This window comes from Nonomuraea ceibae (genome assembly GCF_019396325.1).
GTDB lineage: Bacteria > Actinomycetota > Actinomycetes > Streptosporangiales > Streptosporangiaceae > Nonomuraea > Nonomuraea ceibae.
In genome coordinates this window covers 115,060-202,798 of record NZ_JAHKRO010000002.1, presented here as the reverse complement: position 1 = coordinate 202,798, position 87,739 = coordinate 115,060, and the positions used below count along the sequence as shown (strand labels likewise).

Genomic DNA, 87,739 nt, shown 5'->3' with positions numbered 1-87,739 from the left:
GNCNANGGGGTGGGCCTCCACCACGCTGTCAACGGGGTGGGCCTCCACCACGCTGTCAACGGGGTGGGCCTCCACCACGCTGTCAACGGGGTGGGCCTCCACCACGCTGTCAACGGGGTGGGCCTCCACCACGCTGTCAACGGGGTGGGCCTCCACCACGCTGCCCACGGGTTGAGCCTCCACCACGCCGCCAACGGGGTGAGCCCCGACCGGGCGGCTGCCAACGTGGCGGCAACGGGCGTGCTGCCGCGGCTGGCCGGCAAGCGGCCTCAGCCCCAAGCTGACCGCACCGAAGCGGAGCCCTAACGGCAGGGACCCGCCGCAACCTACTCCCCGTCCGGGACCGCGGCCTGGATGGGGGTGATGGTGCCGGTTGTGACGAGAAGCCCGCGTCCCGGCGGGCCGCCCGATACGCCACGAGGCAGGCGGATCGTGAACAGGTCGCCGTCGGCCTGGCTCTGCACCGACAGAAGAAGACCGGTCCGCCCCTTGCGAGCTTCGGCGGCGAAACCGCGATAGGCCACGGTCAGGTCACTGGTGGTGCCCGCGATGAGGAGACCGTGGTCCCCGTCCCGGCCTGACCGGAGCTGGTCCTCCAAGGCAGTGCCCAGCGGGCTGTCCGGGTTGATCAGCTCGGCATCGTCGACCAGGAGAACATAGTGGCGCAGATCGGCGACCAGTTCCTGAAGGTCGGTGGCGTTGCCGTCCAGGATGGCCACGGCGGCGTCGAGGTCACGCAGAGGGCTGCGCCTCGGCGCGATGGCGATCACCGGCGTCTCCGCACGGATCAGCGACTGAGCCGCCGTCACCAGGACGGACGATCGCCCTGACCGCGCGGGTCCGGCGATCACCGCCGCCGGACCGTACGCCATCAGGTCGAGACCCAGGGGCGCGAGCGCGTCACCGCCCGCTCCCATCAGCGCCCAGAGCGGCGACGGCGGGCTGAACGCCGGATCCAGCGCCAACGCCTGGCCGGCGGTGATGCGCAACGGCAGGGCGTCCACTCGCAGCGGCGGCTCGCCTTCCCAATGCCACGCTCCCGGCCCCGCCGGCCCGCCGCGCTTGTGAGCCGGACTGGAACGCCGCGAACCGTCCGACCGCCTCGGCGAGGGCAGCCCGGATGAGGAAGTGCCCCCACGCGCCGACGCCCCGTCGTGCGCCGATGCGCCCCCACGCGCCGACGCCCCGTCGTGCGCGGGTGCGCCCCCGTGCACCGAAGCGCCGTCGTACGAAGCCGCGGGCTGGCCTGTGGGACGCGAAGCTTCGTCGGGGTCGTACTGGTCTGCGGAGTGCGTAGGTGCGGTGGCGTCGCTCTGAGCCGCAGGGTGCGGCGACGTGCCGAGGCCGGGGTCGGCTGAGGGGTGCGCTGGTGTGCCGAGACCGGGCTGGAGGGTGGCGTCCGTGGTCGCGTACCGATCGGGCGGCGGCGAGGTGCTGAAAGGGGAGCCCATGACCGAATCGGCGGTCGGGATGGGGGTGGAGCGGGCGAGGGACTGGAGGGTGGCCACCTGGGCGGGGCCCGCGGGGTCGGGGGTGAGGAGGGCGATCTGGTGCTCGACGATGCCGTGTTCGCCCATGGACAGGGCTCGGCCGGGAGGCATGGAGGAGGGCAGGCCCTTCAGGGGGAAACCCGCCAGGCCGTAGTCGGAGGGGTCGGAGAGGCGCAGGAGAAGACGGTCGTCGAAGACCGTCGACACCTGGCCGAGCAGGGACGAGCGGTCACCGGTGACCACGCCGCGCAGGCCCACCGCCGGGCCCTCGCGGAGAAGCTGGAGGAGGGATTCGAGGAGGCGGCCGTAGTCGTAGTTCTCGAACGCCGCGACGTAGCCCTCCCAACGGTCCAGCATGAGCACCAGCCATGGCAGCCGATGTCCGGCTTGCCGGTATTCGGCCAGCGAGGCGTGGCCCGCCTCGGCGAGGAGCTGCTGGCGACGGCCGACCTCCGTACGCAGGCGCGTGAGCAGGCGCTCGACCCGGTCCAGTTGGTCACGGGTGACGACGGCGCCGCAGTGTGGCATCGCGACCAGGGGGAGCAGGGCGCCGGAGCCGCAGTCGACGGCGTGGACGTGGACGTCCGACGGGAGGGTGTAGGCGGCGATGGCGCCCGCGATGGTGCGCAGGGCCGTTGATCTGCCGCTGCGCGGTGCGCCCGCGATGAGGAGGTGGCCGCCGTGCGCCAGGTCGAGCGTGAGCGGGCATCGGTCCTGTGCCCAGGGGCGGTCCGTCATGCCGAAGGGCAGCGGCTCCACCTCACCGGCCGGCAGGCTGCCCGGCGAGCGGGACCCGTACGGCTCCACGAAGGTGACCGGGGGAGCGTCGGGTGACCCGTTCGACGGGGTCCCGCCGGGCGCTCCCACAGGTGTGGCCGCGCTGGACGAGGTGCCGCCGGCCGGGCCGGCAACTGGGTACGCCGTGGCCGGGTCGTCGTTCGGGGTCCCGTTCGGCGGGGTGGCGGTGCCGTACGGCATTCCGCGTGCAGGAACGTTGCCCGGTGGACGCACGTTCGGGGACGGGGCAGGGAGGGCGGCTTCGGCACCGGGCACGGCGGCCTGGCCGTCGAGCGCGGCGGCGGGAGACTCGCCCGGCCCATGGGGGGAGTCGGGCTGCGCGGACGGGAGGTCGGGGACCGGGGTCAGGTGGGGGCCGCCGGTCGGCAGGGTGAGGACGATCTGGGCGGGGAGGGGCTCCAGCCAGGGGCGGGGCTGCTCCGGCACGCCTGCCAGGCGGGCGGCCTCGATCATGGCGTCGGCCAGGATCGACAGGTCCGTGACCGCCGATTCCTCCGTCGGCTGCGGAGGCGCGGGCAGGGCGCGGCCCAGGGAGCGCCAGTCGATGTCCACGACCCTGACGCGGGCCGGGGTGCGCTGCGGCGCCCAGGTGGGGCCGGTGAGGCCGGGATGCACGGGAGGGCCCGGCACGCCGGTGTGCGGGCCGGGTGAGGGGGCGGGGAGAGGCTCGGGGGCGCGGCCGCCTACGCGGGCCGTCTGGACGGCCGTGGCGGGGCCCGCGCCGGACTTCACGTAGCAGCGACCGGGGGTGGACTTGGAGATGTGGGCCGCGTCCGGCAGGTCGATCACGTCGGACGACTCCGCGGGCTCCGTGACGCGCAGGGCGATGCGGAGAGAGGTGTTGGCCTGGATGTCGGCCGTGACCACACCGGCCGGGCGCTGCGTGGCCAGGATCAGGTGGATGCCCAGCGAACGCCCTCTGCGCGCGATGTCAACCAATCCCGTGACGAAGTCGGGCAACTCCGACACCAGGGCCGCGAACTCGTCGATGATGAGCACCAGCCGGGGCAGCGGATGGCCGGTGTAGTCCTCGATGTCCTTGGCCCCGGCGGCGAGGAGCAGGCGCTCGCGGCGGCGGATCTCGGCGCCGAGCGACTCCAGTGCCCGCTGGGTGAGGTGGCCGTCGAGGTCGCTGACCATGCCGACCGTGTGGGGCAGCCGGGTGCACTCCTTGAACGCGGCGCCGCCCTTGTAGTCGATGAGCACGAACGTCAGCTGGTCGGGGCGGTTGGAGACGGCCAGCGAGCAGATGAGGGACTGCAGGAGCTCCGACTTGCCCGCGCCGGTGGTGCCCGCGACGAGGCCGTGCGGGCCGTCGAGGCTGAGGTCGATCGCGAACGGGCCGTCGGGGCCGGTGCCGATCAGCGCGCGGGTGGTGCCCTGGTCGAGCCAGCGGCTGCTCACCTCGCGGCCGGTGGGGGCGCGCAGGCCGAGCAGGTCGAGCAGGCGTACGGACTGCGGGAGCTGGGCGGCGCCGTCTTCCCTGCTCACGTCGCGGATCGGCGCCAGCGCCCTGGCCAGGCGGTCGCACCAGGAGGGTGAGACCCGGTCGGCCAGGACGGGGCCGATCACGTCGAGGCCGCCGCCGCGCAGGTGCACGCGGCCGTCCGGAGCGCACGCGGCGACCGTGGCGCACTCCTCCGGCAGCAGCCGCTCGTCGTCGTCGAGGGCCAGCGTGTAGACGCCCGCCCGGGGGCCCTGGCGCAGGACCTGCGGCATGCTGGGCAGGCCGCGCAGGGCCTGCGCGCCGTCGAGGACGACCAGCACGTCGTACGGGCGCACGTCGTAGGTGGAGAAGGCCGGGGGCTCCGGGCCGCCCAGGTCGTCCCAGCCGGTGGGGATCTTGCCGAGCTCCGGGATGGCGGTGTTCTGGCGTTCGTCGATGAGCGCGGCCAGCTCGCTGACGCGGTGGGCGGCGGACTCGGGGTCGGCGCCGATCAGCGCCACGCAGTCCTCGCCGCCGCGCGGCGCGCAGTGGGGCAGCCAGCGCGCCCAGCCCCAGCGGCGCTCGCCGTCGGCATGCGCGGAGATGATCACGATGGCCAGGTCGCGCGGGCTGTGCAGGGTGGCGGCCTGGCCGATGAGCCATCCGGCCAGGCCGATGGCTGTGTCGCGGGGGCCGGTGACCCCGGCGACGCCGAGCCGCCGCATGGCCAGCGCCACCGGCACCGCGCGGCAGATCGGCGGCTCGATCGGGCCGCCCTGCTCCTCGGCGAGGTCGAGGTTGGCCGGGAGGTCGGCGAGGCCGACCCTGAGCCGGAGCGCGTCGTCGTCGTGGACGCGGCGCTCCCACAGCCGCCGCCGGGGGCCGATGGCGGTGAGCAGCACCTGAGCCGGATCGGGGGCGTCGGACCTGCGCAGCAGCTCGTCCTCGGCTCTGGCCCGCTCGACGGCCTCGTCGTAGGCGTCCAGGCGCTCCTTGTACTCCTTGATCGCCTGGCGGTGCTGCTTCTTGCCGTGGCGGCGGTCGCTCCACCACTGGCCGACCATGATGACCGGGGTCATCAGGGCGAACAGCAGGAAATACCACTGCTTGAGCACGTAGGCCAGCGTCAGGCCGATGACCATCGGGAGGAACGCGGCCAGCAACTGCAGGCGCATGCCCTCGGTGCGCGACGGCTCCTTCGGGCGCTTGAACGTACGGCGGAGCTCGGGACGGGTCAGGCGGGGCGGCCGGTTGTAGGCCACGCCGCCTTCGAGCCGGGGGGTGAGATGGGCGTCGCGGGGCTCGATGGCGGTCAGCGTGAACAGCGACGAGCCGCACGACAGCAGCGCGTCCTCCGGCCACTCGACGGCGTCGGTGAGCGGACGGGAGGCCAGCTCGGGGGAGTCGTCGAACGATTCGGCGGCGAGCTCGGCCGCCTCGCGTTCGGCGACCCGGGCGGTGAGCTCGGCGACCTCGTCGGCCCAGCGGCCCTTGAGCTTGAGGCGCGGCGCCTGGCCGGGAGTGGCGCGGGGCGCGCGCTCCGCGGTGATGGCGTCGGGGGTGACGCGGATCGTCACCGACTCGGGGGCCAGCGCCGGGTCGGCCACCGTGATCGCGCACATGGGATCGGAGCCGATGACGTGGACGCCGAGTCCCAGGCGGTGCACCGCGCCGGCGGCCGGGCCGCCCACCACGCGCACCTCCGCCACGCCACCCGGCTCCTCGACGATCGTGGCGCGGGCGAGGAGGGGGTCGAGGGTGACCTTGTCGCCGTCGTGCAGCACCGCCTTGGCGGGGGCGCGCGGGTCGAGCGGGCGGCCGTTGCGCCACAGGGTGAGGGCCTGGCCATGCGGACGGTCGTTCCAGCTCCGGGCGGCGCCGTGGACGCTGGGGGGCGGGGAGGCGCGGACGTCCCAGGTGACGCCGTCCTCGGGGTGGGGCGTGCCGGGGGCCGGGGAGCCGTGGCGGCCCCGCCCGGGGCCTCCGGCGGGACGCTCGCGGTCTGGTGACGCCCAGTCGTCGCCCTGGCCGGTGAGCCCCTGAGCGTCGCCGTGATCGTCCGAAGCGGCCCACCGCCCCTGACCGATGCCGCCGCCGGAGTCGGACGGCCGCCACCCGGAGCCGCCGCCGGAGCCGGATGGCCGCCACCCGGACCCGCCGCGACCCGAGCGACGCCCCGCAGGCCCGTCGCCGGGCGCTAGGGGAGCGCCGAACGGCGGGCCACCCGAAGAGGACGGCCCGGGCCCGGAGGGACGGTGGCGGCCCTCGGACCCGTTGCCCGGGGCGGACCCGTCGCCGAAGGGCGGACCGGCGGGCCCGTCGAGGCCGGGCGGTCCTGGGTCCGGAGGACGGCGGCGTTGGGAGGGCACGCGGGCGACGGGGCTGGGAGGCCCGGCCGATGACATGCCGTAGGGAGCCCGGGCACGGGGCAGCCGGACCACCTGGGCGAGCGGCTGGTGATCGGCGAGCGCCTCGCTCACTCCGGCCACGGTGGTGTCGTCGTCGCCGTCGATCACGACGTCACGGTCGCCCTGCTCGCCGAGCACGGTGAGCATGATCCGCATGGTTGCCGTCTCCTCGGTCGGACCTCGGCGCCAACGTAGCGCCCGCAGCGAGGCTAGGCCCGCAGGTTGACGGCAATGGCATGGAACGCGGTTCTGTGGAAAACCCCGAAGGGACGCACGGAACCTGTGGATGACCAGGGAAAACACCTGCGCGGCGGCCGGCGGAGAAAGATGCCCGAATATGCGCGGAAGATCCCGACCGAATCACCCCCGACATGCCCAACCATTAGGGGATAAATCCCAAAAATCATGTGAATAATGTGCCGCATGTTACTCAGGTGACTCTTATCCATAAAAAGCAGCCACCGTCAACTCGCTAGAAACAATAAGCATCGATTACCCGGAGTTGACACAACGCCCCCTGCGAATCAAGCATGGTTCCTCGCATTCCACCCACGCCCTTGACCAAGGGCTGCACATAATGGCGTGAATTCCCTCAAATCATCATGGGAGCCGCATGAGGACCAGTGAAAAACCCGCCGTCAACGCGGCCGGGTTGTCGGGCCCGGCCTCGCGCAAGCTTCCGGTGCCTCCTCGCGAGCGCAAGCCCGCGCTGGCGGCTCTCGCCCTGCTCCTCATCCTGGGCGGAGCGCTCGCCACGACGCTGCTCGTGCTGCGCAGCGGCGACCGGGTGTCGGCGATCAGGGTCGTGCAACAGATAGGCGCCGGCCAGCGGTTCACCCCGCAGGCCCTTGAGGAGGTCCAGATCGCCGACACCGGCATCGCGTACGTGAGCTGGTCGCAACGGCAGAAGGTGCTCGAGTCCTTCGCGGCCGTCACGATCCTGCCCGGCACGCTGCTGACCAGCGACATGGGCATGGAGGCCAGCGACGAGCTCGGCCCCGGCAAGGCCCTGGTCGGCCTGGCGCTCAAGCCCGGTCAGATGCCGCAGGGCCTGGAGAAGGGCGACCGGGTCCAGGTCGTCCACGTGCCGGGCGACGAGGGCGAGGCCCGGGTCCTGGCACAGAACGCGCTGGTCCAGAACGTGGGCGAGAAGGGCGGCGTCACGGTGATCGTCGAGACCGGGGTCTCGCCGGCGGTCCTCCAGTACGCCTCCACCGGCCAGATCGCGGTCGCCGAGTTGCCGGGGGCACGCTGACGTGGCGCTGATCGTGCTGGCCGCCGACAAGGGCGCGCCGGGGGTGACCACCGCGGCCACGGCCCTGGCCGCGGTGTGGCCCCGTCCCGTGCTGCTCGCCGAGTGCGACCCGGCCGGCGGTGACCTGGCCTATCGGCTGCCCGCCGCCGACGGGGGCGTGCTCAACCCGGGCCGCGGCCTGCTCACGCTGGGCGCGACGGCCCGGCGCGGCCTGGAGCCCGCGCAGATCCACGCCCACACGCAGAAGATCATCGGAGGGCTCGACGTGCTGGTCGGCATCACCCACGGCGAGCAGGCCGCCGGTCTCACCTGGCTGTGGGGACCGCTGGGCCGGACACTGGCCGCGATCCCCAACGCCGACGTGATCGCCGACTGCGGCCGGCTGGGCGCGCACCCGCAGCTCGGCGACCTGCTGGCGGAGGCCGACCAGGTCGTGCTGCTCACCAGAGCCACCCTCGACCACGTCGCCCACCTGCGCGAACGCCTGTCGATCAGCAAGGCGCACGGCGTCGTGGTGATCGCCGACCCGCGCAGCTACCGTTCCTCCATCGACGACGTACGCCGGATCGTGGGCCCGTACGTCGGCTTCGTCCACGGCCTGGCGTACGACCCGAAGGGCGCCGAGCTGCTGCGCGGCCAGTGGGGCGGCAGGCTCGACCGCTCGCTGCTCGTCCGCACGGCCCGCGACCTCGCCGGACGGCTGGTGAGCCGATGATCGACCACGCCCTCGTCAAGAGGTTCCGCCAGGAGGTCGGCGACCGGCTCGCCCACCAGCGCAGGCTCGACCAGGCCAACGGCCTGCCGGCGATGACCGGCGAGGACGAGCGCCAGTTCGCCAGGGCGCTGATCTCGCAGGTGCTGGAGGAGCACGCGCGCAGCGAGATCGGCCTCGGCCGCACCCCGCCCACGGTCGAGGAGGAGGAGGGCCTGGCGGCCGGAATCCACGCCGCGCTGTTCGGCGTGGGCCGCCTGCAGCCGCTGCTCGACGACCCCGAGGTCGAGAACATCGACATCAACGGCTGCGACAAGGTCTTCGTCGGTTATGCCGACGGCCAGGAGATCGCGCACGAGCCGGTGGCCGAGTCGGACGAGGAGCTGATCGAGCTCATCCAGATCCTGGCCGCCTATTCGGGCCTGTCGAGCCGCCCGTTCGACACCGCCAACCCGCAGCTCGACCTGCGCCTGCCCGACGGGTCCCGGTTGAGCGCGGTGATGGACGTGACGGTACGGCCGGCGGTGTCGATCCGCCGTGCGCGTTTGGGCAAAGTCTTTCTTTCGGATTTGGTCGGAAATAACACCATAAGCCCAGAAGTAGGCCGTTTTCTGACTGCGGCGGTGCGTGCCCGTAAGAACATCATGATCGCCGGTTCGACCAATGCCGGAAAGACGACGCTCCTGCGCGCCCTCGCCAACGAGATCCCGCCCGCCGAACGCCTCGTCACCGTCGAACGCGCCCTGGAGCTCGGCCTCGACCAGTTCCCCGACCTCCATCCGAACGTCGTCGCCTGCGAGCAGCGCCTGCCCAACTCCGAGGGCCAGGGCGAGATCAGCATGGCCGAGCTCGTCCGCCGCTCCCTCCGCATGAACCCCAGCCGCGTCATCGTCGGCGAGGTCCTCGGCGACGAGATCGTCACCATGCTCAACGCCATGACGCAGGGCAACGACGGCTCCCTGTCGACCATCCACGCCAACTCCAGCATGGAGGTCTTCAACCGCATCGCCACCTACGCGCTCCAGGCCGGCGAACGGCTGCCCATCGACGCCACCCACATGCTCATCGCGGGCGCCATCGACTTCGTCGTCTTCATCGAGAAGCGCAACGACTACCACCGCGGCGGCAGCCTGCGCCGCTACGTCTCCAGCATCCGCGAGGTCAACGGCTGCGACGGACGCGTACTGTCCAGCGAGATCTTCGTGCCCGGCCCGGACGGGGCGGCCGTCCCGCACGCCCCCGTCTCGTGCCTGGAGGAGCTCGCCGCCCACGGCTACCAACCGGGAGGCTGGTGACGCGTGCTCACCTTCGACCCGCTCGCCCTCCTGTCCGGCGCGCTCGCCGGCGGCGGCCTGTTCCTGCTGTTCCTCTCCCTGTACGGGATGCGGCCCAGGCCCTCGCAGCCCAGGCGCCGCCTGATCCAGGTGCTGACCACCCGCGCGGCCGTCGCCGCCATCGCCGCGGCGCTGGTCATGGTGGTCACCGGCTGGGTGGTCGTCGCGGTCGGCGCGGTGCTGCTGGTGTTCGCCTGGCGCGGGCTGTCCGGCGGCGCGGCCGAGGAGCGGGCCGCCATGCGCCGCCTGGAGGGCCTGGCCGCCTGGACCGAGTCGCTGCGCGACACCATCGCCGGCGCGGCGGGCCTGGAGCAGGCCATCCCCTCGTCCATCAGGGCCGCCGCCCCGACGCTCCGCCCCCACCTGCGCGCGCTGGTCGACCGCCTGCACACCCGGATGGCGCTGCCCGAGGCGCTCGGCCTGTTCGCCGACGAGCTCGACGACCCGTCGGCCGACCTCGTGGTCGCGGCCCTCATCCTCAACTCCCGGCTGCGCGGCCCCGGCCTGCGCGACGTGCTCGGCGCGCTCGCCGTCTCCGCCCGCGAGGAGCTCGACATGCGCCGCCGCGTCGAGGCCGAACGCCGCGCCACCCGCCGCAGCGTCCAGATCGTGGTGATCACCGCGCTCGTCTTCGCGGGCCTGCTGGTGGTCTTCAACCCGTCGTACGTGGGCGAGTACGACAGCTACCTGGGCCAGGCGGTGCTCGTCGTCGTCGCCGGGCTGTTCGGCGCCGGGTTCGCCTGGATGCGGCGGCTGGCCAGGTTCGACAAGCCGACGCGGCTGCTCATGGGAGGCGACCATGCCTGAGGCGCTGCCGATCCAAGTCATGGCTGAGGTCCTGCCGGCCCAAGGCGTGGCTGGGGGCGGTCATGGTTGAGACCGTGCTGGCCGGGGGTGTCGCGGGGCTGGGCCTGTTCGTGCTGCTGAGGGCGCTGTTCCCGGCCCGGCCCGGGCTGGTGGCGCGGCTGCTGGCGCTCGACGCCGTCCGCGAGGACGCCGAATCGCCGCGCATCCAGCTCGTGCTGCCCGACGAGGAGGTCAGCGCCTTCCGCCGGGGGCTCGGCGTCCGGCTCGCCCGCCTCTACGGGGCGCGCGGCTGGGAGGTCCGCTCGATCAGGGCCGACCTGGCGCTGGTCGGGCGCTCGTTCGAAGGCTTCCTGGCGACCAAGGCGCTGCTGGCGGTCAGCGGGCTGCTGGCGTTCCCGGTGCTGTTCGGCTGGCTGGTGCTGATGGGCTGGGGCGCCTCGCCGGCGATCCCGTTCTGGGTGGCGCTGATCGCGGCCGTGGTCTTCTTCTTCCTACCCGACCTGCAGATCCGGCGGGACGCCGCGGCCCGGCGGCGCGACTTCCGGCACGTCGTCGGCGCGTTCCTGGACCTGGTATCGATGAACCTGGCCGGCGGCCGGGGCGTCCCCGAGGCGCTCATGATGGCCGTATCGGTCAGCGGCGAGCAGCCCAACTGGGCGATCGGCCGCATCCGCGACGCGCTGAGCGGCGCCAGGATCGTCGGCATCACCCCGTGGCAGGCGCTCGGCCAGCTCGGCGAAGAGATCAACATCGACGAGCTGCGCGACCTGTCGGCGGCCCTCGGACTGGTGGCCGACGACGGGGCCAAGGTGCGCGCCTCCCTGACGGCCCGCGCCGCCACCCTGCGCCGCCGCGAGCTCGCGGAGATCGAAGGGCGGGCGGGGGAGCGCTCGCAGTCGATGCTCGTCGCCCAGCTCCTGCTCTGCGCGGGGTTCGTGATCTTTCTCAGTTTTCCGGCCGCTATGAAGATGTTGGGGTCCTGAATGAAGAATCATCCGTGGATCGTCTATCTGGTGGCGCTCCTCAGCGTGCGGATCCACCGGGCGCGCACCGCCCCCAGTCGTGGCGCCTCCGCCGTCGAGTGGGTCATCATCACCGCGATCATCGCCGGGGTCGCCCTCGGCCTGGCGACTCTGATCAGGCAACTGGTCGAGAGCAAGCAGAGCGAGATCCAGGGCTCCTTCGGCGGCGGCGAAGGAGACACATGACCGGCCCGCCCGCCCCCGGACGCCGGCCCGCCCCGCCCTCCAGGTGGCGGCGGCGCGTGGCGTCCGGTGGGCGGGAGCGGGGGGCTTCGGTGGTGGAGCTGGCGCTGCTGATGCCGGTGGTGCTCGCCGTCGTGCTGCTCATCGTGCAGGTCGCGCTCTGGTTTCACGGGCGGCAGGTGGCGGAGGCGGCGGCCAGGGAGGGGGCCCGCGTGGCCCGTTCCGCGCCCGCCGACTCCGGCGGGTGGGAGGCCGAGGCGCAGGCGAAGGCTCGCGAGGTGGTGGCGGCGATCGGGCCGCGGCTGCTGAGCGGCGCGCAGGCGACCACGGCCGAACGGCAGCCGGACGAGCGCCACGTGACCGTGACCGGCAGTGCCGTCCAGGTCATCCCGCTGCTGCCGGAGCTGGCGTTCACGATCACCGCCACGTCGGGCGGTCCGATCGAGTGCTTCCGTCCCGACGACGGCGGAGATGACTGCGGTTGACCCTCTCCCGACGGACGGAAGCGGGCTCCCGTGGGCCGGGACCGCCTGGCCGTGCGTCACGCCGGGTCCAGCCCGTACGAGGTCGTCCGGAACACCCGCTGAAGGAGGAGGCCGTGCCGCGAAACCCGCAGGGGCGGAGGTCCCTGGTGCGCGAGCGTGGGTCGATGGCCGTCGAGACCGTGATGCTGGCGCCGGTCTTCCTGCTGTTCCTGCTGTTCCTGGCGGGCGCGGGGCGGCTGGTGGAGGCGCAGGGCGAGGTGAACGGCGCGGCCAGGGACGCCGCCCGGGCCGCCTCGGTGCAGCGCACCCTCCAGGGGGCCGAGTCGGCGGCCGAGGCGGTCGTCACCCAGGCGTTGCGCGACGGCTGCACCGGTCCGGCCGTCTCGCTCGACGGCTCGCGGTGGGAGGAGGGCGGGCAGGTGGTCGCCGAGGTGACGTGCGAGCTCGACCTGGCGTTCCTCGGCTTCGGCGGGAGCCAGCGGATGACCGGCACGTCGGTGGTGCCGCTGGAGCAGTTCAGGAGGGTCGAGTGAGGGGCGGGGAGCGCGGCTCGATGTCGGTGTTCACGGTGCTGTTCTCGGTGGTGGTGTTCCTGCTCGCCGGGCTGCTCGTGGACGGCGGGGCGGCGATCAACGCCCGGCTGCGCGCCGCCGACGTCGCCGAGCAGGCCGCGCGGGCCGGGGCGGACCGGATCGACGTGGAGCACCTGCGTTCCACCGGCCAGGTGCGGTTGCTGGGCGAGGCGGAGGTGTGCGGGCGGGCCGACGAGGTGATCGGCGCGCACGGCGGCACCGGGGTGACCTCGGGGAGCTGCGCCGTCGGGCAGGGGCAGGCCGACGTGACGGTGACCGTACGGGTCCGGTGGACGGCCTTCTTCCTGGGGGCGATCGGGTTCCCGGGGTCGGACATGGAGGCCGAGGCGACGGCCGCCCCCGAGGCGCGGTGAGCCAGACCGAATCACGCCGGTCGGTGGATGCGGGGCCGGAGAGACGTGACGCTGGAATCGAGAAGGGAGAGGCGATGCCCAGGCGAGGCCCCGCACGACCGGCGCACCCCACCGGCGGGCCCCACCAGCCCGGCGGCGGCCAACCGCCCACGGGCGGGTCGCGGCCGGCCGGAGGCGGGTACCCGCCGCATGGCGGGGGGCGGCAGTACTTGGCGCCCAATGACGGGGCCCCGGAGGACAGGCAGCGCCAGGCGGCGACCACGGGGCGGGCGCGGCAGGCGGGGCGGATTCACGCGCGGCGCAGCGCCGGTGACGTGCTCGCCGGGCTCGGGGCGTTGCTGGTGCTGCTGGCGCTCGTCGGCGGGGTGCCGTACGCGCTGCTGACGTTCGTGGGCCCGCCGGTCGCGCCCGAGCTGCTCGATCTCGACCTGCTGACCAGCCGGGTGGGGCCGAGCACGGTGATGGCGCTGCTGGTGGCGTTCGTCTGGCTGGCCTGGCTGCAGCTGTTCGTGTGCGTCGTGGTCGAGGTGTACGCGGGCGTGCGGCGGGTGGGGATGCCGGCCCGGGTGCCGCTGTCAGGAGGCACGCAGGCGCTGGCGAACAAGCTGGTGTCGGCGGTGCTGCTGCTGTTCACGGCGGGGGCGGTGGTGGTGCCGATCGCCAGGATGGCCGCGCCGCCGCCGGTCCCGCAGCCGATGACCACGGTGGCCTACACCGCGCCGGTCGTGGAGAAGGAGGTGGTCGACACGCAGCGGACGAAGAAGGTGTACGTGGTGCAGCCGCCGCACGGCCGCCATCACGAGAGCCTGTGGGAGATCGCCGAGAAGTGCCTGGGCGACGGCCGCCGCTACCCGGAGATCTTCCGGCTGAACCAGCACAAGGAGCAGCCCGACGGCGCCAAGCTGCGGATGGCCGATCTGATCAGGCCCGGCTGGGTGCTGGACATGCCGGACGACGCGAAGAACACCCATGTGGTCCCGGCGAGCCAGGCCAGGGCGCAGACGCTCAAGGAGCATCCGGCCAAGCCCGGCGGCGACGGCGGCGACCGGGAGGTGGTGCGCGACCGCGTCGAACGGGAGAGCACCCAGGAGCAGGCCCCCAGGAACGCCCAGCCGCCGACCGAGGAGCGCGACGCCGAGACCCAGCCCCAGCAGGAGCAGGGCCTTGAGCTGGTCGATTTCCTCTCCGGGTCGTCGCTGGCCGCGGCCGGGCTGCTGATGGTGCTGGCCAGGCGGCGGCGGGAGCAGCTCTGGCGGCGCCTGTTCGGCCGCCGCCTGGCCCGGCCGCGTGGTGACGCCGCCGAGGCCGAGATGGCGCTGCGGCTGGGCGCCGACGCGCCGGGGGCGCGCATCCTCGACGTGGGCCTGCGCCTGCTGGGCGCCGAACTGGCCGCGCAGGGGCGGACGCCGCCGACGGTGTACGCCGCGCACCTGTCCGCGCGGTCGCTGGACCTGTGGATACACCCGCCGGACGCCGACCCGCCGGAGCCCTGGACGGCCGACGACGGCGGCCAGGTGTGGCGGCTGGCGGCGCACGAGGGCCGCCTGCTGGACGACCATCCGGGCGGAGCTCCGTACCCGGGGCTGGTGTCGATCGGCACGGACGGGAGCGGCCGGGTGCTGGTCGACCTGGAGGCGGCGCAGGGTCTGATCAACGTGCGGGGCCCGCAGACGACGGCGGCGCTGGCGGCGCTGGCCGTGGAGCTGGCGACCAACCGGTGGTCCGACCGGATGCGGATCACGCTCGTCGGGTTCGGCGAGGAGCTGACGGCGATCGCGCCTGACCGGATCAGGGCGGTGGGCGGGCTGGCGGAGGTGCTGACGGAGCTGGAGGCGACGGCGGCGCCGCGCCGGGAGGTGCTGACGGGCCGGGTCTCGGGCCGCCCGCGTGACGCCCACTACCTGCTGTCGGCGGTGGCGCCGACGCATGAGGAGGCGCGCAGGCTGGCGCTGCTGGCCCGCGACGACACGGCCGGTTACGTGGTGACCGGCGACGTGCCGCATGCCACCTGGACCTGGGAGATCACCGAGGACGGCCGGGCCAAGCTGCCCGAGCTGGGCTTCGAGGTGACGGCGCAGCTTCTGCCGCGCCGCCACTACCGGGCGCTGGTGGAGCTGTTCCGCACCGCGGACCGGTTCGACGGTGAGGCGATCCCGGAGGCGGAGCCGCTGGACGACCTGCGCCCGCCGGCGGTGGAGATCAGGATGCTCGGCCCGCTGGAGATCGTCGGCCCGGAGCCGCTGGAGGAGGGCCGGATGGCGCTCGCCGCGGAGTTGCTCGTCTACCTGGCGACGCATCCGGGCGGGGTGCATCCGGTGGTGCTCGGCGGCGTGCTGTGGCCGCGCGGCGTGCAGTCCATGGTCCGGGACGCGACGATCGCCCGGGTGATGAGCTGGCTGGGCCCGGAGCACCTGCGTGCCGACGAGTCGGGCAGGCTCACGCTGGGGCCGGGCGTGCGGACGGACTGGGCGGTCTTCCGCGAGCTGGTGCGTCGCTCGCACCACGATCCGGCGGCCCGCGCCGTGCTGCTCGAACGGGCGCTGAGCCTGGTCAGGGGGCCGCTGCTGAGCGGGCGGGCGCACGGCCGCTATGCCTGGCTGGCGGGTGACGAGCTGGAGTACGACGTGGCGGCCGAGGTGGCCGACGCGGCGCACCGGCTCTGCGAGCTGCGGCTGGCCGACGGCAAGGCCGACGCGGCGATCGCCGCCGTGCGGGCCGCGCTGCTGCTGGCGGCCGATGACGAGGGCCTCTGGCGTGACCTGCTGCGGGCCACGCACGCCACCGGTGACCTGTCGCGGCTGCGGGCCGTGGTCGAGGGGCTGACCAGGCGGTCGGCGTTCCATCCGCACGGTGGCGGGATGGCCCCGGAAACCGAGGCGCTGATCGACGAGCTGCTGCCGTCGTGGCGCCTCCGCGTCGTCAGGGAGTCGACGGCATGAGACGTATCGCGATCCTTCTGGCACTGGCGGCGGCGGCCGGGTGCGGCCAGGCCGAGCAGCCCTACACGCCGCGGCAGGCGCCGGTGCAGGCGACGGGCGAGGCCACGGAGCAGGCCACCCCCAGCGGGAGCGAGCCGCCCGCGACGGTCGGCGTGGGCGACGAGCTGGAGGTGCGGGTGGCGTGGCCGGACAAGGTCGACCAGCTCGTCCGGCTCTTCCCGGAGTTCTACGCCGACTCGTGGGCGGCCGTCGTGTCCGGCGGTGACCGCTACCTGCGGCACGTCGAGCCGACGCTGATCCCCGACTCGGTCGAGTGGGTGGCGGGGTTCACCGGCAAGGGCCAGTCGGTGAAGGGAGTCGTGCGGCTGTACGACCTGAAGACGACCGTCATGGGCAAGGGCGCCCAGGTCGACGTGTGCGTGGACGAGACGCGGATGACGATCGTCTCGGCCGATACGGGCAAGGCGATCTCGCCGCAGCCCGACTCCAGCCGCGCCCCCTACCTGCAGACCATGCTCGCCCACCGGGGTGACGACGGCGTGTGGCGCATCAGGCAGTTCAGCAACAGCAAGGAAGGGTGCAGCCCATGAAAGGCCTGCTCTCGGTGATCGTCGCCGGATCGCTGCTGTTCGCCGGCAGCGCCGATCCGCCGCGCGACAACACGAAAGCCGAAGGTTTCCAGAAGGGCAAAACGGCCGGCGTCGTCCTGGAACACTCCAAGATCCAGATCACCGGCGACGTGAAGGGCGGCAAGAGCGACGGCTACCAGCTCAAGAGCCCGTGCTGGTACGAGCCGGGCATGAACGCGGAGGAGATGTACGCGTTCATGAAGGACGCCGAGGCCAACCTGTCCAGGATCAAGGAGGACGAGGCGGGCTTCAACGCCTTCGTCAAGCAGTTCAAGGACAAGGTCGGCCAGCCGGGGCTGTGGTGGTCGCCGGCCTACAACGCGGCCGATCCCCGGGGCGCGGCGTGCTGGGCGGGGCTGGAGCTGTTCGTGTTCGTGCCGCCGGACACGACGCCGCCGAGCGGCATCACGTTCCGGGAGCTGGCGGAGATCGCGCGGGCGGCGCTGACGGTGCCGGAGGGCAAGGTCGAGCTGAGCCCCGACGCGAAGAGCTACGTGAACCTGCCCACGTTCGTCTGGCTCGAGGGCGTCGGTGAGCCGCGCCGTTCGGTCACGGCGACGCTGCCCGGCGTGATGAGCGCGACCGTGGTGGCCACGCTGGACGACATCAAGATCGACGCCGGTACGGGCTCGGACCGGGCGGAGGTGCGCCAGTCGGGCTGCGGCGCCGCGGGCCGGCCCTACGCCGAGGGCGCGGAGTTCACCTGCGGCGTGCGGTATCTGCGTGCCTCGATCGACCGGCCGCGTGAGGTGTACGAGCTGACCGTGACCAGCGTGTGGCCGGTCGAGGTGAGCGGCGGCGTGGCGGTCCAGTTCGACCCGATCGAGGTGTCGGCGAGCAGGGACGTGCCGGTCGGCGAGGTGCAGAGCAACGTCAGGCCCTAGGCGATGACGGCGGCGAGCGGCGCCAGCTCGGGCTGCTCGGCCGCCTCGGCCAGCACCTCCTTGAGCACGGTGTCGTGGGTGGGCCCGGCCGTGGCCAGCAGGTCGCGGCCGGCCTGGGTGACCTCGGTGTAGATGCCCCGGCGGTCGTCCTCGCACAGGTAGCGCGACAGCAGGCCCCGGTTCTCCAGGCGGGTCACCAGGCGGGTGGTGGCGCTCTGGCTGAGCACGACGGCGCGGGCGAGCTGCTGCATGCGCATGTGCCAGCCGTCCTGGCGGGCGAGCACGTCGAGCACCGTGTACTCGCTCACGCTCAGCCCGTGCTCCTTCTGCAGCGCCTTCTCCAGCCGGTCCTCGATCTTGGCGTGCAGCGCGGCCAGGGTGCGCCAGCCCTGGGCGCGTGCCTCCACGGCGTCGTCGGCGATGGGCATGTGACACCCTCCTCAGCATTCTTGTATGGTCAGTTAGTCGGCGTGTGCAAATAATGCCTACGCTCACTAACGTCGTCTGAGGAGAATTCTATGCCTCTCGCCCTGTTCGCCCTCGCGATCAGCGCCTTCGGCATCGGCACCACCGAGTTCATCATCAACGGCCTGCTCCCCGAGCTGGCCGGAGACTTCGGCGTGACGATCCCGGCCGCCGGGCTGCTCGTGTCCGGTTACGCGCTGGGCGTGGCCGTGGGCGGGCCGCCGCTGACCATGCTCGGCGGCCGGTTGTCACGCAAGACCATGCTGCTGGCGCTGATGGTGCTGTTCATCGCCGGCAACCTGCTGTCCGCGCTCGCGCCCTCGTACGGGACGCTCATGGTGGGCCGGTTCCTGGCGGCCTTCGCCCACGGCGCGTACTTCGGGGTCGGGTCCGTGGTGGCCGCCGACCTGGTCGCGCCGCGCAAGCGGGCCAGCGCGATCGCGCTGATGTTCACCGGGCTCACGCTGGCCAACGTGCTCGGGGTGCCGCTCGGCACCTGGATCGGGCAGGCGTTCGGCTGGCGGGCCACGTTCTGGGTCGTGGTCGTGATCGGCGTCGTCGGGCTGGCCGGGGTGCTCGCCCTGGTGCCCGCCCAGCCGAGGCCCACCGGTGGAGTGCTCAGGGAGCTGGCGACCTTCCGCAAGGGCGGAGTGTGGCTGGCGCTGGCGATGACCGTGTTCGGGTTCGCGCCGGTGTTCGCGGTGATCACGTTCATCTCGCCGATCATGACCGGGGTGGGCGGGTTCTCCCCGGGCGCCGTGCCGATCGTGATGGCGCTGTTCGGCGTCGGCCTGGTGATCGGCAACCTCATCGGCGGCCGGCTCGCCGACCGGGCCGTCATGCCCAGCATCTACGGCTCGGTGGCGCTGCTCACGCTGCTGGCCGTGGTCGTGGCGCTGTTGGCGGGTCACCAGGTCGCCTTCGTCGTGGCGATCACGCTGTTCGGCGTGGCGGCCTTCGCCACCGTGCCGCCGCTGCAGACGCGCGTCCTGGACGCGGCGGCGGGCGCGCCGACGCTGGCCTCGGCGGCCAACATCGGCGCGTTCAACCTGGGCAACGCGATCGGCTCGTTCGCGGCCGGGCTCACGATCGACGCCGGTCTCGGCTACACCGCCCCCGCCTGGACCGCGGCGGGGCTCGGTGTCGTGGGGCTCGTCGTGGCCGCGCTGGCCGGGCTGCAGGCGCGTCAGCGGGCGGCGGACTCGTGGGCGAGCAGCCACTCCTTGACGGGCACCCCGTAGTAGTAGCCGCCGAACCCGCCCGTCGACGGCAGCACCCGGTGGCACGGCACGAACGGCGCGATCAGGTTCTGCGCGCACGCCCCGCCCGCCGCGCGGGCCGCCGTCCGCGGCAGCCCGGCCCGCTCGGCCAGCTCCGCGTACGACACCGTGGTGCCCGCCTTGACCTCGCGCAGCGCCCGGTGCAGCTCCTTGCGCCGGGGCGAGCCCGGCTGCTCGACCGGGACGTCGTCCAGCGCGTCGAGGTCGCCGGCGAAGTAGGCGCGCACGGCCTGGGAGATCGGTCCCAGGTCGTCGACCACGTCCAGGCCCTCCGCCTGGAGCTCGGGCTTGAGCCGGACGAACATCTCCTTGGGGTCGGCGGTGAAGCCGGCGGCGACCACGACGCCGTCGCGGGCCAGCACGGACAGCTCGCCGGTCGGGGTGGGCAGGATCTGAGCGTTGATCATGAGTGACTCCAGAGGTGCAGGGCGGCGTAGGCCCGCCAGGGCCGCCACCGTTCGAGATGGTCCTTGGGGATGCCGAGGGCGGCCATGCGCTTGTCGAGCACGAGGTCGCCGGTCGGCCACGCGTCGGGGTCGCGCAGCGCCCGCAGCGCGACGTAGCTGGCGGTCCACGGGCCGATGCCGGGCACGGCGAGCAGCTCCTTGACCGTCTCGGCCGGCTCCTGGCCGCCGTCGAGGTCGATCAGGCCGTCGTCCACGCGGGCGGCGAGCTCGGCCAGCGTGGTGATGCGCCGCCCGGTCAGCCCGAGCCCGGTCAGATCGGCGTCGCGCAGCTCGGCCGGGCCGGGGAAGAGGCGGCCGTCCCCCGCGCGGGCGACGATCCGGCCGAGCAGGGTACGGGCGCCCGCCACGGAGATCTGCTGGCCCACGACCGCGCGCACGGCCAGCTCGAACCCGTCGAACGCGCCCGGCACCCGCAGCCCCGGCCGCGCCGCGACGAGCGGGGCCAGCGACGTCTGGCCGAGCGCCCCGGCGATGGCGTCGGGGTCGGCGTCGAGGTCGAGCAGCCGCCGGCACCGCGCCACCAGCCTGGCGAGCTGCCGGGTGTCGTCCACGGCCACGTCGAGGGCGAAGTAGCCGTCCTCCGGGGTGAGCGTGACCGTGCCCCCGGGCACGTTGCGCGTGTAGGAGGCGGCGTCGGCCACCTCCAGGCCGGGGATCGCCCGGGAGGCCAGGAACGCGAACACCCCGTCCACGTCGTACGGCTCGCGCCGGTGCAGCCGCAGCCGGAGCGAGGCGTCCTTCGGCACGCCCCGGCCCGCCGCCGTGGCGCGCAGCTCGCTCGGCGTGAACCCGTACGTCTCCCGCATGGTCGCGTTGAACTGGCGGACGCTGCCGAACCCGGCGGCGAACGCCACCTCGGTCACCGGCAGCGCCGTCTCGGTGAGCAGCTGCTTGGCCAGCAGCAGCCGCTTGGTCCTGGCGACCGCCAGCGGCCCGGCGCCGAGCTCGGCGACGAACAGCCGGTGCAGGTGCCGCTCGGTGATGTGCAGCCGCCTGGCCAGCCCGGCCACGCCGTCCTCGTCGGCGGCCCCGTCGTCGATCAGCCGCAGAGCCCGCCCGATCAGGTCGCCCCGCAGGTCCCAGCCGGGGTCGCCGGGCGACAGCTCCGGCCGGCACCGCTTGCACGGCCGGAACCCCGCCGCCTCGGCGGACGCGGCGTGCCGGTAGAACCGCACGTTCCGCGACGCGGGCGTGCGGGCCGGGCAGATCGGCCGGCAGTAGACGCCGGTCGTCTTCACCGCGGTGTAGAACCGTCCGTCGAACCGGGCGTCCCTGGCGGAGACGGCCCGGTAGCAGGAGTCGAAGTCGAGCTCTGGTGCTGACATGCCTCCGAGGCTATGCGCTGGTCACAGGTGTCGACTGGCGGAAATCAGACGTTACCGTGAACGCCCAGGTCAGCGCCGGGGCGCGGCATCGCCACGCTGTGGGAGAGCCGCACGCCGGAGCCGCCCGAGGCGCTCCTCGGTCACTTGGACGAGACGCCGACCCCCAGATCGAACTCGCGGTAGACGCGCGCCCAGAAGCCGTCGCGCAGCCACACGCGCGCCTCCGGGTAGGGCCGCAGCGAGTGGCCGAGCTCCTTCTCCGCCTCGATGAGCAGCTCGGTGTCGATCACCGTCGGCAGGATGGGGCCGGGGAGCAGGTCGCGGATGTTGTCGCGGCCCCGGGTGAGGATCCACTTCTGCGCCACGTGCTCGCCCACGTCCTCCACGCGCGGGCGGCTGGGCCCGAGCTTGGCCACCTGGCCGGGTTTGACGTGCGGCTTGACCGGCGCGCGGCCGGCGAACACCTGGGCGGGCGAGGGCGCGGCCGCCGGCGGGGTGACCGCGACGGGCTGGGGAGCACGGCTGAAAAAGGGCCTCAGGAAATCAGCGCTGATCACTTCCACGGTGTCGGACTCCCAGACCAGGCGCTCGGCCTGGTTGGTCCCATAAGGCGGCTCGACCCCCCATAGGTGGATCCGCACCCCGTACGCCTGGGCGGCCTCCACCGCGGGCACCATGTCCTCGTCGCCGGCCAGCAGGATGGTGTCGGTCACCGCGTGGTGCCTGGCCAGCGCCTCCAGGTCGCTCCTGATCTGCGCGTCGACGCCTTTCTGCTGGCCACGGGCGTTCAGGTTGCCAAGCCGCACCTTGACCCAGGGGAGCTGGGCGATGACCCGCTGGTCGACCGTGGGAACCCGGTCGCGGGCCGCGTCATACCAATAGATCCGCAGAAGCTCCCCGGAAATACGTTCCTCTGCATGTTTCTGTAGACTCTGGATGAGCTCATCGGCCGCCACTCGATATTCCTTGCGCTCCTTGGCGCCGAGCAGCACTTCACCTGCGGCAGCGTAGAGATAACCGACATCCACAAGGACGGCGTACTTGGCTGCCACAGGATGCGGCATGAGGTCTGGGATGGCCATGATGTCCTCCAGGCCGCGGCGTTAGTTGATCGGCTGACTATATACGCCTACTTTCTCTAGATAGTCCCAACTCCCGGAGAACTTGACACCCGATTCCCGGGATCTATCTAGGGTTGGGCGCTCATCCGCCAAGCCGACTTCCCCGGCGCCGGGGGGTTACGCATGCTTCTCGCGGGGTTGCGCCAGGATTGTGCTGCGGGGGTCACGGAGGGTGCCGGCCGGGCGTGGCGGGTGGCGAGGACGGCCACGAGCGCGGCGATCTCCTCGGGCGTGGCGTCGCCGCGCACGACGCGCAGGTGGCCGCTCACAGCGGGATGTTCCCGTGCTTCTTGGGCGGCAGGCTGGCGCGCTTGTTGCGCAGCGCCCGCAGCGCCCTGACGATGTGCGCCCGCGTCTCCGACGGCCGGATGACGGCGTCCACGTAGCCGCGTTCCGCGGCGATGTACGGGTTGGCCAGCGTGTCCTCGTACTCGGTGACCCGTCGCGCCCGCTCGGCGTCGGCGTCGTCGGAGGCGGCCAGCTCGCGCCGGTAGAGGATGTTGACGGCGCCCTGCGCGCCCATGACCGCGATCTGTGCGGTGGGCCAGGCCAGATTGACGTCGGCGCCCAGGTGCTTGGACCCCATGACGTCGTACGCGCCGCCGTAGGCCTTGCGGGTGATGACGGTGACCAGGGGGACGGTGGCCTCGGCGTAGGCGAACAGGAGCTTGGCGCCGCGGCGGATGATTCCGTTCCATTCCTGATCGGTTCCGGGGAGGAAACCCGGTACATCAACAAAAGTCAGGATCGGAATATTGAAAGCATCACATGTTCGAATAAATCGTGCAGCCTTCTCCGATGCGTTGATATCCAGGCATCCGGCGAAATGCATGGGCTGGTTGGCCACCACGCCCACCGGCCGCCCGTCGACGCGCCCGTACCCGACCACCACGTTCGGCGCGAACAGCTCGTGGACCTCCAGGAACTCCCCGTCGTCCAGCACGTGCTCGACGACCCGGCGCATGTCGTACGGCTGGTTCGCCGAGTCGGGGATGATGACGTCCAGCTCCGGATCGGGGTCCAGGTCCTCGGCCGCCTCGAAGCCCGGCGCCTCGTCGAGGTTGTTGGAGGGCAGGTAGGACAGCAGCGCCTTGACGTAGTCCAGCGCGTCGTGCTCGTCCGCCGCCTGGTAGTGGGCCACGCCCGACTTGGTGTTGTGCGCGTGGGCGCCGCCGAGCTCCTCGAACGTGACCTCCTCCCCGGTGACCGTCTTGATGACGTCCGGCCCGGTGATGAACATGTGCGAGGTCTGGTCCACCATGACCACGAAGTCCGTCAGCGCGGGGGAGTAGACGTGGCCCCCGGCCGCGGCGCCCATGATGAGCGAGATCTGCGGGATCACCCCGGAGGCGTGCACGTTGCGCTTGAAGATCTCCGCGTAGAGGCCGAGCGCGACGACGCCCTCCTGGATGCGCGCGCCGCCGCCCTCGTTGATGCCGATGATCGGGCAGCCGATCTTGAGCGCCAGGTCGAGCACCTTGACGATCTTCTCGCCGTACACCTCGCCGAGCGAGCCGCCGAACACGGTCACGTCCTGCGAGAAGACGCACACCTGCCGTCCGTCGATCGTGCCGTGCCCGGTGATGACGCCGTCGCCGTAGGGCCGGCGCTTCTCCAGGCCGAACATCGTCGAGCGGTGCCTGGCGAACTCGTCGAACTCCACGAACGAGCCCTCGTCCAGCAGCGCCAGCACCCGTTCGCGGGCCGTCATCTTGCCCTTGGCGTGCTGCTTGTCGACCGCTGCCGCGGACCCGGCGTGCACGGCCTCGTCCAGCCGTCGCTCCAGGTCGGCGATCTTCCCAGCGGTGGTGTGAATATCCGGCATGTCTGGCAAGGGTTCGGCAGCTGTCATGCGCGCAAGATTAATCCCTGCTCATAGAGTGGATCCATGTCGGACGCGGTACGCACCATGGCCCTGTTCAAGCGCTACGGCCCGCAGGTGGCGGTGGCCGGGGTCGATCTGGTCGTCCCCGCCGGCAGTTTCGCCGGGCTCGTCGGGCCCAACGGCGCGGGCAAGACGACGACGCTCAGCATGATCACCGGGCTGCTCCGCCCCGACGGCGGCGAGGCGCACGTCGACGGACACCACGTGTGGCGCGACCCGCTCCAGGTCAAGGCCCGCATCGGCGTGCTCCCCGAGGGGCTGCGGCTGTTCGAGCGGCTGTCCGGCCGCGAGCTGCTCCTCTACAACGGCCGCCTGCGGGGCATCCCCAAGGCCGAGGTCGAGCGCCGCGCCGACGAGCTCCTCCAGGTGATGGACCTGACCGCCGCCGCGGGCAAGCTCGTCGTCGACTACTCCACCGGCATGCGCAAGAAGATCGGCCTGGCCGCCGCGCTGCTGCACAACCCGTCGGTGCTCTTCCTGGACGAGCCGTTCGAGGGCGTCGACCCGGTCAGCGCCAACACGCTCACCGAGGTGCTGCGCCGCTTCACCGCCTCCGGCTCCACCGTCATCTTCTCCAGCCACGTGATGGACCTGGTCGAGCGGCTGTGCGACTGGGTCTCGGTGATGAGCGGCGGCCACATCGTCGCCCAGGGCCCGATCGGCGACGTGCGCGCCGGGCGCAGCCTCAACCAGGCGTTCCTCGACCTGGTCGGCGGGCCGCAGGCGGCCGCGGGCGAGGGCCTGGGCTGGCTCGGCTCAGGAGAGCGCCGGTGAGCCTCACCCGCACCGTCGCGCTGTTCGCCGGGCTCAAGCTGCGCCTCATCACCGGCAACCTGCGCGGCGACACCGCCCGCCAGGTCGGCTTCGCGTTCACGCTCATCCTCGCCCTGGGCACCGCGGCGGGCGGCTTCGCCCTGGTCAGCCTGCTGCGGCTGGCCCCTCCCGACCTCGCGGTCGCGGTCGTCACGCTGCTCTACACCGCGCTGCTCTTCGGCTGGATGGTCGTGCCGCTGCTGGCGTTCGGGCTGGACGACACGCTCGACCCGGCGCGGCTGTCGCTGTTCCCGCTGCGCACCCGCGAGCTGGCCGTGGGCATGTTCACCGCCTCGGCGACCGGCGTGTGGCCGGCCGCCACGCTGATCGTGACCGCCGGGGCGCTGGTGGGACTGGCCGGCGGCGTCGGCGGAGTGCTCGTCGGCCTGCTCGCGGTGCTCGCCCACTTCGCGCTCTGCCTGGTCGCCTCCCGGCTGGTCACCACCGCGCTGTCGGGCGCGCTGCGCTCCCGGCGCGGCCGTGACGCGCTCGCCGTCGCCGCCATCGCCGTCGTCCTGCTCTTCCAGCTCCCCAACCTGCTGATGAACCGCGGCTTCGGCGACCCGCAGGGGATGCTCCTCGACATGGCGGGCGCGCTGCGGTGGACCCCGTCGGGGCTGGCCGCCCACGCCATCGCCGGCGGCGGGCTCGCCGGGCTCGCCGAGGTGGCCGTCCTGGCCGCCCTGACCGTGGCCGCCGGCTGGCTGTGGATCAAGGCGCTGGGCCGCGCGCTCGTCACCGCCGACTCCTCGACCCAGGCCGCCTCGGTGCGCCGCGACAGCGGGCTCGCCGACCGGTTCCTGCCCGACGGGCCGCTCGCCGCCGTCGTGACCAAGGAGCTGAAGTACGTCCGCCGCGACCCGCGTTACCGCATCCTCTGGTTCGCCGCCGTCGCGGTCGTCCTGGTGATGGCGTTCTCCTTCACCGGCCAGGGCATGAGCGGCCCCACACTGCCCATCGTCATGACCGCCTTCTGCGGCATGATGATCGCCGTCCAGCTCGGCAACGCCTACGGGATCGACGGCCGCTCGCTGTGGATGAACACGGTGGCCTTCGGCGCGCAACGCCAGTTCGACCTCGACCTGGCGGGCCGTCACCTGGCCAACGCGCTGATCGCGGTCCCGGTGCTGGCACTCGTCGCCGTCGCCTCCGCGCTGTTCGCCGGGGAGCCGGGGACGATCGGCTGGGCGCTGGCGGCAGGCACCGGCGTGCTCGGCGTCGGGTTCGGCGTCGGCTCGGTGACCAGCGTGCTCATCCCCTACACGGTGCCCGAGCGGATGAACGCCTTCACCGGCGCCGCGCCCGGGCAGGGCGGCCAGGCGTTCGGCTGCGCCCTGCTCGCCTTCGCCGGCGTGGCCCTGCTGTCGGCGCCGTTCGCCGTCGCCGTCGCGTTCGCCGGCCCGTGGGTGCTCGCCTTCGCCCCGCCGTACGGGCTCGCGATCGAGACGCTCGGCCGCCGCCTCGGCGCCAAGATCGGGTTCGCCCGGATGCCCGAGCTGCTGGCCGCCGTGTCCCGTCCCACGTGAGCAGTGGTCTAGTCCATTAAGTGAGACCGGTCTGCGCGTGTTCAGAGCGACTCGATACCCTTCGAAGCATGATTGACCAGGGGCTTGAGCACCGCAGCGCCGCCGTGACCGAGATGCCGGACGAGCTGCGCCGCGATGTGCGGCTGCTCGGCAAGCTGCTCGGCCAGGTGATCGCCGAGCAGGGCGGCGAGGACCTGCTGGCCGACGTCGAACGCCTGCGCAAGGCCGTCATCGCCGCCCGCCGCGGCGAGGTGTCCGGCGACGAGATCGCCGCCTTGGCGGCCGGATGGGAGATCGACCGCGCGGTCCAGGTCGCCCGCGCCTTCACCTGCTACTTCCACCTGGCCAACCTGGCCGAGGAGCACTACCGCATCCGCATCCTGCGCCAGCGCGACACCGAGGACGCGGTGCAGCGCGAATCGCTGGCCCAGGCCGTGGCCGAGCTCGGCCGCGACCGGGTCGCCGAGCTGGTCGAGGGCCTGGAGTTGCATCCTGTCCTGACCGCCCACCCGACCGAGGCGCGCCGCCGCGCCGTCGTCACCGCCATCCAGCGCGTGAGCGGCCAGCTCACCGAGTACAACGCGCCCGGCCGCGGCGCCTCCGAGCGCGCGGAGCTGGAGCGCCGCCTGCTGGAGGAGATCGACCTGCTGTGGCGCACCGCCCAGCTCCGCAACACCAAGCTCGACCCGCTCGACGAGGTGCGCACCGCGATGGCCGCCTTCGACGAGACCCTGTTCCGCATGGTGCCGCAGGTCTACCGCTCGCTCGACGCCGCGCTGAGCGACGCCACCGGCACCGAGCCGCCGCTGGCGAGGCCGTTCATCCGCTACGGGAGCTGGATCGGCGGCGACCGCGACGGCAACCCGAACGTCACCTCCAAGGTCACCCGCGACACCATCCAGATCCAGTCGGAGCACGTGCTCAACGCGCTGGAGACGGCCTGCACGCGCATCGCGCGCACGCTGACCGCCTCCGCCCAGTTCGCCCCGGCCTCGGCCGGCTTGCGTGCCGGGCTGGCCGCCGCCGTCGACGCGCACCCCGAGCTCGTCTCCGAGCTGGCGACCCGGTCGCCGTCGGAGCCGCACCGGCAGTGGCTGCTGTTCGTCGCCGCGCGCATCGCCGCGACCCGCCGCCGTGACCTGGACCTGGCCTACCGCACCCCCGCCGAGCTGCTGGCCGACCTCCGGCTGGCGCAGGAGTCGCTGGCCGAGCACGCCGTACGGCAGGCGTACGGGGAGTTGCAGCATCTGATCTGGCAGGTCGAGACGTTCGGCTTCCACCTGGCCGAGCTGGAGGTGCGCCAGCACTCCCAGGTGCACGCGGCCGCGCTGGAGGAGTTGCGGGCGGGCGGCGAGCTGTCGGAGCGCACCGAGGAGGTGCTGGCCACGATCCGGGTCATCGCCTGGATCCAGGAGCGGTTCGGCGTCACGGCGTGCTCGCGCTACGTCGTGTCGTTCACCCGCTCGGCCGACGACATCGCCGCCGTGCACGAGCTCGCCTCCTACGCGCTGGGCGGGCGGTCCGTGGTGCTGGACGTGGTGCCGCTGTTCGAGTCGGGCCAGGACCTGGCCAACTCGCCTGCCGTGCTGGCGGGCATGCTGGAGATCCCGCAGGTCCAGGAGCGGCTGGCGGCCACCGGGCGGCGCATGGAGATCATGCTCGGCTACTCCGACTCGGCCAAGGAGCTCGGCCCGGCCGCCGCGACCCTGCGCCTGTACGAGGCGCAGGAGCAGCTCACCGCGTGGGCGGCGGCCAACGACGTCAAGCTGCGCATGTTCCACGGCCGGGGCGGCGCGCTCGGCCGGGGCGGCGGCCCCGCCAACCGGGCGGTGCTGGCCCAGGCGCCGGGCTCGGTGGCGGGCCGGTTCAAGGTGACGGAGCAGGGCGAGGTCATCTTCGCCCGCTACGGCCACATCGCGATCGCCCGCCGCCACATGGAGCAGGTCGCCAACGCCGTCATCATGGCCTCCTCGCCGTCGGTCGGCTCGCGCACCGCCGCCGCGGCCGACCGGTTCCGGCCGCTCGCCGAGCGGGTCGCCACCGCCTCCGAGCAGGCCTACCGCGCGCTCACCGAGGCGCCGGGCTTCCCCGAGTGGTTCGCGCTGGTCAGCCCGCTGGAGGAGATCGGCTCGCTGCGGCTCGGCTCGCGTCCGGCCCGCCGGGGGCTGGGCGCGCCGCGCTCGCTCGACGACCTGCGGGCCATCCCGTGGGTGTTCGCCTGGGCGCAGACGCGGGTCAACCTGCCCGGCTGGTACGGGCTCGGCACCGGCCTGGCCGCGGCCGACTCCCTGTCCGACCTCCAGGCCGCCTACGCCGAATGGCCGCTGTTCAACGCGATGCTGGACAACGCCGAGATGTCGCTGGCCAAGACCGACAGGTCCATCGCCGCCCGCTACCTGGCCCTGGGCGGGCGCAAGGACTTCGCCGACCAGGTCCTGGAGGAGTACGACCGGACCAGGGAGCTGGTGCTGAAGGTCACCGGCCACACCCGGCTGCTGGAGAACCGCAAGGTGCTCTCCCGGGCCGTGCAGCTCCGCGACCCGTACGTGGACGCCCTGTCGCACCTGCAGTTGCGGGCGTTGACGGCGCTGCGCACCGGCAACCCGACCGACCGCGAGCGCGAGCGGCTGTCAACGCTGCTGCTGCTCTCGGTCAACGGCGTCGCCGCCGGGCTGCAGAACACGGGCTGACCCCAGCACGCCCAGCACGATGAGGAGCTGGCCCAGGATGTAGGTGGTCATCAGCACGGTGCTCCGGCCGGGAAAGCCCATCCCGGCCACGCCGAGCCCGACGAGGAAGTCGGAGAAGGCGAACAGCGCCCCGCCGAGCCCGGCGACGAGGCCGAGCCCGCCGGCGAAGGCCGCCATCGTCATCAGGGCCAGCCCGTAGCCGAGCACGGGCGCGGCCAGGGCGCCCAGCGGCTCCCACAGCACCATCGCGGCGGCCACCCACACCAGCAGGTAGGCCGCCGCTCCCCAGCGCGGGCGCGACCCCTCGCGGACGAACACCACGATGTAGCAGATCTGCATCACCAGGAACGCCGTCATCCCGGCGATGAAGGCGGCCTGCCCCTCGATGAGCAGGGCCACGTCGCCGGCCGCGGCGAACAGCAGCCCGACGGCGAGCAGCAGCCCGACGGCGAGCAGCCGGCGTCCCGGCGCCCGCCGGATGACGTACGCGGCCAGCACCGGGCAGAGCAGCGGCTTGGTCGCCCACTCCAGCCATTCGATCCCCAGGGCCACGGAGAACACGTTGGCCACGGCCAGCACGCCGAAGATAATGAGCACGCCTCACCTTAGCGCCCGGCGCAACGCCTGGTCAGGCGGCGATCGGGGCGGGCGGCTCGAAGGCCACCGCGTCACGCACCGCCGCGTACAGGCGCCAGTTGAGCGATCCCCGGCGGGACACCACGGTCACCCCCACCCCCTGCGTGAGCAGCCAGACCGCCAGCTCGGTGAAGAAACCGTCGCCCGAGCCGATCACCACCCGGTCGAAGCGCTGCCCGAGACGGTCCACGTACGCGGTCTCGACCAGGGCCCGGTCGGCGCCGTCGGGGCCGGATCTGACGAGCAGTTGCACGCCGCGGAACGCGATCCCGGCCTGGACCAGCGCCTTGTGGTTGACCGCCACGATGAACTGGTCCATCGGCCCGATCGGCACGATCGACCGGTACAGCGCCATCACGGCGGCGACCTCCGCGGTGGTCGGCAGGCTCGTCGCGGTCAGGTTCTCTATGTCCAGCAGGTGCACCGCCCTGCCTCGACACCACGTGGTGGGCTTCACGGCATCTGGCCCTTCCGTTACGTATGTCCAGTGAAGCATGTGTTGATGGAATCGACCAGCATTGGTTCTGTCGTTGTGTGACATGGGTAGGTTTTTGCCACGTCGTCGTTGAGGAGAGCTTGTGGACAGGGACGTCCAGGTGACCGCGGCGGACATCGCCAGGCTGGGCGACGTCGGCCGCGCCGCCGTGAGCAACTGGCGCCGCCGCCACGACGACTTCCCGCAACCCGTCGGCGGCACCACCGCCAGCCCCACCTTCTCCCTGAAGGAGATCAAGGACTGGCTGCGCGCCCACACCGAGGCCAGGCCGCTGCCCAGGCGCGAGTGGTTCTGGCAGGAGTTGCGCGCCGGCGTCGCCGAGGACGAGCTGCCCGCCCTCATCGCCGACCTCGGCTCGTTCCTGCTGCGCGCCCGCCGGGGCGAGGCCCGCCCCGAGAACGACGCCCAGCGCGGGCTGGCCGAGCTCGCCGCCGTGACCGGCCCCGAGGAGACCTTCCAGTTCCTGTACGAGCGCTACGCCGAGTCGCAGCGCGCCAGCCTCACGCCCAAGCCGGTCGCCGATCTGATCGCGGCACTCCTGCCCGCCTCCGCCCGCCGCGTCCTCGACCCGGCCTGCGGCTGGGGCATGCTGCTGCGCGCCGTGCGCGAGCGGTCCGCCGGGCAGCTCCTCGGCCAGGACCTGAGCGAGGCCACGGCCCGCCTGACGGCGATCTCGCTGGCCTTCGGCCCCGGCGACGCCGACATCCGGGCGGGCGACTCGCTGCGGGCCGACGCGTTCCCCGACGCCGCCGTCGACGCCGTCGTCTGCAACCCGCCCTTCAACGACCGCAACTGGGGCTACGAGGAGCTCACCGCCGACGCCCGCTGGGAGTACGGCCTGCCGCCGCGCACCGAGCCCGAGCTCGCCTGGGTCCAGCACGCGCTGGCCCACCTGGTGCCGGGCGGGTTCGCGGTGCTGCTCATGCCGCCCGCCGCGGCCGGTCGCCGGTCGGGCCGGCGCATCAGGGCGCAGCTCCTGCGCCGGGGCGCGCTCCGCGCGGTGATCGCCCTGCCCGTGGGCAGCGTGCCGAACATGTCCGTCGGCCTCACGCTCTGGGTGCTGTGCCGGCCCGGCGGATCGGCGCCGCCCGGGGCCGTCCTGATGGTCGACACCTCCGCCCGGCAGGGCGACTTCGCCACGACGGCGCTGGCCGCCTGGGAACGCTTCCGCCACGGCGACGGCGGCGACGAGCCCGGCGTGAGCCGCGCCGTGCCCGTCATCGACCTGCTCAACGACGAGGTCGACCTGCTGCCCGGCCGCTACCTGCCCGCCACGCCGTCCGGCCTGTCGCCGGAGCGGATCGTGCGCAGCCGCGACCGCCTGCACGAGACGCTCGCCGACACGCTCGCGCTGCTCCCCGGCATCGAGCCGGCCCCCTCAGGCCGCGACCGCCCGCTCGTCCCGGTGGCCGAGCTCGAACGCCGCAACCTGCTCACCGTCCACCAGCAGGCCCCCGCCCGCCCCGGCGAGACCCCCGCCGTCCCCGCCGAGGCCCCCGTCCTCACGGCCGAGGACGTCGTACGCTGCCGCGCCGCCACCGGCCCGCCCGGCTCGGTGCGCAAGGAGCTCCGCACCCGCCCCGGCGACGTGCTCGTGCCGCAGGTCGTCAGGACGCCGGTGGCGGTCGTGGTCTCCGGCGGCGGCGACGTCATCGGCACCCAGCTCCACCTGCTGCGCCCCGACCCGGAGCGGCTGGACCCGCACTTCCTGGCCGGGTTCCTCACCGCCCAGGGCAACCTGCGCCACTACGCCTCGATGTCCTCGACCCACCGGGTGGACGTCCGGCGCGCCGAGATCCCGCTGCTCCCCATCGAGGAGCAGCGGGCGTACGGCAGGGCGTTTCGGCACCTGCAGACCCTGACCGCGTCGCTCAGGCAGCTCGCCGAGCACGGCGCCGACCTCGTGCAGGACACCCTCGACGGGCTGACCGGCGGCCTGGTGCTGCTGTCGGCCGACGACCCGGCCTGGCGCGAGCCGGACTGATCAGCCGGGCTGATCGTTCGGGCTGGTCAGAGGGCCTCGAAGAACGCCCGGATGTCGTCCGTCAGGGCCTCGGTCGCGGTGTGGGCCGTGTAGTGGCCGTGCGCGGGGGCGGGCAGCGTCTTCCAGGAGACGATGTTCGCGTGGTCGCGCTCGGCGAAGCGCCGGATCGACTTGAAGTCGCCCTCGGCCATGGCCAGGCCGAGCGGCACGGTGGTGGGCTCCGTGACGGGCTCCATGCGGGCGTTCTCCCAGTACAGGCGCAGGGCGGAGGCCGCGGTGCCGGTGAACCAGTGGATGGCGGCGTTCGTCAGCACGAAGTCGTCGTCCAGGTCCTCGTCGAAGAGCTGGGCGAGCCAGCCGACCAGGCCGGCGGGGGAGTCGGTGACGGCGTGGGCCAGCGTCTGCGGCTGCTGCGACTGCAGGACGTTGAAGGCGCCCTTCTCCTTCCAGAACCAGTCGAGGACGGCCAGCCCGGCCTGGTCCTCCTCCGACAGGTCGGCGAACTCGGCGGGGTCGCCGGACGGGAAGGAGAAGACCTGCGTGACGTGCACGCCGACAACGTGCTCCGGGTCGACGCGGCCGACCTCGGGGTAGATCATCGAGCCGGCGTCGTTGCCGGCCGCGCCGTAGCGGGTGTAGCCGAGGCGGGCCATCAGCTCGGCCCAGGCGGCGGCGATGCGCCGGTTGTTCCAGCCGAGCTCCCTGGTCGGGCCGGAGAAGCCGTAGCCGGGCAGCGACGGGATGACCAGGTGGAAGTGGCGCGACAGCGGCTCGACGGCGTCGAGGTACTCGGCGATCGAGCCCGGCCAGCCGTGGGTGAGGATCAGCGGCAGCGCGTCGGGGTTGCCGGAGCGCACGTGCAGGAAGTGGATGTCCTGGCCGTCGATCTCGGTGACGTACTGGGGGAGGGCGTTGAGCCTGGCCTCGACGGCGCGCCAGTCGAAGCCGTCGCGCCAGCGGGTGACCAGGCGCCGGACGCGCTCGACGGCGACGCCCTGCTCGGCGCCGGGGATCTCGTCGGCGAAGCGGGTCAGCCGCAGCCGGGCGGCCAGGTCGTCGAGGTCGGCCTGGGGGATCTCGATGCGGTAGGGGTGGATCACGGCGACCTCCAGAGCTGGAACGGTTCGTTCTGTTCCGACTATAGCAGAACGGAACAGTTCATTCCACTCTGTTGGCGTCCGCGTAGACGTTGCACCGCTCGCCGCGCAGGAACCCGACCAGCGTCATGCCGAACTCCCTGGCCAGGTCCACCGCCAGTGACGAGGGCGCCGACACCGCGCACACCGCCGGCAGGCCCGCGGCCAGGGCCTTCTGCATGATCTCGTAGCTGGCCCGGCCGCTCACCATGAGGACGTGGCCGGACAGCGGCAGCCGCCCGTTCATCGCCGCCCAGCCCACCAGCTTGTCCACCGCGTTGTGCCGGCCCACGTCCTCGCGCACCACGACCGTCTCGCCCTCGGCGGTGAACAGCCCGGCCGCGTGCAGGCCGCCCGTCTTGCCGAACACCCCCTGCCCGGCCCGCAACGCGCCCGGCAGCCCGTACAGGACCTCGGGGGTGAGCCGCAGGTCGCCGGGCGGGAGCGGGCGGCAACGGCCGCGCAGCGCGTCGAGGCTCGCCGAGCCGCACACGCCGCACGCGCTGGAGGTGAGGAAGTGGCGCTCCAGCGCGGGCAGCTCGGGCATCGGGCCGCGCAGCCGCACGGTGACCGTGTTGTAGCGGGCCTCGGGCGGCAGGTCCTCGTCGGTGCAGTAGGCGATCGAGGCGATGCCGTCGTCGTGCGCCAGCCCCTCGCCGTGCAGGAACCCGGCGGCCAGCTCGAAGTCGTGGCCCGGCGTGCGCATGGTGATGGCGATCGTCCGGCGCACGCCCCCCGCGGCCGTCAGGCGGATCTCCAGCGGCTCCTCGGTCGCCAGGTCGTCGCGCCGCTCCACCGCCGAGCCGCCCGTCAGCTCGCGCACGCGCACCCGCCTGCTCGGGCCCGGCCGGGTCACAGCGGCCGCACCGTGACGAGCGCGTTGTAGTCGGGGATGCGGGCCTGCGGGGAGCGCCGCGCCTCGTCCAGCAGCACGTTGCCCTCCGGCCAGTGGACCTGGAGGTTGCCCGGCATCAGCGGCGCCCGCAGCACCTTGCCCCGGTAGGCGCGCTCGCCCGAGCGCAGCTCGACGGGGGCGCCGTCGGGCAGGCCGAGCCGGTCGGCGTCGTACTCGCTCATCAGCACAGCTTCGCGCATCGCGCCGTTGAAGCCGTCGAGGCGCTCGTGGACCATGCTGTTGAACTGCTTGCCGCGCCGCGTCGCCACCATGAACGCGCCGTCGGGGCGCTCCAGCGCGGGCGGCTCGACGGGGGAGAAGCGGGCCAGGCCGTCGGGCGTGGGGAAGCGGCCGCCGGGGCACAGGTGGGCGCCGCCGTACTGGACGCTGTCGCCGAAGCGCTTGAGGCCGGCGATGCCCTCGTAGAACGGGACGGCCCGCTCGATCTCGGCGCGGATCTGCGGGGTGCCGGTGAAGCGCACGTTCGCCGCGATGCCGGGCCGGGTGCGGGCGGCCAGCTCGGTGAAGATCTTCCACTCCGGCCACGCCTCGCCGATCCGCGGCCCCTCCACCTCTGGCGAGAAGATGATCCGCCGCTCGGTCGAGGTCTCGGTCACGCCGCCGGTCATCTCGTAGCGGGTCTGCGCGGGCAGCAGCAGCACGTCGCCCTCGGCGGGCACCAGCATCTGCGACGACAGCACGATGTCGACGTGCACCCGCAGCTTGAGCCGCGCCAGGGCCTCCCGGCAGTAGGCGGGGTCGGGCAGCACCTCCAGGAAGTTGCCGCCGGAGGAGACGAGCGCGTCGAGCTCGCCCGCGTGGGCCGCGTCGATCATGTCGGTCGCGGTCAGCCCCGGCGTGGCGGGCACCTCGAACCCCCACATGCCGGTGAACTTCGCGGCGTTGGCCTCGGTGATCGGCAGCCCGCCCGGCAGCCCGGTCGCGTACGCCCCCATCTCGGCCCCGCCCTGCACCCCGCTGTGGCCGCGGATCGGCATCAGCCCGCACCCCTCACGCCCGACGAACCCGCGCGCCAGCGCCAGGTTGACGATCGCGCGCACGTTGTCCTCGCCGTAGGAGTGCTGCGTGATGCCCATCGACCACACCAGCACCGCCGACCTGGCCTCGGCCAGCAGCTCGGCCATGCGCCGCATGTCGGCGCGGGTCGAGCCGGACAGCGCCTCCAGCGTCTCCCACGACTGCCCGGCCACCGCCTCGCGCACGGCCTCGAACCCGGTGGTGTGCCGCGCCACGAACTCCTCGTCCACCGCGCCGGCCTCGATCAGATGCTTGAGCACCCCGTTGAGGAACCCGATGTCGCCGCCCACGTTCACGCCGAAGAAGTCATCGGTGATCTTCGTCCCGAACACCGCCGACTCGGCGTTGGACGGCACCCAGTAGCGTTCCATCCCCGGCTCGCGGTAGGCGTTGACCATCGCGATCCGGGTGCCGGCCTTCTTGGCGTGGTAGAGGTACTTCATCGCCACCGGCTGGTTGTTCGACGGGTTTGAGCCGATGAAGACGATCAGGTCGGAGCCGATCCAGTCCGTGTAGGAGCAGGTCGTGGCCGCCGCCCCGATCGCCTCCTTGAGCGCCACGGTCGAGGGCGAGTGGCAGATGCGGGCGGCGTTGTCGATGTTGTTGGTGCCCAGCGCCCGCACCGCCTTCTGGGCCGCGTAGTAGTTCTCGTTCGGCATGCCGCGGCTGGTCAGATAGGCGCCGAAGCGGGTGTCGCGCAGCCCGCCTGCGGCCACGCGCAGCGCCTCGTCCCAGGAGACGCGGGTGAAGCCGGGCTCGCCGGCGCGCCGCAGCATCGGGTAGGGGAGCCGGCCCAGCTCGCGCAGCTCGGCGCTCTTCCTGCCGCTGAGCCCCGAGACGTCGCGCAGGAGCGACACGTCCAGCGCGGGCATCGTGTTGAGCGGCAGCAGCCGCAGCCTGATGTTGCACAGGTGGATCTCCGGCATGGTCCAGTCGCGCATGCCCTTGGTGCCCAGGGCGCAGCCGTCGCAGGTGCCCTGGTTGAGGATCCGCCACGCGTAGCGCCGGTTGCCCTTGACCGCCCGGAACGCCTTGACCAGCTCAAGGTAGTTGTTCGGCTTGCGCAGCCCCAGCCCGAACGGCCGCCACGAGGCCCAGTTGCGCGGATCCAGTCTCCTCATGTCCCCATCTTCTCCCCGGCACGGCCATGCCCCCGACCACGGCAAGATGGACGGGTGTCTCGTTACTCCGACCTCGACCGGCCGCCGCTCTCCGAGCAGGCGCTCAACCGAGCCCTGCTGCGGCCCGGCTCCCTGTGGACCGGCGTCACCGTCGTCGACAGCACCGGCTCCACCAACGCCGACCTGGCCAGGGCCGCCCGGGATGGCGCCGAGGAGGGGCGGGTGCTGGTCGCCGAGGAGCAGACCGCCGGGCGGGGCAGGCTCGGCCGCGCCTGGGGCGCCCCGGCCCGCGCGGGGCTGACCTTCTCCATCCTGCTCAGGCCCACCGTGCCGGTCGCCGCCTTCGGCTGGCTGCCGCTGCTGTTCGGGGTGGCCGCCGCGTCGGCGGTGCGCCGCCTGGCCGAGGTCGACGTACGCCTGAAGTGGCCCAACGACCTGCTCATCGGCGAGCGCAAGCTGGCCGGGGTGCTCGCCGAGCGGTCCGGTGACGCCGTCGTCATCGGCATGGGCCTGAACGTGCTGCTCACGCGGGACGAGCTGCCCGTGGAGACGGGCACGTCGCTGGCCGTCGAGGAGGCCGCCTGCCTCGACCGCGACCCGCTGCTGCGGGCGACGCTCCGGGAGATCGACGTCCACTACCGCGAGTGGACCGAGGCGGGCGGCGACGCCGACGCGTGCGGGCTGCGCGCCGCCTACCAGGCGTCCTGCGCGACGATCGGCCGCCGCGTGCGCGTCGAGCTGCCCGGCGGCGGCGCGCTCACCGGCCTGGCCACCGGCGTCGACACCGCCGGGCAGCTCCAGGTCGACACCGGCGCCGAGACCGCCGCGCTGAGCGCCGGCGACGTCGTGCACGTTCGGCCCGCGGCATAGCCGCCGGGGGCGGGGTGGTGGCAGCATGTCCGCATGACCATCCCCGACCATCACCTGACACAGGGTGAGCGGCGCGTGCGGTCCTTCCACCCTCACTGGAAGCGGCTGATCGTGCCTTTCGTCGCGCTCGTGCTCATCGCCGCGGCCACGGGCGCGGCGCTGTACTTCATCCCGGGCACCTGGGAGTACGCCTTCCACGCCCGCGTCGCGGTCGGCGTCATCGCCCTCCTCCTGCTGGTGATCTGGTCGTTCGTGCCCTACCTGCAGTGGAAGAACACCGGTTACGTGCTCACCACGCACCGCTTCTCGATCAGCACCGGCGTGCTGAACAAGTCGACGGACGAGATCCCCATGGCCAAGGTCAACACGGTCAGCTCCGACCAGACGTTCGCCGAGCGGCTGCTCGGCTGCGGCACGCTGGTCGTCGAGTCGGCCGGCGACCGGGGCCAGATCGTGCTGCGCGACATCCCACGCATCCAGGACGTCCGCATGGATCTGTTCCGCCTGGTGGAGGACGCTTCCGACGGCGAGGTCGACGAGCGCTAGTCTCCTGGGCGCGCATCCCTTGCGGAGATCATCCTCCTGACACAAGATGGCTGGCATGCCGTACGAAGTGCAGGGCGTCATCGCCACAGGCAAGGGCCGGGAAGTGGCCATCGAAACGGTGCTGGTGCCGGACCCGGGGCCCGGCGAGGCGGTGGTGAACGTGCAGGCGTGCGGCGTCTGCCACACCGACCTCCACTACCGGGAGGGCGGCATCAGCGACGACTTCCCGTTCCTGCTGGGCCACGAGGCGGCGGGCGTGGTCGAGGCCGTCGGCGAGGGCGTCACCGGGCTGGAGCCGGGCGACTTCGTGATCCTCAACTGGCGTGCCGTGTGCGGCCAGTGCCGGGCGTGCCTGCGCGGAAGGCCGTGGTACTGCTTCAACACGCACAACGCCGCTCAGAAGATGACGCTCACCGACGGCACCGAGCTGTCCCCCGCGCTGGGCATCGGCGCGTTCCTGGAGAAGACGCTGGTGGCCGCCGGGCAGTGCACCAAGGTCTCCGCCGAGGCGCCCGCGTCGGTGGCCGGGCTGCTGGGCTGCGGCGTGATGGCCGGCATCGGCGCGGCGATCAACACCGGCGGCGTGACCCGCGGCGACAGCGTGGCCGTGATCGGCTGCGGCGGGGTCGGCGACGCGGCCGTGCTCGGCGCCTCGCTGGCCGGCGCCGCCAAGATCATCGCGGTGGACGTGGACGACCGCAAGCTGGAGTGGGCGCGCGGCTTCGGCGCCACCGACACGGTCAACTCGCGCGAGAGCGACCCGGTCGAGGCCATCCGCGACCTGACCGGCGGGTTCGGCGCCGACGTGGTGATCGAGGCGGTCGGCCGCCCCGAGACCTACAAGCAGGCGTTCTACGCCCGCGACCTGGCCGGCACCGTGGTGCTCGTCGGCGTGCCGACGCCGGAGATGACGCTGGAGCTGCCGCTGCTCGACGTGTTCGGCCGGGGCGGGGCGCTGAAGTCCTCCTGGTACGGCGACTGCCTGCCGAGCCGCGACTTCCCGATGCTCATCGACCTGTTCCTGCAGCACCGGCTGCCGCTCGACCGGTTCGTCACCGAGACCATCGGCCTCGACCAGGTCGAGGAGGCGTTCGCCAAGATGCACCGCGGCGACGTGCTGCGCTCGGTGGTGATCCTCTAGATGCTCGACAGGGTCATCACCTCAGGCACGTTCTCGCTCGACGGCGGCACCTGGGACGTCGACAACAACGTCTGGCTGGTCGGCGACGCCCGCGAGGTCGTCGTCATCGACGCCGCCCACGACGCCAGGGCCATCGCCGACCGGGTCGGCGACCGCACGGTCCGGGCCATCGTCTGCACCCACGCGCACAACGACCACGTCAACGCCGCCAAGGAGCTGAGCGACCTCACCGGCGCGCCGATCCGGCTGCACCCGGCCGACCAGGTCCTGTGGTCGCAGGTCTACGGGGACGAGGTCACGTACACGCCGCTGGGCGACGGCGAGAAGATCGAGGCCGGCGGGATCGCGCTGCAGGTCCTCCACACGCCGGGGCACGCGCCCGGCGCGGTCTGCCTGTACGCGCCCGAGCTGTGCGTGCTGTTCAGCGGCGACACGCTGTTCAAGGGCGGGCCGGGGGCGACCGGGCGTTCGCACTCGTCGTTCGGCACGATCATCGAGTCGATCCGCGACCGCCTGCTGACGCTGCCGCCCGAGACCGTCGTCCACACCGGGCACGGCGACTCCACCTCGATCGGCGCCGAGGCCCCTCACCTGGAGGAATGGATCACGCGGGGCCACTGAGGTGTGGCTTACCTAACATAGGCAAGCCTTACCGCGGTGGGCTATCTTAGGTGTGCCTTACCTACCCCACCCCTGAGAGGCTCCCCGCGGATGTACGTGTGTGTTTGTCGTGCTGTGACCGAAAACGAGGTCCACGACTGCATCGCCGCGGGCGCGCGGAGTGCGAAACAGGTTCGCGACACCACGGGCGCCGGGGGCGACTGTGCCTCTTGCGTACGGAAGATCTGTGCGATCCTGAAGCGGTCTGAGGAACTGACCACCGCATAGCACAAGGGGCCCGTTCATGCAGGGCGACAAGCAGATCATCGAGCTGCTCAACGAGCAGCTCACGGCGGAGCTCACGGCGATCAACCAGTATTTCCTGCACGCCAAGATGCAGGAGAACTGGGGATACACCAAGCTCGCCGAGCACACCCGCGAAGAGTCGATCGACGAGATGCGCCACGCCGAGCGCCTCACCGACCGCATCCTCTTCCTCGAAGGACTGCCCAACTACCAGCGGCTCGGCACCCTGCACATCGGGCAGACCGTCCGCGAGCAGTTGCAGGCGGACCTGGAGGTCGAGCTGTCGGTGGTGCAGCGGCTGCGGCCGGCCATCCAGCTCATGCGCGAGAAGGGCGACATCACCTCGGCGCGGATCTTCGAGGACATCCTCGCCGACGAGGAGCAGCACATCGACTACCTCGAAACCGAGCTCGGCCTGATGCAGACCCTGGGCGACCAGCTCTACCTGGCCCGCTACGCCGAGCCGCCGTCCGTCGACGACTGAGCCCGCCGCGTTCGATCGCCCGCCGCGCCGACGGCGGGCGCGCGCGTTTCTGGCGCCAACTTTCGCCGCGGGGAACCACGGGGGCGTAACCCTTTTACCCACGGCAATCGCGGTAATTTAATCATGACTAACCGATATTTAGCCGCGTTTGCCCAGGTCAATGGATAGGTCAACGACGAGTCAAACCGCGCGCTGTGCCCGGGAAACGATCGCTTAAGGTCCTACGATCGCTCCATGACCTGCGTACTTCTCGCCGAGGATGACACCTCGATTTCCGAGCCGCTCGCGCGCGCCCTGCGCCGCGAGGGCTATCAGGTTGAGGTGAGCCCCGACGGCCCGCAGGCCCTGGAGAGGGCTCTGTCGGGGGGCATCGACCTCATCGTTCTCGACCTTGGCCTGCCCGAGATGGACGGCCTGGAGGTGGCCCGGCGGATCCGTGCCGAAGGGCACGGCACCCCGGTGCTGATCCTCACCGCCCGCGTCGACGAGGTCGACACCGTCGTCGGCCTCGACGCCGGCGCCGACGACTACGTCACCAAGCCGTTCCGGCTCGCCGAGCTGCTCGCCCGGGTGCGGGCGCTGCTGCGCCGCGGCACCTCCGAGACCCCGGTCGTGCAGGGCGTCCGCATCGACGCCGACTCCCGCCGCGCCTGGATGGGCGAGAAGGAGCTGCACCTGACCACGAAGGAGTTCGACCTGCTCAGGGTTCTGGTCCGCGACGCCGGAAAGGTGGTGACGCGCGAGCAGATCATGCGCGAGGTATGGGACACCAACTGGTGGGGCTCCACCAAGACACTCGACATGCACATCTCGTGGCTGCGCCGCAAGCTCGGCGACGACGCGGCCAAGCCCCGCTACATCACCACCGTCCGGGGAGTCGGCTTCCGCTTCGAACGCGAGTAGGCATGCGCCGACGCCTGCTCACCTCAACCCTGGTGGTGGCGGTCATCGCCGTCCTGCTGCTAGGGGTTCCCCTCGGCATCGTGGTCAGCCGGCTGATCGTCGACGACGCGGCCCAGCAGCTCAGGTCGGAGGCGACCCGTCTGGTCGGGGAGGTCGAATACGCCCGTATCCAAGAGACCCCGCTCGACCCCAAGCAGCTGGAGCAGAAATACCCCGACCGCTACATCCAGATATTCGAGCGCGGAAACCCGCCCAAGGCCACGGTCGTCGGCTCGCAGCCGTCGTCCGGGGAGCAGATGACCGAGGACGCGGAGTCCGACAGCGGCATCTTCGTCCGGGTGAGCCGCGACCGGGCCCAGGTCGAGCAGGACGTCTACGCCCGCCTGCTGCTGATCGTGGCGCTGGCCGTCGCGGCTCTCGCCGTGGCCGTGGGCCTGGCCATCGTGCAGTCACGCCGCCTCACGCTGCCGCTGCAGGACCTGGCCAAGATCGCCGAACGGCTCGGCTCGGGTGACGCCCGGCCGAGCAAGCACCGCTACGGCATCCCCGAGCTCGACCAGGTGGCCCAGGTGCTCGACCGCAGTGCCACGCGCATCTCCGACCTGCTCACCCGCGAACGCGAGTTCGCCACCGACGCCTCCCACCAGCTCCGCACCCCCCTCACCGGCCTCACCATGCGCCTGGAGGAGATCGTCGCCGCCTCCGACCAGCCCGAGGTGGTGCGCGAGGAGGGTGAGGCCGCCATCGTGCAGGCCGAGCGCCTCACGGCGGTCATCGACGAGCTGCTGGCAGCCGCGCGCCGCCAGCGGCACGCCCAGGCCGAGCCGATCTCCATCGACGAGGTGCTCATCCAGCAGGTGACCGAGTGGCAGCCGGTCTTCCGCGGCGTGGGCCGCACGCTCGTGCTCGCCGGCTCGCGCGACCTCAAGGCGCTGGCCACGACCGGCGGTTTCGGCCAGGTCATCGCGACCCTGCTGGAGAACTCCCTGCGCCACGGCGGCGGCACCGTAACGGTCACCACGACCAGTGGTGACAGCTCCGTGGTGGTCGAGGTGGCCGACGAGGGGCCCGGCATCTCCGACGAGATCGCGCCCAAGATCTTCGAGCGCAACGTGAGCGGCGGCGGGGGCACCGGCCTCGGCCTGACGCTCGCCCGCGCGCTGGCCGCCGCCGACGGCGGCCGGCTGGAGCTGGTGCGGCGTCGCCCGGCGGCCTTCGCCGTCTTCCTGCGGCTGGCCGAGGACAACGGCCGCAACCGCGTCGTCAGCGGTCCCGCCTGAGTCAGCGGTCCTGCCTGATCCCCGTGTCGGGCAGCTCCGCGGGGATCGGCTCGGTCGCCTCCAGGAAGACCCACTTCTTGTACGACCAGTAGCGGAACAGCGTGCCCAGGCCGACGCCGATGATGTTGGCGATGTTGGCGCTGACCGGGTCGTCCAGGTGCAGCGTGTAGGTGGTGAAGCCGATCACCAGCACGCCGAACAGCAGCGCGATGCCGTTGAGCAGGAAGAACAGGAAGTATTCGCGCCCCAGCCCGCTCTGCTCGCGGTGGCGGAACGTCCAGAACCGGTTGCCCAGATAGGCGAACGAGGTGGAGATCGCCGTGGCGAACACCTTGGACGTCATCGGCCCGAGGTCGATCGCCAGCAAGAACAGGTTGTACATGCCCGTGTCGATCACGAAGGCGGCGGCACCGACGGTGCCGAACTTGGTCAGCTCATGGACCAGGGCGGCGAAACGCTGGTACAGGCCTTTGGCGAACTGCAGCACGCTCCTGCTCGCCCTTCCTTTTCGGCAGGCATGACGACTTCAGCGTACCGGTTGTCACAACGCCGGACGCGCCGCCCGGCAGGCGAGCTGGAGCGCCAACCTTTGCTGGGGATCGTCCAGGTCCGCGTGGAGCAGGGCTTCTATGCGGCGGATGTTGCGGCTCACGGCGTTTCGGTGCATGTGCAATTCCTCGGCGGCGCGGGCCGGGGAGCCGTGATGGTCCAGGTAGGCGCGCAGGATGCCGATCAGGTGGGCCGGGCGGTCGCCCTTGAGGTCGAGGATGGGCTGCAGTAGCTCCCTGACGGCCTGGTGGGCGGCGTCGGAGGCGTACCACTCCTCCAGCATGCGGTCCAGCCCGGCCAGGTCGTACACGGCGAGCGGGGCCGGGCTGCGCCTGAGCGCCGTGCGCGCCTCGGCGGCCGAGGTGCGCAGGCCGAGCAGGCCCCGGTGCGCGGTGCTCACGCCGCAGCGCAGCTCGGCGCCCGCCGGGCGGACCCGCTCCAGCAGGCGGGCCGCGTCGCGGACGGCCTCGCGCAGGCCGGCCCGGCCCTGGTCGCGGGGGAGTGAGCGGACGACGACCAGCGCGTCACCGGCCAGCGCGCCGTTCCACTCCGGGCCGACGATCTCGCGGGCCGCCCGGACCGCCCTGACCGCCACCGCGTCGAGCAGGGCGTAGCGTTGCGGGCCCTCCTCCATCACCGGTTCGAGGCGGAGCACCACGTGCCAGTCGTCGACCGGCAGCCCCAGCGCGCGGGCGCGCGGGGCCAGCTCCTGGGCCTGCTTCTCCGGCGCGACCAGCAGCTCGGTGAGCAGTTGCGCCCGCGACCTGCCCGCCGGCTCGTCGGCCGGTCCGGCGGCGGCCGCCAGCTCGGCGAAGCGCGCCACGACCTCCACCGCCGTGCCCAGGTGGCCGCCGGGGGCGTCGGCGCCCTCCTCGGGGAGCGGGACGCCGAGGGCCCCGGTCGCCGCCTCGGCGATGCGCTCCGGGGTGCCGCCCGCCCGCAGGATGGCGCGTACGGCGGTGACGGTCCTGGCCAGGGCGTCGGAGGCGTCGCCCGCGACGGCGCGCTCCAGGCCGACGACCAGCGCGGCCAGGTCGCCTCCGGCGGCGTACACCCCGATCCCGCTCCGCTCGGCCAGCATGGCGGCGCTGCGGCCGGCCTCCGCGAGGTCCGGCCCGGTGAGCACCAGCGCGGCGGCGCGGGCGGCGGCGGCGTCGCGCAGCGCGACGTCGAGGCGGTAGGAGCCCGCCTCGCGGGAGGCGGCGGCGGTGAGGACGGCGATCGACCCGGCGGGCAGGCGGGCCACCTCGCGCAGGTCCTCCACGAGCCGCACCCCAGAGAAGGGACCGGCCGGGACAGGCCCGGCCAATCTCTGCAAACCCTCCAGTACGTGTGCCACCCGCACACGATAGCCCCATAAGGGTGCCCCCAGCACACCACTGCTGACCTGCGATTTCGTACCGTGAACAGGTGGACATCGGAACCGGGCTGCTGCCCGCGTTCGCCAGAGGGTGCGCCGTGCTCGGCTCGGGCGGCGGCGGCCCCGTCGCGATCGCGCGCGCGGCGGCCATGCAGGCGCTGGAGGACCACGGCCCCGTCGCCGTCGTGCGGCCCGGCGACCTCGCCCCGGACACGCTCGTCATGCCTGTCGGCACGGCCGGCTCGTCGGCGGTGATGTCGGAGCGGATCTGCGGCGTCAACGAGCCCGTCCACCTGCGGGCCAAGGTCGAGGAGCTGTTCGGCGCGCCCGTCGGCGCGGTCATGGCCAGCGAGATCGGCGGCGCCAACGGCTGCCTGGCCGTCGCCTGGGCCGCCGTCACCGGGCTGCCGCTGGTCGACGCCGACGGCATGAGCCGCGCCTTCCCCGGCATGGACCAGACGGTCATGGAGCTGCACGGCGTCCCGCCCACGCCCGCCGTGGTGTGCGACGAGCGCGGGCGCACCCTCGTCATCGAGAACGTGACGGGCCGCTGGCTGGAACGGCTGGTCAGGGCCTCGCTGGAGGCGTTCGGCGGCCAGGTCGCCACCAGCGAGTACATCCTGCGCGGCGGCCAGGTCGCCGCCTGCACGGCCGTCGGCTCCGTCACCCGCGCGCTGCGGCTCGGGACCTCCCTCCCCGAGCCGCTCATCACCGGCAAGGTGGCGGAGACGTCCGGGACCATCCTCATCGAGGGCCTGGGTCGCGACCTGGGCAGGCTCGCCAGGATCGAGGCGGGCAGCGAGTTCCACGCGGTCATCGAGGACGGCGCGCCGCTGGCCCTGGTCCCCGACGTGATCGCGCTGCTCGACACCCGCACCGAGGAGGTGCTGCGGGTCGAGCAGATCCGCTACGGCCTGCGCGTCAGCGTCGTCACCGTCCCCTGCGACCCGATCTGGCACACCCCCGCCGGTCTGCGCCTCGCGGGCCCCGCGGCCTTCGGCCTGGCGGGGCTGACCGGCGAGGGGAGGCCGTCATGAGCCCCGGGGTCGAGCGGCGGCAGGTCGGCATGGTGCGGGCCGGGGTGGACGTCGGGCCGACCAACACCGACGCCGCCCTGCTCGACGACGCCGGGCGCGTGCTCGCCACCGTCAAGGTCGCCTCCGTCCCCGACGACCCGGTGGCCTGTGTACGCGCCGCGCTCGGGGCGCTGCCTCCGCACGAGTCCGCCCAGGTCGCGGTGGGCCTGCGCGGCGCGGCCACCGCCGTGACCCGGCGGCGCGGCCTGCGCCGGGTGGCGGTGCTGCGCATCAGCGGCGAGTCCGGCCGCGCCGTACGCCCCCTGTCGGGCTGGCCGGAGGACCTGCGCGCGGCCGTCAGCGCCGGGACGGCCACCGTCGCCGGAGGCGGCGGCCTGGACCGGGAGGACTGGACCCCGCTGGACCGCGACGCCGTGGCCCGCTTCGCCGCCTCGGCGGCGGGCGCCGCCGAGGCCGTCGCCGTCACTGGGCTGTTCTCCCCGCTGGACGGCCGCCAGGAGCGGGAGGCCGCCGAGATCATCCGGGCCGAGGCCGGCGACCTGCCGATCTCGCTCTCCGCCGAGCTCGGCTCGATCGGCCTGCTGGAACGCGAGAACGCCACCGTGCTGGACGCCGCCCTCTCGGGCTTCGCCGGAGCCGTCGCCGAAGGGCTGGCCGAGACGCTGTCGGGCCTGTGCCCCGGCGCGGCGGTGTTCGTGACGCGCGGCGACGGCACGCTGATGAGCCTGGAGCACCTGGCCAGGCATCCCGGGCTGAGCCTGGGCAGCGGCCCCGCCAGCGTGCTGCGCGGCGCGGGCGTGCTCGCCGGCCTGCACGACGCCGTGGTCGCCGACGTGGGCGCGGCCCGCGTCCGCGTCGGCGTGCTGGCCGGCGGCTTCCCCGAGGAGGCGGTGCGCGGGGCCGGGATCGGCGGCGTGCCCGTGGGCCTGCGCATCCCCGGCCTGATCCGGGTGCCGCGCCCGATCGACCCCGCCGAGCTGGCCGAGGCCGTCGACCGGCTGCAGCCCGGCCCGGCGCGGCTCCCGCTCGTCGTGGTCGGCGGCGGCGCGCACGCCGTCCCCGGCGGCCTGCACCCCGCGCACGGGCTGTGCGCCGGCGCCATCGGCGCGGCCGTCAGCCCCGTCGGCGGCCAGTACGAACGGATCGTCCGGCTGCCCAGCGCCGCCGCGCGTGAGGCCGTCGCCGAGGAGGCCAGGGCCGCCGCCGTGCGCGCCGGGGCCGACCCGCGCGACGTGGCGCTGGTCGAGGTGGCCGAGACCCCGCTCGACTACCTGCCCGGCTCCTTCGTCAGGCTCCGCGCCCGCGCGGCCGGCCGCCCCTCGCATCTGTGAACCCCCCTGAGAAAGGCGAGCACGTGACCACCGACTCCGACTATCCCCTTGAGCGGGTGCCGCAGAGCGCGCGGTACCCGTGGTTCAACGTGGCCGTGCAGCGGTTCGGCCAGCTCTCCGACCTGACGCAGTTCCTGCTCGGCGCGACCCTCGGCGCCGGCCTGTCGTTCTGGGGGGCGTTCTGGGCGTTCACCCTCGGGTCGGTCATCCTGGAGGTCGTCTGCATCTTCGTCGGCATCGCCGGCATGCGCGAGGGCCTGTCGACGTCCATGCTGGCCCGGTGGACCGGCTTCGGCCGCTACGGGTCCACGCTGATCGGGATCGTCATCACGCTGAGCCTGTTCGGCTGGTTCGGCGTGCAGACCGCGGTGTTCGCGGCCGGGCTGCACTCGATCATGTCGTGGCTGCCGCTGTGGGCGTGGTCGCTGATCGCCGGGATCGGCGTGACGCTGCTGGTCATCCGCGGGTTCAAGGCCATGGGGATGACCGCGTTCATCACCGTGCCGGCGTTCCTCGGGCTGGCCGGGTGGGCGATGTGGGTGGAGATCTCCCGCCACGACCTGGGCACGCTGGTGGCCTCGCCGCCGTTCGGCGAGCCCATCAGCATCGCCACCGGCGCCACCATCGTGGCCGGCTCGTACATCGTCGGCGCCGTCACCACGCCCGACATGACCAGGTTCAACCGCAACACCGGCGACGTGGTCAAGCAGACGCTCGTCGGCATCTCGCTCGGCGAGTACGTGCTCGGCCTCGCGGGCGTGCTGCTGGCCTACGCGGTCAAGACGTCGGACGTGATCGCGATCATCACGGCGTCGTCCGGCGTGGTCGGCGTCATCGTGCTCATCTCCGCCACCGTCAAGATCAACAACTGGAACCTGTACTCCTCCACGCTCGGCCTGCTCAACGCCGTCGAGACCACGACCGGCGTGCGGCTGAACCGGGTCACGGTCACGATCGGCGTCGGCGTCCTCGGCAGCGTGCTCGCCGCCCTCGGCATCCTGGAGCGGTTCACCGACTTCCTGCTGATCCTCGGCGTCATCACGCCGCCGATCGCCGGGATCATGGTCGCCGAGTACTTCGTGGTGCGCCGCTGGCGGCCGGTGCTCGACGCCTCACGCGCCGCCGGGCGGCTGCCCGACACCGAGCCCGCCTGGGTGCCCGCCACGCTCGTCATCTGGGCTGCCGCCGCCCTGTTCGGCTGGCTCAGCGAGCACTACCAGTGGATCGGCATCCCCGCGCTCAACTCCCTCCTGCTCGCCGGACTGGCCTACGTCGTCGCCGGCCGGCTCGGCCTGGTCCGCGCCAGCCGTGAACAGCCCGTCCTCGCCTAGAAAGTCCCGTACATGCGCATCGGCATCGACGTCGGCGGCACCAACACCGACGCCGCCCTCATCGGCGACGGCGGCCAGGTGCTCGCCACCGTCAAGTCCCCCACCACCGAAGACGTCACCGGCGGCGTCGCCGCGGCCATCGCCGGGCTCGGCGCCACCGAGGCGTCGGCCGTGATGATCGGCACCACCCACTTCGTCAACGCCCTCGTCGAGGCCGCCCGGCTGGAGCCCGTCGCCGCCGTCCGGCTCGGCCTGCCCGCCACGGCCGCGCTCCCGCCCCTGGTCGACTGGCCCGACCGGCTGCGCGAGGCCGTCGAGGGCGCCGTCTACCTGTGCCACGGCGGCCACGAGTACGACGGCACGCCCATCTCCGCCCTCGACCCCGGCGAGCTCCGGCGGGTCGCCGCCGACATCCGGGCCCGCGGCCTGCGGACGGTCGCGATCTCCTCGGTGTTCTCCCCGGTCAGCGCCGACTCCGAGCGCCAGGCCGCCGACATCCTGGCCGCCGAGCTGGGCCCCGAGGTCCACCTGTCGCTGTCCCACGAGATCGGCAGGGTCGGCCTGCTGGCCAGGGAGAACGCCACCATCGTGAACGCCGCCCTGCGCCCGCTCGCCGGCCGTACGGTCGCGGCGTTCGCCGAGGCGCTGGCGGTGGCGGGCATCCGGGCGCCGCTGTTCCTGTCGCAGAACGACGGCACGCTCATGGACGTGGACCACGCCCGCCGCTACCCGGTGGCCACGTTCGCCTCCGGGCCGACGAACTCCATGCGCGGAGCCGCGTACCTCTCGGGGCTGACCGACTGCGCGGTCGTCGACATCGGCGGCACCACCACGGACGTCGGCATCCTGAACGGCGGCTTCCCGCGCGAGGCCGCGGGCGAGGCGCTGGTCGCCGAGGTGCGCACCAACTTCCGCATCCCGGACGTGCTGTCCATCGGCATCGGCGGCGGCTCGATCGTCGCCCCCGAGGGCAGCGTGGGCCCGCGCAGCGTCGGCTACCGGCTCACCGCCGAGGCGCTGGTGTTCGGCGGCGGCACGCTGACCGCGACCGACCTGGCCGTGGCCGCGGGGCAGGCCGTCGTCGGCGACCCCGCCCGCGTCACCGGCGTGGACCACGAACGCCCGCTGAAGATCATCGCCGAGCGCGTCGCCGAAGCGGTGGACCGCATGCGCACCAGCGCCGCCCCGCTGCCCGTCGTCCTCGTGGGCGGCGGCAGCATCCTCGTCGGCGAGCTGCCCGGCTTCGCCGACGTGCGCCGCCCCGACCACTACGAGGTGGCCAACGCCGTCGGCGCGGCCATCGCCCAGGTCGGCGGCGAGGTCGACCGGGTGTTCTCGGGCCCGCGCGAGAGCGTGCTGGCCGAGGCCAAGAACGAGGCGGTCGCGCGGGCCGAGCGCGCCGGGGCACGCGCGGGCAGCGTGCGGATCGTGGACGTGGAAGAGCTGCCGCTCGCCTACCTGCCGGGTGACGCCACCCGGGTCAGGATCAAGGCCGTCGGCGACCTGGACCTGGAGAAGATCGATGCGTGAGATCGGGATCGACCGGCTCGACGACCTGGCGCGCGGCGCCGGCATCCTCGGCACCGGCGGCGGCGGCGACCCGTACGTGGGCAAGCTGCTGGCCCGCGAGGCCATCCGCAGGCACGGCCCGGTGACCGTGTACGACATCGACGAGGTGCCCGCCGACGCCACCGTCGTCGCCGTGTCCGGGATGGGCGCGCCGACCGTGCTGCTGGAGAAGCTGCCCGCCGGCACCGAGGAGCTGACCGCGCTGCGCGCACTCGAAGCCGTGCTCGGCCGCCCCGCCACGCACATCGTGCCCATCGAGATCGGCGGCGTGAACTCGATGATCCCCATCGCGGCCGCCGCCCAGGCCGGGCTGCCGCTCGTCGACGGTGACGCGATGGGCCGGGCCTTCCCCGAGGCCCAGATGGTGCTGCCCACCCTCATGGGCGTGCCCAACACGCCGATGGCCGTCGCCGACGACAAGGGCAACACGCTCGTCGTCGACACCGTGTCCAACCAGTGGGCCGAACGCATCACCCGGGCCGCCTGCGTGCAGATGGGCTGCCAGGTCTCCTGCGCCGACACCGTGCTGCGCGGCGACCAGCTCCGCGACGGCCTGGTCCCCGCCACGCTGACGCTCGCCGAGAACCTCGGCAAGGCCGTGCGGCGGGCCCGCGCCGCCAACGCCGACCCGGTGCGCGCCGCCCTGGACGTGCTCGGCGGCGTCAAGCTGTTCACCGGCAAGGTCGTCGACGTCGAACGCCGCACCACCGGCGGCTTCGCCCGGGGCAACGCCCGACTGGAGGGCACGGGCACGCTGGAGCTCAGCTTCCAGAACGAGCACCTGCTCGCCCGCCGCGACGGCGAGATCGTGGCGACCACCCCGGACCTGATCTGCGTCCTCGACACCGACTCCGGCGAGCCCGTCACGACCGAGGCCATGCGCTACGGGCTGCGCGTCACCGTCATCGCCGCGCCGTGCGACCCGCGCTGGGCCTCGCCCGCCGGGCTGGAGCTCGCGGGGCCCCGCTACTTCGGCTACGACTGCGACTACCTGCCCCTTCGGGGTAGGTATGCTCAAGTCACGTGAACGCATACAGTCCCATCGGCCCCGTGGTCGGCATCGTCGGCGCGGGACAGCTCGCCAGGATGACCCAGCAGGCCGCCATCGCGCTCGGGGTGGAGCTCCGGGTGCTGGCCAACGCCCCCGGAGAGAGCGCCGCCCGGGTCATCGTCGACACCCGCATCGGCGACTACCGTGACCTGGCCGACCTGCGGGAGTTCGGCAAGGGCTGCGACGCGATCACGTTCGACCACGAGCACGTGCCCACCGAGCACATCCGGGCGCTGGCCGCCGGCGGCCTCCAGGTCCACCCCGGCGCCGACGCGCTCGTCCACGCCCAGGACAAGGCCGTCATGCGCGAGCGGCTGACTGCCATCGGCGCGCCCTGCCCGGCGTGGGCCCGCGTGTCCGACGCCGCCGAGGCCGTCGCGTTCGCCCAGGAGCACGGGTGGCCGTTCGTGCTCAAGGCGATCCGGGGCGGCTACGACGGGCGCGGTGTGTGGGTGTGCCGCACCGAGGCCGACGTGACCGAGGCGTTCGCGGCCGGGGTGCCGCTGATGGCCGAGGCGTTCGTCCCGTTCGAGCGGGAGCTGGCCGTGCTCGTCGCCCGCTCCCCGCACGGGCAGGGCGTCAGCTACCCGGTCGTCGAGACCGTGCAGCAGGACGGCATCTGCGTCGAGGTGCTCGCCCCCGCCCCCGGGCTCGACCCGGAGGAGGCCGCCCAGGCGCAGCGGGTCGCGCTCAACATCGCCCACGAGCTCGGCGTGACCGGGCTGCTGGCCGTCGAGATGTTCCAGACGGCCGGCGGGCTGGTGGTCAACGAGCTGGCCATGCGGCCGCACAACAGCGGCCACTGGACCATCGAGGGCGCCCGCACGTCGCAGTTCGAGCAGCACCTGCGGGCGGTGCTCGACCTGCCGCTCGGCTCGCCGTCGATGACCGCTCCCGTGGTCGTGATGGCCAACCTGCTCGGCGGCGACGACCCCGACCTGTTCAAGCGGTACGAGCACGTCATGGCGCACGACCCCGGCGTGAAGGTGCACTTCTACGGCAAGGAAGTGCGTCCCGGGCGCAAGATCGGGCACGTCACGGTGACGGGCGACGACCTCGACTCCTGCCGCGCCCGCGCCCGCCACGCCGCCGTCCACCTCACCACCGGGGAGTACGCATGATCGGCATCGTCATGGGAAGCGACTCCGACTGGCCGGTGATGAAGCTGGCCGCGGAGGCCGTCGCCGAGTTCGGGGTGCCGTTCGAGGCCGACGTCGTGTCGGCCCACCGGATGCCTGCCGAGATGATCGACTACGGCACGCAGGCGGCGTCCCGCGGCATCCAGGTGATCATCGCTGGGGCCGGCGGGGCCGCCCACCTGCCCGGCATGCTCGCCTCCGTGACGCCGCTGCCCGTCATCGGGGTGCCGGTGCCGCTGAAGTATCTCGACGGGATGGACTCGCTGCTCTCCATCGTGCAGATGCCCGCCGGGGTGCCCGTCGCCACCGTGGCGGTCGGCGGCGCCCGCAACGCCGGGCTGCTGGCCGTACGCATCCTGGCCGCCTCCGACGCGGGGCTGCGGGAGCGGATGGTGACCTTCCAGGAGACGCTGAAGGAGCAGGCGCACGCCAAGGGCGCGCGGCTGCGCGCCGAGGCGGCGTCGCTCGCCGAGACGCGGCCGCTCTCGTAGGGGCCGCGTCACACCACGTACCCGGCGCGCTGCGTGAGTGGCGCGCCGGAGGTCTCAGGGGCGGCCGAGAGCCCGGTAGTGCCAGCCCGCCGAGCGCCACGCCTCGGCGTTGAGCGCGTTGCGCCCGTCGACGATCCTGCGCGTGGCCACGACCGAGCCGAGCTCCTCCGGGTCGAGGGCCACGAACTCGTCCCACTCGGTCAGCAGCAGCACGACGTGCGCCCCGCGCACCGCCTCCACCGCCGACGCGCCGTAGTTGAGCTCCGGGTGCGCCTTGCGCGCGTTGTCCAGCGCGATCGGGTCGTAAACCGTGACCTGGCCGCCCTGGTGCCCGATCGTCACGGCGACGTCCAGCGCCGGTGAGTCGCGGATGTCGTCGGAGTTCGGCTTGAAGGCCGCGCCGAGCACGCCCACCGTGCAGCCCCGGAACGAGCCGCCGGCCAGCTCCCTGGCCAGGTCCACCATCCGCGCCCGGCGGCGCATGTTGATCGCGTCGACCTCGCGCAGGAACGTCAGCGCCTGGTCCGCGCCCAGCTCGCCGGCCCGCGCCATGAACGCCCTGATGTCCTTGGGCAGGCAGCCGCCGCCGAAGCCGAGCCCCGGGTTGAGGTAGCGCCCGCCGATGCGGTCGTCGTACGACAGGGCCAGCGAGAGCTGCTGCACGTCGGCGTGGGCGGCCTCGCACACCTCGGCCATCGCGTTGATGAAGGAGATCTTGGTGGCCAGGAAGGAGTTGGCCGCCGTCTTGACGAGCTCGGCCGTGGGGAAGTCGGTGACGACCATCGGCACCTCGCCCAGCGGCTCGTACACCTCGCGCAGCATCTTCTCGGCCCGCTCGCTGCGTACGCCGATCACGATCCGGTCGGGGTGGAGCGTGTCCTGGACCGCGAAGCCCTCGCGCAGGAACTCGGGGTTCCACGCCAGCTCGGCCTGGGTCCCGGCCGGGGCCAGCAGGGCGAGCTTGTCGGCCAGCCGACCCGCGGTGCCCACCGGCACGGTCGACTTGCCGACCACCAGGCACTCACGGTCGAGGTAGGGGGCCAGCGACTCGATCGCGGCGTCCGTGTAGGACACGTCGGCGGCGTACTCGCCGCGTTTCTGCGGGGTGCCGACGCATACGAAGTGCACGTCGCCGAAAGCGCCCACCTCCTCGTAGGAGGTGGTGAACCGAAGCCGGCCGGATTCGAGCCCCCGGCGCAGCACCGGCTCCAGGCCGGGCTCGTGGATCGGGAGCTCACCGTTGTTGAGACGGCGGATCTTGTCGGCGTCGATGTCGAGGCCGAGGACGTCGTATCCGAGATCAGCCATGCAGGCCGCATGGGTGATGCCCAGGTAACCGGTCCCGATCACCGTGAGGCGATATGGCACGAGTGAACTCCTTTCGATCGCCGTGGCATGCTACCGGCTCTTGGCTACCCCCTTCGTGCCACCTGGGCATACCCCGCAAACCGTACCGACTGGTAACAAGATGCTCGGACGTCCTAGTATCTCTGTATGGACTTTCCTCTGTACGCGCCCGCCGAAGAGCACGACATGCTCAGGGACACGGTCAGGGCCCTCGCCGACGAGAAGATCGCCCCGCGTGCCGCCGAGGCGGACGAGAACGAGGAGTTCCCCTGGGACGTCTACAAAGCCCTGGTCGCCGCCGACCTGCACGCCGTCCACGTACCTGAGTCCTACGGCGGAGCCGGGGCCGACGCCCTCGCCGCGGTCATCGTCATCGAGGAGGTCGCCCGCGCGTGCGCCTCCTCCTCGCTGATCCCCGCCGTCAACAAGCTCGGCACCGTCCCGCTGCTGCTGTCGGCGTCGGAGGAGCTGAAGTCCGCCTACCTCCGCCCCGTCGCCACCGGCGAGGCGATGTTCTCGTACGCGCTCTCCGAGCCGGAAGCCGGATCCGACGCCGCCGCCATGAAGACCCGCGCCGTCAAGGACGGTGACCACTACGTCCTCAACGGCACCAAGATGTGGATCACCAACGCCGGCGTGTCCGAGTACTACACCGTCATGGCCGTGACCGACCCGTCCGCCGGGGCGCGCGGAATCTCCGCCTTCGTCGTGGAAAAGTCTGACGAAGGCGTCTCCTTCGGCCCCAAGGAGCGCAAGCTCGGCATCAAGGCGTCACCCACCCGCCAGGTCATCCTCGAGAACGTCCGCATCCCCGAATCCCGCATGATCGGCGAGCCCGGAACCGGCTTCAAGACCGCCCTGGCCACGCTCGACCACACGCGCGTCACCATCGCCGCCCAAGCGCTCGGCATCGCCCAGGGAGCCCTCGACTACGCCGTGGGCTACGTCAAGGAGCGCAAGCAGTTCGGCCGGCCCGTGGCGGACTTCCAGGGGCTGCAGTTCATGCTGGCCGACATGGCGATGAAGCTGGAGGCCGCCCGGCAGCTCACCTACCACGCGGCGGCCAAGTCCGAGCTCGCCATGCACGGCAAGCCGCAGAAGGACCTCACGTTCCTGTCCAGCGCCGCCAAGTGCGCGGCCTCGGACGCCGCCATGGAGATCACCACCGACGCGGTGCAGATGCTGGGCGGGTACGGGTACACGAAGGACTTCCCGGTGGAACGCATGATGCGCGACGCCAAGATCACCCAGATCTACGAGGGGACCAACCAGATCCAGCGCATGGTCATGGCCAGGCAGCTGCTCAAGTAGGCGCCCAAAGGCATGGCCTTCGCCGGCGAGGCGCTTCGCGCCGTCGAGCTCATTGGGGGGCACAGCCCCCCAAACCCCCAGCATAAAGCGCTTCGCCGCGTCGATAAGCAGGGGCCGGACTGGGTGTGTCGCCCGTTCTCGATCCCCTGGTAAGGGCGCCTTCTGGGCCTGGTCGGTGCTGGTTTAGGTTGGGCGGGTGGGGACTTATGGGGAGCTGCCAGCTGAGCTGGTGACCGAGCGGTTGCGGTTGCGGGCCTGGGTGCCGTCGGATGCCGAGGGCTACCACGGATTGTGGCTGGAGCGGGATCCCCGGGTGCCGTCGGCGCGGCGGGTCGACGACGAGGGGCGGCCGACGGTCGAGGACCTTCGCGGCCGGATCGTGGACGATCCGCGGGGAGCGGAGCCCGGGCTCGGGTTGTTCCCGGTCGAGCTGCGGGACACCGGGGAGTTCATCGGGTACTGCGGGCTGATCGTCGGCCAGGCGTCCTTCGACGAACCCGAGATCGCGTACGAGCTGGCGCGGCGGGCGCACGGTCATGGGTACGCGACGGAAGCCGCCCGCGCGGTCCTGGAGGCCGCGGTCCGGACGGGGCGGCGACGGCTCTGGGCGACCGTGCGGGAGTGGAACGCGCCCTCGTTCCGCGTCCTTGAGAAGCTCGGGTTCCACCCCAGTGGCCGCGTCACCGAGGACGCCGAGCACGGCGACTCGATCTGGATGACGCGCGCACTCGACCCGAGGTAGCGGCGCGAGCGTCTCCAGAAGCCCTATCGGCGGCCCGCCACGCGGACGGCCAGGCCCAGAGCTCGGCTCCGGTCGCGCCCGGACTGAACGGGAGCGCCCGGGGCGACATGACAGATGTCATGTCGAGGCGTGACATCCCCATGCGGTCACCTGCGGTTCCGGCACTACTGACACCTGTGCGGCTCCTCCAGAGTGGTCCTCATGGATACCCCCACTCCGTACCGACGGAGCTCACCCGTGAACGGCGCCCCGAAGTGGATCTCCTGGCTGTTGCGGCGCTGGCCGACGGCGCTGGCGCTGGCGGCGACAGCGCTGACGTTCGGCGGGTCGTCGTCCGGCGACGGCGTCGCCGGTCTCGCCCACGCCCTCATGCTCCTCCCGCTGCTCTACCTGGTGGTGGCCAAGCTGCGACGGCGCGCGGCGACCTGGCCCGGGCTGGGGATCGGCATCGTCGGCGTCGTCGGCCTGCGGGCGCTGGACGTGATCCAGCCCGCGGCCGTCATCACCGCGATCGCGCTGGTCGTGCTGGTGTGGGGCGCGGTGGACGGGCAGCTCCGGCGCGACGGGACGTTCCGCGTCCAGGCGCTGGGCATGCTGGTGTTCGGCGGGCTGGCGCTGGCTGGGCTCGCGGTCGACCCGGATCTGGGCCGCTACCTCGTGGCCGCCGGCTGGTTCTTCCACGGGGTCTGGGACTTCGTCCACCTGAAGATGGACAAGGTCGTGGCCCGCTCGTTCGCCGAGTGGTGCGGGGTGGTGGACGTGGCCATCGCGGCCCAGCTCGTCCTGATGTTGTGACCGGGCGGAATAGCGCCGCCCCAAGCGGGGGATGCCACGGGGCATGGGTCGAACCTTGATCATCCTGCGGCGGGCGGCGTGCGTCGCCACGCTCGCCCTCCTGTTCCTCCCGGCCGTCGCCGCCCTCCCGGCGTCGGCCGAGCCCCGTAAGCGCTCGACCGCCGAGGCGTCTGCCCGGCGGATGCTGGCCCAGCTCAAGGTCGCCCGGCCGTTATCCATCCGCGGCTACAGCCGCAAGCGGTTCCAGCCCCGGTGGGCCCACCACAAGGGCACGTGCAGCGTACGGGAGACGGTCCTGGCCCGTGACGGGCGCCGCGTCCGCCGCAACGCCGCCTGCCACCCCGTCAAGGGCCGCTGGTACAGCCCGTACGACGGCAAGTGGCTCAAGAGCGAGAAGTACGTGGACGTCGACCACGTCGTGCCGCTCTCCTACGCCTGGCGCTCCGGGGCCAAGCGGTGGAGCCAGGCCAAGCGCCGCGCCTTCGCCAACGACCTGCGCCGCCCCGAACTGCTCACGGTCAGCCACTCCTCCAACATCGCCAAGGGCGGCCAGGGCCCGCAGAGCTGGCGCCCGCCGCGGCGTGCGTACTGGTGCCGGTACGCGACCTCGTGGATCACCGTGAAGCGGCACTACCGGCTCTTCGTGACCCGCAACGAGCGCACGGCCCTGCTCAACATGCTCCGCACCTGCTGAGGCGCACGAAGATACAGAAGTACAGTTCTCAGAACTGTACTTCTGTGTGTGAGAGGGGCGGGCTCCGGCTTCACGGATGAGCTCGGCGGGCCCGCCGGGCCTACGACGCGGCGGTCAGGGGCCGCGGTGGCGGGTTACGGCGGCGGCGGTGCGGTCGACGTCGCCGGCCGCGATCGCCTCGACCAGCTCGGCGTGGATCTCGGCCCGTTCGTCCAGGTAGCCGTCGGGGTGGGTGGCCCCGGCTCCGGTGGACAGGTCGGCGATGCACCGCGTCATGCTCTGGTAGACGGCCTTGGCCAGCGGGTTCGGGCTGATCTGGGCGATGCGCTCGTGCAGGGCCCAGTTGGCGCGCAGGAAGCGTTCGGCGTCGCCTGTCGACTTCCTGAGCCGCGCCACGAGCCGGCGCAGCGCCGTGACGTCGGCGGACGTGCGGTGGCGGGCGGCGTCGGCGGCGATCAGGGGCTCCAGCGACTCGCGTACGGCGATCGCGTCGGCCACGGTGGTGGGCTCGCGGCGGACGGTGAGCAGGGTGTGCCGGAGCCGGACGACGGGGTTGGGTTCGGCGACGAACAGGCCGCCGCCCCGGCCGGGGCGGATGTGGACGCTGCCTCGGTCGCTGAGGAGGCGCACCGCCTCGCTGATGGTGGCGCGGCCGAACCCGGAGCGGTCGCGGAACTCCTCCATGGTGCCGATCAGGTCACCGGGCCCGAGACCCCGTTCGGTGATCATGGCTTCGATGTCGGCGGCGAGGGCTTCGGCCCGCGTCAATGGGGAAACCACCGGACAAAAGTAGCAGATCGCGCTACGCTCCAGCGTTGACAAACCTTCGAAAGGTACGGGTGTTTTGATGCCGAGCGATCCGTTACTCCAGCAGGTGCTGAACGGCGTCGACGGGACCGACGATCGGGTCAACGAGATCGTCTCGTCGCTGATCTCCCACCTGCACGCCTTCGTCGCCGAGGTGCGCCCCACCGAGCGGGAGTGGCTCGCCGGGCTGGACTTCCTGGCCGAGACCGGGCAGCGGTGGTGCGGGCCGCACCGCAACGAGTTCATCCTGCTGTCGGACATGCTGGGTCTGACCACCGCCGTCGACGACGTGAACCACGCCGGCCCCGAGGGCATGACGCCCTCCTCGGTGCAGGGCCCGTTCCACTCGCCGGCCCCGGCGCGCGAGCTCGGCGACTGGATCGCCACCGGCCCGGAGCGCGAGCGCGGCACCCCGGCCGTGGTGCACGGCCGGGTGCTCGGCACCGACGGCACGCCCGTGCCGGGCGCGCTCGTGGACGTCTGGCAGGCCGATGACGCCGGCCTGTACGACAGCCAGGACGAGGAGCAGGAGCTGGGCAACCTGCGCGCCCTGCTGACCGCCGGCCCCGACGGCGGCTACTGGTTCCGCACGATCCGGCCCAGCAGCTACCCGGTGCCGGTCGACGGCACCGCGGGCCGGCTGCTCCGGGCGATCGGACGGCACCCGATGCGCCCCGCGCACGTGCACCTCCAGGTGTCGGCGCCCGGCTACCGGACGCTGACCACGCACGTGTTCCTGGCGGGCGACCCGTACCTCGACTCCGACGCCGCCTACGCGGTCAAGCCCGAGCTGGTCCGTGAGCCGGTGCGGCGGGAGGGCCCGGACGAGCGGTGGGGGATGGACACGCCGTTCGAGGAGCTGGAGTTCGACGTGCGGCTGGTGCGCGAGGAGGCGCGGTGAAACTCGTCGGGGTGATCATCAACGGGCGGCCGTGGGTGGCCCGCCTGGACGGCGACCTGGACAAGGGCCTCGACGGCGCCGAGGTGCGGCCGATCGCCGAGGTGGACGCGTTCTGGGCCGACACCGCGCGCTCGCTCGCCGCCGAGCCCGGCGCGCCCGTGGCCGCTGGTGAGGTGGAGCTCGTCCCGCCGGTGCCTGCCGGCGCCCGGGTCATCTGCGTCGGGCTGAACTACCGGGCCCACGCCGCCGAGGGCGCGTTCGCCGTACCGGAGCATCCGACGCTGTTCGGGCGCTGGACCGCGTCGCTGAGCGTCGGCGGGGTGCCCGCGCCGGTGCCCGCCGACGAGGCCGGGCTCGACTGGGAGGGCGAGATCGCCGCGTACGTCGGCGCGCCCCTGCGCGAGGCCGACGCCGACACCGCGCGGGCCGCGGTCCTCGGCTACTCGGCCTTCAACGACCTCACCGCCCGGCGCGCCCAGAAGCTGACCACGCAGTGGACGCTCGGCAAGAACGGCGACCGCACCGGCCCGCTCGGCCCGCTGGTCACCGCCGACGAGGTCGGCGACCTGCGTGACGGGCTGCGGCTGCGCACCCGCGTCAACGGCACGCTGGTGCAGGACGGCAACACCAAGGACATGATCTTCGAGGTGGGCGAGGTGCTGTCGCTGATCAGCCGCACCCTCACCCTCCACCCCGGCGACGTGCTCGCGACCGGCACCCCCGAGGGCGTCGGTTACGTACGCACGCCGCCCTGGCTGCTCGGCCCCGGCGACGTCGTCGAGGTCGACGTCGAGCGCCTGGGGGTCCTGCGCACGCCCATCGTCGGCTCCTCAGCGAAGGACACCCCGTGACGGAAACCGAGGTCGTCATCGCGGGCGGCGGGCTCGTCGGCCTGACGCTCGCCCACGAGCTGGGCTCGCGCGGCATCGGCTGCGTGCTCGTGGAGCCGCGTACGGAGGCCGGGAACGGCTCGCCGCGCTGCAAGCAGATCAACCCGAGGTCGATGGAGATCTTCCGCAGGCTCGGCGTGGCGGCGGACATCCGGGACAACGCGCGGCTGCCGTTCGGCTGGGCGGACTCGGCGGTGTTCTGCGCCAGCCTGACCGGGCACCGCATCGAGCGCTTCGACGGCATCTTCGGCCTGACGGACGTGCGGCGCGACGAGCTGGCCGAGCCGGCCCAGTGGTGCGGGCAGAACCGGGTGGAGGAGGCGCTGCGCGCCACCCTGGCCCGCCGCCCCACGGTCGAGGCCCGCTGGGGCCGCAGCGTGACCCGGGTCGAGCAGGACGCGGGCGGCGTCACCGCCGAGACCGTCGACGAGCACGGCCGCCGCGAGCTGGTCCGGGGCCGCTACCTGGTCGGCGCCGACGGCGGGCGCGGCGTCGTCCGGGGCGAGCTGGGCATCCGGCTGTCCGGCGAGACCCACGCCGTGCGCAACGTGCAGGCGGTCTTCCACGCGCCGGGGCTGACCGAGGCGCACCCGCACGGTCCCGCCGTGCAGTACTGGGTGGTCAATCCCGAGGTCAGCGGCCTGATGGGCCCGCTCGACACCGAGGGCGCCTGGTGGGCGATCATCATCGGCGCCCCGGAGGACCCGGACCCGGCGTGGGTGGAGCGGGCGCTGCACACGATGATCGGCCGCGAGCATCCCGTGGACGTGCGCCTTCTCGACCCGTGGACGGCCCGCATGCTGGTGGCCGACCGCTACCGGGAGGGCCGCTGCTTCCTGGCCGGTGACGCCGCCCACCTCAACCCGCCGTGGGGCGGCTTCGGCGCCAACACCGGCATCGGCGACGCCGTCGACCTCGGCTGGAAGCTGGCCGCCGAGCTGCGCGGCTGGGCCGGAGCCGGGCTGCTCGACAGCTACGAGGCCGAGCGCCGCCCGATGGCCGAGCGCACGATCGCCGAGGCCGCCGCGAACATGCGCGTCCTCACCGGCGAGCTGGCCAGGCCCGGCCTCGACGACGACTCCGACGAGGGCGCGCAGGCCAGGCTCAAGGCCGCTGAGCTCATCAGGCAGACCAAGGCCAACGAGACGTACACGCTCGGTTTCGTGCTCGGCGCCCGCTACGCGGGCTCGCCGCTGATCGCCGCCGACGACGGGCCCGCCCCCGTGTCGAGCACGTCCGTCTACCGCCCGTCCGGCGCGCCAGGCTCGCGGCTGCCGCACTTCTGGCAGGCCCGCGACCGGTCGCTGTACGACGCGCTCGGTCCCGGTTTCACGCTGCTGGAGATCGCCACCGACCCTGCGGACGCCGCCTGGGAGGAGGCCGCCGCCGCGCGCGGCATCCCCTTCACCCGCCACCACCTGCACCGCCCCGACCTCCTGGAGCTGTACGGCGCCCGCTATGTCCTGGTCCGGCCGGATCACCACATCGCCTGGCGCGGAGACGCCCCTCCCGACCCCGGAACCCTCCTGGATCACGCCCGAGGTTCCTGAGAGAGGTTAGATCGTCTTCGCCCGGGATAAAGGAACGCCCGACAACCGGCATGGAGGTGTGCATGAGGAGCAGACGCAGCGCGGTGGCGGCCGCCGCTCTGGCCGCCGTCGTCGGCCTGACCGGGGCGTGCGGCAACGGTGACGGGGACGGCGACGACGATCCGGACATCGTCAACACTCAGGTCCCGGACGACGGCAACGATCAGGAGGGCGACGGCGACTGAGCGTCCCATGACCGCGGGAATCGCCGGAGTGGGGGTTCGGGACGTCGGGCCCGGCTGTTAGGGTCGGTCCCCTTCCCCCATGAACGAGTAAAGATTCCTGCATCGGAGGGTCATGAGGACTGTAGGAAAGGCCGCCGTCGTGGTCTCCGCCCTGGCCACGGCGGTGGCGCTCGCCCCCGTGGCGCAGGCCCAGGCCGCGCCCGCGTTCGTCGCCTACCACGGCGCGACGCCGAGCCAGCAGACGGCGAACTTCACCAAGCTGCGCGACCAGGGCTACCACCCGGTGACGGTGAACGTCTCCGAGGGGCCCCGCTACGCGGCCGTGTGGCAGAAGGGCTCGTCGCCGGGCTGGCTGATGTACCAGGGGATGTCGGCGAGCGGCCTCCAGTCGCGCTTCGACGCGGCGCTGGCGAAGGGCTACCAGCCCATCTCGATCTCCGGCACCGGTTCGGGGAGCGACGCGGTGTTCGCCGCCGTCTTCGAGAAGAGGAGCGGCAAGTTCTTCGCCAGGCACGGGCTGGACGACGCGCAGTTCGCCGCCGCCAACCGCAAGGCCGCCGACGACGGCTACGTGCTGTCGTCCGTCGACGTGTACGGCACCGACGGCGACCGGCGTTACGTGGCGGTGTGGACGGTCAACCCGGGCGGGAGCTGGTACTTCAGCTACGGCAAGTCGGCCGCGGCGCACCGGGCCGAGTTCGACAAGCGGGTCGGCGCGGGCTACAGGCCGACCAGCGTGGCCGTGGGCCCCGACGGCACCTACGCCGCAGCGTGGCGCAAGGACGGGCTGAAGTCGTGGGCCCACTACATCGGGATGACCGCCTCCGGCTATCAGTCGCGCTTCGACCAGCTGAACGCCAAGGGCCTCTACCCCGTCCAGGTCAACGCCGAGAACGGCGTCTACACGGCCGTCTGGGTCAAGAACTGACCAGCCGCACGTCGCCGGTCGAGCTCCTGGCCACGATGGTGTGCCGGGAGCCGCCGGCGTCCTTGAGCTCGGACCGGACCCGGCCGTGGGTGCTGCTGGCGGTCACGGCGTAGTCGCCGCGCGGCACGGTCGCCGTCACCCGCCCGTGCTGTGACCTGACGTCCAGCCCGGCGGGCCGCTCGGCGAACGTCAGGTTGATCGTGCCCGTGGTGGTGCGCGCCTCGACGTCCGCCGAGCGCAGGCGGGTGCCGGCGATCACCTCGTGGTCGCCGCGCAGCTTCAGCCGTCCCGAGGCGTCGTAGACCCTGATCGGCCCCGAGGTGGACACGTCGACGTCCTGCGGCAGGTCGCGCAGGATGACGCCGTCGTCGCCGCCCCGGACGACCAGCCGCACGCCGGGCGGCACCCGTACGTGATAGCGGGCGCCGCAGTCGCCGAACACCACCGTGCAGTCGACGTCGAGGCGCAGGGTGCCGTCGGCGAGCCGCCAGGAGTTGTTGCCGTCGTCGGCGGCCTTGCCGCGCAGCCACCGGTCGACCTGGACGCCGGGGCCGGCGGCCGGCAGGACGCGCAGGCCGCCGATCGGCGACTCGATCGTGAGCGTGGTCCCGGAGTGGGGGAAGGCGCGTGCGGAGTGGACCTCGTCCGCGTCCAGGCTCACGCCGCAGCCCGTCAGACCGGTGAGCACGAGCGCCGCCGCTGCCGTGATTCGCTTCATGGCTCGATCGTGGCGTGGCCGCCCTGGCGGGGAGATCGGCCTTTCGGCCGATGGCCGTCGGTCAAAGAGCCGAAAGTGCCGGGGGAGAGGCGGTCAGGCCCTCCAGTAGTAGCGGTGGAGGCGGCCGACCTCGGCGTAGCCGGCCCGGAGGAAGGCGGCGGCCGTCGGGGTGTTGGCCACGTCGGTGGCGGCGACGACGCGCTCGACGCCGGCCTCGGCGAGCGTGCGGGTGCCGTGGGCGAGCAGGTCGTCGACGTAGCCGTGGCCCCGGTGCTCGGGCACGACGCCGATGTAGGCGATGGAGTGGTCGTCCGGCGCCACCAGCCCCACGGGCGAGTCGCCGGCGTAGCCGATCACGAACCAGCCGGGCTTGGCCTTGCGGCTCATCAGGTCGTCGAACATCCACCGGGCCTCGTGCTCGGCGCCCGAGGTGGCCAGCTCGACCCGGGTGTCATGGTCGAGCGAGCCTTCGGAGATGCGGATCAGCACGTCGAGCACCTCGGCTTCGCCGAGGTCGCGCGCGGGGCGGTAGCGCAGCCTGCCGGGCTCCTCGGGCAGGTCGCTGCCGGCCCGCCATTCGAGCATCAGCCGCTCGACCTCCAGCGCGAACCCGGCCCCGAGCAGCGCCTCGTGCTCGACGGCCCGGTCGACGACGGGGGTGAGGCCGGGCGGCAGCGCGATGTCGTGAATGATCTTGGTGAGCTTGAGCGTCGCCAGCCCGCGCCGCAGCAGCCGGGAGGCCACCTCCGGGTCGGGGCCCGGCTCGAACTGCCAGGTGATCACCGGCTCAGCGCCGGGGAACGGCGCCCAGAACGCCAGCCGTGCGCGCCCGTCCACGAAGCACCACTCCGGCCTGGTCCTGCCCTCCTCGAAAGCGGACACGAGCTGGGAACGAGCAGGCTCGGGGAAATCGTCGAACAAGTGCCGGCCTCCACACCGCGGGAACGATGCGGACATCGTCTCGCACCGGCGCGTCACGCCGTCACGCGGCGGTGGTCAACGCCGCCTGCGCCTCTTCCCGGGACGGGCTCGTCTCGAAGTGCCGGTCCAGGTTGGTGATCGTGAGCAGGTGGCTGATCATCCCGGGGGCCAGCACCAGGATCATCCGCCCGCGCGTGCGCCGTACGTGGTTGTGCGTGGCCACCAGCACCCCGAGCCCCACCGAGTCGCAGAACGGGACCGAGGTCAGATCGATGACGAGCTTGACCGGCTCGGAGCCGGACAGGGCCTGTTCGAGCTCGGCCCGCACCCGTGGAGCGCCGTAGACGTCGAGGTCACCGGCGATGTGCAGAACAGTGCAGGGTTCCTCCCGCCAACTCCTGACCACCATGGGGCTAGCGTGCCCCAATTAGAGGTTGTTATTACTATTTCTTGCATATGTTCTGAGTAGCGGTCTCCGTGACAGGGGTGGCGCTCGGCTTCGCCGAAGGCTTGGCCGTGGACTTGGGCTTGGCCACCTTGAGCTGATCGCGCCCCAGGATGACCTCGATGCCCTTGATGTCCACCTGGCGCAGCTCCGCCCCCGGGATCGCCGCCGCGACCGTGCGCGCCGCCTCCGCCTGATCCGCGCCGTGGCGCACGACCGTCTTCTCGTGGTCCTTGCGCGTCGTGTTGCCCGCCGTGTCGGGGACCTTGAAGCCGTACGCGATCAGCGCCGTCCGGGTGCGCGCGCCGATGCCGGAGATCAGCGTGCCGTTGAGCACCTTGAGCGAGATCTGCTGCGGCGGGACCGACGCCTTCGCCGACGGCTTGGCGGACGGCTTGGCCGACGGCGTCGGCTCGCCGGGGTCACGGTCGGCCTCGATGCTGCGGAACAGGTCGCGAGCCGCCGCCTTGTCCCACAGCACCGCCGACTCCCCGGTGGGCGTCTTGAAGTCGACGTCGTCCAGCGGCACGTCCACGAACTGCACGTTGTCCAGCTTGACGTCACGCAGCTGGGTGGCCAGCCCCAGCAGGCCGTCGTCCGGGTCGACCTTGATGGTGCCGAGCGTGGTGTTGACGAACGTGGCCAGCTTGGCCGGGTTGGCCAGCGTGCCCGCGCTCAGCGCCCGGTCGAGCAGCGCCGAGATGACCTGCTGCTGGCGGTCGATGCGGTCGAGGTCGGAGCGGGCGGTGGCCCGGGTGCGCGCGTAGCCGAGCGCCTGCGCGCCCTTGAGCTCGTGGGTGCCCGCCGCCAGGTTGAGGCCCGTCTTCGGGTCGTTGATCGGCACTGGCGTGCACACGGTCACGCCGCCGAGCGAGTCGACCACGTCCACGAAGCCGAGCACGTTGACCTCGATGTAGCGGTGGATCTCCAGGCCGGTGGCCTGCCGCACGGTCTGCAGCGCGAGCTTGGGGCCGCCGAACTGGTAGGCCGAGTTGATCTTGTGTTCGCCCTTGCCGGGAATCGTCGTCCAGGTGTCGCGCGGCAGGCTCACCACCGTGACCTTGCTGTGGTCCTCCGACAGGTGGATGAGCATCATCGTGTCGGTGCGCTGGCCGGACTCGCGGCCCAGCTTGAGCTCGTTCTGCTTCTTGCGGGTCAGGTCGTCGCGCTTGTCGACGCCGACCAGCAGGATGTTCTCGGCCCCGCGCGGCGCGGTCTGCGTGACGCCCGCGTCGACCGAGCCGATCGTGCGCGGCGTCGCCCACACCACCCCGGTGCCGACCAGCACTCCCGTCGACAGCAGCCCGGCGATGATCGCGTTGCGCCGCCGCGCTCTGGCGCTCTTGCGCGGCCTGCGCGGGCGGCCGGGGGCGAGCCTGACGCCGCCGTAGGCGTCGCCGCCCACGTGCACACCGGCGTCCTCCTCGCTCGGGTCGCGCATTGCCGTCCCCCTCTGTGGCGCACGGAGGATCGGGCCATCGATTGCCCTCCTCCCCTGCCCGTACAGTAGCGTGAGCCCCGCCATGAAGCAGTTCCCCGACTCGCCGCACGCGCCAGCGGAGACGCGTGGCTGGCCGCCCATCTCCGTCGTCATGCCGGTCCTCAACGAGGAACGGCACCTACGCGAAGCCGTCCACCAGGTGCTCGCCCAGCACTACCCGGGTGAGATCGAGGTCGTCCTCGCCGTAGGCCCCTCCCACGACCGGACCCAGGAGGTCGCCGACGCCATCGCCGCGTCCGACCGCCGGGTCACCGTCGTGCCCAACCCCACAGGCCGCACCCCCAACGCGCTCAACGCCGCCATCGGAGCCTCGCGCAACGGCATCATCGCCAGAGTCGACGGGCACGCCATGCTGCCCCCCGACTACCTGCGTGTCGCCGTCGAGACGCTGGCCGAGACGGGCGCCGACAACGTCGGCGGCGTCATGGCCGCCGAGGGCGTCAGCCCGTTCGAGCAGGCGGTCGCCTGCGCCATGACCTCCAAGATCGGTGTCGGTGCCGCCGCCTTCCACGTGGGCGGCACCGCGGGTCCCGCCGACACCGTCTACCTGGGAGTCTTCCGGCGCAGCGCGCTCGACCGGGTCGGCGGCTACGACGAGCACTTCCAGCGGGCCCAGGACTGGGAGATGAACCACCGCATCCGCCAGACCGGCGGCCTGGTGTGGTTCCAGCCGCGGATGCGTGTCTCCTACCGGCCCAGGCCCAACGTCAAGGCGCTGGCCAAGCAGTACTTCCACTACGGCCGATGGCGCCGGGTCGTCGCCCGCACCCACGAGGGCACGATCAACCTGCGCTACCTGGCGCCCCCGGCCGCCGTGCTGGCGATGCTGCTCGGGCTCGTCGTCTCGCCGTTCTTCCCGCTCGGGCTCGTCATCCCGGGCGGCTACGTGCTGGCGATCGTGGCCGGGTCGGTGCTGACCGGCAGCGGGCTGCCCGCGGCGGCCAAGCTCAGGCTCCCGATCGTCTACGCGACCATGCACCTGTCGTGGGGCTGGGGTTTCCTCACCAGCCCACGCAAACTGGCCCGCCCGCCCCGCTGACCGCCGCCGCCCGCCCCGCTCAGGGGCGGGCGCCCGACACCAGCGCGTCGAGCAGCGCGCCCTCGTCCTGGGAGCTCACGCAGGCGACCCGGACCCCGGCCCACTCCGCGGCCAGCGACCTGGCCAGCTCGGCGGTGGCCGCGCGCACCGGCGCGTGCAGGGGCCCCGCGCCCGGGGCGGTCCTCAGCACCAGCCGGCCGCCGCTCTCGCGCAGCGCCGGATATGCGGCCCGCGCCACGTTCCACGGACCCAGGTAGGCGGCGGCCTCGTCGCCGTCGCGCGCCGGCACGCCCAGATGCACGACGGCGTCCACGGCCGCCACGTCCGCCAGCGCCTTGGCGACCGACTCGGGGTCGGCGACCCGTACCTCCTCGCGCGGGAAGGACCGCACCCGCGCGCCGTACTCGGCCGCCAGCGGGAGATCGCCGCCGAAGACCACCACCGACAGCCCCACCAGGCCGTCGCGGCGGCCCGGCACGGCCGCGGGCGGCGCCGACGGCGCCAGCAGCCGCTCGGCGATGGCCAGGTCGATCGGGTGCGTGACCTTCATGTTCCGCTCGCTGCCCGCCACCAGGAAGATCGGCACGTCCGGCAGGTAGCGCAGCACCACGCCGCAGTCGTCGGTCGCCGGCCGGTCGCCGAAGCCCGGGTCGGCGAACGCCAGCTCGTACGCCTTCCTGATGACCGACAGGCGGAAACCCTGGGGCGTCTGCGCCCGCCGCAGCCGCGAGCGGTCCAGCACGTCGCCGACCACCTCGCCGCCGTCGCCAGGCGCGGCCACGAGCACCGTGTCGGAGCTCGGGATGACCACCTCCACGGCCTCGCGCGTCTCCAGGGCCCTGACACAGTCGGTGATGATCCGGGGCTCCAGCAGCGGGCGCACGGCGTCGTGCAGGAGCACGTTGCACTCCTGGGTCCCCAGTGCCTGGAGTGCCCGCCAGGTGCTCTCGGTGCGGCTCGCCCCGCCGTCGACGACCTGGGTCACCTTGCCGAACCCGGCGCGCCGCACCAGCTCGCGCACCTGCCCGCCGAACCCGGGCGTCATCAGCACCACGACCTCGTCGACCTCGGCCGACGCGTCGAACACCGCGATCGTGTGCTCCAGGATCGTCCGCCCGGCGAGCTCGATGAGCTGTTTGGGCGTGTCGCGCCCCACCCGCTGTCCGACGCCGCCCGCCAGCACCACCGCGACAGTGCGCAGCCGAGAATTCATACTTCGAGGGTAACGGTCCTGTTCCGTGATATCACGTTGCGCGATCGCTACGCTGAGTCCACGCACTCCCTCTGAGAACGGGAGGACCTGCGCTTTGCCCGACTCACTGACCCGAGTGAGCACCACCACCTCCGTGGTGCTGCTCGCCACGACACCGGCGTGCAGGCTCTCCTGCGACGGCGGCACCCTGCTCGACCGGCTGCACGACCAGCTCGCCACGCTTCCCGTGCGCGAGGTCCAGGTCGTCACCGCCGGCGGCGGGCTCGGCGCCGACCTGCGAGGCGTGGCGAAGATCGCCCGCGTCTCGTCCGGCGCCCTCGCCGTCGTGCCCGCCGACCTCGTCGCCCACACCGAGTCGCTGGCCCTGCTGCTGGAGCATCCCGCGCGCGACACCCGCGCGCTCGTCTCCCACGGCGCGGCCGGCGGCCCCATGCGGCCTCCCGTACGGATGGAGGGCGGCCGCATCGTGGCCGCCGGCAGCTCCTTCCACACGGTCCCCGAGGCCAACGCCACGTTCGCCGGCGTGCTCCAGGCGGGCGAGGCCGACCTGGCCACGCTCGCCGACCTGGCCGAGGAGCTGGCCGAGCTGGCCGACGCCGGCCGGCTCGGCCCCGTCACCCCGGTGGAGGCCGTCGACCTGCTGCTCGTCGGCCTCGTCCGGTCGGGCGTCGCCGTGCGCGCGGCCACGCTCGGCGAGCTGCACTGCGACCGCGTCACCGGCCAGGGCTCCGCCGACGCCGCCGTCCAGCGGCTGGCCGAGGTGGACGAGGCCAAGGTCAGGCTCGACACCTCGGTCAAGGGCGACGACGGCTTCTTCACCACGTTCTTCGTCTCGTCGTGGACCCGCCACCTGATCAAGCCGGCCGCCGCCGCCAAGCTCACCCCCAACGCCGTCACCGGCATCTCGGTCGGCCTGGCGGTGCTGGCGGCGATCTGGTTCTCGGCGGGCTCGCCGGGCGGGCGGCTGGCCGGGGCGGTGTTGGTCTACCTGTCGTTCGCGCTCGACTGCCTCGACGGGCAGCTGGCCCGCTACACGCGGGGCTTCACGCCGCTCGGCGCGTGGGCCGACGGGATGGCCGACCGGCTCAAGGAGTACGTCGTCTACGTCGGCCTGGCCCTCGGCTACGTCGCCGCCCAGCCGTTCCCGAGCGGCAACCCCGGCGGGATCTGGTTCCTCGCCGTGGGGGCGATGATCCTGCAGGCGGTACGGCATGCCATTCACTACTCCTACGCCGGGGCGGTGGCCGACGCCCGCCGGGTCGGCGCGCTGTGGGCCAGACCGGTGCGCTCGCTGCTGGAGCCCGCCGACGCGGGCCGCAGGCGTGAGCCACGGCAGGGCGTGCTCAAGATGGCCAAGCGGATGGAACGCGAGAGCGTCGTCCACTGGCTCCGGAAGATGATCGTGCTGCCGATCGGCGAGCGGATGGCGCTCATCGCCGTCACCGCGGCGCTGTTCGACGCCCGGGTGACGTTCGTGGCGCTGATCGGCTGGGGGAGCGTCGCGGCGCTCTACCAGCTGGCCGGCCGGATGGTGAGGTCGGCGGAATGATCGCGGTGCACATGACCCCGGTGCCGGGCAGCAAGGTCGTCACCTACCGGGACGACGGGCCCCTCTCGCGCGGCATGGGCCTGCTCGTGGCCGGGCAGCTCCCGCCGCTGCCGCCGCTGATCGCCGGGGCGTTCGTCACCGGCGTGCTGCTGCTCATCGGCGTGGCGGCCTCCGACGGGCTCGCGGTGTTCGCGCCCGCCGTGACGCTGCTGCTGGCCGGGCCGGGCAGCTCCCACCCGCACGACGGCAGGCTCGACTGGCTCGCGCCGCCCATCCTGCGGGCCATCGAATACTCCTTCATCGCCGCCTGCGGGTTCTCCCACGGGGTGCCGCCGGTGCTGATCTTCCTGCTGCTCGGCGCCATCGCCTTCCACCACTACGACCTGGTCTACCGGCTGCGGCAGCACGTCTACCCGCCGCCGTGGCTGTCGAGCCTGGGGCTGGGCTGGGAGGGCCGCACGCTGCTGATCGGGCTGGCCGCGCTGGCCGGGTGGGTGCCCGCCGGGTTCGCGCTGCTCGCGCTCTATCTGTGGGGGGCGTTCGGGTGGGAGAGTCTCACGTGCTGGCTCGCCGCACCGCGATCCGGGGTGGAAGCCGCGGATGCGGGAACGCAAGACTAACGGCGGATTACCCGCACAGGGCCTAAAGCCAACTAACCTTTGGGCCTAGTAGTCATGCTCGACTGAGGAGTGCACGTTGCTGGGAATGGTGCTGGCCGCTGGAGCCGGACGTCGCCTGCGGCCGTACACCGACACGCTGCCGAAGGCGCTCGTGCCGGTCGACGGTGAGACCACGATCATGGACATCTCGCTGCGCAACCTCGCCGAGGTGGGGCTGCGCGAGGTCGTGGTCGTCATCGGTTACGCCGCGCAGGCCGTCCACGATCGCAAGCGTGAGCTGGAGGAGCGCCACGGCGTCGAGCTCACCCTCGTGCACAACGACAAGGCCGAGGAGTGGAACAACGCCTACTCCCTGTGGTGCGCCCGCGATTACTTCAAGCAGGGCGCGCTGCTGGTCAACGGCGACACCGTGCACCCCGTCTCGGTGGAGAAGACGCTGCTGGCCGCGCCGGAGACCAGCGAGATCCTGCTGGCCGTCGACGACGTCAAGAAGCTCGCCGACGAGGAGATGAAGGTGACGCTCTCCCCGGAGGGCTCGCTGCGCCGCATCACCAAGCTGATGGACCCGTCCGACGCCTACGGCGAGTACATCGGCGCCACCCTGATCCGCCCGGGCGCCGCCGCCAAGCTGGCCGACGCGCTCCAGGCCACCTTCGAGCGCGACCCGCAGCTCTACTATGAGGACGGCTACCAGGAGATGGTCGAGCGGGGCGAGCAGATCCACGTCGCCCCGATCGGCGAGGTCGACTGGGTCGAGGTGGACAACCACGACGACCTGGCCAAGGCCCGCACCATAGCCACCCGCTACTGAGGGGGCCGGATGCCGCTTCTCGCGAGGATGCTGCCCGCGCCGCTGACCATGGACGTCCGGCGCGGTGCGGTGGCGCAGCTCGGCGCGCTGCTCGCCGACAGCCGGGTGGCCACCTCCGGCCGGGTCGCGGTCGCCGTCGGCCCCGGCCAGGGCGACCACATCGAAAGCCTGATAGCGCCGACGCTGGACGAGGCCGAGGTGTTCCGCGTCTCCGACGGGAGCGTCGACGCCGCTGTCTCGCTCGGCGCCGACCTGCGCAAGGGCGCCTACGAGGTGGTCGTGGGCGTCGGCGGCGGCAAGACCATCGACACGACGAAGTACGCCGCCTCGCTGGCCGGCATCCCGATGGTCGCCGTCGCCACCAACCTGTCCCACGACGGCATCTGCTCGCCGACGGCGTCGCTGCTGTACGAGGGCGGCAAGGGCACGTTCGGCGTGCCGATGCCGCTGGCGATCCTGGTCGACCTGGACTTCGTCCACAGCGCGCCGAAGTCGCTGGTGCGGGCGGGCGTGGGTGACGTGGTGAGCAACCTGTCGGCGATCGAGGACTGGCAGCTCGGCAACGTCGAGCGGGGCGAGCCGCTCGACGGGCTGGCCTGCTCGATGGCGCGCACGGCCGCCGAGGCGCTGATCGGGCGGACGGACTCCATCGAGTCGGACGCGTTCCTGACCGTTCTGGCCGAATCGCTGATTCTGTCGGGCATGTCGATGGTGGTCGCGGGCTCATCTCGGCCCGCGAGCGGTGGAGACCATGAAATCATGCATGCCGTGGACCAGCTCTTCCCCGGCACCTCCAACCACGGCGAGCTCGCCGGGATCGGCACGGCCTTCTGCTATTTCCTGCGGGAGGACGAGGCGCGGCTCCGGCAGGTCACCGAGTGCCTGCGCCGGCACGAGCTGCCGGTCTCGCCCGGCGACATCGGGCTGACCAACGAGCAGTTCGTCCAGGCCGTGGTGCTGGCCCCGGCCACCCGCCCCGGCCGTTACACGATCCTGGAGCACCTGCGCCTGCCCGAGTCCGAGATTCGCGATCGAGTGGAGGACTATGTCCGGGCCTTCGGTAGCTGAGCTGCGGCGGGTCGCTCAGCCCGCGGGCCATCTGGAGCGCCGCAACGGCGAGCACTGGGCCGGCGTGCTCTACATGCGTCGGCTGTCGATCTACGCCACCTGGGCGCTGAGCAAGACGCCGGTCACGCCCAACCAGCTCACCTGGGTGATGACGGTGGCCGGGGTCGTGGCGGGCGTGGTGCTGGCCCTGCCCGGGCTGTGGGCGGCCGTGTTCGCCGCCCTGCTCGTGCAGGTCTACCTGCTGCTCGACTGCTCCGACGGCGAGCTGGCCCGCTGGACCGGCAAGACCTCGCTGGCGGGCGTCTACCTCGACCGGGTGGGCGCCTACTTCACCGAGGCCGCGCTGCTGGCGGGGCTGGGCTGGCGGGCGTCGCAGGTGCTGCCCGACTGGTACACGGTGATGGGGTTCGCGGCCGCGCTGGGCGCGATCCTCATCAAGGCCGAGACCGATCTGGTGGAGGTGGCGCGGGCCAAGGGCGGGCTGCCTGCGGCGAGCGACGCCTCCGGCACGCAGTTCCGCTCGGGGCTGCTGGGGCTGGGCCGCAGGGTGCTGGCGGCCACGAAGTTCCACCGGATCGTGCAGCCGATCGAGCTGTCGCTGCTCGCGCTGGCCACCGCGGTGGTCGACGTGGTGACCGGCGACCTGACCGCCACCCGGGTGCTCGTCGTGGCCTGTGTGGTGGCGGCCGCGCTCCAGACCGTGCTGCATCTGATCAGCATCATGGCGTCGAGGCGGCTGGCGTGATCACATCCCGGAACCGGCAAGGCTCCCCGTCCGTCGTATTGATCAGACGTCCGCGGTTCGGTGGGGGTTCACTACCGGTTCCGATACGCTTAGCTCCACCAATATCAGGAAATAGGCAGACCAGCAGACTCGGTGATCATGAAAGAATGCTCCGCTCGTGCTCTCAACGCGTCAGGACGATGATTCGTTGAAGATCTCGTGCGTCATCCTCACCATGGGCAACCGGGTCGCGGAGCTGAACCGGGCGGTCGAGTCCGCGCTCAACCAGGTCGACGGCGACGTCGAGGTGGTGATCGTGGGCAACGGCGCCGACGTGCCCGAGGTGTCGGCGACGCCACCCGTTGGCTCGTCCGCGACCGTGAAAACGATCCGGCTCGACCAGAACACCGGCATCCCGGCAGGCCGTAACCGCGGCGTCGAGGAGTGCTCCGGCGACGTGGTGCTGTTCCTCGACGACGACGGCTGGTACGCCAGCCAGAAAGTCGTGGCGCACGTGCGCGACCGCTTCGCCACCGAGCCCGACCTGGCCGTGATCTCCTTCCGGGTGATGGACCCGGACGGCGGCATCGGCCAGCGCCGGCACGTGCCCAGGCTGCGGGCCGGCGACCCCGAGCGGTCCTCGCCGGTCACCACGTTCCTGGGCGGCGCCTCGGCGATCAGGCGCTCGGCCTTCCTCCAGGTGGGCGGGCTGCCCGAGCGCTTCTTCTACGCGCACGAGGAGACCGACCTGGCCTGGCGGCTGCTCGGCGAGGGCTACCGGATCGAGTACGACGCCGACACGGTCATGTATCACCCGCAGGTGCCGCCGACGCGCCACGCCGACTTCTACCGGCTCAACGCGCGCAACCGGGTGTGGCTGGCCCGGCGCAACCTGCCGTGGCCGCTGGCGGTCCTCTACCTGCTCGACTGGATCGTGCTGACGCTGATCCGCGAGCGGCGCTCGACGGTGGCGCTCAAAGCGTGGTTCACCGGCTTCTTCGAGGGGCTGCGCACCTCGGCGGGCGAGCGCCGGCCGATGGCCTGGCGCACCGCCTGGCGCATGGTCAAGCTCGGCCGCCCGCCGATCGTCTGACGCCCAGGCCCGCCCACGGGTCTGACGCCCAGCCTGCCGGTCGGCCGTGCGGTCACGGCAGGGTTTGGGCGTCGTCCAGGCTGACCGTGGCGTGCGCGGCCGTCGCGGTCAGCAGCGGGCGCCTGGGCAGCCCCAGCTCGCTGAGCTCCTTGGCGATGGGGTGGTTGCCGAGCCGGATGAGCGCCCCGCCCGGCCTGACCCGCACGCCCCGCGCCCGGAACCGCCACGGCACCCGCCGGGTGACGCCGTCGCGGTGCGTGAAGGCGTCCAGCGCGAGACCGGGGCCTGCCACCGGGACCCCCGGCCGCACCAGCAGGTCCAGCACCAGCCTGCCGTCCTTGCGCAGGATGCAGCGCTTGTAGGGAGAGGACAGGCGCAGGTCGATGTCGGCCAGCTCCTTCGGGAAGCCCCACAGCGCCCGCCCGGCCTCCAGCGTGAAGCGCCCGTCGACCGGCAGCCAGTGCACGAACAGCCCCGCCCGCCCGGTGTCGGGCCGCCGGATCACGAACGCCATGCCGAACTCGTGGTAGGCGTCGAGATCCCCGTCGCGGTAGTCGGCGAACAGCAGCACGCACACGGCCTTGCCGGGCAGGACCTCGGCCGCGTCCAGCCCGGAGTACGCGATCACCGCCCGGGCCGCGTCGGCCCGCACGGCGTAGGCGGCGGCGCACACCGCCACGTCGCGGATCCGGACAGGCATGCCCACCGTCCGGCCCTGGATCAGATGCGATGCCATGCTTCCCAGTCAATCAACAGCCGGCTGTCGGCACCATTCGGCGTACGCGTTTCTAGACGGCGGGGGAGGGCTTCTCCCCGGAGGCGGCGGCCAGCGGGCGGGAGCGCACGGCCACGCCCGCCCAGCCCTCCATCCGGGCCACGAACGCGGTGGCGTGGTCGGGCCAGTGGTGGCGGGCCAGCGCCCGCGCGTGCCCGGCCGCGCCGAGGGCCAGCCGCCGCACCGGGTCCTCCTTGAGGTCGAGGACGGCGTCCAGGACGGCCTCCACGTCCAGCGGTACGACGAAGCCGCACCCGGTCTCCTCGACAGGCCCGGCCCCCGGCGAGGTCGTGATGACGGGCAGCCCGCGGCCCATGTAGTCGAGGATCTTCGTCGGCGTCACACCGGGCCCCGCGGACAGAGACAGCCCCGCCAGGGCGCCCTCGGCCATCCGCAGCGCGTGGCGGTTGGGCACGTACCCGAACCAGTCGAGCAGGCCGACCCGTTGCGCGTCGCGTAGCAGCGGCCGCACGCCCGGGGCGGCGGCGCCGATCAGGTCCAGCCGGATGCCGTGCGGGACGAGCCGCTCGGCCAGCGCGACGAGCTCGCTGACGCCGCGGTCGGCCGACAGCAGGCCGAGGTGCACCACCCTGGTGTCGCCGGGAGGGGGAGGGCTGGGCGACACCAGGGTGGCTTCGGGCACCACGGCGGAGGTGACGACGTGGTGCCGGCGGCCGGCCCGCGCGAGCCGCGCGCCGGAGACCTCCTCGCGCACGTCCCAGACGACGGGCGGGCGGCGGTACGGCAGCGCGCGCAGCAGCCGCTGCTCGTGGACGATCAGCAGGTCCGCGCCCCTGACGCCGCGCCTGAGCGCGGCGCGCGCCCGGCCGTAGGCGGCGTGGCGTGCCACGTCGAGCGCGGTGAGCCCGGCGGCCGGCGTCACGTTGTAGTACGTGAACGGCGCGACGTAGGTCACCTCGTGGCCCGCGTCGAGCAGCGCCCGGATCTGCCGGTGCATGATCCGGGCGTCCTCGGGATGGTGGACGGTCGTGGCAACGCATACCCGCATGCGTCGATGCTCAATGCCTACCAGGGCATTGGCGTAAATGCGGGTGAAACGGTCGCTTAACTCCTGGACCTGGATGGGCGGCGGTAGAGCCAGGTGAGGCGCGGCTCCAGCACCCACTTGAAGACCGTGCGGGTCTCCGGCAGGCAGAGCACGATCGCCAGCGCGAAGCAGCTGAAGCTGATCGCCAGCACGCCCAGCGGCCCGTGCAGCCACGGGAACTCCAGCCAGCCCATCTCCTTGGCGATGAGCACCGGGATGCCGTGGAGCAGGTAGCAGTAGAGGGTACGGGTGCCGAGGTCGGTGAACCAGGTCTCGCGGCGCGGCACCAGCGCCAGCACCGCCAGGCACAGCGCCAGCGCGCACAGCAGCAGCCCGGTGCGCACCCCCAGGCCCATGTACCAGGACAGGTCCATCTTCTCGTAGCTGTTCTTGTAGTAGAACGGCGCGAGCGGCGCCTTCGGCGCGATGTAGATGGCCACGGCGGCGGCAGCGGCGATCACGAACCCGGACAGAATCTTGATCCAGCGGCGGTTGAGCAGCTCGAAGTGCTCCGGCTGCATGACGAGCCCGATGACGAAGAACGGCATCAGGCCGAAGAACCGGTCCATGCTGAAGTCGCCCGAGATCTCCGAGAACCCGGCGAACAGGTAGATGGCGATCGCCACCGGCACGGGATACTTCATCCGCTTCCATACCGGTGTGGACAGCCGCCAGAACAGCAGCGCCAGCAGGTACCAGTTGAGCCAGGCCGGATCGATGATCGTCAGGCTCCACTTCTGGCCCAGTGCGAAGCGCAGTGCGGCATAGCCGACCTCGACGATCACGTACGGCACCAGGAAGGTGTCGACGAGCTTGTTCGTCTTCGCGTTGGAGTTCCAGAAGTTTCTGGACAGGTAGCCGCTGATGACCACGAACAGCGGCATGTGGAAGGTGTAGATGAAGATGTACGCGGCGCGGGCCGAGTCGGCGCTGAGCGTCGGCACCAGGGAGTGGCCGATGGGCACCAGCGCGATCAGGATGAACTTGACGTTGTCCAGATAGGGATCGCGCTTGCGCTTGGGCTGCTCCTCGGGAGCGGGCTCCTCGGCGACCTCCCGGAGACTCTGCGGCGGCTCGCCGCGAGGGTCGGTCCGCTCACTCCAGAAGGCCTCCTCCGGCAGCGGCCATCGGGCGCCTGTGTTGGCGGGCCCGTCGTTCGCGGCCGTGACCGGGGGAGAGTGCTTGGTGTCAGACACAGGGGAGTCGCTCAGCTTCGCTCGGGGCCGGGGAACACGACAGACGACACGCGTGACGCGCCTTCACGGCGCGGGCGAGCCCAGTCGCCGACCCGAACCACGATATCCCGGTCCGGACGGTCCTGTCCTCCGGCGAGCCGGGTACACAGGCAACTTGGAGGGTCACACGCAGACGTTCTTCTGCTCCGATGCCTTGATCGTGGAGTTCTCCACGCTCTCGGAAAGCTTGGTCACCTTGACCGCCTTGAAGTCGGCCCCCACGATCAGCTGGACGACCGGGGCCCGCTTGGCCGTGGGCGTCGCCGCGCCGGTGGTCTGGGTCCCGGTGTAGGGCTCGGTGGTGGTCGCCCTGACCTTGCCCGCCTTGGCCTGGGGCGCGGGCGTGAGCTCGTCCGCGAGCGCGTCGGCGTAGTCGGCTCCGGTGGCCGCCGTCTTCGGGTAGTGCACCTCGGTCTTGGCCAGGCTCTGGCCGTCGGGCGACTGGTAGTTGCCGAGCTGGACGACCTTGAAGCCCTGCTTGGTGAGCTGGTCGGCGACCTCGCGGGCCTTGCCGGGCGTGGTGGTGCCGTTGAGCACCTGGACCTGCACCTGCTCGGGCTTGAGCGCGAGCTTGGGCTTGGCGCTGGCCGTCGGCTTGGGCTCGGCCTCCTCGATCTGCGTGTCGTTGATGATCGACTGGAACAGCTCGTTGGCGTCGGGCTGCTTCCACACCACGCGGTTCTCGTCCTCGGGGTCGGGGATCCACGGGATCGTGGTGAACTTGACGTCCTTGGCGGTCAGCTCCCTGGCGCTCATCGCGATGTCGATGAGCTTCTGCGGGTTGTTGGCCAGCTCGGGGTCCATCGTGACCGACTTGGCCGCCGCCGTGACGAACGAGGTGAGCTTGCCCGGGTCGGTGAGCAGGTCACCGCTCGTGGCCTTGGCGACGACCTTGCTGAGGAAGATCTGCTGGCGCTTGATGCGCTGGATGTCGCTGTTGTCGCCGTACTTGCGCAGCCGTACGTAACCCAGCGCTTGCTCGCCCATGAGCAGGCTCTTGCCGGGCGGCAGCTTCAGCTTGGAGTCCTTGTCGTCGACGCCGGACTTGAGGCAGATCTCGATGCCGCCCAGCGCGTCGACGATGTTCTTGAACCCGCTGAAGTCGACCTCGACGAAGTGGTTGATGCGGATGCCGGTGAGGGTCTCCAGCGTGGCGATCGTGCAGGCGATGCCGCCGGAGTTGTAAGCGGAGTTGATCATCGCCCGCTGGGGCGGCATCTCCTGCTTGGTCGTCTCGTTCTTGCACTTGGGAATCGTCACCATCGAGTCGCGCGGGAAGCTGATCAACCGCGCGGCGTCCCGGTTGGGGGAGATGTGCATGACGATGATGGTGTCGGTGCGCTTGCCGCCGGCGTCGGCGGTGCGGGCCAGCTCCTGGCCGTATCGGGCGTTGCCCTCGCCGGCGCGGGTGTCGGAGCCGACGAGCAGGACGTTCAGCGCGCCGGTGTCGCGGGGGCGCTCGGTGAGGATGTCGTCCTTGACGGCCTTCTGGTTGATGCTGCCGAAGGCGTCGCGGTAGACGGTGTAGCCGGTCAGGGAGCCGGCCACCATGACCGTGGTGGCGGCGATGCTCACCCAGGCGAGCATCCGCATCTTGTTGCCGCCGTTGCCGCGCCCCCTGCCCCGGTGGCCGCGCGGCGGATCCTCGGGCGGCGGCGGTGGGGCCGCCGCGGCCTGCCTGCGGGCCATGCGGCTTCCGGGCTGCGTCGAGGCGACCCTGCGGTCCTGCACGGACGCGCTCCTGTAGTCACTCATGCGCCCCCTAGCCTCGTCCTGGCTTGGTCGTACTGCGCCACGAGACTAGGTCACGTTCGGCGTGCCCGGGGCCATGACCGCGCGAAACGGCCGTGACACGGGCGTGATGTTTACCGGCCAAAGCATACTCAGAGGTGGACATTTCGGGGAATATTCTTTAGGAACTCTGAGGATTCCTACAGGTTAGCGCCGCCGCCAAACAGGCGAGCGGCACGACCGGCAACACGTAGCGATAGTCGAACTCCGCCACGGCCGGCGGTGTGACCAACAACACAACCGCCGCCGCCCACGGGGCCAGCCAAGGCGCCGGGCGCGTCGCGGCGCGCGTCCCCGACCACCTCCTGCGCGCCGCCACGGCGGGCGGGACCAGCAGGATCACCAGCAGCGCGGTGCCGGGCAGCCGGGCCACGTCCTGGTAGGCGCGCATCCAGCCCGCGTACGGCTCGGCGACCCGGGTGCCGATCTCGCCCCGCTCGTAACGCCGGGCGAGCTCCGCGCCGTGCCGCGCCGGATAGCGGCCGGGCGGAGGCGGTGAGACCGACGGGAACTGGTAGTAGCCGTAGATCTCCTGGTCGGGGTAGACCGGGCGGCCCCACACGAACGAGCGGCCCAGCTCCGACAGCACCGAGCCCGCGTAGTCGAGCGGCTGCGAGCGGACGGCCAGCAGCGCGAACCTGCCCGCCAGCGCGTCCGTCTCCCGCGTGAACGTGATGCCAGGCAGCTTGACCAGCGGCGCGTCCTTGGCCCAGATGTACTCCTGCGACGGCGGCCGCTGCTCCGGCGGCCGGGGATCGCACAGCACCCGCAGGTCCGGCGGCGGGTCCATCCGCTCACAGTCGGCGAACGACATCGTCCGGGCATAGAGGAAGACGCCGTTCGCCCCCACGATGCCGACCCGCTGATAGGTGGCGTAGAACCAGGCCCCGTACGCCACGACCGGCACCAGCGCCGCCGCCAGCATCACCACGGCCGGGCGGACCTGCCGCCGCAGCAGGAACCAGCCCGCCAGCAGCGCGATCAGCGGCAGCCCGACGGTCCTGGTCAGCGTGGCCGCGGCCAGCAGCAGGCCGATCGTGACCACCTTCGGCCGGTCGGCCAGCGCCAGCACGACCGCGAGCACGACGAGGAACATGAACAGCGTGTCGGAGACCAGCAGGTGCTCCAGCTCCACCTGGTAGGCGTCGAGCAGCACCGGCGCCGAGGCCAGCACCGCCGCCCACCGCCGCACCCGCCGCGCCGCCGCCCAGTAGACCAGCGCGCCCGTCGCCAATCCCAGCAGGTGCTGCACCGCGACCACCGCGCCGAAGGAGTGGAACGGCTCCAGCAGCTTGACGAACATCGAGTAACCGGCGGGACGCACCAGGTCCGGGCGCGGATGGAAGACGGTGACGATGTAGGTGTAGGAGTCGGGGAACCACAGCGCCGGGCGGAAGCCCAGCATCGTGACCACCCTGAGCAGCGCCCCGGCGGCCAGCACCCCCAGGAACCACCGGTGACGCCGCACGAACCGACCCGCCACCCGCACGACCTCCCGCATGTCCGGCACGCCGGTACGCTACCGGGCTTCCACCTGCGGGGCGTCATCGTGATGCCGTCGACGTGATGCCGTCGTGATGTTGGATACGCTCGCTGGTCGATGGAACTCGCCCGGACGCGCGCCCCGGCGGCGGGCCGGGTGCTCGCCGTGGTCACCGTGCTGCCCGCGCTCGCCGTGGCCGGGTGGCTGCTGGCCGGGCTGGGGCTGCTCCTCGCTGACGGCTACCGGCCGCTGCCCGCGTTCCTGATCGGGCTGCCGGTCGCGGCGGCGCTGTGCTGGGCGGGCGCGCGGCGGGCCGCTCCGCTCACCGCCACCGCCGGGCAGACGGCCACCGTGCTCGCCGTGGCGCTCGGGTCCGGGGCGTTCAACGCCGTCCTGCACAGCGAGCAGCTGCTCGTCCGGCGCGACCCGGCCACCTACGCGCAGTACGCCGTGTGGCTGGCCCGGCACGGCTCGCTGCCCATCGACCCGCGGGCGGAGGCGTTCGGCGGGCCGGACCCGGCGCTGGTGTTCGACAGCATCGGCTTCTACCGGGGCGACGGGGCGGTGGTGCCGCAGTTCATGCCGGGGCCGCCGCTGCTGTACGCGCTGGGGGAGTGGCTGGGCGGCATGCTGCTGACGCCCGCCGTGCTGGGGGCGCTGGCGGTGCTCGTGGTCGGCGGGCTGGCCGCGCGCCTGGTCGGCGGCTGGTGGGCGCCCGTGGCGGCGCTCGCGTTCGCGGTCAGCATGCCGGTGCTCTACACGTCGCGGACCACGTTCAGCGAGATCCCGTCGGTGATCCTGCTGTTCGGCGGGCTGGCGCTGGTGCACGACGCGCTGGAACGGGAGCGGCGGGCGCTCGCGGCGCTGGCCGGGCTGGTGTTCGGGCTGAGCGTGCTGGTCCGGGTCGACGGGCTGCGCGACGTGCTGCCCGCGCTCGCGTTCGCCGGGCTGCTCATCGCGCTGCGGCGGCTTCCCGGCCGCACCGGGCGGCTCGCCCGCGGCTCGGGGGCGGGGCTGCCGCTGCTCGCCGGGCTGCTGGCCGGGGCCGGGGCCGGGCTGCTCGCCGCCTACGTGCTGTCCCACCCCTATCTGAACTATCTGTCGCGATCGGTCGAGCCGCTGCTGCTGATCTGCGGCGCCGTGCTGTTGCTCACCGCCGCCGGGACGGCCGCCGCGCCCGCCCTGGCCCGGGTACGGCTGCCGCGCCGGCTGCCGGAGGCCGGGGCCGCGCTGGTCGTGCTCGTCATGGCGGGCCTGGCCGTACGCCCCTGGGTGCAGACCGTGCGCCGCGAGCCCGACAACGTCGACGACCGGCGGACCTTCGTCTTCATCGAGCAGATCCAGAAGGCCAACGGCCTGCCGCCCGACGGCTCCCGCCTCTACTTCGAGAACTCGCTGCACTGGGTGGGGTGGTACATCGGCGTCCCGGCGGTCGTGCTGGCCACGCTGGCCGCGGCGGTGCTGCTGCGCCGGCTGCTGCGCGGCAGGGAGACCGCCTGGCTGCTGCCGCTGGCGGTGATCGGCTGGACGACCCTGACGACGCTGCTGCGGCCGGAGATCACCCCCGACCACCCGTGGGCGGCCCGCCGCCTGGTGCCCGTGGTGATCCCCGGCCTGGTCCTGCTGGCCGTGTGGGGCGCCCGATGGCTGGCCCGGCGCTTCCCCCGGCGCTTCCCCCGACGGTGGGCCGCGCCGGTGCTCGCGCTGCTGGTGCTCGCGCCGCCGGTCTTCACGTCGATCGGCACCGCGTTCACCCCGGTCGAACGCGGCGAGGCGGCGGCGGTGGCGCGGATGTGCGCGCGCATCCCGGACGACGCCTCCGTGGTGATCGTGGAGCGGGTCACCGGCGACCGGTTCACCCAGGTCGTACGCGGCATGTGCGGGGCGCCCGCCGCCAAGGCGGACGAGGCGTCCGAGGACGACGTGCGCCGGGTGCTCGCCCGGGTGCGCGCGGCCGGCCGCACCCCCGTCGTGCTGGCCGCCGAATCCGGCCAGGTCGCGCCCTACGGCACTCCCCAGCAGGTCATGACCCTGGTGACGCGGCAGGACGAGCGCTCGCTGACCAGCCGCCCGGACGGCACCTGGTCGCTCCGCGTCAACGTCTGGATGGCGATCCCTTGACCTGATGTGGACCCGCGTTTCTGCGGGGCAGAGTACCCTCGACGCACGTGAGCACGCCTGAGACCCCCCAGAGTGGAAACGCCGTGGAAGAAGCGCCATACGTCACGATCGTCCTGCCCTGCTACAACGAGCAGGACCACGTCATCGACGAGGTCGAGCGCATCACCAAGGCCATGGACTCCAGCGGCTACACCTACGAGCTCGTCGCCGTCGACGACTGCTCGACCGACGAGACGCTGGCCAGGCTGCGTGAGGCCGCGCCCGGCTACCCGCACCTGCGCATCCGCGCCTTCCACCGCAACGGCGGCTCCGGCACCGTGCGGCGGATCGGCACGCAGGAGGCCAGGGGCGAGATCGTCGTCTGGACCGACGCCGACATGACCTACCCCAACGAGCGCATCCCCGAGCTGGTGCAGCTCCTGGAGAAGGACCAGACGATCGACCAGGTGGTCGGCGCGCGCACCAGCGAGGAAGGCTCGCACAAGCTGCTGCGCGTCCCGGCCAAATGGGTGATCCGCAAGGTGGCCGAGATGCTCGCCGGGCAGAAGATCCCCGACCTCAACTCCGGGCTGCGCGCCTTCCGCAAGTCGGTGGCCAGGCCCTACCTGCGGCTGCTGCCGCCCGGGTTCTCCTGCGTCACGACGATCACGCTGTCGTTCCTGATGAACCAGCACGACGTCCACTACGTGCCGATCGACTACGCCAAGCGGGCGGGCAAGTCGAAGTTCAGCTTCGTGTCCGACGCCTACCGCTACATCCTCCAGGTGCTGCGGATGATCATGTACTTCAACCCGCTCAAGGTGCTCATGCCGCCCGCGCTGTGGCTGGTCGGCATCGGCATCGCCAAGGGCGTGTGGGACATGATCGACACCCCCTTCTACCTGCCGTCCAACACGGTGATGATCTTCCTGTCCGGCCTGCTCATCGGCTCGGTGGCACTGCTGGCCGACCTGATCGTGCGGTCGCGGGGCGACTAGCGTGCGCATCGCGATCGTCGGCCCCACCTACCCGTACAAGGGCGGCGGGGCGCAGCACACCACCGAGCTGGCCCACCGGCTCGCGGCGCTCGGCCACGACGTGGTCATCGAGTCGTGGCGGGCGCAGTACCCGTCGTTCCTCTACCCGGGGCAGCAGACGATCTCCGCCCCCGAGGGCGTCCCGTACCCGAACACCCGGCGTGACCTCGACTGGCGGCGGCCGGACGGGTGGGTCGCCGCCGGGCGGCGGCTCCGCTCGGCGGACCTGGTGATCCTTGCCGTGCTCAGCCCGGTGCAGGTCCCCGCCTACCTCGGGATCCTGTACGGCATCCGCCGCAAGGCCCGGACCGTCGCGCTCTGCCACAACGTGCTGCCGCACGAGCGCAAGCCGTACGACCAGCCGTTGATGAAGGCGCTGCTCAAGCGGGTCGACGGGGTGCTGACGCACTCCGAGGAGCAGGCGGGGCTGGCCCGCGAGCTCACCGGCGGCCCGGTGCGCGTGGCCGCGCTGCCGCCGCACCTGCCCTCCACCCACGCCGGGCGCTCCGACGAGGTGCACCGGCGGCTGCTGTTCTTCGGCATCGTCCGCCCGTACAAGGGGCTCGACCTGCTGCTGCGCGCGCTGCCCGAGGGGATCGGGCTGACCGTCGCCGGGGAGTTCTGGGGCGGGCTCGACGAGACCCGGGCGCTGATCGACGAGCTGGGCCTGGCCGACCGGGTCGACCTGCGGCCCGGTTACGTGGCCGCCGACGACGTGCCGAAGCTGTTCGCCGAGGCGGACGCGCTCGTGCTGCCCTACCGCAACGCGACGGCCAGCCAGAACGTGTGGCTCGGGCACGAGCACGGCGTGCCCGTGATCGCCACCCGGGTCGGCGCGCTGGCCGACCACGTGACCGACGGCGTCGACGGGCTGCTGGTCGAGCCGGGCGACGTCGGGGCGCTGCGGGCGGCGATCGAGCGCTTCTACGCCTCCGGCGAGCCCGAGAGGTTGCGGTCGGGGGTCAAGGCCGTCGACCCGGCGCCGTTCTGGTCGGCGTACACCTCGACGCTCCTCGACGCCTGACGGCCCAGCAGGAACGCCAGCCCGGCCGCCGTCGCGTCGGCCAGCGTGAACGCCAGCCGCGACACCACGGCCACCGCGAGCGCCGCGCCGGTGCCGATGATCGGCTGCAGCACGAGCACCAGCGCGCCCTCGCGCACCCCGACCCCGGCCGGCACCACGAACGTGAGCAGCCCGGTCGCCCAGGCGAACGCGTACGCGCCGGTCGCGATCACGTAGAGGTCCCACCGGCCCGCGAGCAGCAAGGTGTGAAGCCCGTACACCAGCCAGCCCAGCGTGGTCCACGCCACCGCGACCAGCACCGTGCGACCGGGCAGCACGCTGTCGAGCGTGTCGCGGCGCGCCACCCGCAACGCCAGGTTGAGCCCCCACGTCAGCACCTTCGGGTGCAGGCACACGATGATGACCGGCACGAGCAGCAGCAGATACCACGCCTGGCGCACCGCCTCCTGCGACGCCAGCGTGGCCGCCGCGATCGCCAGGCCCACCCCCAGATTGATCACCAGCGCCAGCGAGATGCACGCGAACGTCCGGCGCGGCGGGCTCCCGTGGTCACGGCCGAGCTCCATCATCGCCGCGTACGCCCACACCGCGCCCGGGATGTACTTGCCGAGCTGCCCGACGAACATGATCCGCCCCGCCACCCGCACCGGCAGCGGCGACCCCAGCCCGGCCAGCACCTGCCGCCAGGCCAGCAGCATGCAGAACTGCCCGGCCAGCACCGCGCCGAACGCCCCCGCCACCGCCCACGGCGAGATCCCCGCCACGGCGTCACGGGTCGCGTCCCAGTTGCTCGCCAGGCCGTAGCCGAGAAAGCCGAGTGCGACCAGGGCCAGCACAACGCGCAGCAGTCGGCGGATCACCCGCCCAAGGCTACTTCAGCAACGGTGCCCGAGATAGGCCCACGAACGCCGTGACCAGCACGTCCTCGAAGCGCCCCGGCCGGCGATTCCCCGGCGGGCCGCCGTACCGAAGCCCCGTTCGACGGCCGGGGGCGGCGAGCGCGGGTACTGTTGGGCGGCGTGGGAAAGCAACGGGTCGCGCAGCTGGAATACTCCGAGTTCCAGTCCGCGATGCTCGACGAGGCGAAGCGCAGGCGCAAGGCCGCGAAGATCATCGCGGTGCTTGAGCACTTCCACGGACCGCTCGGCGGGCTGACCGTGGGCGACGTGGGCTGCTCGGCCGGGTTCATCGCCGACGAACTCGCCGCAGCCGGGGCCGGGCACACGCTCGGCATCGACATCGACGTGCCGGGGCTGCGCAAGGCCGCCGACCGGTTCGGCGAACGGGTCGCCTTCGTGTGCGGCGACGGCACCGCGCTGCCGTTCCCCGACGGGTCACTCGACGTGCTCGTGTTCAACCACATCTACGAACACGTGGTCGACCCCGACGCCGTGGTCGCCGAGATGCACCGGGTGCTCTCCGACGACGGCGTCCTCTACCTGGGGCTGGGCAACCGGCTCGGCATCATGGAGCCGCACTACAAGCTGCCGTTCCTGTCCTACCTGCCGCCCGCGCTCGCCGACCGCTACGTGCGCGCCTTCGGGAAGGCCGACCACTACTACGAGCGCTTCCGCACCCGGCGCGGGCTGCGCCGCATGCTGCGCGCCTTCCACGTGTGGGACTACACGTTCCCGGTGCTGGCCACGCCTGGCCGCTTCGCCGGAGGTGAGCTGTTCCCCGGCGCCCTGGGGCGGCTCGCCCAGACCGTGCTGGCCCGTACGCCCCGGGCGGCGCTGCGGCTGCTGCTGCCGCTCGTGCCCACCTACCTCTGGGTCGCCACCAAGCGCCCCCGCCTCCCGGCCGGCGCCCCCCTTCCGCAGCCCCCGGAGCGGATCCCCCCACTGTGACCCGCCCCGACGACCCCACCCCCGCTCCCCGGCCCGTCCCCCCGACCACGGACGCCCCTTGGGGAGAGGGCGCCCCATCGGGTGAAGCACGGCCCCTCACGGATGCGAAACCCCACGGGGACACGACGCCACCTGCGGGCGCTCGCCCTCTCGGGGAAGCGCGACCCCGCGCCGACGTGGGACCCAGCGGGGAGGCGGAGCCCTCCGGGACTGCCCCGTCCACAGGGGAGGGCGCGCCCTCCCCGGAGGGCCAGTCCCGTTGGGAGGGGGAGCCCTCTGGGGAGGGGGCGAGGCGTCCGGGCCGGAAGGGGCGGGGGCTCAAGAGGGCGGTGCGGCTGGGGTTCCTGGGGGTGGCGCTCGGGTTCGGCGGGTGGGCCGTGGCGTCGCAGTGGGATGCCGTGGCGGCAGGGTTCGCCGCACTGAGCTGGCCGATGCTGGGCGGGGCGCTGGTGGCCGTGGTGGGCGCGCTCGTGGGGGCGATGCTGACGTGGCGGACGCTGCTGGCCGACCTGGGGTCGAGGCTGCCGCTGCGCCCGGCGGCGAAGGTGTTCTTCGTGGGCCAGCTGGGCAAGTACATCCCCGGCGCGGTGTGGCCGATGCTGGCGCAGATGGAGATGGGCCGCGACCTGGGGGTGCCGAGGGCGCGCAGCGCGGCGGCGTTCTTCCTGATGATGCCGATCCAGCTGGCGACGGGCCTGCTGGTGACGCTGGTGACGCTCGGATGGGACCGGTTCGGGTGGCTGCTGCTCCTGGTGCCGGTGCTGCTGGTGCTGCTGGAGCCCCGGGTGATCAACGGGGTGATCGGGTTCGGGCTGCGGAGGTTGCGGCGGGAGCCGTTGGAGCGGCCGTTGACCCGGCGGGGGATGCTGACGGCGCTGGGCTGGGCGGTGGCGGGGTGGACCTGCTACGGGGTGCACCTGTATTTCATCACTCCGGATGTCGGCCTGGTGTTCGCCGTCGGGGCTTTCGCGTTGTCGTGGTGCCTGGGCATCATGACGTTCGTGGTGCCGGCGGGGGCGGGGGTGCGGGAGGCCGCGATGGTGGTGGCGCTGGCTCCGGTGATGGACAGCGGGCGGGCGATCGCGGTGGCGCTGTGCTCGCGGGTGGTGATCGTTCTGGGCGATCTGATCTGTGCCGGGCTGGCGGGAATCGCTGCACGGCGGGACTCAGTGTGATTTGGGCCACGATTTAGGGGACGCTGGTCATAAGCTGAACGAAGAGGGGGACGTGGAGTCCCGACGTTGATCTTGAGGGGAGAAGATCTACGTAATGCCTCGAGTGCTCGTCGACGCGGCGGCGGTCCCGGCCGACCGCGGCGCGCTGA

Annotated in this window: 81 protein-coding genes (1 of these 81 cut by a window edge); 54 read left to right on the top strand and 27 right to left on the bottom strand. The window is 72.5% G+C overall.

Annotated elements, in window-relative coordinates:
• Positions 1 to 326 precede the first annotated feature (326 nt).
• Positions 327 to 6,278, bottom strand: a complete 5,952-nt coding sequence (locus KME80_RS49945; protein ID WP_246643770.1) for an FtsK/SpoIIIE domain-containing protein — start codon at positions 6,276 to 6,278, stop codon at positions 327 to 329.
• Between the two features lie 457 nt (positions 6,279 to 6,735).
• Between KME80_RS49945 and KME80_RS02650 the strand changes: the two genes are divergently transcribed.
• From KME80_RS02650 to KME80_RS02595, 12 genes are all read left to right on the top strand, one after another.
• Entirely contained in the window at positions 6,736 to 7,377 is a 642-nt protein-coding gene (locus tag KME80_RS02650) for a hypothetical protein (protein WP_219499832.1), read from the top strand.
• Between the two features lies 1 nt (position 7,378).
• A complete protein-coding gene (locus tag KME80_RS02645; protein ID WP_219499830.1) occupies positions 7,379 to 8,092 on the top strand; it encodes a CpaE/TadZ family protein in 714 nt (237 codons plus the stop codon).
• Positions 8,089 to 9,384 (top strand): TadA family conjugal transfer-associated ATPase, encoded by a 1,296-nt coding sequence (locus tag KME80_RS02640; RefSeq protein WP_219499828.1) that lies wholly within the window; start codon positions 8,089 to 8,091, stop codon positions 9,382 to 9,384. Before KME80_RS02645 ends, KME80_RS02640 begins: the two co-directional genes overlap by 4 nt.
• A gap of 3 nt (positions 9,385 to 9,387) precedes the next feature.
• Positions 9,388 to 10,230, top strand: a complete 843-nt coding sequence (locus KME80_RS02635) for a type II secretion system F family protein (RefSeq protein ID WP_219499826.1) — start codon at positions 9,388 to 9,390, stop codon at positions 10,228 to 10,230.
• A gap of 62 nt (positions 10,231 to 10,292) precedes the next feature.
• On the top strand, positions 10,293 to 11,213 hold the full coding sequence (locus tag KME80_RS02630) for a type II secretion system protein (protein WP_219499824.1): 921 nt from the start codon (positions 10,293 to 10,295) through the stop codon (positions 11,211 to 11,213).
• Positions 11,214 to 11,438, top strand: coding sequence for a hypothetical protein (locus KME80_RS02625; RefSeq protein ID WP_219499822.1), 225 nt, complete (start codon positions 11,214 to 11,216; stop codon positions 11,436 to 11,438).
• Positions 11,435 to 11,920, top strand: coding sequence for a TadE/TadG family type IV pilus assembly protein (locus KME80_RS02620; protein ID WP_219499821.1), 486 nt, complete (start codon positions 11,435 to 11,437; stop codon positions 11,918 to 11,920). The genes KME80_RS02625 and KME80_RS02620 overlap by 4 nt, the downstream gene beginning before the upstream one ends.
• Positions 11,921 to 12,033: 113 nt before the next feature.
• Positions 12,034 to 12,453: a TadE/TadG family type IV pilus assembly protein gene (locus tag KME80_RS02615; protein WP_219499819.1), complete on the top strand. Its 420-nt coding sequence runs from the start codon at positions 12,034 to 12,036 to the stop codon at positions 12,451 to 12,453.
• Positions 12,450 to 12,866, top strand: a complete 417-nt coding sequence (locus KME80_RS02610) for an Rv3654c family TadE-like protein (RefSeq protein ID WP_308125591.1) — start codon at positions 12,450 to 12,452, stop codon at positions 12,864 to 12,866. The genes KME80_RS02615 and KME80_RS02610 overlap by 4 nt, the downstream gene beginning before the upstream one ends.
• A gap of 209 nt (positions 12,867 to 13,075) precedes the next feature.
• A complete protein-coding gene (locus KME80_RS02605) occupies positions 13,076 to 15,805 on the top strand; it encodes a BTAD domain-containing putative transcriptional regulator (protein WP_246643768.1) in 2,730 nt (909 codons plus the stop codon).
• Complete coding sequence (locus KME80_RS02600; RefSeq protein WP_219499817.1) at positions 15,802 to 16,395, top strand: hypothetical protein; 594 nt, start codon at positions 15,802 to 15,804, stop codon at positions 16,393 to 16,395. The genes KME80_RS02605 and KME80_RS02600 overlap by 4 nt, the downstream gene beginning before the upstream one ends.
• Positions 16,392 to 17,318, top strand: coding sequence for a hypothetical protein (locus KME80_RS02595; protein ID WP_219499809.1), 927 nt, complete (start codon positions 16,392 to 16,394; stop codon positions 17,316 to 17,318). The genes KME80_RS02600 and KME80_RS02595 overlap by 4 nt, the downstream gene beginning before the upstream one ends.
• On the opposite strand, the gene KME80_RS02590 is transcribed toward KME80_RS02595, so the two are convergent.
• On the bottom strand, positions 17,315 to 17,746 hold the full coding sequence (locus KME80_RS02590; RefSeq protein WP_219499807.1) for a MarR family winged helix-turn-helix transcriptional regulator: 432 nt from the start codon (positions 17,744 to 17,746) through the stop codon (positions 17,315 to 17,317). The two genes, KME80_RS02595 and KME80_RS02590, sit on opposite strands and share 4 nt — an antisense overlap.
• A 90-nt stretch (positions 17,747 to 17,836) precedes the next feature.
• Here KME80_RS02590 and KME80_RS02585 point away from each other — a divergent pair, with 90 nt between their 5' ends.
• Positions 17,837 to 19,024, top strand: a complete 1,188-nt coding sequence (locus KME80_RS02585; RefSeq protein WP_219499805.1) for an MFS transporter — start codon at positions 17,837 to 17,839, stop codon at positions 19,022 to 19,024.
• Here KME80_RS02585 and KME80_RS02580 read toward each other — a convergent pair.
• From KME80_RS02580 to KME80_RS02560, 5 genes are all read right to left on the bottom strand, one after another.
• On the bottom strand, positions 18,970 to 19,470 hold the full coding sequence (locus tag KME80_RS02580; protein ID WP_219499803.1) for a methylated-DNA--[protein]-cysteine S-methyltransferase: 501 nt from the start codon (positions 19,468 to 19,470) through the stop codon (positions 18,970 to 18,972). The genes KME80_RS02585 and KME80_RS02580 overlap by 55 nt on opposite strands.
• On the bottom strand, positions 19,467 to 20,855 hold the full coding sequence (locus KME80_RS02575) for a DNA-3-methyladenine glycosylase 2 family protein (RefSeq protein WP_219499801.1): 1,389 nt from the start codon (positions 20,853 to 20,855) through the stop codon (positions 19,467 to 19,469). Before KME80_RS02575 ends, KME80_RS02580 begins: the two co-directional genes overlap by 4 nt.
• Before the next feature lie 140 nt (positions 20,856 to 20,995).
• Entirely contained in the window at positions 20,996 to 21,937 is a 942-nt protein-coding gene (locus KME80_RS02570; RefSeq protein WP_049568418.1) for an NYN domain-containing protein, read from the bottom strand.
• A 107-nt stretch (positions 21,938 to 22,044) separates the two neighbouring features.
• On the bottom strand, positions 22,045 to 22,224 hold the full coding sequence (locus tag KME80_RS02565) for an acyl-CoA carboxylase subunit epsilon (protein WP_308125595.1): 180 nt from the start codon (positions 22,222 to 22,224) through the stop codon (positions 22,045 to 22,047).
• Between the two features lie 17 nt (positions 22,225 to 22,241).
• Positions 22,242 to 23,828: an acyl-CoA carboxylase subunit beta gene (locus tag KME80_RS02560; RefSeq protein ID WP_219499797.1), complete on the bottom strand. Its 1,587-nt coding sequence runs from the start codon at positions 23,826 to 23,828 to the stop codon at positions 22,242 to 22,244.
• Between the two features lie 36 nt (positions 23,829 to 23,864).
• Here KME80_RS02560 and KME80_RS02555 point away from each other — a divergent pair, with 36 nt between their 5' ends.
• From KME80_RS02555 to KME80_RS02545, 3 genes are all read left to right on the top strand, one after another.
• Positions 23,865 to 24,635 carry an ABC transporter ATP-binding protein gene (locus KME80_RS02555; RefSeq protein WP_219499795.1) on the top strand — a complete coding sequence of 257 codons (771 nt, stop codon included), beginning with the start codon at positions 23,865 to 23,867 and terminating at the stop codon, positions 24,633 to 24,635.
• Positions 24,632 to 26,200: a hypothetical protein gene (locus tag KME80_RS02550; RefSeq protein ID WP_219499793.1), complete on the top strand. Its 1,569-nt coding sequence runs from the start codon at positions 24,632 to 24,634 to the stop codon at positions 26,198 to 26,200. The genes KME80_RS02555 and KME80_RS02550 overlap by 4 nt, the downstream gene beginning before the upstream one ends.
• Positions 26,201 to 26,268: 68 nt before the next feature.
• Positions 26,269 to 28,890, top strand: a complete 2,622-nt coding sequence (locus KME80_RS02545) for a phosphoenolpyruvate carboxylase (RefSeq protein WP_219499791.1) — start codon at positions 26,269 to 26,271, stop codon at positions 28,888 to 28,890.
• Here the strand turns inward: KME80_RS02545 and KME80_RS02540 are convergent.
• Both KME80_RS02540 and KME80_RS02535 read right to left on the bottom strand, forming a co-directional pair.
• A complete protein-coding gene (locus tag KME80_RS02540) occupies positions 28,831 to 29,487 on the bottom strand; it encodes a lysoplasmalogenase (RefSeq protein WP_219499785.1) in 657 nt (218 codons plus the stop codon). The genes KME80_RS02545 and KME80_RS02540 overlap by 60 nt on opposite strands.
• Before the next feature lie 31 nt (positions 29,488 to 29,518).
• Positions 29,519 to 29,983 (bottom strand): PIN domain-containing protein, encoded by a 465-nt coding sequence (locus KME80_RS02535; protein ID WP_219499784.1) that lies wholly within the window; start codon positions 29,981 to 29,983, stop codon positions 29,519 to 29,521.
• 121 nt (positions 29,984 to 30,104) lie between these two features.
• Between KME80_RS02535 and KME80_RS02530 the strand changes: the two genes are divergently transcribed.
• Positions 30,105 to 32,006, top strand: coding sequence for an N-6 DNA methylase (locus KME80_RS02530; RefSeq protein WP_219499783.1), 1,902 nt, complete (start codon positions 30,105 to 30,107; stop codon positions 32,004 to 32,006).
• 26 nt (positions 32,007 to 32,032) lie between these two features.
• Here the strand turns inward: KME80_RS02530 and KME80_RS02525 are convergent, their stop codons facing one another.
• From KME80_RS02525 to KME80_RS02515, 3 genes are read right to left on the bottom strand one after another with little or no spacing between them, the layout of a single operon-like run.
• A complete protein-coding gene (locus tag KME80_RS02525; RefSeq protein ID WP_308125590.1) occupies positions 32,033 to 33,106 on the bottom strand; it encodes an epoxide hydrolase family protein in 1,074 nt (357 codons plus the stop codon).
• Between the two features lie 58 nt (positions 33,107 to 33,164).
• The gene (fdhD, locus tag KME80_RS02520; protein WP_219499782.1) at positions 33,165 to 33,998 is read right to left on the bottom strand and encodes a formate dehydrogenase accessory sulfurtransferase FdhD; all 834 of its coding nucleotides are present in this window, start codon (positions 33,996 to 33,998) and stop codon (positions 33,165 to 33,167) included.
• On the bottom strand, positions 33,995 to 36,196 hold the full coding sequence (locus KME80_RS02515) for an FdhF/YdeP family oxidoreductase (RefSeq protein WP_219499781.1): 2,202 nt from the start codon (positions 36,194 to 36,196) through the stop codon (positions 33,995 to 33,997). Before KME80_RS02515 ends, fdhD begins: the two co-directional genes overlap by 4 nt.
• Before the next feature lie 54 nt (positions 36,197 to 36,250).
• On the opposite strand from KME80_RS02515, the gene KME80_RS02510 reads away from it, so the two are divergent.
• The 8 genes from KME80_RS02510 (at position 36,251) to KME80_RS02475 (ending at position 42,326) form a co-directional block, all read left to right on the top strand.
• Positions 36,251 to 37,066 carry a biotin--[acetyl-CoA-carboxylase] ligase gene (locus tag KME80_RS02510; protein ID WP_219499780.1) on the top strand — a complete coding sequence of 272 codons (816 nt, stop codon included), beginning with the start codon at positions 36,251 to 36,253 and terminating at the stop codon, positions 37,064 to 37,066.
• A gap of 33 nt (positions 37,067 to 37,099) precedes the next feature.
• Positions 37,100 to 37,612, top strand: coding sequence for a PH domain-containing protein (locus tag KME80_RS02505; protein WP_219499775.1), 513 nt, complete (start codon positions 37,100 to 37,102; stop codon positions 37,610 to 37,612).
• A 55-nt stretch (positions 37,613 to 37,667) separates the two neighbouring features.
• Entirely contained in the window at positions 37,668 to 38,753 is a 1,086-nt protein-coding gene (locus tag KME80_RS02500) for an S-(hydroxymethyl)mycothiol dehydrogenase (protein ID WP_219499773.1), read from the top strand.
• A complete protein-coding gene (locus KME80_RS02495) occupies positions 38,754 to 39,374 on the top strand; it encodes an MBL fold metallo-hydrolase (RefSeq protein ID WP_219499771.1) in 621 nt (206 codons plus the stop codon). It begins immediately after the preceding gene.
• Between the two features lie 90 nt (positions 39,375 to 39,464).
• Positions 39,465 to 39,641, top strand: coding sequence for a (2Fe-2S)-binding protein (locus tag KME80_RS02490; protein WP_082310492.1), 177 nt, complete (start codon positions 39,465 to 39,467; stop codon positions 39,639 to 39,641).
• Positions 39,642 to 39,657: 16 nt separating this feature from the next.
• Complete coding sequence (gene bfr / locus KME80_RS02485) at positions 39,658 to 40,143, top strand: bacterioferritin (protein WP_219499769.1); 486 nt, start codon at positions 39,658 to 39,660, stop codon at positions 40,141 to 40,143.
• A gap of 234 nt (positions 40,144 to 40,377) precedes the next feature.
• On the top strand, positions 40,378 to 41,046 hold the full coding sequence (locus tag KME80_RS02480; RefSeq protein ID WP_043620820.1) for a response regulator transcription factor: 669 nt from the start codon (positions 40,378 to 40,380) through the stop codon (positions 41,044 to 41,046).
• A 2-nt stretch (positions 41,047 to 41,048) separates the two neighbouring features.
• The gene (locus tag KME80_RS02475) at positions 41,049 to 42,326 is read left to right on the top strand and encodes an ATP-binding protein (protein ID WP_219499767.1); all 1,278 of its coding nucleotides are present in this window, start codon (positions 41,049 to 41,051) and stop codon (positions 42,324 to 42,326) included.
• 1 nt (position 42,327) lies between these two features.
• Here the strand turns inward: KME80_RS02475 and KME80_RS02470 are convergent, their stop codons facing one another.
• Positions 42,328 to 42,813: a GtrA family protein gene (locus KME80_RS02470; protein ID WP_308125589.1), complete on the bottom strand. Its 486-nt coding sequence runs from the start codon at positions 42,811 to 42,813 to the stop codon at positions 42,328 to 42,330.
• A gap of 54 nt (positions 42,814 to 42,867) precedes the next feature.
• Positions 42,868 to 44,148, bottom strand: coding sequence for a PucR family transcriptional regulator (locus KME80_RS02465; RefSeq protein ID WP_308125588.1), 1,281 nt, complete (start codon positions 44,146 to 44,148; stop codon positions 42,868 to 42,870).
• A 137-nt stretch (positions 44,149 to 44,285) separates the two neighbouring features.
• Here KME80_RS02465 and KME80_RS02460 point away from each other — a divergent pair, with 137 nt between their 5' ends.
• The 7 genes from KME80_RS02460 to purE are packed head-to-tail and all read left to right on the top strand — an operon-like array spanning position 44,286 to position 52,184.
• Positions 44,286 to 45,272, top strand: a complete 987-nt coding sequence (locus tag KME80_RS02460) for a DUF917 domain-containing protein (protein ID WP_219499763.1) — start codon at positions 44,286 to 44,288, stop codon at positions 45,270 to 45,272.
• Complete coding sequence (locus KME80_RS02455; protein WP_246643766.1) at positions 45,269 to 46,603, top strand: hydantoinase/oxoprolinase N-terminal domain-containing protein; 1,335 nt, start codon at positions 45,269 to 45,271, stop codon at positions 46,601 to 46,603. Before KME80_RS02460 ends, KME80_RS02455 begins: the two co-directional genes overlap by 4 nt.
• 23 nt (positions 46,604 to 46,626) lie before the next feature.
• Positions 46,627 to 47,934, top strand: a complete 1,308-nt coding sequence (locus tag KME80_RS02450) for a purine-cytosine permease family protein (RefSeq protein ID WP_219499761.1) — start codon at positions 46,627 to 46,629, stop codon at positions 47,932 to 47,934.
• A 12-nt stretch (positions 47,935 to 47,946) separates the two neighbouring features.
• Positions 47,947 to 49,464: a hydantoinase/oxoprolinase N-terminal domain-containing protein gene (locus KME80_RS02445; protein WP_219499752.1), complete on the top strand. Its 1,518-nt coding sequence runs from the start codon at positions 47,947 to 47,949 to the stop codon at positions 49,462 to 49,464.
• The gene (locus KME80_RS02440; protein WP_219499750.1) at positions 49,457 to 50,530 is read left to right on the top strand and encodes an S-methyl thiohydantoin desulfurase family protein; all 1,074 of its coding nucleotides are present in this window, start codon (positions 49,457 to 49,459) and stop codon (positions 50,528 to 50,530) included. Before KME80_RS02445 ends, KME80_RS02440 begins: the two co-directional genes overlap by 8 nt.
• Positions 50,527 to 51,675 carry a 5-(carboxyamino)imidazole ribonucleotide synthase gene (locus KME80_RS02435; protein WP_219499748.1) on the top strand — a complete coding sequence of 383 codons (1,149 nt, stop codon included), beginning with the start codon at positions 50,527 to 50,529 and terminating at the stop codon, positions 51,673 to 51,675. The genes KME80_RS02440 and KME80_RS02435 overlap by 4 nt, the downstream gene beginning before the upstream one ends.
• Positions 51,672 to 52,184: a 5-(carboxyamino)imidazole ribonucleotide mutase gene (purE, locus tag KME80_RS02430; protein WP_219499746.1), complete on the top strand. Its 513-nt coding sequence runs from the start codon at positions 51,672 to 51,674 to the stop codon at positions 52,182 to 52,184. Before KME80_RS02435 ends, purE begins: the two co-directional genes overlap by 4 nt.
• A 54-nt stretch (positions 52,185 to 52,238) precedes the next feature.
• Here the strand turns inward: purE and KME80_RS02425 are convergent, their stop codons facing one another.
• On the bottom strand, positions 52,239 to 53,552 hold the full coding sequence (locus KME80_RS02425) for a UDP-glucose dehydrogenase family protein (RefSeq protein WP_219499744.1): 1,314 nt from the start codon (positions 53,550 to 53,552) through the stop codon (positions 52,239 to 52,241).
• 126 nt (positions 53,553 to 53,678) lie between these two features.
• On the opposite strand from KME80_RS02425, the gene KME80_RS02420 reads away from it, so the two are divergent.
• The 4 genes from KME80_RS02420 to KME80_RS02405 all read left to right on the top strand — a co-directional run bounded on the left by KME80_RS02420 (position 53,679) and on the right by KME80_RS02405 (position 57,073).
• Positions 53,679 to 54,842, top strand: a complete 1,164-nt coding sequence (locus KME80_RS02420; protein WP_219499742.1) for an acyl-CoA dehydrogenase family protein — start codon at positions 53,679 to 53,681, stop codon at positions 54,840 to 54,842.
• A gap of 196 nt (positions 54,843 to 55,038) precedes the next feature.
• On the top strand, positions 55,039 to 55,584 hold the full coding sequence (locus tag KME80_RS02415; RefSeq protein ID WP_219499740.1) for a GNAT family N-acetyltransferase: 546 nt from the start codon (positions 55,039 to 55,041) through the stop codon (positions 55,582 to 55,584).
• A 237-nt stretch (positions 55,585 to 55,821) separates the two neighbouring features.
• Positions 55,822 to 56,379 carry a hypothetical protein gene (locus KME80_RS02410; protein WP_308125587.1) on the top strand — a complete coding sequence of 186 codons (558 nt, stop codon included), beginning with the start codon at positions 55,822 to 55,824 and terminating at the stop codon, positions 56,377 to 56,379.
• 43 nt (positions 56,380 to 56,422) lie between these two features.
• On the top strand, positions 56,423 to 57,073 hold the full coding sequence (locus KME80_RS02405) for an HNH endonuclease family protein (protein ID WP_219499737.1): 651 nt from the start codon (positions 56,423 to 56,425) through the stop codon (positions 57,071 to 57,073).
• Positions 57,074 to 57,187: 114 nt separating this feature from the next.
• Here KME80_RS02405 and KME80_RS02400 read toward each other — a convergent pair whose 3' ends face one another.
• A complete protein-coding gene (locus tag KME80_RS02400) occupies positions 57,188 to 57,853 on the bottom strand; it encodes a FadR/GntR family transcriptional regulator (protein WP_308125586.1) in 666 nt (221 codons plus the stop codon).
• A 67-nt stretch (positions 57,854 to 57,920) separates the two neighbouring features.
• Here KME80_RS02400 and KME80_RS02395 point away from each other — a divergent pair, with 67 nt between their 5' ends.
• The 5 genes from KME80_RS02395 (at position 57,921) to KME80_RS02375 (ending at position 62,373) form a co-directional block, all read left to right on the top strand.
• Positions 57,921 to 58,781 (top strand): dioxygenase family protein, encoded by an 861-nt coding sequence (locus tag KME80_RS02395; protein ID WP_219499735.1) that lies wholly within the window; start codon positions 57,921 to 57,923, stop codon positions 58,779 to 58,781.
• On the top strand, positions 58,778 to 59,632 hold the full coding sequence (locus KME80_RS02390) for a fumarylacetoacetate hydrolase family protein (protein ID WP_219499733.1): 855 nt from the start codon (positions 58,778 to 58,780) through the stop codon (positions 59,630 to 59,632). The genes KME80_RS02395 and KME80_RS02390 overlap by 4 nt, the downstream gene beginning before the upstream one ends.
• The gene (locus KME80_RS02385; RefSeq protein WP_219499731.1) at positions 59,629 to 61,221 is read left to right on the top strand and encodes an FAD-dependent monooxygenase; all 1,593 of its coding nucleotides are present in this window, start codon (positions 59,629 to 59,631) and stop codon (positions 61,219 to 61,221) included. The genes KME80_RS02390 and KME80_RS02385 overlap by 4 nt, the downstream gene beginning before the upstream one ends.
• 62 nt (positions 61,222 to 61,283) lie before the next feature.
• Positions 61,284 to 61,445, top strand: a complete 162-nt coding sequence (locus KME80_RS02380) for a hypothetical protein (RefSeq protein ID WP_219499729.1) — start codon at positions 61,284 to 61,286, stop codon at positions 61,443 to 61,445.
• 112 nt (positions 61,446 to 61,557) lie between these two features.
• The gene (locus KME80_RS02375) at positions 61,558 to 62,373 is read left to right on the top strand and encodes a hypothetical protein (RefSeq protein WP_219499727.1); all 816 of its coding nucleotides are present in this window, start codon (positions 61,558 to 61,560) and stop codon (positions 62,371 to 62,373) included.
• Here KME80_RS02375 and KME80_RS02370 read toward each other — a convergent pair.
• From KME80_RS02370 to KME80_RS02355, 4 genes are all read right to left on the bottom strand, one after another.
• Positions 62,363 to 63,091 (bottom strand): DUF4097 family beta strand repeat-containing protein, encoded by a 729-nt coding sequence (locus KME80_RS02370; RefSeq protein WP_219499725.1) that lies wholly within the window; start codon positions 63,089 to 63,091, stop codon positions 62,363 to 62,365. The two genes, KME80_RS02375 and KME80_RS02370, sit on opposite strands and share 11 nt — an antisense overlap.
• A gap of 93 nt (positions 63,092 to 63,184) precedes the next feature.
• Positions 63,185 to 64,012, bottom strand: coding sequence for a GNAT family N-acetyltransferase (locus KME80_RS02365; RefSeq protein WP_219499723.1), 828 nt, complete (start codon positions 64,010 to 64,012; stop codon positions 63,185 to 63,187).
• 61 nt (positions 64,013 to 64,073) lie between these two features.
• Positions 64,074 to 64,421: an STAS domain-containing protein gene (locus KME80_RS02360; protein ID WP_219499721.1), complete on the bottom strand. Its 348-nt coding sequence runs from the start codon at positions 64,419 to 64,421 to the stop codon at positions 64,074 to 64,076.
• A 34-nt stretch (positions 64,422 to 64,455) separates the two neighbouring features.
• Positions 64,456 to 65,898, bottom strand: a complete 1,443-nt coding sequence (locus tag KME80_RS02355; RefSeq protein WP_219499719.1) for an LCP family protein — start codon at positions 65,896 to 65,898, stop codon at positions 64,456 to 64,458.
• 82 nt (positions 65,899 to 65,980) lie between these two features.
• Here KME80_RS02355 and KME80_RS02350 point away from each other — a divergent pair, with 82 nt between their 5' ends.
• A complete protein-coding gene (locus tag KME80_RS02350; RefSeq protein ID WP_219499961.1) occupies positions 65,981 to 66,997 on the top strand; it encodes a glycosyltransferase family 2 protein in 1,017 nt (338 codons plus the stop codon).
• A 19-nt stretch (positions 66,998 to 67,016) separates the two neighbouring features.
• Here the strand turns inward: KME80_RS02350 and KME80_RS02345 are convergent, their stop codons facing one another.
• Positions 67,017 to 68,210 carry a bifunctional cytidylyltransferase/SDR family oxidoreductase gene (locus KME80_RS02345; protein WP_219499717.1) on the bottom strand — a complete coding sequence of 398 codons (1,194 nt, stop codon included), beginning with the start codon at positions 68,208 to 68,210 and terminating at the stop codon, positions 67,017 to 67,019.
• Between the two features lie 115 nt (positions 68,211 to 68,325).
• Here KME80_RS02345 and KME80_RS51630 point away from each other — a divergent pair, with 115 nt between their 5' ends.
• The 6 genes from KME80_RS51630 to KME80_RS02315 all read left to right on the top strand — a co-directional run bounded on the left by KME80_RS51630 (position 68,326) and on the right by KME80_RS02315 (position 74,075).
• Complete coding sequence (locus tag KME80_RS51630; protein ID WP_308125585.1) at positions 68,326 to 69,759, top strand: CDP-alcohol phosphatidyltransferase family protein; 1,434 nt, start codon at positions 68,326 to 68,328, stop codon at positions 69,757 to 69,759.
• On the top strand, positions 69,756 to 70,379 hold the full coding sequence (locus KME80_RS51625; RefSeq protein WP_219499712.1) for a DUF5941 domain-containing protein: 624 nt from the start codon (positions 69,756 to 69,758) through the stop codon (positions 70,377 to 70,379). The genes KME80_RS51630 and KME80_RS51625 overlap by 4 nt, the downstream gene beginning before the upstream one ends.
• Positions 70,380 to 70,455: 76 nt before the next feature.
• Positions 70,456 to 71,190, top strand: coding sequence for a phosphocholine cytidylyltransferase family protein (locus tag KME80_RS02330; RefSeq protein WP_219499710.1), 735 nt, complete (start codon positions 70,456 to 70,458; stop codon positions 71,188 to 71,190).
• Between the two features lie 27 nt (positions 71,191 to 71,217).
• Positions 71,218 to 72,258, top strand: a complete 1,041-nt coding sequence (locus KME80_RS02325) for an iron-containing alcohol dehydrogenase family protein (RefSeq protein ID WP_219499958.1) — start codon at positions 71,218 to 71,220, stop codon at positions 72,256 to 72,258.
• The gene (locus tag KME80_RS02320; protein WP_219499708.1) at positions 72,236 to 73,003 is read left to right on the top strand and encodes a CDP-alcohol phosphatidyltransferase family protein; all 768 of its coding nucleotides are present in this window, start codon (positions 72,236 to 72,238) and stop codon (positions 73,001 to 73,003) included. Before KME80_RS02325 ends, KME80_RS02320 begins: the two co-directional genes overlap by 23 nt.
• Before the next feature lie 187 nt (positions 73,004 to 73,190).
• On the top strand, positions 73,191 to 74,075 hold the full coding sequence (locus tag KME80_RS02315) for a glycosyltransferase family 2 protein (protein WP_219499706.1): 885 nt from the start codon (positions 73,191 to 73,193) through the stop codon (positions 74,073 to 74,075).
• 52 nt (positions 74,076 to 74,127) lie between these two features.
• Here KME80_RS02315 and KME80_RS02310 read toward each other — a convergent pair whose 3' ends face one another.
• The 5 genes from KME80_RS02310 to KME80_RS02290 form a co-directional block, all read right to left on the bottom strand.
• A complete protein-coding gene (locus KME80_RS02310; RefSeq protein ID WP_219499704.1) occupies positions 74,128 to 74,811 on the bottom strand; it encodes an acetoacetate decarboxylase family protein in 684 nt (227 codons plus the stop codon).
• Positions 74,812 to 74,863: 52 nt separating this feature from the next.
• Positions 74,864 to 75,859, bottom strand: coding sequence for a glycosyltransferase (locus KME80_RS02305; RefSeq protein WP_219499702.1), 996 nt, complete (start codon positions 75,857 to 75,859; stop codon positions 74,864 to 74,866).
• Between the two features lie 56 nt (positions 75,860 to 75,915).
• Positions 75,916 to 77,094 (bottom strand): acyltransferase family protein, encoded by a 1,179-nt coding sequence (locus KME80_RS02300; protein WP_219499693.1) that lies wholly within the window; start codon positions 77,092 to 77,094, stop codon positions 75,916 to 75,918.
• Between the two features lie 162 nt (positions 77,095 to 77,256).
• The gene (locus KME80_RS02295) at positions 77,257 to 78,888 is read right to left on the bottom strand and encodes an LCP family protein (RefSeq protein WP_219499691.1); all 1,632 of its coding nucleotides are present in this window, start codon (positions 78,886 to 78,888) and stop codon (positions 77,257 to 77,259) included.
• 157 nt (positions 78,889 to 79,045) lie between these two features.
• Complete coding sequence (locus KME80_RS02290) at positions 79,046 to 80,425, bottom strand: hypothetical protein (RefSeq protein ID WP_219499955.1); 1,380 nt, start codon at positions 80,423 to 80,425, stop codon at positions 79,046 to 79,048.
• Between the two features lie 99 nt (positions 80,426 to 80,524).
• Here KME80_RS02290 and KME80_RS02285 point away from each other — a divergent pair, with 99 nt between their 5' ends.
• The 3 genes from KME80_RS02285 to KME80_RS02275 all read left to right on the top strand — a co-directional run bounded on the left by KME80_RS02285 (position 80,525) and on the right by KME80_RS02275 (position 84,568).
• Positions 80,525 to 82,528, top strand: coding sequence for a glycosyltransferase family 39 protein (locus KME80_RS02285; RefSeq protein WP_219499690.1), 2,004 nt, complete (start codon positions 80,525 to 80,527; stop codon positions 82,526 to 82,528).
• Between the two features lie 83 nt (positions 82,529 to 82,611).
• Positions 82,612 to 83,505 carry a glycosyltransferase family 2 protein gene (locus KME80_RS02280; RefSeq protein WP_308125584.1) on the top strand — a complete coding sequence of 298 codons (894 nt, stop codon included), beginning with the start codon at positions 82,612 to 82,614 and terminating at the stop codon, positions 83,503 to 83,505.
• A gap of 1 nt (position 83,506) precedes the next feature.
• Positions 83,507 to 84,568 carry a glycosyltransferase family 4 protein gene (locus KME80_RS02275; protein WP_219499686.1) on the top strand — a complete coding sequence of 354 codons (1,062 nt, stop codon included), beginning with the start codon at positions 83,507 to 83,509 and terminating at the stop codon, positions 84,566 to 84,568.
• On the opposite strand, the gene KME80_RS02270 is transcribed toward KME80_RS02275, so the two are convergent.
• Entirely contained in the window at positions 84,469 to 85,428 is a 960-nt protein-coding gene (locus KME80_RS02270; RefSeq protein ID WP_219499684.1) for a lysylphosphatidylglycerol synthase domain-containing protein, read from the bottom strand. The two genes, KME80_RS02275 and KME80_RS02270, sit on opposite strands and share 100 nt — an antisense overlap.
• 159 nt (positions 85,429 to 85,587) lie before the next feature.
• Here KME80_RS02270 and KME80_RS02265 point away from each other — a divergent pair, with 159 nt between their 5' ends.
• The 3 genes from KME80_RS02265 to KME80_RS02255 all read left to right on the top strand — a co-directional run.
• Complete coding sequence (locus tag KME80_RS02265; protein WP_219499682.1) at positions 85,588 to 86,415, top strand: class I SAM-dependent methyltransferase; 828 nt, start codon at positions 85,588 to 85,590, stop codon at positions 86,413 to 86,415.
• 329 nt (positions 86,416 to 86,744) lie between these two features.
• Complete coding sequence (locus KME80_RS02260; protein ID WP_219499680.1) at positions 86,745 to 87,590, top strand: lysylphosphatidylglycerol synthase domain-containing protein; 846 nt, start codon at positions 86,745 to 86,747, stop codon at positions 87,588 to 87,590.
• 94 nt (positions 87,591 to 87,684) lie between these two features.
• Positions 87,685 to 87,739 carry the 5' end (the start) of a glycosyltransferase family 4 protein gene (locus KME80_RS02255; protein ID WP_246643764.1) on the top strand. 1,064 nt of this gene lie beyond the right edge of the window, so the window shows 55 of its 1,119 coding nt (coding positions 1-55); it begins with the start codon at positions 87,685 to 87,687; its stop codon lies off the right edge, out of view.

Bases quoted from the DNA above. Each gene is read 5' to 3' on its own strand.
- KME80_RS02370 (WP_219499725.1), bottom strand. From the start codon at position 63,091: ATGAAGCGAATCACGGCAGCGGCGGCGCTCGTGCTCACCGGTCTGACG.
- KME80_RS02630 (WP_219499824.1), top strand. From the start codon at position 10,293: ATGGTTGAGACCGTGCTGGCCGGGGGTGTCGCGGGGCTGGGCCTGTTC.
- KME80_RS02555 (WP_219499795.1), top strand. From the start codon at position 23,865: ATGTCGGACGCGGTACGCACCATGGCCCTGTTCAAGCGCTACGGCCCG.
- KME80_RS02590 (WP_219499807.1), bottom strand. From the start codon at position 17,746: ATGCCCATCGCCGACGACGCCGTGGAGGCACGCGCCCAGGGCTGGCGC.
- KME80_RS02395 (WP_219499735.1), top strand. From the start codon at position 57,921: ATGCCGAGCGATCCGTTACTCCAGCAGGTGCTGAACGGCGTCGACGGG.
- KME80_RS02515 (WP_219499781.1), bottom strand. From the start codon at position 36,196: ATGAGGAGACTGGATCCGCGCAACTGGGCCTCGTGGCGGCCGTTCGGG.
- KME80_RS02595 (WP_219499809.1), top strand. From the start codon at position 16,392: ATGAAAGGCCTGCTCTCGGTGATCGTCGCCGGATCGCTGCTGTTCGCC.
- KME80_RS02490 (WP_082310492.1), top strand. From the start codon at position 39,465: ATGTACGTGTGTGTTTGTCGTGCTGTGACCGAAAACGAGGTCCACGAC.
- KME80_RS02480 (WP_043620820.1), top strand. From the start codon at position 40,378: ATGACCTGCGTACTTCTCGCCGAGGATGACACCTCGATTTCCGAGCCG.
- KME80_RS02310 (WP_219499704.1), bottom strand. From the start codon at position 74,811: ATGGCATCGCATCTGATCCAGGGCCGGACGGTGGGCATGCCTGTCCGG.
- KME80_RS02575 (WP_219499801.1), bottom strand. From the start codon at position 20,855: ATGTCAGCACCAGAGCTCGACTTCGACTCCTGCTACCGGGCCGTCTCC.
- KME80_RS02305 (WP_219499702.1), bottom strand. From the start codon at position 75,859: ATGCGGGTATGCGTTGCCACGACCGTCCACCATCCCGAGGACGCCCGG.
- KME80_RS02290 (WP_219499955.1), bottom strand. From the start codon at position 80,425: ATGCGGGAGGTCGTGCGGGTGGCGGGTCGGTTCGTGCGGCGTCACCGG.
- KME80_RS02640 (WP_219499828.1), top strand. From the start codon at position 8,089: ATGATCGACCACGCCCTCGTCAAGAGGTTCCGCCAGGAGGTCGGCGAC.
- KME80_RS02500 (WP_219499773.1), top strand. From the start codon at position 37,668: ATGCCGTACGAAGTGCAGGGCGTCATCGCCACAGGCAAGGGCCGGGAA.
- purE (WP_219499746.1), top strand. From the start codon at position 51,672: ATGATCGGCATCGTCATGGGAAGCGACTCCGACTGGCCGGTGATGAAG.
- KME80_RS02625 (WP_219499822.1), top strand. From the start codon at position 11,214: ATGAAGAATCATCCGTGGATCGTCTATCTGGTGGCGCTCCTCAGCGTG.
- KME80_RS02445 (WP_219499752.1), top strand. From the start codon at position 47,947: ATGCGCATCGGCATCGACGTCGGCGGCACCAACACCGACGCCGCCCTC.
- KME80_RS02475 (WP_219499767.1), top strand. From the start codon at position 41,049: ATGCGCCGACGCCTGCTCACCTCAACCCTGGTGGTGGCGGTCATCGCC.
- KME80_RS02295 (WP_219499691.1), bottom strand. From the start codon at position 78,888: ATGAGTGACTACAGGAGCGCGTCCGTGCAGGACCGCAGGGTCGCCTCG.
- KME80_RS02320 (WP_219499708.1), top strand. From the start codon at position 72,236: ATGTCCGGGCCTTCGGTAGCTGAGCTGCGGCGGGTCGCTCAGCCCGCG.
- KME80_RS02285 (WP_219499690.1), top strand. From the start codon at position 80,525: ATGGAACTCGCCCGGACGCGCGCCCCGGCGGCGGGCCGGGTGCTCGCC.
- KME80_RS02505 (WP_219499775.1), top strand. From the start codon at position 37,100: ATGACCATCCCCGACCATCACCTGACACAGGGTGAGCGGCGCGTGCGG.
- KME80_RS02585 (WP_219499805.1), top strand. From the start codon at position 17,837: ATGCCTCTCGCCCTGTTCGCCCTCGCGATCAGCGCCTTCGGCATCGGC.
- KME80_RS02355 (WP_219499719.1), bottom strand. From the start codon at position 65,898: ATGCGCGACCCGAGCGAGGAGGACGCCGGTGTGCACGTGGGCGGCGAC.
- KME80_RS02380 (WP_219499729.1), top strand. From the start codon at position 61,284: ATGAGGAGCAGACGCAGCGCGGTGGCGGCCGCCGCTCTGGCCGCCGTC.
- KME80_RS02345 (WP_219499717.1), bottom strand. From the start codon at position 68,210: ATGAATTCTCGGCTGCGCACTGTCGCGGTGGTGCTGGCGGGCGGCGTC.
- KME80_RS02620 (WP_219499821.1), top strand. From the start codon at position 11,435: ATGACCGGCCCGCCCGCCCCCGGACGCCGGCCCGCCCCGCCCTCCAGG.
- KME80_RS02350 (WP_219499961.1), top strand. From the start codon at position 65,981: ATGAAGCAGTTCCCCGACTCGCCGCACGCGCCAGCGGAGACGCGTGGC.
- KME80_RS02560 (WP_219499797.1), bottom strand. From the start codon at position 23,828: ATGACAGCTGCCGAACCCTTGCCAGACATGCCGGATATTCACACCACC.
- bfr (WP_219499769.1), top strand. From the start codon at position 39,658: ATGCAGGGCGACAAGCAGATCATCGAGCTGCTCAACGAGCAGCTCACG.
- KME80_RS02600 (WP_219499817.1), top strand. From the start codon at position 15,802: ATGAGACGTATCGCGATCCTTCTGGCACTGGCGGCGGCGGCCGGGTGC.
- KME80_RS02570 (WP_049568418.1), bottom strand. From the start codon at position 21,937: ATGGCCATCCCAGACCTCATGCCGCATCCTGTGGCAGCCAAGTACGCC.
- KME80_RS02545 (WP_219499791.1), top strand. From the start codon at position 26,269: ATGATTGACCAGGGGCTTGAGCACCGCAGCGCCGCCGTGACCGAGATG.
- KME80_RS02375 (WP_219499727.1), top strand. From the start codon at position 61,558: ATGAGGACTGTAGGAAAGGCCGCCGTCGTGGTCTCCGCCCTGGCCACG.
- KME80_RS02405 (WP_219499737.1), top strand. From the start codon at position 56,423: ATGGGTCGAACCTTGATCATCCTGCGGCGGGCGGCGTGCGTCGCCACG.
- KME80_RS49945 (WP_246643770.1), bottom strand. From the start codon at position 6,278: ATGCGGATCATGCTCACCGTGCTCGGCGAGCAGGGCGACCGTGACGTC.
- KME80_RS02580 (WP_219499803.1), bottom strand. From the start codon at position 19,470: ATGATCAACGCTCAGATCCTGCCCACCCCGACCGGCGAGCTGTCCGTG.
- KME80_RS02420 (WP_219499742.1), top strand. From the start codon at position 53,679: ATGGACTTTCCTCTGTACGCGCCCGCCGAAGAGCACGACATGCTCAGG.
- KME80_RS02495 (WP_219499771.1), top strand. From the start codon at position 38,754: ATGCTCGACAGGGTCATCACCTCAGGCACGTTCTCGCTCGACGGCGGC.
- KME80_RS02360 (WP_219499721.1), bottom strand. From the start codon at position 64,421: ATGGTGGTCAGGAGTTGGCGGGAGGAACCCTGCACTGTTCTGCACATC.
- KME80_RS02440 (WP_219499750.1), top strand. From the start codon at position 49,457: ATGCGTGAGATCGGGATCGACCGGCTCGACGACCTGGCGCGCGGCGCC.
- KME80_RS02455 (WP_246643766.1), top strand. From the start codon at position 45,269: ATGAGCCCCGGGGTCGAGCGGCGGCAGGTCGGCATGGTGCGGGCCGGG.
- KME80_RS02650 (WP_219499832.1), top strand. From the start codon at position 6,736: ATGAGGACCAGTGAAAAACCCGCCGTCAACGCGGCCGGGTTGTCGGGC.
- KME80_RS51625 (WP_219499712.1), top strand. From the start codon at position 69,756: ATGATCGCGGTGCACATGACCCCGGTGCCGGGCAGCAAGGTCGTCACC.
- KME80_RS02325 (WP_219499958.1), top strand. From the start codon at position 71,218: ATGCTGCCCGCGCCGCTGACCATGGACGTCCGGCGCGGTGCGGTGGCG.